Origin of the sequence: Faecalicatena faecalis, assembly GCF_012524165.2 — a bacterium.
Lineage (GTDB): Bacteria > Bacillota > Clostridia > Lachnospirales > Lachnospiraceae > Faecalicatena_A > Faecalicatena_A faecalis.
In genome coordinates this window covers 1-102,538 of the sequence record NZ_JABACJ020000019.1, presented here as the reverse complement: position 1 = coordinate 102,538, position 102,538 = coordinate 1, and the positions used below count along the sequence as shown (strand labels likewise).

The window sequence follows — 102,538 nt, the reverse complement described above, 5'->3', positions numbered from 1 at the left end:
TCGCCGTCTTCCTTATCGCTTGCTGTTACATCTGCTTTTGGGTCAAAGGTATCACCGACAGTCAGTACTTTATCCGTTGCCGTGATGGTTGGTGCTATGTTTAAGTCAATCAGGTTCATATCCCAAGTTGCATTATAGACGACTGTTTTTGTTACTGTATCTTCAATTTGAGGTGACCATCCTTTAAAAGTATATCCATCTCTTACCGGTATTTCTCCGAAATCCGGTGTTTTAGAACCTGTTACGATGTTCTCAAACACTTTGTCTTTGAATACTTCTTCATTGTCGACCCCATCAGTATAAGTGACGGTATAACGTGTCTTTGTTCCCTGTGCTGCAGGAATCGGGAATTTAACTTTTTCTCCACTTGGCATATTGATTTCGGTCTTGCCATTAAGCGGATACCAGTTTTCTTCCTTAAATTCAGCATTATCTGCATCTAATTTGACAGTATACTTTAGCTGATAAGTATAATAAGTTTGGTTACCTTCCGTTGTTGTAGTTGCATTCGTCAACTTCCATGTAAAGCCATTCTCATCTTGCTGAATTGTTGTTGGCAAGTTGCTCACTGTAACAAATGGAGCAGAACCGTCAGTAACAGTTAGATTTTCACCAGTAATCCCACTGACAACACTTTCAGAAATAGCTTCGAAGACTTTCATTAAATCTTCAGTTTTTCCAGCGATAAATGCTGTATCTGGACTTTGTGCGATATTATCTGCCAGAAAATCAGAAACCAACGGACCGCCTTTATAGGTGGTTTGATTCTGTGCTCCATAACACACGGTATAAACCTTTGATTCATCCTTAAGAACTTTAGCATCTTTAGTTGTCAAATCAATAATATTTTGACTTCCACTGCTTCCAGAACCTTTTTCATCATAGATGACACCATCAATTACAACATGCGTATGTGTCCATGTAAATATTCCACCAGAGCATTTTTCAAGATAATAGGTTGGTGCTCCATCGGTTAATACAACTGTGTTTCTATTCTCCTTTTGAATTTCCTGAACCGTAGACTGCTTAAATAAAGAAGATGCCTGTTTTAATCCAGCTTGCAAATTAGTTCCTTCATTTGCCCTTAATGCTTGAATCGAATCAATAGCACTTTTCTTTCCTTGTTCCGTAGAAACATCTGTCCAATTTAGAACTACCTTAGTTCCAGTAGAAAATTGGACAACGGCTAAATAACGTCCCGTGTTTTCTTTCTTTCCTGCGTATGTCGTGATAAATTCAGCAGCCGAATTTTTTAAAGTTTTTAGGCGTGAATCATCGTTCATACTCTTTGATGTATCAAGCACAAGAACAGTTGCAGACTTTTTGGTGAATGATTCAACCTTTTGTTTAGTAACAACTTCCAAGGTAACCTCATAAGTGTTGTCAGCAACAGGCGTGGCAGTTTTATTAACAGAATGAATTCCTTCTGGTAGCGTCTGCTGTAATTTACCTTCAACCCATTGACCAGAACTGTCATAATAACCATTTTTCACTGCATCGTTTTCACTGGCAAGAGCGTCAGCGTTAACAGGTGCTAATGCGAAACACAAGATAAATGCAAGTGCAAAACTTGTGAACCTCTTTAGATTCATTGTTCTTTCTCCTTTCTTAAATTTACAACAGACGATTAAAAAATTCTATTCCTCCCTTCCTGCTTTTATATCATTATCAAAAAGTACACTTTTTGATAATCATGAGTCAGGGAATACCATCAACCTTAGCAAGAGATTATGGTTAGAAAAACGGCTAAAAATACCACGAGTATTGAAAAAATAGGCATTATCGCTTATAATGGAAGTGATACAATAGACTGTTAAAAAGTGTACCTTTTAAGAGTTCAGCACAAATTATTTTTGTTTTAATAAGCGATATTCCCTTAATTTCCTGTAAAATGTGGCTTCACTCATTTTGCATACTTCCAAGACTTCCGATAGAGGAAGCCTTTTCTTTTCCCATTCATGGACAAGCTCCCCAAAGTTCTCTGGAAGCGCGATTTCTGGTCTGCCGAATTTTATTCCTTTTGCCTTTGCCACCGCAATGCCCTGTGCCTGTCTTTTTCTGATGTTTTCACGCTCATTCTGTGCCACGAACGATAGTATCTGTAATACGAGGTCGGCAATGAATGTTCCCATTAAATCTTTTCCATTCCTTGTATCTAACAAGGGCATATCTATAACGCATATATCAATCCCTTTTTCTTTCGTCAGTATTCTCCATTGCTCCTGTATTTCAAGATAGTTCCTGCCTAGTCGGTCAATGCTTAAAATATAAAGCAAATCGCCTTGTTTTAGCTTTCTTACAAGCTTTTTATATTGCGGACGTTCAAAACTTTTTCCAGACTGCTTGTCTATGTAGATATTTTTTGAAAGTACATTTCTTTTTGATAGTTCGACAATCTGTCGTTCCTCATTTTGGTCTATGCTGGAAACCCGTACATATCCATAAACCTGTGCCATTTTTTATTAATCCTCCTTCCTATGGATATAGATAAATATCATAAACAAAAAAGCACCTTACTGTAAAAGTAAAATGCTTGGTAATTTCTGCCATCAAGAAGATACGCCTTATCACACAGCTTGTAAAGAGTGCTGACGCATTGCGTTGCAACAGGTTCTTGACAAGCTATGAGCTAAGACGTTGATAACGAACAAGCAGAAATGAAATAGTGTGCTGTTTCGCAGCATAAAAAAAGAGATACCAACACACCTATGCAGTATCTCTTAGCTTAGTAGCAATATTCTTTTGTTTGCAAGCAGGCAAACACAGGTTATTTCTTAATATCCTTTTGTTTGGGAAACTCCTGACTCCCATTTGCTGACCGACTGTCTGGTCACCCCCAGATGCTCTGCAAGCTGTTCCTGAGACATCCCCTGTTTTTTTCTTAATGTCATTAACTTCTCGTCAAACCTCATATCTGCCTCCTGCTCTTCTAATGAATAAATATATTAGGGTGTGATCGATGATTTCACATATCAGAATCATTAATCACACCCTAACCCATAGGCTTAAAAATGACAAGAACACACGGCTTTGCAATTTGTCAACCACTGGTTGCAATGGCGTAAATACGCGGTTTAAGCGGTATATTCTTCCATTGCTTTACTGATACTTTCTTCACAGGAACGCATTGCCATAATTGTTTTTTCAAACAGGTCATTTAATTCCCAGCCGAGATTCTCCGCGCCCTCACGAATCACATCTCTGGAACATCCTGCTGCAAATCTCTTATCCTTGAACTTTTTCTTCACACTGGATACTTCCATATCCATCACACTCTTAGACGGACGCATCAGAGCGGCTGCTCCGATCAGCCCTGTCAGCTCATCGGCCGCAAACAGAACTTTTTCCATCTCATGCTCCGGCTTTACATCACTGCAGATTCCATAACCATGTGAGCAGATAGAACGGATCATATCCTCCCCCACACCGGCCTCGCGTAAAAGTTCCGGTGCCTTCTGGCAGTGCTCCTCCGGGTACAGTTCAAAATCAATATCATGAAGCAGACCCGTCACTGCCCAGTAATCCGCCTCAGCCCCATAGCCCAGCTCATTCGCATACCAACGCATTACCCCCTCCACGGTCAACGCATGCTGGATGTGGAACGCCTCCTTATTATACTTCTTCAGCAACTCAAGTGCCTGTTCTCTTGTGATTGTACTCTCCATTATTTTGTTCCACCTTTCATCGTACTATTTTATTTACCTAAAACTATAACAGCTTTTTTCTATAAAATCTATTACCAACATTTAGTCAAGCCAATACATAAAAACGAAATCAACGTGCTGAGTAATGTTCCTACTAAATACTTTTCCGCAAAAGCCTTGTTTTCCAGCTGTTTAAACCGGGCCATACTTTTGGCCGCAAGCACAAAGCCTATCGCGCTGAATTGATTTAAAATTCCTAGAGCTAAAATAATTTCACGCTCTAAAATTCCAATCCAGGAACCAACTTTCGCACTTTCTTCCTCTATTTTTCTATAAGGGCATTCCTCATTTTTACACTCTCTAATCAAATTACTTTCTGGCAGTTCTGATTGGCTGACAATGTTCGGAATGGACTTAAATATAATCGTCACAAAAATAGATGCCGGCTTCCAACATATCAGTACAGCAATAATCCATGACGCATTCAGTTTCACCTCTGTGCAGTCTATCCGATTCATCCAGGAGCTGATTCCTGCCGTAATCCCACAGAGATACACAAATAGATATAAACATATAATATGAAGCAGTTGATCTGCCAGAAAAATGCCTGCTCCATATTTTTCTATATTTTTTATCCGCTTTTCTATATTTACTTTTATCCAGTCTATCAGACAATGAACAGCACTTACTGCCACTCCGCCTAACAGCACTTTTATGTATGAATCGGGATTCACCACAAAAAGTAAAGCGAGGAATATTGCAGTAAAATAAAGAAGCCCATGCAGAACCATACTCTTAATATGTCTCGTCTTTTCTATTGCCACCCGGTTCGATTGGAAATAAAAATCGCCCAGCAGGTGACCTATCATAAGTACTTTAAATGCCATACATCCTCTGCTCCCTCTCAATATACTGTAATGCTATATAATCCATCGCCCTGATTGCAATCGAATTACCTCTTTTGATTAACATATCCGCATTCTGCCGTTTGCACCCCAACACTTCTGCAATATTGCTGCTCATATTCTTCTTAATAATCACCTCTTCTGACTCAAAGCTATTACCATCGATATTGATTGGATCTACTACATATAAAACATCGCCATGAAGACAAGTGTCCAGATCCTCTGTATATAAGGGGCGGCCTGTCTGGTAACCATTTCGTTTTCCTATTTTGTATTCATACTTTATCTTTAGTAACTCTGTTATGATATCATGCTTGTATAAAACGAAGTCACTTTTTGTAAATGGATATAGTAACTCCATAATTATAAAAGCTATATTCTGCATATATCCTTGCTGTTCCTTTAAGGTACACGATGAATTCAACAGATGGTTCAACAAATCATCATCGTTCTCGGAACATATCCTATAACGCTGGGTCTGCTTTTTGTAGACTTCCTCGATTGCCTGCCTGGCTCTGTGATAGACCGGTCCATCCTGCTCAGTTGACAATCCGTCTTCAATCTTGACGTTCCACTCTCCGACTCCAATCCCAGCCCTGATCTTCACTGGTCTGATCAACATTTCAAAAAGACGCAGATACAGTACTGCTGATGTCACATCCCTAAATAGCCCCTGCACTTCATCTCCTGCACTAAACGTTACCTCAAATTGAACGGCTCCTGAAAACAACACATTCAATCTCTTTATGCAGTCTATCATAAACTCCTGCATTGCATTTCTTTCCTGTACATTATATCCTCTTGAGTTCTCAATATCGATAATTAGAGACACATATTTTGTCATAGCATCACCTTTTTTAATTATCATAATATCCCATTGCACTTACTTTTGCAATCATTTTTAGTTGCAATTTAAAAATGCAATCAAAAACGGTTGCATTTCCATTTTGCAACTATTTTTGATTGCTTTTCATCTTATAAGTAACAATCTTCGGTTTATCCATTCCTCTGCTACTTCACTGTGATCTCCCTGATCTCCAGCCCGTCAGCTTCTCTAAACACAAGTCTTAATTCATACTCCCCTGCTTCCATCCTGATTTCTGAATTCTGCTGCACTCCGTCCTCCACTGTCACGCTCCCGGCAAGTGTCTCATTCATCCATACCTCGACGAAACCGCTTCCGGACGCTGCCAGCTGTATTTCACAATACTCCTTGTCACTCTTTATATAGCGGAACACCGCCTCATCTCCGTCAGAAATATTCATCAGCTTCTCGCTGCCTCCGCAATCATTTCCGCACTGAGGGTTTTCTCCATCCACACCGATGTAAACTGTCCCTTTCAGCCCGCAAGCCTGATATCCCATGATTGTCTCACCTGGCGCAAAAGGTTCTCCAACTCCCTGGGAGGTCATCTTCACCTCATCTATCGTACCATCCGCATTGATCGTGACCGGCTCGATACACAGACGCCTGTGCTGCTGGCTTGCCCGGCTGCTTCGATGGTAGAACACATACCATTGTCCGTTCACACATTCAATAGATCCGTGGTTATTCCAGCTCTCCGGGTCACAGCCGTCATTATCAATGATAATCCCCTGATATTCAAATGGTCCCAGCGGGGATTTGCTCGTCGCATATCCTAAAGAGGTCGGTTTTCCACGCTGCATATCCGCATAGACATAATAATAAGTATCCCCGATTTTTCTCATAGAAGATCCTTCATGGAAGAAATGTTCTTCCTCCGTCACCAGGTCGTCCACAATTTCGTCTTCCTGAAAAGAAACCATATCTTCATTCAGTTTTACGCCGTGTGAAAAAAGCTGTCCCCAGTAATAATAAGCCTGTCCATCGTCATCGATAAAAATGGCCGGATCAATTCCGCCACATGGCAGCTGTACCGGATCTGTAAACGGCCCTTCAGGGCGGTCTGATACAGCAACACCCTCACTGTCATCGCTCATGCAGAAATAGAGATAATATTTCCCATCTTTATAAATACAGTCAGGGGCAAATAAAAGCGGTGGTTTTTCCTCATCCTCTTTTTCAAAAGCCTCTTTCATATCATCCCCTTTTGCCGCCGCATCTGCCAGCATCTTCTGGATAAACGGCGTCGGATGGGACCAGTCGATTCCCGGATATTTAGGAGCATCCGGATTGTTGTACCAGGGGATGTCCGGACCTGTGAGCGATACATCATGAATCGTCCAATGCTCCATATCCGGTGTCGATACAACATGGTATTTGTCACTGCAGTATACATCCTCCCGGTCATCGAAGCTTCCGTACAAATAAAGCTTTCCATCCGGCATCACATGTCCCTCGCTGTCCGGGATATGAATGTCCAGAGGGAGGATCGGATTCCTCCTGTTTTTAAATTCTCTCATCTTTTTCACTCCACCTTTCCTGCCTACTCATAATCTTCGATTTTCCACTCGTCTTTCCATTCAATGTAAACCCTGTCTCCCTCAAATTTTAAGGGCAGCCATACATAATTCGATAGCGAGGAGTTAATACTCATTGCCTTTGCATCCTCCTCTGTAAACACAAATTCTACCTCAGGGTCAAAAATCTGCTGAAATTTCTTATGTGTTTTCTCATATGCTTCTCCCGTGTAGAATGCTTCCCCTTCTATCTGAGGGAGATCCGGCATCCACCGATCTGCCAGCGCTATATACAGATCCTTTTTCTCTGGATGTTGGAAAATACAGGAAATCTGGGAATTAAAAGATGTCCTTGTCCTGTCATCCACATGAGGATCGCCCTGTATTTCAAATGGACCATGCCACGACTTTGCCACGGCTGCTTCCGATGGATTCGGATGATATCCTGTTGTACCGGATGTAATCAGATAATGCAGCCCTTTCCTCGTAAAATGTGCAGGGGCCTCTCTTGTCTCAGGGGGGGCTGTATGCGGAAAATGTTCAGAAAACTGTTCTCCCACATCCGTGTAATCCTCATTCAGTTCCGCACAATACAACATAGTATGAGGTCTTTCACTATACAGATATGCCTTATTGTCCTCTGCCGACACTGCCAGGTCAAAATCTCCCACTTCCATACCAAAGGGATTCACCCGGGGATTTACCATCTTATATGGACCCAGTATATTCTCTGCTGACAATACAGCAAAATATGGCGGCTCCCCCATAATCTTTAGCCAGGCTATAAATCTGTCCGTTTTTTTATGATACAGAATATGCGGGCGATCCATCATAGAAAATGGGTGCAGTGGGGACTTCTCATTTTCCAGATCAGGTGGAATGATTACGCCCTCATCTTTCCAATTGTATAAATCACCAGAGCTATAACAGCGGACGCCCCAATGCCAGATTTTATCTTCCCCTGTAGTTTTTTCTTTATTTTCACCATACCAGTAATATACGCCGTCAACAGCTATGATACTTCCTCCATGTGCCTGTATCCTTTTTCCATCTGTATCCAGCCATACCTGTCCAGGTCTGATTGAATGATACATAATCTTGTCCTCCGGTTAATGTTTTTCCTGTTTATGTTCTTCCCTGTTAATTACAATAATTTCTTTCTCTTTACTTCTCAAATTGGAAATATCGGTCTCCACCTTCATTCCCTCTGGTGTGGATATTATAAGGTTAATTCTGTCCTCTGTTTCCTCTGCTTTTACCGTTATTATACCATGTGGCGATTCATAACTACACATGAATCTATGTAAATTCTCCGGCAGATAAGGCTTCACCAGTACTTCGGAAAATCCTGGTCTGGTCGGAATGATTCCTGCTATCCCATTATAATACCACTCGATAATATGTCCCATCATATCATGGCAGTGGCTGCGCGGATTTGTCTCCCAGTACTCCCCAAGGGTCGTCTCACCGTCCAAGACAAAAGCATAATATCCGGGATGCTCCCTCCGCATCATAAACCTGCTGATCAGATCGTTCATTCCATACTCCCTCGCGCACTGAATCACATAAGGCAGTCCGACTTCCCCACAGATAAAAGCATCCTCCCGTTCCAGAGTATAACGCAGGGCATTCACAATATCCCCTTTTATCCCCTCCGGAACAAGCCCCCAGAATAGAGGCAGCGCCTGCCCTGACTGGGTCAAGAACATCTCCCCTGGATGATCAAAGGAGCGGTAGCACCAGAAGCCCTCCTCAGGATGTCTGACCAGAAGTTTCTCATTATAATTCTTCTTAATCTCATCTGCATACTGATTTAATCTCGCCTGATCCCGTGTCTTACCAAGTATGTCCGCAAATTTTGCCAATGTTACCGCATCTGCATATAAAAACGCAGTCTCAATATTTTCCCGTGCCAGCTCATTTTTCGGATTCCCCCAGTCACCAAGACCATGGTTCAGGAAACCTTCTTCGTTCACCCTGGATTTTAAATGTTCAAGATAACGCATCCCGGCATCATAATTATCCTCTATGATTTTCACATCTCCATAGAACTGGTAATGCCAGTAAGTTCCCAGAATACAGGTACTTCCCCATGGAATAATATCATAGAAGCTCCCCATTCCCGGAACTGGCAGCACATTCGGAATGTAGCACGGACACTGCGACGGCATCAGCCCATCACCGGGGTAGACCTTCTTTCCCTCATAATCGTAGAAATAGTCCTCTGCCGTGTGCTGGTCCGTCCTCATATCCAGAAGGAATTTTTCCCAAAGTTTTTTTCCATCCTTCATATAAAAAATGGATGGTGCCATCAGGTGATTTGGCTCCTGCCACGCAAAACGCTCAATTGTCGGGCAGTCTGTATGTACACTGACCATATTCGCTTCCACTGCTTTCTCCACAAGATCATAGACCTGCATGTAGCGGATGTCATCACACTCAAAAGTTCCACTTCTGACAAAAGCACTTGAGATCGCGTCTGCTTTAAGATTTCGAATCAAAACGGATCCGCAGACCTGCCCGCTGATTCCTTCCACAGCTACATATCTGCCCGCGAAATAGGTAAAACGCATTCTGCATGTCTCCCATACATCATCCTGTCCGATGATATAAGTCATGCAGGAATCTACGTTCACCCAGCCCTTTGCCATCTGATCAACATCGCCGTCCTGAGTCAGCTTTTCTGCCGGATACAGCCTGACTTCCTGCCCAGTCTTCCCTTTCACTTCAAATTCCAGGATACCGGACATATTCTGCCCGAAATCATAGATATCCCGCTTTTCCTGGTATGTATGCAGATACTTTCCTTCATATGTATGAATCACCTTTACCGGAGGCTGGAACTGCTCGATTAGTTTCCCTTCCGGGCATTCTCCGGCAGGTACCTTCACCGCCTGCCTCCAGCCTGATTCCTGCGGAAGATATCTCTCTGGTGCAGCTGCTTTTAATTGGGAACTTTCCCTCTCACAATCCGCCACGCACCAGCCTTTGACAGCCTTTCTTCCATCAATTGTCTCAGAACCATACACATTTGACATCACAACTGGATGTTCCCTCACCTGAAAAGTTTCATCGGACACAATCCGCTGTGTTGTCCCATCTTCATAACAGATTTCCAGCTCCATCGCCAGGACCAGATATTTTCCAAATGCTCTGTAAGGATTCGGGTTCGGCGGCATGAACGGCGGAAAATGGAATGTATAATGCTCATCTTCCATAATAAACCAGCCATTTCCCACTTCTGCGCCCAGCATATTCATGCCTTCTTTCAAGTATTCCTTCACGTCAAATGTAACGTACTCAATCAGTTTTTTGTAATTTGTCCAGCCCGGATCAAGTTCATGATCCTCCACTTTCTGCCCGTTCATAAAAAAATGAAACTGTCCGAGCCCACACACTCTGGCTTTGGCGGACTTCACAGCCCCTTTTACTTCAAACTGCTTTCTCGCATAGAACGGAACAGCCGTTTTATTTGTAATCCAATTTCCCAGTCTATCCATCTGTCTTACTCCTCTTTCTTTTTCCTATACAGCTTTATTGCGCTTTTATTCTACAGTTCTTTTCTATACTTTACTGTGCTTCGATACTGCAATATGCCCGGTTCATTCACCAGGCATATAATCTGCAGCTTACTTTCTATTTTTCCTTCTGTTCAACTCCGCGATTACTTCCGCCTCTTCCTGATCATAGCGGTATACGAATTTGAAGCTGATAATCGTAATCACGAGTAAAATGATCGGCAGCCACGCGAACATAAATGTGATTCCAAAGTTTGTAGCCGCGCTCTGCACTTCATTTGCCACATATCCGGTCAAAGCCAGAATCCATCCTACCATACCTGCTGCGAGACCTCCGCTGACCTTCTGTGAAAATGTGATTACAGAGGAACCGATTCCCTCGATTCTTTTATTTGTCAGATACTCGCCATAATCAACAGCATCGGCTGATAAGGTGTTCACCGGAACAGAAAGCGGTCCTGTTGCAAGTCCACAGATTACCGTTCCTGCCGCCAGCATTGGGATATTCATCGTCACTGCGGCAAAACCGCGCAGAGCATATCCGATGATTTGTCCTGTAGCTCCAATATAGATACTTTTTTTCTTTCCAAACTTTTTCAGACACGGTCCTGCAAGGAACATGATTCCCAGCACAGTTGGGATCAGGCTGACCATATTCAGGGAAGTCGTCAGCATCGCATCTCCCATCGCATAAGTATAGAAATAAGTCTGGGAACCGGAGTTGATCTGGACTGCGATATTTACCACAACATTCATAGCCAATGCAAATACAAAATATTTATTCTTGCAGAAGTTCTTAATTCCTTCTATGAAACTCATTTTCTCCACTTTACCGCTCTTGGAAACTGCAGACTCTACTGACTGCACATTTTCCCTGGTAAGAGCAAAAGACAATAACAATCCCACTGTTACAACAGCTCCATAGATCATGAAAACAATTCTCCAGGCTCTGATGTCGCCGCCCATTGCAAAAATGAATGGGAAGGTCATGGAGCATCCCAGGATTGCGCCGCCAAGTCCGAAGATCAGAGAATATTTTGCCAGTGCCGCTCTTCCGAGACCATCTTGTGTCATCAGTGGCATCAGTGCACTTTTTGCAACTCCTACCATCGTATACATCACTGCCATAAACAGGTTATAGGTCACGAATGCATAAACCAGTTTTGCTGTGGATGAACCATTTTGAGGAACCCAGAAGATCAGGGCCAGCGCCAGACCTGTCGGTACAGACAGCCATAAAAGCCATGGTCTTGCCTTTCCCCATTTCGTTTTTGTCTTATCTACAATATTTCCTGCGATTAAATCCGTAATACCATCAAACAACTTTGATACGAAGAACATCGTGCCGACCGCTCCCGCTGCCATCCCCATACTGTCCGTGTAGAACATTGTCAAAAATGCCGCTATGATCGCATTTGCTGTTCCCGCGAGCTCTCCGAGCCCATATCCTAACTTTTCTTTAAAACCGATGTCATTTCCTTTTCCCATTTCTCGATCCTCTCTCCTATTGTAATAAACTCATTCTGTAAGCAAGATCTCCGACGTCATGAAATCCTTTGTTCTCTTGTTGTCATCAAGTATAACAATAAATTTTATGCAGAAACAGTTGATAACCGGACATCCGCACTGTGGAAAAACGACATCCCCGCCTGTCGGGATTGACACCCCCGGTGTCGCAATTTATACTGCTCTTATAGACAGAAAAAGCAGAACTGCTTCACCAGGAGGATGTCATGAAATTTTCTGATCAATATCAATATGAAGTAAATACGGATTTAAGAGAACTGGAACAGGTACTAAAGGAACTCTGGCTGAAAAATCAGGAGCGCAGTCTGGACAAGCCTCACGATCTGGAGTATGTCCGTGACATTTTATTACAGGCATCCGCGAAAAGCTCCAACTTTTTTCCCACAATTCTATCCAATACGCTGGAGGAGGATCTATTTTTCCGAGGAGAACTGGATACGGAGATCTACCAGCATCTGAGATATCTGCCTTGTAACTGGCATACTCACTCCTTCTTAGAAGTTGTCTGTGTCATCCAGGGGAATTGTACGAATTATATCCTGGAACAGACTCTGAAAATGTCTGCCGGAGATATCTGCATCATTGCACCGGATACCGTCCACGCGATCAGTGCATTTTCTGACGACTGTGTAATCTTCAATATCATCCTGCGGACCAGCACCTTTGAGGCGGCATTTTTCGGGACCCTTTCAGATAATGATGTACTCTCCGACTTTTTCATGCGTGCACTTTACCGATCCAAGACCCATCCGTATCTTTTATTCCGCACAGGAGAAGATCATGAACTGCATAACTATATCGGATATGCCTACAGCGAATTTCTAAGCAACCGACAATACAAGAACAGGATGCTCAATTCCATTATCACAGCGTTTTTCATAGTCCTGCTTCGAAACCACGGAGACAGCGTGATTGCCCCTGATCTTGATATGACCGGCAGTGACCAGAATCTGATCTATATCCTGAAATATATGCAGGAGCACTACGCAACTATCTCGTTGAAAGAGCTTTCTATATTCTTCAATTATAGTGAAAGACAGCTGCAAAGGATTATCAAAAGCAGTACCGGAATGAGTTTCAGCGAAAATATCCAGAAACTCAAAATGAATCACGCCGCACGCCTCCTGGGGAATCCCGACCTTTCCATATCAGCGATTGCAGAAGAATTGGGATATTCCGATGCCGGGAATTTCAGGCAGGTATTTAAGAAATATTATGGAATGACTCCGATGGAATTCAGGGAGCATAAAAAGATTTAAGAATATTCTGAAAATGGAGAGCAAAAGGGTCAGACCCTTTTGCTCTCCATTTTCACTCAAAAGACTTCATTTGCAGAAATTTTCTGATATTGACATGTTTTATCCCATTTCTGCTACGATCTATTGCATCCATAGTAACGACATACTTTGGATAATTATCCGGAATTGTTTCTAAAATAATAGTTTTCGTTATATCGAAATCTTTTAAATATTTTTATTTTTTCTTTCGTTATACATTGTATCTTTTTAATTTAACACCTCTTCTCCCTGTCTCAGATTCTCCACTCCCTGAAATGCCGGCCGCACCGCCATACTCATCAGTACAATGCAGACCGCAGACCCAATCATGATCCACATGACGTTATCTCGGAGTACATCAAACAATACTCCATACATCATCTGTCCCAACGGCTGTGCACACAGAGAAATTGTAGAAATATATGCCATAACTTTCCCCAGCAGCTCATTTGGCGTCTGCTGCTGTATCAGGGATATACAGTAGATTGAAAAAATGCTGACCAGAACCTGCATGACTGCAATCGAAAGCATGATTACCGCGTACACCATTTTCTCATTTTTCAGCAAAAATGCCATTCCCATTGGTATCATACAGATTCCCACAATCATTGGATACATGTACATTCCATCCGTTTTCAGACGCTTGGCAGCAACTCCCACAATCACACTTCCCAGAATGGCAGTCGCACCACAAATACTTTCCGCAGCACCTACATATTCCGCACTCAGTCCCAAAATAGTCCGGATGATAAACGGCATCCCCACATTTACCGTTCCTATAATGAAGAAACTGACCGCTGATGCTGCCAGCAGAATTTTGAAAATCTCAGGCTTCTCTTTTGTAATAAAACGAAAGCTGACCCTGAAGTCGTTTTTAATCACCTTCCCCCATTTCTCATGAAGGTTCTCCCTGGTAAACGGAAGTTTGATAAAAACTTCTAAAAAGGCGGTAAGGAAAAATCCAAACACACTGACTGTCAGTACCGTTTTCAATCCAAATGTGGTATAACAGGCACTACCGATAAACGGTGCTATCAACGCCGCAAGGGCGGCTACCTGGTTTACGACCGCATTTGCTTTCAAAATGTTATCTCCTTTCTGCATCTGTGGAACCGCCGCCTGCACTGTTGGAGACTCAAAGGCTCCCAGGATGGAAAATACCGTCAGAGCCCCGCCTGCCACTACAACCGCATTTGCCTCACGTATGGTCAGCATGGTAACCGCCGCGGTCACCCCCGACAAGAAATCCAATGCTACCATGATGTTCCTCCGGTTTGCACGGTCAGCCAGAACGCCGCCGAATGGGGACAGAATCACCGTCGGAATCATGGAAATAGCCAGAAGCCCTGCAAATATGGAAGCTGAACCTGTCAACTCCAGTATATACATGGACAGTGCGAACCTTAACATGGTGTTGGCAAACAGAGAACTGACCTGCCCCAGAACAAGCAGGGTAAAATTCCTGCTGAATAACCCTTCACCTGATGGCTCTGCTCCTGGCAGTTTACCATCAGGATATTTTTCCTTTAACATCTCTCTTTTTTGACTCATAAGAATCCTCCTTTTTATTTATACATGCTGTATGTATGTATTTGATTAAAATAAAATTGCCATCTCTGGCAACTTTATTCCTACTGATTTTCATCTCCCAATTCCGCGATAGATTCCTCAAGATTTTTCAAAAGCTCATCATCTATGACCGGAACTCCGAGAAATGCCGTAATCTCCTTTATCATCCTGAGCCTGGCGATCCCTTCTTCCGCCGTAAATGGAAAGATCGAGGGAACCATCCAGAAGTTCGTCAGAAAAGAAAGAATCTCTGCTGTCTGCTTTGGATACTCCGTCTGAATCGACCCATCCCGGATTCCCTCTTCGATCAGTTCCTGATAAGCCGGAACAAGGACCTTCTTGTTGCCTTCAATAAACTCCGCAAGAAACTTCGGATTCTCCAGCAGCGAAACTGCCTGGGCACTGATCGTCCGATAATCTGACTCCACTGTCGTATCGTTCATGATCATCTGAAGCTTCTGAAGACCATTCAGCCCTTTTTCCTGCTTCACCTTCTCAAACGGGTTATTTTCATGGAACATCCTATCCGTCAGAGCATCGATCACCTCTTCTTTGGACTTAAAATGATGATAAAAAGCACCTCTCGTCAGCCCGCCCAGGTGATCTACAATGTCCAGAACCGTGGTATTCTCATACCCCTTCTCCATAAACAGCTTCAAAGATACATCCAGAATCTTCTGCACCGTCTCCTCCGGGTATTTATTCCTCGGCATGTCATCACCTCTTTTACATACACATTGTATGTATACAGTAACATAGAAAATGCCGGGCGTCAATATGCATCTTTTAAAGGGTGCATTTCAAAAGGGTCAGACCCCTTTGAAAAAGTCTGTTTCTACCATAATTTTATTTTTTCCAATTCCCCGACAGCTTTCTTAGCATCTTCTGCCGTAATCCCCATAAAGGCACGGTCATAAAGTACTTTCAATTCTTCCTCCGCGTCTACCGGATTATCCAGTACTGCCGCCTGAGGAATACATTTCAATAGAACCGCCTTTGCCTCAGGATCTGCAAACACCTCACAAAGAGGTGTATTTTCAAAATACTTCTGACGGTAATCATGAACCGGCATATATTCATAATCATAACTTCCTGCTTCTGCCTCAAACGTCTCATTTCCGCTTTCCGGCAATGTAACCAAAGCTCTGCATCCAAACGGCACTTCGAGATGCATCTTTACCTTTCCTTCCCCGGTCAGCTTCCAGTTCACCACATACCTTCCTGCCGGAGACAAGTAAGTGCATTTCAACTCCCTCATCCTGCTGCTCGGACAGGGTGCCACAATCACATGTTCAAATCCTGCCTCTTTTGGACGCAGACCTGCCGCATACGCATATAAAAATTCAATCACACTGCCGTAGCTGTAGTGGTTCAGGCTGTTCATTTCCGTGCCATTAATAGTTCCATCTGGCAGAAGACTGTTCCACCGCTCCCAGATCGTAGTTGCCCCCAGATTGACTGCATACAGCCAGCTCGGGAATCCCTCCTGGAACAGGAAATGATATGCCAGATCAGACTGCCCATTTTCACTCAATACCTGACAAAGCAGAGGTGCCCCCACAAATCCGCATTTAATCCGGTACTGATGCCTTTTCAGCAGATCCAGAAAATCTTTCAGCAGCACTTCTTTATCTCTATAAATCCCAAACTTCAAGGCAACGATATATGCCGCCTGTGTATTCACGCTTAAATGTCCTGCTGGGGTAAAATATTCGTAAAGCAGGCAGTCCTTGATTTCCTCTGCCAACCGAGAATACTCCCTTTGTTCTTTTTCTTTACCAAGCTTTCCCGAAATCTCCGCCACAATAGACGCACTCTGATAGTAATACACTGTAGCCAGATAACCATCCGGTGTTCCTCCCTTCACTGACTGCTCCGTTGGTCCATCGAGCGCGAGCCAGTCGCCAAAATGAAAAGTAAAATCCCAGATTCCCACATTTTTTCCATACTGCTTTTGCATTTGACCCGCAATATAATCCACCCATTCCTTCATCAATGGATACAAGAATTCCATTTCATCCGGGACCGCATAAAATTTCCAGATTGTATACGGAATGAATGTGGCTGCATCCCCCCACACCGAACACACAGGGCACATCCCTTCGGCCGCCGGAAGATGGGCCGGCACAGCACCGTCCATCACAGTCTGCACATTTCTCATATCCCAGAGATATTTCCGGTAAAAGGCACGTGTATCCATATTATAGGTGGCTGTCGGGGAAAATACCTGCGCATCGGCAGTCCATCCCAGCCGCTCGTCTCTCTGCGGGCAGTCCGTAGGCATATCCAGAAAATTTGATTTCTGCCCCCACAGACAATTCGAATACAGTTGATTGATTTTGGCATCACTTGTCTCCAAAAATCCGGTGCGTTCCAAGTCAGAGTAGATCACATATCCTGTAAAATCTTCTGGGTCTAATTTCCCGGGCCAGCCGCTTACCTTCACATACCGAAATCCAAAGAAAGTGAAATGTGGCCGGACAAGTTCCACGTCCTCTGTCTTTCCTTCTCCTGACTCTATCTGGCTCTCCCTTTTCCCTGCGACATAGGTAAATCCGCCTGTAGCGGTCCGATAGTTGCCATTATAGAAATTTCCATTCTGAAGCACTTCACCAAACTCCAGATGTACTCTTGTCCCCTCTGGGAGAACATCCCTGAACACAAGCCATCCCGTAAAGTTCTGTCCCATATCTAACACCGTTTCCCCTGCCGGAGTCAGAATCACATCCTTTACCGGAAGAGTCTCTTTTATCAAGACCGGAATGCTGAACCTGTCCGTCAGAAGTTCCTTCATTTCAATCTGCTGCGGTTCGGAAAGTTTTTCCACAGACTTCCATGGATTCTCCCGGTTTTTCCACAAAATGCGGTTGAGAATTTCACCATCGTAGATTCCGCTGTCCTCGATATTACTGCCCCGGTAAACCCAGGACTCGTCCGTCTGAATCACATCGCTGGTGCCATCTTCATAGATAAGATGCAGTTCCGCAATCGCCGCAAAGCGGTCACCATAAGTCTCATCGGACTGTCCGAACCTGCCCTTGTACCATCCATTTCCCAGCAGAATTTCCAAGTCATTCTTTCCACCAATCATATCCGTCACATCATAAGTCTGCGTCTGCAAAGCAAAACGGTAATCATTCAAAAATGGCGCAAGCACCTCATCCCCGACCTTTTTTCCATTCAGATATGCCTCATAAACACCGACACCACAGATGTATAATCTTGCCTTTACAATCCCCGCCAATCTTTGGGTTTGAAAAGATTTCTTTAAAACAGGATGAAAGAAATCTTCTTGTTTCGTTCCGATCCAGTCAGCTTTCCATGTCTCATCCATCTTCCCTGTCTCAAACCATGTCGTTCCCTGCGCACTATCTCCCTGGTCATCCGTCACAGTCACACGCACAAAATACCTCGTACGGGGAGTAATTTCCAGCTCAAGCCTAGTACCGGAACAGGAAAGATCCTGTCCCTCTCTCTTAAACAAGATATTCTCAAATCCCTCGTCCCCGGCAGCCTCCACCTTCACCATAACAGCTCTTTTTCCCTTTGCATGTTCCACATTCCAGCTGACATTCAAGACATCACAGCTGTACCCCAGTGGGCACATCATTCCATTAATCTTTAACCTCGTAATCTCCATAACCTTCTCCTTCCAAAACCAAGTAAACTGAATATTCTGAAAATGGTGAGCAAAAGGGTCTGACCCTTTTGCTGGACTTCTGCCCCCATCTCCACTGCTGCCTCCATTATATTCTTTCCAGAAGAGTAAAAATACCCAGATATCCATTCATAAAATCGGCTTATTGCGAACTACATTTCTTTCCACTGTAATTTATCTCCGCTCTATATTTTCATATTATCCTGCAATCTGCTATACATACACCAGTTATTAATGTTATACTTTATGCAACTACTTCTGCATTACATATTCCCCTGACTTTCCACGGAGGCTGATATCATGAGTAACCGTTCAGAAATTGAAAAACTATTAACACAATTTACACCTTTAGAGATGGATTTTAAAAGAATATATGAGCAGACCGGCGCCCCGGTCTCTGAGAATGACTTTATGAAACTACTTAAAAAATATGGCAGGATGCCACATACTTTAAAGGAAGAATTCCAGACTGTTATTGTATCCAATTCCTCGGATATCCCCGCCGACTTTCCGCGTGACGGCCAGTTTTCTGACAGTCAGTGGTTTCTTGAGCATGAGGATATCTCCGTGCGCAAACACCCGCGATACTCTCCTGCTTCTTATCATACGCACGGTTTTATTGAAATCACTTATGTATTAAAGGGAACCTGTCACCAGGATTTTCGCTATCCCGGCGGCCAATCGGAAGCACTGAAATTACCGGAGGGCTCTCTTTGTATCCTGCCGCCTAAGCTGGAACATAGAGTGATGTTATTCGACGACAGCATTATGATCAATCTCCTGATCCGTACTTCTGTCATGAAAAATACACTGGCAGAGCTGGTCGCAGGCGGTCACGCACTGTTTGATTTCTTCCTGTATACACTTTATGAAAATACGAGACCCAATTATCTTCTGTTCCATACAAAAGGGGATACTTCTATCCGTGATCTGATTCTGGATATGATCAATGAATCCTGTATGGAAAAGCAGTACAGTCAGAAAGCACTGCTTCTTATGCTCGGATTATTTTTTACTTATTTGCAGAGGGAACATTCCGAAGGGGTACAGTTTTCCCGGACTACCTCCGCCGGAATCACGTATATCCCCCAGATTTTGAGTTATATCCAGCAAAATTATGCCGAGACCTCGGTTGAAGATATTGCCCGGCATTTTTCATTCAGCACTTCCTATCTGGGAAGGATTTTCCGGGAAAATACAAAGACAACGGTTATGGACGTCATCCAGCAGGTAAGAATCGAAAAAGCCTGTGAACTGCTCGCTTCCACCAGAATATCCGTGCAGAATATTGCGGAAATGGTAGGATATTCCGATGTCACATATTTTATCCGGATGTTTAAAAAGCATATTGGGATTACACCCCTTAAATATAGAAAAAACATATAAAATCATTCACTTTATGTGCTGTCCCCATTCCGCCTGTACTCCCGCGGAGTCACCCCGACCGCCCGTTTGAACTGCCGGATAAAATAACTCACATTCTCAAACCCGCAGTCAAAGCTCACCTCCAGCACCGTTTTCGTCGTATCCGCAAGCATTTCCCGTGCCTGTTCAATCCGGTAACTGATCAGATACTGGATCGGCGAGACACCTGCGATCTCTTTAAAGAAATGACAGAGATACTGCGGATTGCACTGCGCCTCCTCTGCGAGCTGTTCTAGGGACACCTTTTCCGCAAAATGCTTCTCAACATAAGAAACGATCCGCTTATACCGGTCGATCCGTTCCTTATCCGAGGCACTCTGGATACTGGAGACAGAAACCATCCTGCCGCTCTGCTCCACCTCGTACAACATTTCCATAAGAAGAAGCTTCACCCGGAAATACCACCCATCCCTTTCTTCCAATGCCTGCTCCACAGCCCTGTCAAACAGGCCGGATATGGTCTCGTAAACCGCATCCCCCGATGATACGATCCGGGGCAGTGAAGAAATATGTGCCAGAAACGGCGCAATCATCCCCTCCTGTACTTCATCCTCATAGACAAACTCTAAAATATGCGGATTGAAAATCAGTACATTATGAACGGTATCCCGCTCTTTCCCTTCTAGTTGATGAAGCTCGCCGCTGTTGATAAAGCAGATATCGCCCTCTTTCAGCACGTAATTTTCCAGGTTCAGCTCCACCGCATAACTTCCCCTCATTACCTTTACAATTTCCACATTATGATGCCAGTGCCTCTGCACAAAAAAATATTCCGGATATAGAGTCCCTGGTCCCGTGGTAAAATGCATGGCCGTCATCGGGCGCTTTTGTGTACCATGCCTGACATCTTCCTCGAGAGAATATTCCTTATTCATATTTATTTCCACCTTTATCAAGATTGTGTTATTATTTTACGAAATAATGCAAGATTTATCAACATTTATTTCTTATACTATGAAAAAAGTGCTACAGAAGCCGCTCTTTTATGTAAGAAACAAAAAGAAGGTTAAAGCAACTAAAATATATCTATAAAAAGTACCAGGAGGTAACATTATGATCCAGAAATATGTATTTGGCAATCCATTTGACACAGAGGCAGTCGTAGAAAAGATTTCCCCAGCCACGGGAACCCCTCAATATGGAACGATTTCATTAGAAAACGGGTTCCATCTTTCCTATGAAATGGACAAAAATGATATTGTATACGGTCTCGGTGAGGCGAACAGAGGCATCAATAAGAAAGGGTTCCTCTACATCAGCAATTGCAGTGACGACCCGAACCACACAGAAAACAAAAATTCCCTTTACGGGGCACACAACTTTATCATCGTTTCCGGCAAAGAAACCTTCGGGCTTTTCCTCGATTATCCGGGAGCCATGAAGTTCGACATCGGTTACACCCGGCAGGACAAGTTAGAAATCAGCTGCGAGGATGCTGACCTGGACCTCTACGTGATTGAAGGTGAGAATGCATATGATATCGTAAAACAGTTCCGCAAAATCATAGGCCGAAGCTATATTCCACCGAAGTTCGCATTCGGTTTTGGACAGAGCAGATGGGGCTACACCACACCGGAAGATTTTAAAAACGTGGTAAAAGGCTACCGTGAGAACCATGTTCCGATTGATATGGTATATATGGATATTGACTACATGCAGGACTACAAAGATTTTACCGTGAATGAAAAAAACTTTCCTGACTTTAAGGGATTTGTAGATGAAATGAAGGCAGAAAATATCCACCTGATCCCAATCATCGATGCCGGTGTCAAGATCGAAGACGGCTACGATATTTATGAGGAAGGAAAAGAAAAAGGATACTTCTGTAAACGTGAAGACGGAAGCGATTTCGTAGCCGCAGTATGGCCGGGCTGGACACATTTCCCGGATGTACTGAACCCGGAGGCAAGAGCCTGGTTCGGCGGCAAATATGAGACACTGATTTCCCAGGGAATCGATGGCTTCTGGAATGACATGAATGAGCCGGCAATCTTCTGCACCCCGGAAGGCGTTGAAGAGGTCAAAGACTTTATGAAAGATTTCCTGAAAAAAGAGAACGCTGCCCCTGGCTTCATATTAGGTGACAAAGTAGGCAGCCTGGCGAATAACCCAGAGGATTACAAGCGTTTTTACCATGAAGTGAACGGTCAGAAAGTACGCCACGACAAGGTGCACAATCTGTACGGATTCAACATGACCCGTGCCGCAGGAGAAGCTTTCCAGAAGATCGTACCAGACAAGAGAATACTGATGTTCTCCCGTTCCTCCTACATTGGAATGCACAGATACGGCGGAATCTGGACAGGCGACAACCAGTCCTGGTGGTCCCATCTGCTCCTGAATCTGAAAATGATGCCATCCCTCAACATGTGCGGTTTCCTCTACACAGGCGCAGACCTCGGCGGATTCGGTTCCGATACCACAAGGGACCTGGTGCTCCGCTGGCTGGCACTTGGAGTGTTCACCCCACTTATGCGCAACCACGCAGCTCTTGGTACACGGGAACAGGAATGCTATCAGTTTGAGAACATCGAGGACTTCCGTCATGTAATCGGAGTACGCTACCGCCTGCTGCCATACCTCTACAGCGAATACATGAAAGCTGCCCTGAACGATGATATGTACTTCAAGCCGCTGGCTTTCGAATACCCGGAAGATTCCATGGCTGCACAGGTCGAGGACCAGCTCATGATCGGAAACGAAATCATGATCGCCCCGGTTTATACACAGAATGCCACAGGACGCTACGTCTACCTGCCAGAAGAAATGAAATTCATCAAATTCATGCCGGATGGAAGTATATTCGAAGAAACACTTGAAAAAGGACATCATTACGTCGAAGTTGGCCTGAATGAGGTGCCACTGTTCATCCGCAGCGGAAAATGCATCCCTGTTGTCGATGCGGCAGAATGCGTTGATAAGATCGATATGGCTACGAAGATGATGATCGGATATACTGATGCAGAATATGAACTGTATGAAGATGACGGGATCAGCGCTTTGTAGTTCATAGGGGTCAGACCCTTTTGCTGTCCGTTTTCAGAATATTCTTAAAATTAATATCGCGGGGACAGGTCTTGCGCCAAGAAGACCTGTCCCCATTTCATATTTCATTAACATTTCTTTAGCATCTCATTAAATCTCTTCCTGTAATTTAATACTCACAGAAACAACAAACCAAAACACATATTTAAAGGAGAGATTTAAAAATGAACAATACAATTTATTTAGTAACTGGAGCCGCTGGTTTTCTGGGAAGTAATGTATGCAGCCAGCTTTTAGAACGTGGGGATAAAGTGCGGGCGCTTGTCCTTCCGAATGACCCTGCCAAAAAATATGTTCCCCATGAAATCGAGATCTGTGACGGTGATCTATGTGACCCTGCATCTCTGGAAAACTTTTTCCAGGTGCCAGAGGGGATGAAGACGATTGTAATCCACTGCGCCAGCATGGTCAGCGTCAATCCCGACTATAATCAAAAACTGATAGATATCAACGTGGGCGGAACGCAGAATATCATTGACCAATGTCTGCATCACACCGAGTGTAAAAAATTAGTCTATGTCAGCAGTACAGGTGCTATCCCGGAACTGCCCAAGGGCCAGCCTATCCGGGAAGTATCGCAGTTTGAACCAGAAAAGGTCCTTGGATGTTACAGCCAGTCAAAAGCAATCGCAACGCAGGCCGTTTTGGATGCGGTAAATGAGCACGGACTGAACGCCTGTGTCGTACATCCCAGTGGAATCCTAGGTCCCAATGACCACGCCATCAGCGAAACGACCGGAACGATCATCCAGATCATGAATGGGGAAATGCCCGCAGGGATCCAGGGTTCCTTCAACCTGTGTGATGTAAGGGATCTTGCTTACGGATGTATAAAAGCAGCAGATAAAGGCAGAAAAGGTCAGTGCTATATCCTTGGAAACGAAGAAGTAACGCTCAAAGAAATCTGCCAGATGCTGTCCAGGGAATCCGGCTGTAAGCCGTTAAAGTTCTACCTCCCGTTAGGAATTGCCAACTTCTTCGCGAAAATGATGGAAAAGCAGGCAAAGAAAAGCGGCAGGAAGCCTCTTTTGACTACCTTCTCCATCTATAACCTGGCGAGAAATAACACCTTTGATTACAGCAAGGCAAAAAAAGAACTGGGATATCAGACAAGATCCTACGCCGAGACAATCCGGGATGAAGTCGCATGGCTCAAAGCAGAAAGAATACTGACCATATAAATTGCAACAAGGGCACCACAGAGGATCTTCTTCTCTCTGCGGTGCCCTTGATTCTTTTCTATAAATCTCTTACTTTTCACCCAGCAGTTCACTGCTCAAATTCCGAATCTCTTCCCCATACTTTTTCTTCCCCTTCTTCAGCATGATCTGATGAACCGGGTAAGCCGCTGACAATATCCCCATTCCCAACACCCCGACAATAATTCCCGCCACCATATGCCCCAGCGCCAGACACAGGCTCATCCCGGTTCCCAGGATCAAAGTACCGACAACTCCCAGCGCCAAAGCCACAATAAGCGCCGGGGTCTTGGCCTTCTGGTCCAGCATGCGCAGCCTCTTTAACTTCTCATCTATCTCACGGTCTGAATTTTCCTCCATATACTGATTCCGTATCCGCTCCACTTCATCTTGAATTCCTTTCTGCTCTCCCGCAGAATATCGGAACTGATATCCATCCGCCGCTCTATGTTCATCTTTCATATTCAATCTCCTTTCCCTGGATTATCCGCCCATCCCGGTTCCATCAGCACAATCACCGTAAATGTACTTCCGCTGCCCAGTTTACTGTCCACATATATCTCCCCGCCGACAATATCCACGACCCGTTTTACCATAGCAAGCCCCAGGCCGTTTCCTTCCTTTGCGTGAGAAGTATCTCCCTGATAAAATTTGTCAAAAATATGCCGCCCGGTCGCCTCATCCATTCCACATCCGCTATCCTGAACACTTACTGCAACGGCATCCTTCCCCTGCTTCACAGATACACCCAGACTCCCGCCCTCCGGCGTAAACTTAATCGCATTGGAGATCAGATTGCTCCAGACGATTTCCAGGAGCCCCTCATCGCAGCAGATCACCGCATCCTCGATATCCACATCAATCTCCAGATCTTTCCCGCTCCATGCACCCTCAAAGGAAAGCAGGACACTGCGAACCTGCTCTCCCACATTGAATTCCTGATTTTCTAGGCTGATTTCCTGGTTTTCCAGTTTATTCAGTTTGAGCATATTTGCCACAAGCCCTGAAAGACGACGGGAAGCGTCCAGCAGCGTCTGTACGTACTCCTGTCTGGTCTCCCCGTCCAACTCTTCATCCTGAAGCATGGACGCATAATTCTGGATGATTGCCAGAGGTGTCTTGATCTCATGAGTCACGTTGGCTATAAAATCCGTTTTCAGCGTCTCCGTACGCGCCAGTTCCTTTGACATCTGGTTAATTCCATCGATGATGTCATCAAATTCATTGATCCGCCTCGTATAAGAAGGCTCGATCTGAATCCCATACTTTCCCCGCGAAATCCTTCCAACAGTCTCCATGATTCTCCGCACCGGCATTTCAATCGTGAATCTCCGCCGCATGCTGTCAATGATCGTTATGACCGCGCTGATAAAAAATACATTCACAAGCACCGCACAGATTGCACGCCAGTCATAAAGACTTTTCCCATACACACTCACTGATTTCGCATATAATAAAATGCTGCAAAGACAGATAAAGCAGACTAATAAGAAAAAAATGACATAATTTTTTAAAGAAAACAAACTGTTTCTTTTTTCATAATTGCTTTTCTCATAATTTCTTTTGGCATAAATTCTTTTGGCATAATCTCTTTTATAATAATCCCTTTTATGATAATCCCTTTTGTGATAATCTTTTTTGCCATAACTCGTCTTCGATATTTCGCCATGGCGCCCTTTTGAAATTTTCTTCATCTCATCTTGTTCTGTCATGATTTCCCCTATTCATGTACAACAGCCTTATATCCCAGCCCATGTACCGTTACAATCTCAAAAGCACTGCAATTTTTAAATTTACTCCGCAACTTTGTAATATACACATCCACAGTCCGCGGATCTGTCTCCGTATCATATCCCCAGAATTCATCCATCAGCTGAATTCTTGTAAATGTTTTCTTCGGGTAGGACAAAAGCTTATGCAGCACATGGAATTCCCGGACAGTCACCGGTACCTCTTCCCCATCCAGATAAGCTGTCATCTCATCTGAATCCAGCACCAGACTGCCCACTGTGAGACGTTTCTCATCCAGTACATTTGCCCGCCGCAGCAAAGCCTGTATCCGCATCAGAAGTTCATCAAACTCAATTGGTTTTACCATGTAATCGTCAATTCCCAGCCGGAATCCCTTTTTCTTGGATGACAGATCATCCAGCGCCGTCATGAACAGGATCGGGATGCGGCTGTCCAGAGCGCGTACCGACTCTGCAAACTCAAACCCATCCGTTCCCGGCATCATCACATCTGAAATGATCAGATCAAACATCTTTTCAGGCAGCTGCGAAAGCCCCTCATCCGCATCCAGACAGCCCGTCACATCGAAGCCATTTCCACGAAGATACTGGCAGACTGCCCTGTTTAAGCCTGCCTCATCTTCCACTACTAATATTTTTATCATGAAATCTTCCTCCTATTACCGTCCAGCTACCAGACCGCCATCGCACAGGATGTCTGTCCCTGTCAGGTAAGAATTTCGCTCATCCGCGCAGGATGCCAGAAGCCATGCAATCTCATCCGGATTGCCCAGACGCTTGATTGCTGCGTATTTCAGGTACCCAAGCGCCTCTTCCTTCTCTGCTTCTCCCATCGGGGTCTCAAAATTTCCCGGCGAAACAGACAGTACACGGATGCCCTTATCTCCATATACACCTGCACACTTTTTAGCATACCAGATATCAAAGTTTTTTGATACCACATATGCGATACTGGACCGCAGCTTTTTGGGAAACAAATTCACACGCCCCAGCATTTTACGGTAGAACCTCTCCTGATCCGCTAAAGCATACTTATATGCCCTTTTCGGCATTACGAGTCCCGGAGCCAGATAAGCTGACATAGAAGACACGTCCAGAATGCAGCCACCTTCTCCCATAACTGCCGCGAATTCCTCATTGACGTAAATCGTCCCCATCGCATTGACCTGGATAATCTGCTCTCCGGTCCCCATGTGTGGGCTCATGCCTGCCGCATGGACAACCGTCTGCACCTCCCCGAGAGCTGCCGCGTGTTCTGCCAGGCGTTTTACAGATGCACGGTCAGAGACATCGCACGGAAATGCCTCGCACTCCACTCCTTCCGCCTGCAGCCTCTCAACCGCAGATTCCAGCTTATTCACAGTACGCCCGCAGATTATAATATAGTGTGTCTTTCCCATCAGGCTGGCCGTAGACAAACCCATTCCGCTGCCTCCGCCTGTAATCACACATATCTTCTTTTCCATCACATATTCCTCCTGTTTATCAAACTTTATACTTCATAGAACATTTTCATAGGCTGTTTTTCACTGCCTTTTGCTTCTTCTCACGGTCCTTTACGTTTTTCACCGTCTTTGTCAGTTTCTAAATGAAATATAGCATGGGAATATTAATGAAATGTTAAAACATCCCGGAAGACTTCATTACTTTCTTTTTTAATATCCGGCCCTTTTCAAAAGGATTTTTCCACAAAATAAGGCTGTCACATCTATGGCTGCAAACTACTGTACACACCGAAGCGCAACAGATTGAACAGCTGATCCAGATGTATTCGCTTTTCCTTACCTTTTCAGCATGTTCTCATTGATCCCGGCCAATATCTCCAGAACCCTCTCATAATCATCATTCATATGCTGTTCGAATGCCCGGAAAGTGCCCTGGATCAGCACGGTAAACAAGATATCCTTTTCCAGGTCATCCTTATATTCCGGGCAGTTTGTATATATCACTTCTTTCAGGGACTGCTCCAGACGGTCAACAAGCAGCGGACGGCGGCTCCCTGAATACAAGATGTCCAATAAGGGCCGTCTGGAAATAATCGCATTCGCAATCTCCACGACGCCCTCCCTGGGATTCTGAATTAAATTCTCAGGATGGGTCATATCCTGGATTGCAGATGTAAGTGCCTCCATCTCCAGTTTTTCTGACAAGTCATAAATATCTTTATAATGCTGGTAAAAAGTTGCTTTGTTAATGCAGGCCAGCTCCGCCAGTTCCTTGATCGTAATTCTTTCCAGTTCCTTTTTCGAACGAAGCTCAATAAATGCATTGATAATGCTGTTCCTTGTCTTTCTGATTCTCAGATCCATACAATCCACGGTTACCCAACAATATTGATAAATCGTTGAATAACATACTCCTTTCTGAAATCGACGATTGAATTTGGCTTCATATCTTTTATATAATAGTACTAAGAAAAACAACTATAGTCAATTAAACTAACATTGTTAAATATTTACAAAAACTTCAGCTTCACATTGAGTAATTAAATTCTCTGAGTTGAGTAATTAAATTCTCAGAATACCAAAAATTCTCATAAAGAGCAGGATACGAAAAGGAGGACACAAATGGATTATTATGGATTTTATACTGGCAAGATTTTCGACGCATACAAGTACCTGGGCTGTCAGCTGACAGGGGACAAAGCTGTTTTCACTGTGTTTGCCCCGGCAGCCAGGAGGATTTCCCTGATTGGGGAATTTAACAACTGGACAGAGACCCCGATGAAACAGATCTACAACGGACAGTTCTGGCAGGCTGAGCTGGACGGCATCAAGGATGGGATGCTGTATAAGTACAAGATCTACAAGAGTGACGGCAGTGTCATGGACCACTGCGATCCTTATGGATATGGGATGGAACTGCGCCCCCAGAGTGCATCTGTCGTGCGCGACCTGCACAGCTACAGATTCCATGATGAAAAGTGGATGAAGAAGCGGACCGACTGTAAGAACAGCCCGCTTAATATCTATGAGATGCATCTCGGTTCCTGGCGGCAGAATAAAGAAGACGAGTACGGCTGGTATACCTATGCCGAGACAGCGGACATGCTCATCCCTTATCTCAAAGAGTACGGCTATAACTATGTGGAGGTCCTGCCAGTCAGCGAGCACCCCTCCGATGAGTCCTGGGGATATCAGGGTACTGGATATTACAGTCCTACTTCCAGATACGGGACCATGAATGACCTGAAGTATTTTATTGACCAGTGCCACCAGAACGAGATCGGCGTCATCCTGGACTTCGTACCGGTCCATTTTGCAGTGGATGACTATGCACTTTCCAATTTTGACGGCACACAGCTCTATGAATATCCGAACTGCGATATCGGGTACAGTTCCTGGGGAAGCAAGAACTTTAATCACTCCCGCGGTGAGGTGCAGAGTTTTCTGCAATCCAACGCCAACTACTGGCTGGCTGAGTACCACTTTGACGGGCTTCGTATGGATGCCATCAACAATATCATTTACTGGCAGGGTGAACCGCAGCGCGGAATCAATGTCAATGCGACCGAATTTTTGAAAAATATGAACCGCTATATTAAGCAGACTTATCCGAGCGTCATCCTGGCTGCTGAAGATTCCAGTTCTTATGTCGGCGTGACCAAAAAAGTGGAAGAAGGCGGACTTGGTTTCGACTATAAATGGGACATGGGATGGATGAATGATACCCTCGAATATTTCCGCACGGACCCACTGTACCGCGGACGCGACTACCATAAGCTGACCTTCTCCATGCAGTACTACTATGATGAACATTTCCTGCTGCCGCTCTCCCATGACGAAGTCGTACATGGGAAGGCCACAATTACACAAAAAATGCACGGGGAATATGAGGATAAATTCCCACAGGCAAGGGCGCTGTACCTGTACATGATGGCACATCCGGGGAAGAAGCTGAACTTCATGGGAACCGAACTCGGTATGTTCCGCGAATGGGATGAGAAACGGGAGCTGGACTGGGATATCTTAAAATTCCCTCTGCATGATGCATTCCATCATTATATGAAGGAACTCAATACCGTTTATCTGGAACATCCTGAACTGTCCGCCATGGATTTCGACAGGACGGGATTCAAATGGCTGGACTGCCATCAGGAAGAAAAAGTCATCTATGCTTTTGAGCGGACAGATGGGAAAGAGAAAGTGATTGCTGTGTTTAACTTTTCCGGGGAAGATATTGCAGGATATGAACTTCCGGTTGGGGAAGAAACAGAACTCACGCAAAAAAAGAGAACAATTGCTGGAAACGGACTTTCTAAAGGAAAAGAGACTCAAAAATCGCTTCACCTGCTCATTGCCAGCGATGCAGACCGCTTCGGCGGGACAACCTCTTATAAAAAGGGACAGTGCTGGGAGATAAAAGAAGGAAAAGCTGTGTTAGATCTGCCTGCATTTTCAGGAAAACTGCTGACGATCAAGTCATCCGTTGTAAAAGCTCAAAACTAATATTAAGTATCACAGTATTTGATACTCATTTTGATACTCGCTTTGATACTCACTTTAGTACGCACTTTTTCCAAAATTCTGTAAAACCAGGCGCTGTTGCAAAATGAAGATTTCATACAGAATATAGCATCTAGTTTATTTGAGCCAAACTATTTATTGTAGAAATTTATTGTTTTGCAACAGCGCCGGCTTATTGTCTAATCCCCCCATGCACTTTCATGATAGATAAAACAAATAGCTTGTGGCCTTCCCGCCTCGATTCCCGGTATCTTTCTCACATCCGGATGTCCCTGCAAACAGGGACCGATTTCTTTGGTATGTACCAGATCCTCCACTAGGAAAAATCCTGCTTCCGCCAGAGCTGCATACTGTAAAATAGCCACATGTCCGGCTACTCCGACTCCCATGCTGATAATCTCATCTCGTCTCAGTTTGATACAATAAATACATCTCCCTCCTTGACATCCATCTACTATGTGGTACAATATAGTCAACAAGTACTTTGTGTTACATAGTAGTGAAATCAAAGTGTGTTTGAAAACATATCATTAAGAAGGTGATACCACATGTATGACAAATCACAGATGATGCGCGGAACTTTAGAAGGTTGTATTTTGAAGATCCTCAGCATCGAGACGACCTACGGTTATGAAATCGTGGTGAAATTGCAGTATTACGGATTCGAAGACGTGAAAGAGGGAACGATCTATCCCCTTCTTGTGCGGCTGGAGAGGAAAAAAATGATTTCTTCAGAATTCCGGCCCTCTCCTCTTGGTCCCAGCAGAAAATATTATACTTTAACAGAAGACGGATATACACTTTTAAAGGAATTTGAAACTTGCTGGAGCAGCGTCTCCGCTACCGTGAACTCCATCCTCACACTGTCCCCCGATCATGGAAGTTCTGACAACTAAACTCAGGAAAGAGGTGCTCTTTATGTTGAACAAATATCAAAATCTAAAAAGCAAAAATAAATCTAGTTTATATTCACTAACAGATGCAGACCGAACCTATATTGATAAAACAATACGCTATGTCTGCTCGGCAGGAATTGGCATGCTGGAGGGCGAATTTATACGGAAAGATTTAATCGGCATGGCACTGGAGGCCGAAGCATTAGGTTCCTCTTTAGAGCAGCGCCTGGGTGATGCCGCAGCATTTAGCCAAAGTCTCGTCTCTGAGAATGCCTGTACAGATCTTACGGTAAGAAAATTTGAAAAGCTGTATTATGGAATCTGGCAGGTCGGTGCATTGCTGAGTATTATGACAGCGCTATTTATTGTACCTCTCGGTATGTATAAGCGAAACATATCCTTACTATTTATCCTTTTTGTTGTGATTTATGCCATTGCCGCCTATCTCGTGATTTTTAACATAAACCGCCTGGTCTTCGCCTCGCGGCAGTGCAAGTTTACCATTATAATTTTTGCATTCCTAATTCTTCCTTTTATTTTGCAGAACGTAAGAAATATACTTTTAAACCTTGGCCCCCAGCTCCCCGGAGCGGCTCTGTGGATTTTTCTCTGTGCAAGCGTATTAATCTATATAACTGGCCGATTGCTTTTTGAAAATTTCGCCATTAAAAATGCGCGGAAAAATCACTGGGATCTTACATGACATATTGTAAACGATACGGCGGACAGTCTCTAAGAGTACTTCCTAACATCATATACATTCACCCGTTAGAAACGTGCGCCGCCGGGCGCACCTATCGAATCAAGTCCCCCTGCATTAAAGAATAGCAGGGGGACTTGATCAATCACTTGCAAGCCTTAGGAACATTTCCAGTCCTCCCCTTTTGCCCCTTCGCAGCATATCCTCAACAAAGGCGCCACCTTCTTCCCCTTCTCCTTATATTTTTTGTAATACAGTTGTCTCTCATCTCCCCCCACATATTTAGCCAGCACACCAGGGATATACCATCCATCCTCATACTCCATCTCCACAGCACTGGCCGCAAAGATCTGTGAGTACAGCCTCTTCATCTTCTTATCTGGCATCAGTTCAATGAGTGCAAGCATCTCATTGAACTGCTCCACCTCAAACACTGCCAATGTGTGTTCTTCCCACTTTGTAAGCATGTACTTCTTCTTTTTGTCCAGCGGCAGCACTATACGGTACCCTTTTTGCTCCTTCAAGCGTGAATACTCTTTTATGACAGTGGCCAGTTGTTTTACTTTATCCCTCTTCCTCTGCCTGTCCACGCGCAGTGGATACAGGACATAGAAATAAATCCACGCCAGAGCCTCCTCATCCCTCAGCCTCCCATTGCCATTTATTACAACACGCATAGAAGCGAGCTCCTCAACTGGATAATCGTATATATCATTCTCCCATACATAATCATCCCTGACTGTAACACTGACCATCTCCTCCATGCCCTCTTCTTTCTTTTCCACGTAAATATACATCCAGGTCCGCTGAATCCCCTCTTTAATATTATGCAGATTCCACTTTTTCATTTTTTTATGCAGTTCCATACAACGGTCAACATCTGGCGGGTTTGTTGGATAAATATACATACATTCACGCACTAAGGCTTCTGTTAAAACACTACTGAAATCTTCCCACGTTCTCTCACGCATTTTACAATTCGCTTCTGCATTTCTCATTCTGCTTCTCTCCTTTTTCAAAAACAGGCGGCTCCCCATTCTCTAATACTCCGGAATGGATACGGGCTCTTGAATAATGATTCTGCATCATATCAAACTTATAGCCCCCGACCAGCTCTTCCAATATTGAAAATGCGGATCTTGCCCCAAAATCCTCTTTTACCGCCTTTTCTGCGATCATATCGATCACCTCATCCTCCACGATCAGCTCCAGGTCATCCCATTCATACTCTTTACATCTCCTCTTCAGAGGACCTGACTCATGAAGCAGGATTTCCCGCAGCTGTTCCTTTTTCAGACGTTCCAGCCGCACAATATTCGGAATGCGCCCAAGGAACTCTTTCTGTGCCCCAATTGCCAGAAGATCCTCCCTGATACTGTTTCCCTCCCGCGCATATCCCTGTCCTTTTTGCTCCTGCATGACAAACCCCAGGGAACTCTCCTTCCTTCTTTTATTCTCCAACTCCTCCAGTTCCTGAAACGCCCCGCCGAGAATGAACAGAATATTTTTTGTATCTATGTTGTTTGACTTCGCATCCCCTGCAATCGCGGACATCAGCTGATGCTGGACAAAGACATTCATATCTCCGTCCTTGGTATAGTTGGGCTTCATAATCTTATCTATCTCATCCAGATATATAATTCCCCTGTTGAAGCTAAGCTTTTTTTCCGTGCATTTTTTGGCAAAACACCGGAAGATCTCTTCAATATCATTTCCGCTAAATCCATTCGGTGTCAGCTGTGAAGCGTCATAAGTCATCACGGCCATTTGGTCACTGATCTTTTCAAACTGCGCCAGCAGATTGATCAGATAGTTTTTTCCGGAACCGCTTGGTCCTATCATAAGAAGAGGTGTCCTGTCCCCATACCGCAAATAGTGGTAGACCGTCATGGCAAGCCGTTTCTTTGCGGTATCCTGTCCAACAACATATTGATCCAGGTATGCCTTTAACTCCATCGGGAATTCCGATGAGCACTGCGTATCTTCACACGGGCCGCGGCCTTCATTTTGCCGCATGGCAAGATATTCTAATTCCGCCAGCAAAACAACAATGGAGGAGTACTGAACCTCATGGGCTGGTCTTTCATAGACTCTGAAATAGTACTCCAGCCATTGTGCAGCAAAGACAATGGCCTTTTTCTTTTTGCCCGCCCGAATCTCTTTGCACAGCCTGTTTCCCCAAATATATCCTGTCTGTCCAACAATATAAGCAAATTCATAGGTAAACAAAATCTGCTTTAACTGCTTGATCATTTCTTCCGTTGTCTGGAGCTCCGCCTTGAACATTTTTACGTAACGGAAAACACAGGTCAGGATATGCAGTGCATCCGCCTTCTCCATTTCTTCTAATTCATCCTTATTTTTATAATGTGCCTCGACCGCTTCTTCCATAATGTCCTGAAGCGCCTCCTTAAATTTATATGTCTCCATCTGTAAAAGCCGTTCCATCGTATTCTCCACCTTTCCTATGATCTATTAGACTGCCGAGTTTACATTTAGGAGCTAAGCTGTGCCTTTTCGACTTCTGCTTTACAGCACATCCAAGCAGACAGGTTCCCAGAAGGCAGACGTCATACAATCCATACGCTCCGCAAAATGGCATGAGTGAAAATGTTTTCTGTATGGGAAGCAGTGAAAATGACATTGCAAGTCCAGCACCCCAGCGGACTACCAGCATACATGCCGAGCAAAAGACATATACCCGAAGCCCGCTTCCCTGAATTCCTTTGCATAACCGGATCACGAGCCAGATCGCTGCAGCCGTAACACACAGATAGCCGATAGCTGCGAGCCACCCATACTCTTTTAAAAGGACCCAGATTGGATTGGCAGCATATGTGTTGATCAGCCAGTCGTCCAGGAAAACCGGGACTCTCCTCATTGGCCCCGCAAAGCTGGCTTCCAGCATCAGCTCCCTCACAAGATGACCTGTATAGCCATAGATCTGTTCTCCTCTATAGAACCCGCCGACTCTTTCCCAAAAATAGCTGATATGAGTCCCCGCCATGAATGCTCCCACGCAGAACATTCCGATTCCCATTGCAATTGAATTGAAAGCCCATCTTTTCCCATTCACTATGTAACCCCTGAAAAAATATACATAAGAGCAATATACATAAGTCAGAAAAATAACTCCGCCCGCAAAGAGTGTTCTTACAACATCCCCATCCCAGCATCTTTCAAGTTGTATGTATGCCAGGCTGCTCAGCAGGATATTCCAGAGTGAGAAGCACAGGAACCGATTCTTTCCATACGTTCTGGTCCACACCTTTGCCGACAAAATCAGCGAAACCGGATAAAACACATTGATTATGAGCCAGTATGTTATAAACCTTGGATACGTGACCGACAATTGAAGCGGCGCGATCTTCAGCCAGATATCTGTCCGGGAGCTCCCCATGAACGGAACCATGATCAGCTGCCGTACTATTTCACCCAGCAAAACGAATCCGATAAGAACGAGCAGCAGCTTCTCAACAGACCAGCCGTTCCAGATATTTTTCCTGTACCATTCCCACTGACACCATATCAGGAAGAACATCACTCCTGTACACAAAAGAACGATCCCTGTCGTATAAGCCTCATGCTCGACTGTATTGGCCGGAATATGACCGTGTTTCTGGTACACCTGTGCATAATCAGCTGCGAAGACCAACAGCCATACACAGACTGCCAAACCTGCAAGATACATTATTTTTAATTTACTCTTCATCCTCTCTCTCCTCCCCTGTATTGCTGTTTCTTGAGTATATACACATCATAAATAATTTTGTCCCAGTTGAAAATTGTCTGGATGTGGAGACAACTTTTTATTATTTGTGGATCATAAGAGCCTTTCTCGATTCACCTGGCGGCAATAAATCAGAAGTAAACCAGGGTTAATTATCTGATTTTTCTTTCAATAATCTGTCTTTTGTGGTAGAATAGCTAAAGATGCATTGAAATGCAGTCCAACACACATTCATATTCACCAGATGAAAGTAAGGAGGTTCCACAATGAGCAAACCTAAATCTACAACAAATACCCCTTCCCTGGATTTCACAAATACTGCTATTTTAAAGGAATTGTACAAGGTACACCACGAATACCGCCTTTTTCATACGCAGTCGGATTTTTTTATTTTTCTTTTCCGCTATATGAGGAATGATATCCCGCTGGAGTACTATTCCAAATCTAATCCGATTAATAATAAGACTCTTTCTAAAAATTATACATATATCTACTCCATTGACCCTGCCAACGTTTCCAACTATTTCAGTGGTAAAAAGAAGTTTTCCCATCAGATACTCGCACCGCGTATAAGCCGCGATGATGATGACTCTCTTGAAAAAAAGAAACAGAATGCAAAAATACCGCAGGCCAGATATGGTATCAATTATCTTGAGATGTATGGAAAGAAAAATATTGAAAATATTCTGAACAAGTATACCTACTATTTGAAGGAAACTGCAGCAGATGACAGTATCTTCCCTGCTCTCCTGGAAGATCTTAAGAAGATTTCCATTGATCCGGAAACGCCGTATGATGATGCCCTTACAAACTGTGCCTATCTGACCTATAAGACCGTCTACTGGCGGCTCTCCTATGACAGCCAGTTACCACGCGAGACTAAGAAAAATAAAAACATTAACTATCCTGAACTGATTGAAGAGCAGCACATAAAATATCTGGAATCTGTATGTATGCACCCGATTAATACAAACAGCCGTTTTGAAAAGCTGAAGTTTTTGGCAAATAATGATAATGCCTGGGCCGCACTGGAACTGGGGGATCTGTATTATACCGGAGGTATTCTCACCTACGAAAGCAATGAGTATACCCGTGTATCCACAGATTACAACCTGGCATTCTACTATTATCAGATCGGTGCCGACCAGCATTTCGGTCCTGCCTGCTGGGCACTGGCTGATATGATGTACAAGCACACCAATCCGTATTATACAAACCCGGATTATATGGAAGAAGTGTTACGGCTGCTGGATATCTCTATGGAACAGAACTATGCTGCCGGCTTCAACACCAGAGGTGTACTCTATGAGCAGGAAGCCCTCTCTTATATGGATATTGATAAGAAAGCCCGAAAGTTCCTTGGCTATAAGGATGAAGATGCTGCCTGCAAAGCACTGGTAAATGCCATCACCTACTATGACCGTGCTGGGTCTATGAATTACGAATTTGCCCATAACCGTCTTGCCGCATTGTTCCAGAATCCTTATTATCAGGATTTTCTCACCCGGCACAGAAGCCTTTTTTCTATCGAGCACGCATCTGTAGAGGAACGCCTGGTGGATTCCATTAAACTTCAGAACACATGGGCAATGAATAAGTACGCAAACGATATCCTCTGGAAGGACCCTGAACGACAAGATCAGGCCGTTTATTACTTTTCTATTGCAGCATCCAAGGGGTTCCACTGGAGCCAGTATAATCTGGCTTCAAAGGTATACTGCGAGGACGGTTACCAGCCTAACGAAGAGCTCTACGTCTCCAACCTGTACCAGGCCTCCCAGCGCAGGCTGGCCCGTGCGACCTGCGACCTGGCCCGCTACTATTATAAGCGTTGGGAGAACACGCAGGATGCCAGTGCACTGGCACAGGCAGAAACGCTCCTTCATGATGCCCTTGAGCAGAACCACAACGGCGTGGATTCCTATAAAGAATCACTGGAAACTGAGATCAGCCAGCTTCTCCTGGAATGTGAGAAGGCTAGTCAAGTGTAAGGCTTTACCGGCAGTTCGGATATACACGATAATCCCACAGATGCCTGCCTGCGGCCATATCTGCATCATCCTTGAGCAGATATTGATAGATAAAATTCTGCAGATCCCACGTCAGATCCAGATGGCAGAACCTTCCATCGGATAGCTGCACAATATTCCATGCATGGCCCTCGTAGCCTCTGCCATAGCCAATAATCACCATGGACGGAATCTGGAGCTTCTTTAAGATATATGTATAGGCACTTGATATTCCTGCGCAAATACCATCTCCATGCAACAGACACTCAAGCGTTGGCGCATAATCCGGAAACTTTCCATCCTTTTTCTCCGAATAGGTAAATCTGCGTGCCAGATGGTCATACACAGCTATGATCATCTGGCGCTCTTCATTACCCGCCTGAAATTCTGTCTTTGCAGTAACAGCATCCACGATCTGCTCTACCGTCTGATTGATCTGGCTTAACTTCCTTTGCACTTCTGGCTTTGTACTGTTATAATTCAGCCCGAGCCGCCAGATATCCACCCCATCCTTTTTGTACCTGGCATTAATCCGTGTGTCTCCATAATTCCAGTAAAATCCCAGCTCCGGGTAATCATATATGATGGCATTAACGACTGCATAGTATTCTCTGTCTGTCCTGATCGGAACCTCTATCTCCCCGCTCAGTTCTGCTATGGCATAGACCAGTGACCAGTACGCCTCCAAAAGCCTGGAATCAAGAGTATTTTTAAGCCCCAGGGAATTCACCCTCTGAATGGGAACCACAGTCCGGTCTCCCAGATATTCTACGGTTTTGGGTTCCGCACTTTCTTTCATAGTCTGTGGCATCCTGGCTGCCTCATTTTCAATGATCAGTTCCTTTTTTTCATCCAGCACCAGTCTTGCATAGGCTGCTGCCCCCAGCGCCGCTGCCTCCCTCTCCTTGTATCCTAAGACCCTGCTGTTGGCATAACGTTCTCTGAATGTATCGCTGAAAAAGGGATTGCAGTTCGTCCCTCCAATTAAAACCGTAGTATCCACATGACCGATCCCCAGCCTTCTTACAGAAGCATCAAACCTGTCTGCTGCTTCCAAAAACTGCTTCTGAACCAGTCCACAGAGTACAAGATACTCAATTTTGGTCATTTTCATTTTATAGCTCTTTGTATCCTTTTCAGAGTAGAGAACAAAGGTATCTTCTTCGATTCCCTTTGAGGATAAACTGATTTTTGCCTCTTCCACCTTTGACCGAAGGGCTTCCTGCATCTGGCTATCCTCTTTCAGGCTGATTCCTTCTTTCGCCAGCTTTCTCGCATAAAATTCCATCATCAGACGGTCCACACCATCGCCGCCCGGCTGCGCCCTTTCCACCGCCTTTACTGTCACCCTTCTGCCTTCTGTCTCCACCAACGCAAAGTCCAGAGTCTTTGCCCCTGCGTCCACTACCCGGTAATACTTCTTTTTCTCCGTCATTTCATTCCATGTAAGGAAAGCCAGGACCGCAGCAGCCGGTTCCGATAGCAAGGCTTCCACATGAAATCCGGCACTCTGGGCACTCCTTTTTAAAAGTTCTTTCTCTTCCTCGGAAACATCTGCCGGACAAGTCAGTGTCAGCCCTTCCATGGTGATTCCCAGGGAACCATAGGGATCTATTGAGTGACGGTATTCCCTCCTGATTCTGGCAAACAATGTCTTCATCATCTCACTGCGTTCAAACGCATTTTCCGCCAGTACGTCATGCGATGTACATGGTTTTCCATCTCCATTTGGGATAATAATATTTTTATGAAGTTTCTGATTATACACTGCCATAGTAATGCTGGATGTACCAATATCCACAGCATAATGCTTCGAATGATACTGTTCGAACATGGATTATCCCTCCCCGCCGAGTTTATATATCTGTACCGCCGTGTCCCTGACGATTCTGTCGGTCATGCGTGTTCCGATCTGCCAGCCAAAGAAGTCGTTATGGATTTCTGCGAAAATTCTGATCCACTCTTTGTATTCCCTGGCTGAAGACGAAGTGTCACTTAAAAACCTGAAAAATTCTGTGTAGTAGTACGGTCCCATGGAGATAGTACTCTGATTATTCCTGCGCAGGTTACAATACTCTTTATCTGTCATCTCAAATGTAAGAAGCGCGAGACGTACGAATTTTCTTTTCTGGCATTTTCCTGCATCATACAGATCTATCCCGCTTAACTGCTTCCTCAACTGAGGTCTGACCATGTTCAGAAAACTTTCGCTGCTCCCTGCCTGATAAATGAGTTTTTCCCTGAGCCGCATCAAATCATACTTCTCATCTCCGCAAACATAGTAGTCCTGAACAGCTTTCCTCAGATCCTCCTCCAGCTCTACTTTCACTGCCTTCTGCTTTTGCTTCTTATCCGTAAACCCTTCTGTCTTTTTTAAATAGCGGTATGCTGCTGCATTCAGGCTTTCCAGATCTGCCAGAAGATCCTGTCCGTGACTGTCTGCCATACCGATCCCTTGGTTCCTGTACAGGCTTTTAAAAAAGGCAGTACGCACAGACTGATCCGATGAGGTAATGAGTCTTGAAAGAAAAGGAAATTTTCTGAACTGATACTCTTTTATTTCAGCTGTCATATCCTGCATTGTCCACCTGGTATACAGTTCTGCATCTGTATATTCCCGTTCGGTATGAAACAGAAAATGAAAGGTCGTCTGCACACAATTTCCTGAACTTAATGTAGACAGCTTATGAGCATACTGCATGGGCAGGACCCGGTACATCTCTGCCTGAACCTCTCTGGAATCATATTCCAGTGTGTTCAAAAGGATATGCTCGTTTTTTGCCAGCACCAGCATCACATGTACAAAAAAGTTCCAGCGTCTGCCTTCGGACAGCTTCCTCCAGAATACGCTCATTTCCTCCTGGTCGTCTGCAATCTCAGGGCTGTGGTAGTCAAGCAGCCCTTCCTTCTGATAATTCACCAGTTCATCCATGGGTCCCTTGGTAAAGAGCTCGTCAAAAACGGGATGATCCAATACCTCTTTCAGCTCAGCATCAAACTGCTGATTAGAAACAATGTGGCCATGTGTATATCCATGAGGTCTGGATTCCACCTTGGTTCCGGGTATATACGTCGTCTGGCTGAGCAGCATGGCCCCATCCACGATCGGCATGATACAAAGTCCGGGGGAACCTGCGGGAGAAACCAAGTCAATATCAAGAGCCTTTTTTTCCATCTCATAGTATTCTCTGCTTCCAGCAATTTCCTCAGAACAGTATACGTTCCTTACACCACGGCTTCCCTTGATTCCATTTACAAAGCTTCCTGTCTTCATAGCTTACATCTCCCCTCCCATAAACTTATGGCAAAATAAACCGATTTTTTTCAAAGTCATCTTCCCAATGTCTGCGGTACTATCTGGTATCCTGCTTCCTTCTTCTGTGACCTCCTCACACCCCTTCTTTTTTCCAGAAAGAATTCCTTCCCTGCACAGGATATACCGCCAAAATTCATCTGACCGAAACGGAACCTGACGTTGATGTCCCAGATCGGGATCATCAGTCTGATCATTTAGATCCGCACAGATAAACAGATCTACCGGCTGGACCTTCCCTATTTTCTGAATCAATGCCCAGAGCAAAGGATTACTTTCCCTGATATATGCCCCAAGCTCTCTCTGTAATTCCTGATAGGCCTCTATATCAAAATCCAGTGAGGATTCTGACAACCTCGTACAGCCTCCCTCTCCCTTAAGTGTGTTCCTATTGAGCAGTGTCCTCAAATGCTTATTATCCACTCCTGACAGAAGATCTGCTTTGGTCAGGATAAAGGAGAAACGTCTTCCGCTCGCCCCGCCAAGCCGCTGCCCATAATGGTAATATCGTTCCAGTATATCTACACTCTGGGTCGATCTGCCCGCAGCCATCTCCAGATACTCATCTGCTGGAAAGAGAAACACTGTTACTGCATTTGCGTTATGCCAGATCTTGCTCATCATGTTCAGGTCCTTGTACAGCTCTCCTGCTTCGGCATATGCCTCCAGCAGAAGGCTCCTCTCTCTGTAATTGACTCTCAATGGGATTCCCTCGATTTCTTCCCCTATCTTATTCCTGTCAGGGAGAATTCCTGACCTAAAAGCTGCCAGCTTATCGAGTATTTTCCTTCGCTCCTTACTCTCGAAGGAAAGATCTAGTTCCGAATTCAATTTCCCTTCACTCTGAATTTCCAGAGCTTTCATCATCTCATAAAGATTCATAAGCTTCACTGTTTTTCCTGCGCCAGGAGCACCCAGAAAATAGATTCTGCACTGCCTGCATTCAAAGCTGCTCAACGGAAGTAGTTCAAAAGATTTTCTGATATAAAGCACATCATAGTAAATGCCTGCCCTGTCCCGAAATGCAATGGGCGCGATTCCACTTCCGGTCCTGTCATATACCGGCTCCAAATCATCCTGTTCAATGTCCTTAAAATAGTCTCTTACCTCTTCGAACTGCTTTACTTTATCCCAGCTTTTCAGGTATGGAAAATGATTGACTGCATCCGCCTGTTCCAGAAGGAGGCGGTTGGTCACCCACAGTTCCTCAGATTTTCCTTCCAGGGAGTTTCCATAATTATCGTGATATGTGTGGGTATTCATTTCACTTTTCTTCCAGTTTAATTTCTTCATTTTACTTTCCACCTTCTTTTAATAAAAGATATTCCAAGATCTCTCTGGCCGCACCACACGCTTCCTGCGAGCTTGTCCATTCCGGCTTTGCATGGTCAATACAAGTGATGACCAGATAAGACTCCCTGCTTTCAACTTCCGTCACCCCTGCCACACACCAGAGCGTATTTGTCACACGATCCGTCTCCTCTGCTGTTCCTGTCTTTGAAGCAATCCTGTAACCCTGATCTGACATATCCAGCCTTTTTCCGGTACCATTTTCTGTAACACCTGCCATCATTTCCACAACTTTCTCTGCTGTCTCTCCACTGCACATCCTCATTGATCTATCATCCTTCGTAGGGATAAATTCACTTTTTCCCCTCTCACGAACAGACAGAAGAATCTTTGGGGCCGGTGCAACGCCTTTGTTGAAGATCGCGCTATATGAAATACCAAGGCTGAGCAGACTGCCTCTACAGTTTCCTGCACCTATCGCTGCCCTTACTTTGTCACCCGCATCAGCTTTTGCCCCGTAATATGTACTGTCTGAATAAGTAAGGGACTGAGAAAAAGAAAAACTGTTATCAAAACCAAACCGCTTTAACTTCTCAAGGAGCTGTTTTTGGGGAACAGCGGAAGCGGCAGCGAGGGCATACCCGTTGCAAGAAATACGCAGCCCCTCTTTCATCGTACTAAGCGAACCGTGATATACGTTACTGTCACACTGTACTTGTACTCCCTGAAACATGTGATTTCCCTTCACACACTGATAGTTCAGATGTTCCAATGAGGGGTCGATTTCGAGCAATGCTGCATACAACAGAGGCTTCATTGTTGAACCAAGCATTAAGGAAGATTTAAATACTTTGTTGTCTGCTCTGTCATCAGAGAGAAGTCCATCCTTAAGGTTCAAATTTCCCTCATCGTTCAGGTCAAATGCCGGAAGACTGACTGCTGCTAGAATTTCTCCCGTTTTATAGTTTAAAACAAGCACAGCTGAATCCGTATAAGCATTTTTTGTAAGTAAACTATAAATGAAATTAGTCAAATCTCCCTCTAAGCTGAGCTGAATATCATTGCCAACATTTCGGGTGAATGGGTTTAGCTCCTTAAGTCTGTCCTGTTTGAGTCCATACAAATAGTCTGCTGCCATTCCTCTCACTGTATAAGAGGATTTCAGGCTGGTCCAGATGTCGGGACCGATCAAGTTGGAGAAGGACTCCGCATATTCCTTTTCAAATATTTCCGTTTCATTGTCTACACCCTTTCCGATTAATTTCATGTCATGGTCGTAAATTTTTCCCATAGTGACTTCATTACTGATTGCCAGAGCATACTTTCCTGGCGTCTCCTGCGCTGCTTTTCCCAGATAAACTTTCCCGCTTACTAATAAGCCCAGAATCAGCACCGTAACCAATAGATGATTCTTCCATCTTGTTTTTTGTTTAAGCATGCATACTTTCCCCCTTTCCTCTTATCACTATCAAGAGTCCCATCAAAACATACATCGCCATATTCGTGGACTTTCCTTGTGACAAGAACGGAACACCGATCCCAGATAGTAAAAAAGAACCAAGAACACCGGACACTGCAAACAGCGTCATTATGAATAGAATAAGACCAATGCTATCAACCACGATACGTTCATATTTGGTGGAAACATTACTATTCCATACATTTTTTATCAATAACACTATGAGTGTGATTGCTAAAATGGTAAATATCAGTCCATTACCATAGAGAATACCCGCTATCGCATAATCGGTAGTCACGTTCTGGATGATGTCCTGTTCCAACGCTCCATTTCCGGCTCCATATAGGCCAATGTGGTGTATATTCTCCTGAAGATACAGAACTGGAGCTGCATCCCATGGTATTTGTTCCATTGCTTTTTGAATATTAATAAATATTAAGAGGCGGTTTCTTACTTTTACGCTTGTTCCAAGGACCGCTATGATCCCCGCCAGACCAGCCAGTGAAAACCTTATTTTTGACTGCATGTTTCTACCATACAATAAAAACATAATGGCATTCATACCTGAGATCACTATGACAGTTCCATACTCATTGTTTATCACGCCTGCAAGAAACGCGACTATTAATATAAGCCCTAATAATAGATAATGATTGAGTGGAAGCGCATCTACCCTTTTTAGTGACCCTTCCCCTAACTTTTTCCATGGTCTTTTCCTATTCGTCAGTTCTACATCTCTGGAAAGACAGTATCCTGCTGCGATGGGTGCCATGAGCATCAGACACCCTAGCGTTATGACGCTTTCTTTATAAATGCTAAGATATGATCCGTTCACTTCCTTCCCCAGGATACGAGTCAAAATCAATGCAAGCGGAATTCCTAAAAAGCACAGCAGTCCAATCAATCTTTTTCTATACAGCCCTGTCAGGCCAAATATAACGCCAAGCAGAAGCCCGGCCATTTCTATTATGACTTCTGTCAGCACAGCCCTGGGAGAGTTATAAGAATATTGAAGCATCATTCCAATCGCTGAGAGAATGAATGCGATATGAAGATAGGTGACATCACGGTCCTTATAACAGGCATAGATCTCGATCAATGTTGCCATAATAATTAGTATCAGGGTAGCCAGAGCGAGATAGAAAATTCCCGCCAGCGATTTTGCCTTTACAGACACTCCTGCCCAGCACCCTATCAGAAGAATTGTTAATTCTGTCAAATGAACCACCCCCTAGACTTTGGTCTATCTATGCAATCTCAAACCTTAAATCATCAATCATAAAATACTCATTCTGGCTGAATTTTAAAATTCTGTATTCATCCTCTCGATATACAGCAAATGCCGTTTCAATTTCTCCCCTCAGGACACTGACAGCAACCTCGTCCTTCTCTGCCTGCAAAAATAAAAGCACTCTCCTTTTTAAATAACGCCCCTTCAAATATATATAATTGGGGTCTATAAGACCTCTGATCCATGAATTTCCCAGGTAGTATGCACCCTCGTCAAGATTGACCGAGTCTCTTACCTTACGCCTTCTCAAATTATGAAATATGCGATATTTTCCATTCAGATCTGTCACCAGGATGGTCACCGCAAACTGAAGATTCTCCCCTCTTAACTCCTCCCTATAATCCTTCTCTGTGCATATAGAATAGAGTATGAAACTGATTAAACTGACCATGGAAAGTACCTGAAATAAAACAGCTTTATCCATGATATCCAGCCCCCTTTAGCAGCGCCCTTCCAGTCTCGAACAGATACTTTGCCCTGTCCCTTTCAGGAAGGGAAAAAACAATGACCTGATTCTCATCGATCATTACCGCCTGATTTTCATACCTTGCAGCTAAATACTTCACGTATCCGGTGATTTCTGACGTATTCATGAACCGCATTCCCCAATCGTGAAATGCCTCCCTGTATAAAGTACGGAATTCTACACAACTGAGACGTTTCAGAAGCTGCTTCATGTACGTTTCATAATAGGAAAAGCGAAGTATCTGTGTAATTCCTTCATAATTGATATAGACCAGATTGATCTTCCCCCTTTCCGGCATTGTCCAGTACTTCTGCAGTAATGCCGCATCTAATATTTCTTCTTTTTCCGCATTCTTTACTGATATCATATACTCCCTCCTCTGCATGGAAATCTCTGTATCAACCTTACAGTCTTATCATATCAGGGCATAAAAAAAGAAAAAATTGTCTGGAGTTACAGACAATTTTTTCTTTTTTTTATATTATGGATATAGGGTTTCTTTTACGCTGCCTTCTTCTTCCGCGCCATGACGATACTCTGTACTACAAGGAACAGACACAGCATTGCCGCAATTGTGATTCCTGTCCACCATGCCTGGTCGAGTCCGGCGGATGCTACGATATTCTGGATCGTACTTAAGGACAGTACGCCAAACAGTGTTCCTATAATGTTACCGACACCTCCTGTCAGCAGTGTTCCGCCGATGATGGAGGATGCGATGGCATTCATTTCCATTCCGGATGCATGAGATGGGGCCCCTGAACCTACATGTAAGAAGTAGACATATCCGGCAAGACCTGCCAGAACTCCACTGAATAACTGTGCGAGAAATCTTGTTCTCTTGACATTAATACCAAGCATTAATGCACTCTGCTTATTTCCGCCTACTGCATAGAAGGAACGGCCAAGCTTTGTCCATCTGAGCATAACAAACATCAGTACAACAACAAGGAGTGCCACAATGACTCCGATTTCCACATAAGCATCTACATATTTTCCGATTCTGTTGATGGAACCCATGCCGGGAACAACAACTCTGGTGTCTTTTAAAGCAACAAATGCTTTGTTCTGCACATTGAACGGATTGGTATGTACGATCGTCGTCATACCACGGGCAAAGAACATCCCTGCCAGTGTTACGATAAATGGCTGGATATCCAGGTAAGCCACCAAAAATCCCTGTACCAGACCGAATGCGAGGCCGATGCCCAGCGCAATCAAGATAGATACGAATACATTTCCACCCAGGTAATCCAGGTAAACCGCACAACACATGCTGACTAAGGCTACCACGCCGCCGACGGAAATATCAATACTGCCTGTGATCATGACCAGGCTTAATCCACAGGCTGTGATGATCAGCGCTGCATTGGTATTCAGGATATTGAAAAATGTCTGAGCCTTTAAGAAGCCGCCACCCTGAAATACCATCGCTCCGATATACATTAAGAAGAATACGACAATCGTGATCGTCAAAAGGAGAGTCGTATCGGTAATTGGTTTTTTCTTTTTATTTCCACCCATATTAACCAACCTCCTTTTTTGTTTTCATTTTCACAGTAAATGCTTTGAACTTCTCTCTAACGACCGGTGCACTGATCACCACCAGAATGATTACTACAATTGCTTTATATGCAGAAATCGCATCGGACTTTACGTTAAATTTGTAAAGTGTTGTTGCCAGGAACTGAATCACATAAGCTCCAAGGATAGAAGCTCCCATGTTGAATTTACCGCCTCCGAGAGCATTTCCGCCAAGCGCAACTGCCAGTATGGCATCCATCTCAATATCCTTGGCAATTACGGAGTAGTTGATGGATGAGATCCGGCTGACCTTGATCAAAGCTGCAACCGCTACACATATTCCAAGAATTACGAATGTGATAAACTTAATGAACGCAGGATTCAGACCGTTAAGTCTGGAAGAATTTTCATTAATACCTACGGACTGCACATATAATCCTAAGGTTGTAAACTTCAGTACCAGCGCCATGATGATAATACAGCCAAGTGCTATGAAAAATGGTGTTGGAACCGGAATTCCCGGGATGAATCCACCAAAGTATGTGAATCCTTTATCGCTAATGACTGGAAGTTCATTGTTGTTGATCCATGCTGCGATAGAACGTCCTGCCGTAAAAAGGATCAAAGTTGCGACCATCGGCTGAATCTTAAAGCCTGCCACCAGTATTCCGTTAAAGGCTCCACAGAGCATCCCTGCCACACATGCTACTAAAAATGCTACGATAATCGGTGCCTGCAGTTCGTCCGGTCTTGAATTTGACCCGCAAAGGACTCTTAAGATGACGGAACCTGCGATCGCGATCGTAGCGCCCACACTGATGTCCTGTCCTCCTGACGCTGCAGTTACAAGTGTCATACCGATTGCAAGAATGGCAAGCTCTGAACCGTAATCCAGGATGGTAATGAGATAGCCTGACAGTACCTGGTCCCCTGCGCTGTTGACATCCAACGAAATCTTGTAGAAGGATGGGTCAGCGATCAGGTTGAATACTGCCAACAGCAAGAGTGCTGCAATCGGAATCAGAATCTGTCTTCCTGCCAGCTTTGATGCAAAATTACTGATATTGAATTTATTTGTTTCTTTTGTCTGCATTATTCTACGTCACCTCCGGCAATTGTATCCATGACCTTGCTCTGGGACAAGTCTTCTCCTGAAAGCTCTCCGACCTGCTTTCTGTCTCTCATGACAATCAGCCTGGAACAGGTACGGAGCATCTCGTCCATTTCAGAAGAAATAAATGTCACGCTCATACCCTCAGAAGCAAGTTTTAATACCAGTTTCTGAATCTCGATCTTCGTGCCGATGTCAATTCCCCTGGTCGGCTCATCCAGAATCAGATATTCTGGATGGGTCAGAAGCCAGCGGGCGAGGATTACCTTCTGCTGGTTTCCTCCTGACAGTGACTTGATCGGTGTATCCGCAGATGCTGTTTTAATCTCCAGAAGCTTGATATACTCGTCTGCCAGTTTATTTGCCTGGGCCTTTGAAAATGGTTTGAAAAATCCCTTCAAAACCTGGGCTGCCAGTATAATATTATCTCTGACAGATAAATCTCCTACAATACCGTCCGCCTTACGGTCCTCCGGCAGATAGGCAATGCCTGCCTTCATGGCATCCAGTGGTTTGTTGATCTTAATTGGTTTTCCATTCTTCTTAACGGTTCCTGCGATTACTTTATCCGCGCCGAAAATCGCACGTACGCATTCACTTCGTCCAGATCCGAGAAGTCCGGTAAATCCATTGACCTCTCCCTTTCTGATGTTGAAGTTAAATGGTTTGATCCCTGCATTGCTCTGAAGGCCCTCGGCCTCGATTACAGGTGGAATCGCCTCATCTGCTACATATACCTGGCTTTCATCCTTGATCTGAGCCTCATCATCCAGCTCTTTTCCAAGCATCTTGGCAACCAGCTTTACTCTCGGCAGATCTTTGATCTCAAATTCACCGACAAGCTTGCCGTCACGCAGAACGGTAATCTTATCACACACCTCATATACCTGATCCAAAAAGTGGGTAACAAATATAATTCCTACTCCCTTGGCTCTTAAATCCCTCATCAGTCCGAACAGCTTCGCAACTTCCTGCTCATCCAGGGAGGAGGTCGGCTCATCCAGGATCAGTACCTTACAGTCCGTATCTACCGCCCTGGCAATCGCTACCATCTGCTGAATGGCGATAGAACAGCTTGATAACTGCTGTGTCGCTCTTGCCGGAATATCTAATGATTTTAATATTTTATCTGCGCCTTCATTTATCTTCTTCCAATTCTGGCCCAGTCCTTTTTCACGTCCAATATACATATTTTCAGCAACTGTAAGATTCGGGCAGAGTGTGATCTCCTGATATACAGTGCTGATTCCCAGATTCTGTGCATCCTGCGGTGAACGAATGACCGCAGCGTTATCCAGTCCTTTTAAGAAAATCTCCCCTTCATCCTTTTCGTAGACACCGGTAAGGACCTTGATCAGTGTAGATTTTCCGGCTCCGTTCTCACCCATAAGCGCATGGATCTCACCTTCGCAAAGTGTAAAATCCACCGCCTGCAGAGCACGAACCCCTGGAAAGCTTTTATAAATATTTCTCATCTCTAATACAGAATTTTCTTTCACCGACGTATTCACCTCTTAATCTGTTTTTCTGCAAAATATGCGGCGCAGCATATTTATTGGTCATCCTACACTGCGCCGCATTCCATTTTCTGATACTTGTTCAGATTTGTTGTTTTTTTCAAAGCGAATATTCTAAATCCGCTACGCTGCTTCCTTGATGAGATTAGATTCCATACTGGTTTACATCATCTTCTGTAATCGTTGTAGCATCGAATCCCTTTTCATCCATAATGATTGTCTTTTCTGCGATTTCTTCGCCAGCTTCCAATTTCTCGATTACGTCTGCAATATATTCAGCCTGGAATGGGTTGCACTGTCCATCGTAGTTCCAGTTCTGTGCAAGGAGTTCTTCCAATGCCCACTTGTTGCAGTCAAATCCCATAACAACGACATCTTTGCCAACACCATGAGAGATATTTGCTTTGTCGAGAGCTGCTACAGCACCTTTTGCCATGTCGTCATTCTCAGCATAGATTACGTTGAACTTCTCACCTGAGTCAATGACTGACTGAACGATCTGCTGTGCTTTTTCTGCATTCCACTCTGCTGTCTGCTGTGTCACGATCTTCCATCCATCTGATTTTGCTGCCTCATCAAGAGCGCCGGAACGTCCTTTCTGAGCTGCAGAACCCATAACACCCTGAATGTGAATAATGTTGTACTCGTCAAGCTTCTGATCTCTTAACCAGTTCACTGCTGTCTCGCCTTCTTTGTCCATATCTGAAACGATGGATGCTGCATAAAGGCTTTCATCAGCATCGATGGTACGGTCAAATAAGATTACCTGTGTTCCTGCATCCTGAGCGTCTTTCAGAACGGAATCCCATCCTGCTGTATCTGCTGCTGAAAGGAGTAAGTAGTCTACACCGTCCTGGATGAATTTCTGAGCGGATGCGATCTGCTCATCATTCTTCAAGCTGTATGCAAATGACGCATCATATCCATTTTCCTTTGTGAACATTGCTTTCATGTCTTTGTCATTTGCTGTACGGTATCCTGACTCGTTCGGGTCATTATTAATAATACCTACTTTGATTGACTCACTTTTATCTGCTTTTACGTCATTAGATGATGCTTCTTTATCTTTAGAGCCGCCGCCACATGCAACAAGGCTTAATGCCATCATAGATGCTAATAAAACTGAGATGATTCTCTTTTTCATAATTTCTTTCCTCCTGGTTTTAAGGTGTCTGGTTTTACTTGTTAATCTTAAACGGGGCCTCGTTTTCTTTAAGTTCAATATATCAGCCGGACATCATACATTCAATGCCAAAAACACTGTGTTTTAGCGATTTATGAGTTATTTACAATACAACTTTTACATGATACAATACTTTTTAAATACAACTTATGTACTGCGTACGTTTTTCTTAGGTTTTTAAGTTTATATGTTAGATTTTCTTACCTTTCATATGCCCAAAATCCGCTTTTTCTCCTGTGATTTGTATGAGCAATTTTTCAAAATCATGGAAAAATAGTAAAAAATCTAATACTGTACTTTTGTTTTTTTCATGTTGCACCAAACCATTTACCTGTAGAACCGGAAAATATTCCCCATTGAATTTCATTTTTTTAAGGAGATATCCATGCCCATCAAATATAAATGGCTCAGCGAACGTCTGAGAGATCTGATTACCCAAAATATGAAAAAAGGAGTCGATAAACTGCCTGCGGAGCAGGAGCTCTGCCGCAGATATAAAGTCAGCCGCCAGACGGTACGTCAATCTTTGTCTATCCTGGAAAAAGAGGGGCTGATCGAGAAGAGACGAGGGAGCGGAACCTACATTACCGGACGTTCTTCAAATGCTCAGAAGAATGTCATTGGAATTCTGATTTCGGATGATTCCGAGTACATTTATCCCAGACTTTTAAATGATATTAATACCGCCCTGACCAAGAATGGATTTTTCCAAGAAACATTCGTGACCGGAAATCGGACCAGTACGGAGCGGGAAATTCTTACTGCACTTCTGCCTCTTTCCCCAAGAGGGCTCATTGTAGAGGGCTGTAAAAGTGCACTGCCCAATCCCAATCTCGATTTATACCATGCTCTGCTAAAGAAGGGATGTCACATTGTATTTCTGCATAATTATTATCCAGCCCTGAAAGGCTGCCCCTATATCAAGGATGCCAACATCTCGGGCAGTATGATGCTTGTAAATTACCTGGTCAGCCAGGGACACACACAGATCGGAGGTATCTTTAAGGCCGACGATATGCAGGGAATTGAGCGTTTTCAAGGATTCATGGAAGCGATGCGGGACGCGGGTCTTACGGTTCCAGATGAACGGGTCAGTTGGTTTCACACTGATGATTTCAATAAATTACAGCAGCATGAGGATACTTCTTTTCTAAAAAAAATAGTACAGGAATCGTTAAATTCCTGTACTGCTGTCGTCTGTTATAATGATATGATTGCATATTTTCTTATGAAGGAACTAAAACTTTCCGGCTATCGGCTTCCAGATGAGATGTCAATTGTCACCTTTGACCATACTTATCTGAGCAATTCAAACCATCTGGCACTTACCACTCTCGGGCATACCCCTCACGAAATGGGGACGAGGGCCGTGCAGATGCTGATTGACTCCCTGAAGGGATTTGCTGTGATGCCGACAGAACTTCCATGGAAACTTATCCCAAAAGAAAGTACCCTCGAGAAGAGATAAGCGGAAATGAATCACTTTCCGCTTCTATACTCTCTCGGACTTAATCCCTGTGTCTTCTTAAATACATAACTAAAATAGTGAGCATCCTTATAGCCTACCTCCGAGGCAATCTTTCCGGTAGAATCTTCACTGTTCCTGAGAAGCTTTTTGGCTTTTTCCATCCGCTTCTCTGTCACATACTCGGTAAATGTTTTCTGCATATTCTGGCTGAATACAGAGCTTAGATAATTCGCACTTACATCGACCGCCGCTGCCACACTGCCAAGTGACAGGTCCTCCTTAGTATAATGCTCATTGATATAATCCAGCACCCTTCTGAGTGTCATACTGCCCTGATTGTTATTCTCCTCCTCACGGATACTGATGGCAGCCTGAAAGATCTCCACAAAGTAATCAAATACATCATTTAACTCAATATGAATCTCTTCTGCATATTTTTCCATCCTGCCTAACAGTTCTTCTCTGCTTCTTCCTATGGACTCTATGTACTCAATCGCCGCGAACCGGATATTCAGCACGACATACCCACGGAACGTATTGGATTTTAACGCTCCCTTGATCCGCTGCAGATAAGATTCCACAAAATCATGGACTTCATTACTGCTTCCCTCTTCCAGGAAATCCTGAATAATCTTTGGATTCATCTGTGCAGAATCTATATAATGAATCTCATGATCTTCAGAGGAAGGCAGATGCTCTGTCATGGTACTCTCATCATAGACATGAAGTGCCGGGAAGATGAATCTGTAGGCAAAATAATGATTCGCGCTCTGGTAACACTGGGGAAGCAGGCTCAGCCTCTCCACTGGGTTCCCAGCCGCGATATACCAGGTCAGATACTCCTCAGCCTCCGAGCATACCTGTCTCACATACTCAATCGCCTTCTCGGTCATCACCTGAATATCCGCATTTTCTGATTTCACAAGTATCCCGTAACAATTCACATTCCATCTGAAAAGGATGTACTGTGGATAGCGCAAAAAATAATGCAGAACCTTATCCTGTATCGAGAAAAACTGTTCCATTAGATAATCTGAAATCCCATTGCTGCTTTTTTCCTGCATGTACAAGAACATCAGGTTATAACAGGATGCCGAAAGCTCCAGGGAACACTTCGCCGCTTCTTCATAAATCTGCTTCACGGACCATTTTCCTTCCAGCACCTGCTCAAAGAATCTCCGGCGTGAGAACTGCTCATACTCCCGCATCTCATTCTGAAGCTGAACTTTATAATCCTCCGGTTCCGTCTCATTTTCAATCTTTTCCTTCATTTCTAACAAAACTTTTCTTAAGTTCATCCTGGTGATCGGTTTCAACAGATACTGATCGACTCCGACTTCGATGGCTTCTCTGGCATATTCAAAGTCATCATAGCCACTGATGATCACGACCTTTGTCTTCGGAAATTCTTCTTTCACAATTTTGCTTAAGGACAGGCCGTCCATGAAAGGCATCTTTATATCTGTGATCAAAAGGTCCGGCCTGCTCTTTCTGATCAACGGCAGTGCCATCTCTCCATCCCCTGCCTCACCCACAAAACGGTATCCATACTGTTCCCACGGAATATTATCGCGCAGTCCCTCGCGGATCAGGCTCTCATCTTCTACCAAAAAAACTTTCAGCATACTCTCTTCTATCCTTCCTTAATGACTTCTATCCTTGATAAACTCAACCCTTAACAACTTGTATCTTTAACAACTTCTACTCTTAATAAATTCTATCTTTGATCACACTCATCACGTTTTTCTGTGTGAATACTTTTTCTTCAATATAATAAGCCTTTTCAACTGGCGCGTCATTCTCAATCCGTTGTATGACCTCTTCTATCTCATCTCCCAATAACGGATTACATTCTACATCTGCATTGATCGTACCAGCCTTTACCTTTTCCAGAGCCGTCCTGGTCGCATCAAAAGAAATGATAATAATATCTCTCTTGACCCCCGTTTCTTTCTCGGCTTCCCGGATTGCTTCCAAGGCTCCAAATGTCATATCGTCATTCTGAGATACCAGCACATCGATATTTTCATGCTTCTTAAGAAGCTGTGCCATCTCTTCTTTCCCTTTCACCGTTGTAAAATCACCATTCACCTCTTCTAAGATCTTCCAGTTGGGGTACTGTGATGCGACTTCATGAAATCCCGCTGACCGTCCAAGCATGGCCGAAGACCCTTTTGTCCCCTGCAGAACAACGATATTAACATCTTCATCATTAAATTTGATTCCGGCAAGGTGTTCGGCAAGCCACTCTCCCGCCTTTCTCCCTTCTTCTGTAAAATCAGACCCAACCCAGGTCGTATATAAGGACTCATCCGCTACCTTCACATTACGGTCCATGAGAATCACCGGAATCCCTGCATCCTTTGCCTCCTGCAGCACCGTTTCCCAGCCCTCTTCTGTGATCGGTGAAAATACAATATAGTCGACTCTCTGCGAAATGAAGCTTCGGATCGCCTTGATCTGATTCTCCTGCTTCTGCCTTGCATTGTCGAAAAGCAGAAAATATCCGTTCTCTTTGCAAAAGGTCTCTTTAATAGACACCGTATTCGCAGACCTCCACATGGATTCACTCCCAAGCTGGGAGACACCTACCACTGTCAGTTCCTGATTCAGGATCGTATCTTCATTCTTAGATTCTTCTTCCTTTTTCGGGTCCTGGCAGCCTGTCAGAAGTGCCGTCATTAAAAAAATCATACCCCAGATTCCTATTTTTCTTTTTATGTTCTGACTCATCTATCCTCTTGACCTCTCACTCTGCTTTTCATCAATCCTGATTGCAGGAATCGTAATGACACAAGTTGTCCCTTTTCCCTTTTCTGAATCAATCTGCATTCCATATTCTGCTCCAAAATACATCTTAATGCGCTCATTCACATTTGCAAGACCAAAGCCCTTTTCCGTCTCCTGGCATGGCTGGGTGATTTCTTTGCGCAACTGTTCCAGCTCCGCCTTCTCCATGCCGACTCCGCTGTCCCTGACAATCAGACGTATCAGTCCATCTTCCTTTTCCCCGTAAATATGAATATAACCTTTTGCACGCTTATACTTGATTCCATGATAAAGTGCATTCTCGACTAATGGCTGCAGGGTCAGTTTTAATATCTGATAATCATACAATACCGGATCGATCTGGATATCATATTCCAAAATATCATGATAACGCTTTTCTTGTATCTTGAGATAACTGCGGATATGCTGTTCTTCCTGTTTAATAGAGATGAACTCTTTCCCTTTGCTGAGCACTACCCTAAAGAAGTCTGACAAAGTGATTACCATTTCAACTGCCTGCTCTGGGGAATTTGCTTCAATCAGCCATACAATATTGTCCAGCGTATTATACAGAAAATGAGGATTGATCTGTTCCTGCAGAAGTCTGAGATCCGCACGCCGCATTTTCTGCTCATCCTCTCTGATCTGACCGACCAGAATCTCTATATTCCCTGCCATGTCATTGAACCCCTGTGACAGTACGGCCAGTTCGTCATTGCTGTCGGTGTTCACCCTTACCTCAAAATCCCCTTCTGCTATTTTTTCTGCTGCACAATATAAGCTCTGAATCGGTGTCAGGATTCTAGTTACCGCCCAGATGACCAGCGTGATTACTACGATCGAAAAGAATATCAATAATACCGTGCTGATAATGGCAAAGACCCTGATCTGATGATTCAGTCTGTTAGACACCGTATCCATGCTCTGTGTCTGATAATAAATATAATATTGGATGTCATCCTGTATCAGCTCTGTCAGAATATAAATATTATTGTCCAGCTCCTTTATATTCTCCTCATAATGCCCGCCTGCTTCTACATTTTCTACAATGTCATCTACCCTCTCCTCCAGCGTATCCAGATTACGAAGAAGGCTCGCAAGCCATATGGCGCTCTCTTCATCTATCGTCACCTTCTCAAGCTCTGTAAATCTGTTACGCAGATCTTTAATTAAAATATAAGGGTCTTTTAATTCATTCTCCTCTGCGATTGTCTCGAATGTGGTATATCCGACCACAATTTTATACAGGCTCTCGTCCATCTCTTCTTTAAAACTTATGTTATAGCTGTTGGCCACTGTAAGATTATCCACAATTTCATCGTACGTCCGGTTATATCTCGACATAGATATCAAAATGCATAATGCCAGAATTAAAAACGGGATTGCTGCCATTGACACAAGCAGAAGAATCTTGTTCTTAATTGAAAAACGAACCCTGTTTGAAGGATATTTTGCAGTTGCTTTGTTTCTCTTTTTCACGATGCTTTCCCCACTTATCTTTCCCCGCTTACCCATACTTTGTAACGCTTATAGACCTGAACGATGTAAATTAACAGTTCTATTATAATGGATTCTCTCTATTATTTCCAATATAATCGGATAAAACAAATGCCCACTCCGTCTTTAAAACGAAATGGACATCTCTTTGTAATTCCTACATTGCTTCGCTCAATGCTCTTGAAATCTGATCTATATCAATCGGCTTCGCCACATGACCATTCATCCCCGCATCTTTTGCCGCCTTCACATCTTCCACATATGCATTGGCCGTCATCGCGATGATTGGAATCGATGCTGCCTGGGGATGATCGGATGCCCGAATCGCCTGGGCTGCTTCATATCCATTCATCACAGGCATCTGGATATCCATCAGAATGGCATCATAATAGCCCTCCTGTCTGGATACAAAACGATCCACTGCCTCTTTTCCATTCTCAGTCCACTCCACGATGGCACCGCGGCTTCCTAAAAGTTCAACAGCAATCTCCCGGTTCAACTCATTATCCTCCGCCAAAAGAAAACGCTTCGCCGAATAATCATAGTACTGCTGGTCTTCTTTGATACTACTGCTTTCCAGTCTGCTTGTATCCTGAGAAGCAAGCTCCATCTCGACACAGAATGTTGTTCCCTGTCCTGGCTTACTTTCCACAGAAATCTGGCCTCCCATGGCAGTAACAAGATTTTTCGTGATCGCCATACCAAGCCCAGTTCCTTCTGTCCTGTTCACAATGCCTCCATCGGCCCTCTCAAAGGGATCAAAAATCCTTTTCAGAAATTCCGGCTCCATTCCAATCCCTGTATCAGTCACCTGGAAACGATACGCTGCGAACCCTGTATGCCTCTGCCCCAGCTCTTGTACCAAAAGAGTAATCTTTCCATTTTCGGGAGTAAATTTCACCGCATTGGACAATAGGTTGACAAATATCTGATTCAGCCTTGTCTTATCTCCTGAAAGTTCCCTGTGTTCAATCTGAACCTGCATGCTGAACTCTTGATTTTTCGCATGAAATTGATTTTGAAATACAGTCTCTATATTGTCCAAAAAGTCCTTCAAATCAAACGGTTCTCTGCTCAAGACCAGTTTGCCGCTCTCAATCTTAGACATATCCAGTACGTCATTAATGAGCCCTAAAAGCATCTTAGAGGACAGGTCAATCTTCTTTAAGCAGTCCTCCACTCTATCCCGGTCGTCCAGATTCATCATGGCAATAGAGGTCATGCCCACGATTCCATTCATAGGCGTCCTGATATCATGAGACATATTGGCCAGGAACTGGCTCTTTGCCGCGTTGGCTTGTTCTGCTGCCGTCACCGCAGCAATAATATTTTCCCGGGACTTATATTCTTCTGTTACATCCGTCACAGAAAAAATGTATTTTCGGGAGTCTCCCAGATAAAATGGACAACTGATTACTTTCAGCCTCATATCCTGGTTCATCCGGTCATTATAGACCTGCAGTTCTCGCTCGGCCCACTTCTTTGGCCGTTCCATCTGCATAAGCTCCTCCAACTTCACCTGAAATCCATGGTCAATACGTTCCACCTGGTCTATAAATTCTTCTGCACCTATCCCCAATATCCTCTGACTGTTTTCGAACACATAATCCAGAGTGGAGGATGCATCATCCAGAATGAAAATAACGGTATCAATGTTCTCTGAAATAGCCTGGTAAATCCTCCTGAGGAACTTATCATTTTCTTTCTGCTTCCTCTGATTAAAAAAGAAGAAGGCAATCCCGCAGATCAGAACTAAAGCCAGTGCTGCCACAATACATACCGCCATATATACAGACATCCTGATAATCTGGTGACCATCTGCTTCTACTGCAGCCAGCGGCACGACCGTAATGATCTGCCATGCCTTATCCAGTGCCAGTGGTTCAAAACAAATCAACTGCTCATTCCCATCAAAGGAAAAAACAACAGACCCCGTATCTCCACTATTCAGAGATTTCATGAAGGCATTTACTTTTTCTTTCTCGTTTCCATTGGCCTTTAAAAGATTTTCAATGTTCATATAAATCTGTTCATAACTATAACGAACAGGGGGAAGGACGATATCTCCATCCTTCTTTACGATGTAGCTATATCCTTCATCCACGTAGGTGGTCTCTCCATAGGCATTCTCCAGACTCTCCGCCCCTAACGCTCCATAGATACAGCCTCCGCCAGGTATGGACACGCCAAATAGGACCATACGCCTGCCACTTAAATCAAGCGCAGTATCCCATACGGCCTCTAAAGGACCCACATCGAGCGCCTCATCAAATTCCTCGGGAATTCCATTCATACACATCTCGTCCACGTTCCCATAAATATCATTCCCATTGGCATCCTGGACAGCCAATGCCTCCAGGGAATGTGTTGCCTGGAATTGGTCAATAATCTGTACCTGACGAACGGTTTCCTTTTCCTCGCCCAAGTATCTGGAAAGAACAAGCAGATCATCCTCCGCTTCATTCAAAATATCAACTAATACTTTTGCCTTGTTGTCTGTCAGCTCACTAATGACCTGAACAGACGTACTCCTGACCCTTTCCCGGATTCTGCCGACCAGATTAGTACTGATTCCTGCGGCCAGCACAACAAAAATAATTGCTGCTATCATAAGGACAAGCTTACCACTTCGGTATTTCTTAATGTTCTTATCTGCATTTTTCACAGCTTTATCACCTGCAATTTCTAAGGACCGTTCTCCTCAATCTGTGCTGCCTGAATCTGGTTATATTCCTCCGCAGCCTCCTCGGGCGTCATACCATCGATTACCTTCAAGCACAGCTCCCGTATCGTATCCCAATAAGTAAAATGAAGAGACATATCCTCAATCGGGACCTGCCCTTGTTCAATTGATTTTTCATACAGAGACATACATCTTTCATCAATTTCATCCTTTTTGTCTCCTACAGCAGCGGAGGGATAGCCGCTCTCTGAATTCGCCAAATCCTGAAACTTTACCGTTGTCAGATATTCGGCTGCAGCGTAAGCCTCTTTAGAATGTTTCCCCTTCGCATTAACACATAGTCTGGCACCTGCGGATGGAATACTGACAGAACCATCGGAAAGTACAGGAAATCCTATCTGTACAAAATCCATCTTCCCATCGCCAGCATCATCTATCCCCTTCTCAGTGCCAAGCGGAGAAGCTAAAAAGGCATTCTCTCCGTTTCTAAACTTCTCAATTCCCTGAATTCCAGCTCTGATTTTATCCGTCTCTGCAGCCGTAATATTGTCGCCATAATACCCTTTCTGGACTAATTCCTGGAACAGGCGGAATCCCTCCACCATATAATCTCCGATTTTTACACTGCCATCATTTAATCCAGCGATAATTTCATCCTTATTCTCTGCCTGATAAATAGGTGCCAGCCCCGCACCCATCGTATATGTTGTCAACGCATACCAGCGGTTCAGACTGATTGGGGTAATCCCGCCATCTTTGAGCACCTGACAGCAATGCAGGAATTCCTCCCGGTTCTGAGGTACTTCCAGACCGAACTCTTTAAGTATCTCCACGTTCACATAAAGCCCATAGGCTGTCATCTGCAATGGAATCGTATATACAATATCACCTATTTTAGACTGCATCTTTGCATTTTCATTGAGTTGATCATACACAGACAGGTCGGACAGATCCATAAAATAGCCATCTTCATACAGCCCCTTTACGCTGTCTGCATTGACCACAAAGAGGTCGGCCCCCTCTCCTCCTTCTTTCAATCTGCGTTCCAGTGCTTCATTATAGCCATCAGCAGTCGGAATCCCATCTACCCGGATCTCAACCTCTTCCTGAGTCTTATTATAATCTGCAATTGCATTCCGATATGTGGAAACTGCCTGTCCAGTTCCATCCATGGGCAGGAACATGGTCAGCACGGTCTTTTCTTTCTTTGTTTCCTTAATCTTAAGGGAATCCGGATCTGAACTTCCCTTACATCCGCCAAGCAGCATAGAAACCAAAACAGTCACTGCTGTAAAACACATACCTCTTCTTTTCATTCTCATTATCCTCTCATTGGCCAGGGAAATTCAACATCGGCTTATTTTATAGAATTATACCATAATGCCATCATTTTGTGTGGATTTGTGCTAAACTTCATAACCTTTATAATACAATACCATTGAGAGCACACCTCAAATTCCGAAGATACGAAAGAATCCAGCAATCATCTTTTCAAAGAAGTCCCCCGCTTATGCCTATTCAGCATTATAGCGGGGGACTTCAATAATGGAGCAAAATAATTCCTATTCTTCTATTTCACCGTCTGCTACGATTGTGTGTTTTGCTTTATCTCTTGCTGTCAGTCTTGCTCTGACTCCATCCATATATCCCGGTTTATCCAGGTTATAGATTATAAGCGGGATGATTCCAATTAAGAATACAATACCTGGAAGCAGGTTGGCTGCTATATTGATACCTGTCTGTACGTGTGGAGTGATCTCGCCGCCTCCTACATAACCGAATGCACCCATTACTAAGAGGAATAAAGAGTTTGCAATTGCTGTTGCGATCTTGATGGCTGTTCCCTGGAAGGAGAATGCCATACCGTCATTACGGCATCCGTGCTTGTCATCAAAATCATCGATTGCATCTACCATCATACCTGCTCCACAAGGACCTGCTACGTATCCGAGTCCGTAATAAATCAGGACTACAAAGTCAAATACGATATTTTCATATGGTCCGAAGAAGAGGATGATCAGTGCAGAGCCCTGGATAACCATGGAAATAATGGCTGTATTTCTCTTTCCAAATCTCTCGATGATCTTTGGTGTAAATGGCATGATCAGTGTTCCGACGATCATCTGCATCATCATGAATACAGTGATGAAGGTAAAGTTCTGTACACAGTGCAGATAAAAGTAAACTGCGACAGAGATACGTCCAAGCATACCGAACATGTTGAAGAAAGAATAGAGCATGGCACATAAAAGGTTCTTGTTCTTGAATATGAGCTTTAAGCCTTCGCTGACTTTTCCCTGGTCTTCTTTCTTTACGGTGATTCTTTCTTTTGACAGAATGGCAACTGCCCAGAACATCGGCAGTGCGATCAGTGCAAGCATGATAGCTGTCTTCTGGTAACCTGCTGCTTCGTTTCCTTTTCCGAACCACAGTACCAGCTTAAGTACGAACAGGTTCAGAATGATCTGTCCGATCGTCATTCCCATCATCTGTGCAGCATTCAGCTTGTTGATTTCCTTAGGATCTCTTGTCATAACAACCGGCAGTGCAAGATATGGCACGTTTGTTACTGTATAAGACATACCCAGGCCGATATATGTAATATAAGCATAAGCTAATTTTGCCGGTCCGCCAAATCCCGGTACGGTAAAGGTCAGTACGGTAAAGATAACAAGGAAAATCGCACCGACGAAGATGTATGGTCTGAATCTTCCATGTTTGGTGTGTGTACGTTCCATGATGGTTCCCATCATTGGATCATTGATTCCGTCCCACACTTTTGCAATCAGCATCAGAAGTGCAACTGCACCGGTTCCAAGTCCGAATACATCAGTGTAAAAAATAGACAGATATGTGCTGACCATTGTCCAGGACAACTGTGATGCAAAGTTTCCTAACCCATATACAAAATAATGCTTGGCAGTCAATGGCGTCATGCCATAAGCATTAAGTTTCTGCTCCTTCATAATTTCCTCCTCATTTACATGTTCTCTATCGTTTCCTCAAAATGTATATACTTTTCCATCATCTTCGGAAGAGTGTCTTTATTTGCAACCAGTTTCGGCACACATACCTTGATCATATTCTGAATCTCATTGTAATGCTCGTAGATTCCGATATTGGTATTGCGCGCACGGTCGATTTCTTCCTGCGGCCATTCTACTTTTACCTTGTCTCCGTCTACAGACAGATTGCCCCAGATTCCGCAGATCGGACACTCTACATGTGTGGTTCCATTCATGCTCAGAAGCGGATTGTGGCAGACCGGACATACGCCCTCTTCGCCGACCCATGTATCTACATCATCATATGGTTTTCCAAGTGACTCTGCAACTGCTTTCCCAAGCTCGGCACATTTTGCCATCAACTCCTGGTCAAACAGTGGATGCCCTGTTCTTCCCTGATCATATGCATCCACATGTCCTACGCATTTCATGCAGAATGAGAAGCTGAACAGATCCAGCATCGGCAGTCCTAATGATACCCAGTTATGTGTCTGAGCACCGCCGACAGAGATGAAGCCTGTGTAGCGGTCTTTGAAATATCTAGGATCAAGCTCCGGCTTTCCTTCTTCTTTTCTCTTCTTATTTTCTTCAAGCAGTGCTGCGCGGTCATGGGATGGTCCGAAACGGTCCACAAAGTTCTTGAACTGTCCTACGATTCCCACCGCATATACTGGTGCGGCAATAATGATACCATCTGCATTCAGGCACGCTTCTTCCAGAATATGATAATCATCCTTCATACAGCAGTGGATCTCCGGCTCACCCTGATCACGCAGCCTGCTGCAATAATCACAGGCACGGCAGTGTCCGATATCCATTCTTACCGTGTTAATGAACTCGACTTCTGCCCCCGCTTTCTTCGCTGCAAACAATGCTTCTTTTACCATCACGTCACTGCGCTGATTCTTTCTCCCAAAGGAGATTCCTAATACCCTCATGTTTTACCTCCGTTTTCTTTCTTGATGTACTCATTCTACTGCCTTTTCCACCTTTTCTCTTCCCTGCATTTTCCCTGTTTCAGACAAAATAATTGCTGTGTTTTTCCTATAGAAAACGTGCAGAGCAAAAAATGTACGCGCTTTTTTGTTTTACAGGAAAACAAGTATCCTCAAGCCGTTCTCCTGCCTGGACACGAATGCCCAAATCCTTGAATTCTACTTATAAAAAAACAAAAAAGCAGCTGTACAAGCACTTTCTAAAGCTTGTACAGCTACTTTTGAGATTGACATATTTTACGCTTATATATTTTTACGATAGATATTTTATGCAATACGTTTACATGTGATACCGGTACTGAATATCCAGCAACCGGATCTCCTGGGCCTTCAGGACATTTTCAATCTCAAGTACACCGTCGTCTACCTGTATGTTCTTCATCTCGATACAGGGAATCGCGCTCTTCTTGAGATACTCGATCTCATCTCTGGCAAGCCCTTTGGTATACTCCATCTGTTTCCAGATATCCTGGGCGCTTCCGTTTTCTTTATTCACATAATAGATCTTCACAAGATAGCTTCCATTCTTCACATTGTCTAATGTAAAGTTCAGCTTTATGGAGTCTGTGTCTTCCATATAATCATCCAGCTCCTCGATTCTGATCTCATCTTCCTCTGTAAATACATAGCGGGAGGAAAGCCTTTTGAAGTTATGGCAGGCGATTACGTACCGATCTCTGCTGTTGGTAGTCACTATGGAATTCTCATCCCTTTTCAGTACATTGTGAAGCAGTCTATTCATAAAGGACAATGCATAAAAAGATGGCTTGCGGATACCGTCCCTTGAGATCATCCCGGAATCTCCGTTCAGAATGGAATCCGTGTCATAATAATCCGAATAGAGATCAAGAGCATGCCAGTACGCCATAAAGTCCACAGAACCATTCATATCAATAAAGTTCTTCAGAATGTAAGCCCCCTGTTCACAACTGTCATTCAGGACATTCCGATTGGAGATTGTGAAATTCCATTCATCAATGTGGAATTCACCGGGAACGAACCCGGCCTCTTCCATCACTTTCTTCATGATGTCCACCTGGTTCTTTATATAGCTGCAGTCGATGGATTTTCTTCCATAGCGTATTCCACTCTCAATCATTGCAACATACTGGAACGAACAGAAAGAAAGGAAATCCGGGTGGATATCCCGCTTTTTCCAAATCTGGAAAATATCTTTGCACAATAGAGTCTCATATCCCAGAATAAACCCTGCTCCGCCGACTTTGATGGCCGGGGATATCTCTTTTAACGTCCGGTATATGGTTTCAAAGTAAAGATAATACGCTCCGTCTTCATCCGTTATTTTGAGCTGCGGTGCATTCCAGTACTCGAAATACCATGTTTCAATCTCATCGACCCCGTAACGGTTCACAAGATGAAGGCAGAGCGCGGTGATGATATCCTGAAAAACCTTTATTTTATAGATCCCCGGTGTTGTTTCCTCTTCTTTGACACTCCGCTCAGGCGTATACATAAACAGAGTTGGTTTATGCCCCAGCTCCAAATAGGGCTTCATTTGATTCTCGATCAAAAAATCCAGTACAAGATCCATCTTATGGAAATTGTATCCTTCTTTTTCATTGAAACAATTCTCACGGGATAACAGATTCCAGATTCGAATATACTTTACTCCGCTCTCCTTCTGGATCTCTTTTAACTGGCTCTGCACGTCTGACTGGAGGAGCGAATATGCATCTCCAAGGCTGACAGCCTTGCAACACGATGACAATTTTTCTTTTATTTCCTTCACATCTACCGTACACTGCCTGCTGTTTTTTGCCTCCGGTGCCTCTTTGTGCTCCCTGAATTTCAGGTATTCCATAACGTGCTGTCTTTCCGCCTCCGTCAGAGTCTGCGTATGGTCTGTTATATCCTGCTGGTTCTGTGCCTTTTTGCGATATTCACTTGGCGCCTCTCTGTACATGTCCCGAAACGCCTTTGTAAATGCAGCCGAGGTCGGAAATCCATTATCTAATGCAATGTGCGTGATATTCTTTTTTGTATAAAGCAGTTCATCCACTGCGTGGAACAGACGCACATTATTCAGATATTCCATAAACGTCAGTCCCATATTCTTTTTAATGTATTTCGACAGATATGCATTGGACAGATACAGGCGGTCTGCCAGATCATTCAGGCTAATCTGGGTCTGGTAGTTGGCCTGGATATAATTCTGAATCTGCCGGATACGGATGCTGTCCTGAGAATCATCATACCGTGCACGCACATCATCTGTCTTGATCAGAAAGTTGCTCGTCAATACATAGAGCGTCTCATAATACAGGGCATTCAAATACAGCGCGCCTTTGTCATCCTTCTCAAAATATCTTGCCAGGATCCGGTCCAACAGAGCGCGCAGATCCTGGTATGCCTCATTTTTATCTGCCACGGTATTGCACCAGAAGAAAAGCTGCATCGTTCCCATGTGTTCCGCCAGCAGGTGAAAGTCGATCTCCACCCTCGCCCCAAGCACATCGTCACTCTGGGCTGACATTAAATGCTGTTTATTGGCATTGATCAGAATCATATCGCCCGGGTTCATCAGAAACACCGCGTCGTCGATCTTGACCTCCATCTTCCCCCGGAGGATATAGAACAGCTCCGGGTTCTGATGGTAATGTGCGGATATCTCAGCCTTTGTAATAAAATAAAATTGCATGAGTTTACGTTCGGAATCCATCTTGTTTCCCCAATCTTTTGTATTGCTATCTCTTCTTAAATCTGCCCACCTTGGTCAGTCTGTTCGGCAGCTTCGGAAGCTTTCCGGATGTCTTCTGGATGGCGCCTGCCTCGCAGACCTCCATACATTTTCCGCATCTGTCGCAGTCAATATCATCGATCATATGGATATATCCTGCTTTTCCTTCGATGCAGTCCAGAGAACATACGTCCATACATTCTCCGCAGCCATCGCAGGTCTTCGGATCGATATAAATCGTTTCTGTGGAGAAGCACACTCCTGCCGGACATGCTTTCTTCTTAATGTGTGCCTCATATTCGCTGCCGAACTTCTGCACTGCAGACAGTGCGATCAGAGATGAGGTCTGTCCCATCGTACACGGGGTGGAAAATGTCATCGCCTCGCCGATCTCCTGTGTCATATCAAGGAACTCTGCCTTTCCTTTTCCTGCTGCCGTCTCTTTCTGCATATGCGTCAGCTGAATCAGACCTTCCCGGCAGAAAACGCATTTCCCGCAGCTTAACATTCTGGATGCGCTCAAGCGCTTCTCTGTCTCCGCAACGATACAGTCTTTCTCTGCCAGGACACGGATCACGCCGTTTGTAATCCCTGCGCTTGCCACAGTCAGTTCCTCTGCTTCCGCAGGGGTGTAATACTGGTATCCGAGCTGTACTGCTTTTGCGCCTTCCAGGGAAACAAGATCTGCGATCTTCGTCTCACAGGAAACCTTTTGAAGTGCCTGTCCATTGACAGATACAAAGATTTCCGGCTCATAGGAGTCATTGAATGCATCTGCAAGCTCTGCTGCCGTGATCAGATGAAGGAGCGCCTTGCCCTGGCTGGCCCTTACATCCACAAGTCCGGTCTGTAAGGTGACCTGATACTTGTCAGCCGCCTGGTTAAGGCGTTCATCCTCTGCCGTCTCTTTTGCATAATCAGGTATATATAGTACCATATTTTCACTTTCCAGTACATATGCAGCAATCGCAATTCCCTCCAGAACCTTTTCCGGCTCTGACCGCAGAACTTCCAGAAGAACACCGTCCGTATCCGCATTATTCAGTGCACATACGACGCCTGTCTCTTTTCCCTCTTCTTTACTTTCCTGAACTGCCGCCACAAGGCGGTCGGACAGCTTCTGGTTCACGAGCCCGTATTCTTCGATTCCAAGCGCTGCAATCTTATCCAATACTTCTTCTCTGCTTAATTTCTTAACCTGTTCTAACGCACTCATCTTATTCGGCCTCCTTTTGTTCTGCATAATCGCCCCATAAGCTTGGTCTGGATATCTGAAGTCTTAAGTCGCACTGCAGACACCGTCCTGCCTCTGCACAGATATCCTCTTCACAGATTCCATGATCAAACAGGTGGAAATCACTGCACCGTGATTCCGGCGCATCTACCTGCGGTTTCTTCCTTTCCTGATAACCGAATCCCGGACACTGTCCGATATATGGATCAGCTTTTTCCACAGGTGCAAGGACTTCGGAAATATCTCCGCTGCCTCCCAGATACTGATCGATCTGGCTTGCCGCCTGTCTTCCTGATTCGATCGCCATGATAACAGATTTTGTACCGTAGATGGCATCTCCTGCTGCAAAAATCTTCGGAACAGAAGTCATCTTGTCATGTTCCATATCCTTCACAACGATGCTGTTGCCTCTTCCTAATTCCAGTCCTGCTTCTTCCGTAATATCCGGTCTCTGTCCTACGGCAAAAATAACGGTATCTGCATCAATATGATGTTCGGACCCTTCTTCTTTTTCAATGATCGCACGACGGTTCTCATCAAAGGTGAAGGATTTTACATTCATAAAGTCAACACCTGTTACATGATCTGTACCTGTGATTCTCTCAAAGGTCTGTGCCGGATGTACGAAAATGCCCTCTTCCTGTGCCTGCGTGATCTCTTCTTCATCTGCTGTCATGACATCTCTTGCTTCCAGACATGCCAGATGAATTTCCTTCGCACCGAGTCTCTTTGCGGTTCTTGCACAGTCAAATGCCACGTTTCCACCGCCCAGGACAATGATTCTTTCCCCGATTCCGGTCTCTTTTCCCATGCTTGCATTTCTTAAGAAATCTGCATTCAGGATCACGCCGTCCAGGCTGTTGCCTTCCATCGGAAGACGCACGCCCTGATGTCCGCCGATGGTCATCAGTACTGCATCATACTCTTTCAGAAGCTCCTGTGGATTCTCGACTCTTGTATTGACCTCAATCTTAACGCCCTGCTCTTCGATGACCTTTGCTTCCTCCGCAATGATCTCTCTTGGAAGACGATAAGATGGGATTCCGTATGCCATCATACCGCCCACGCTCGGAAGCGCCTCTTTGATCGTCACGTCATGTCCCTGTTTTCTCAGATAGTAAGCTGCTGTCATTCCTGCCGGGCCGCCGCCTACAACACAGACCTTCTTTCCTGTATCTGCAAGCTGCTTGCCTTTCCCTTTCCAGTAAGACCCGGTGTCGTGATCTGCTGCATAACGCTTGATATTGCGGATCGACATTGCCTCATTGACTTCTTTTCTCTTACACTCCAGTTCACAGACATGATTACAAATGTATCCGAGAGCCTTCGGGAACGGTACTTTTTCACGGATGACTGCTGCGGCCTCATCGTACTCACCATTTTTGACGTGTCTGATATAACGCGGAACATCTGTGTGTGCCGGACATGCATGACGGCATGGAACGATGGCATCCTCTCTCTTCACTTCGGAGTCGATCAGCTTGTCACGGATCGTACCAGTCGGGCACACCTCTGCACAGGCTCCGCAGAAACGGCAGTCTGCGTCTTTTAACAGCTTGTTATGTAAGGTGCCGACATAGGTCTCCATCTCCTTCTTCTGATATTGAAGGACCTTGACTCCGCGCAGTTCGTTACATGCACGGACGCATCTTCCACAGAGAACACAGCGGTTCATGTCATGAAGGAGAAGCGGGTTCCCCTCCTCTGCCTTAAATCCCTTTGTACGCATTTTCAGACGTCCGGTCTTCGGTCCGATATACTGGATCAGCATCTGAAGCTCACAGTTTCCATACTTCGGGCAGGTGGAGCAGTCTTCAGGATGCCCGGTCAGCAGAAGCTCCAGTGCAAGCATTCTCAACTTCTCCAGCTTCGGCGTTTTTGTTGTTATTACCATACCATCTTTTGCTTTTAATGTACAAGAGGTCTGTACCTGTTCTTCCCCTTCCACCTCCACGATACACATTCTGCAGGAACCTAAAGGACTTAAGTCCTTGTGGTGGCACAGATGTGGGATATAGATGCCATTTTCCAATGCACAATCTAATATATTTTTATTCTCTTCAACTTCCAGTCTTTTTCCGTCTATTGTAATGACTGCCATTTTGATTTCCTCCTTCTTTACTTTCTCTCTGCTTTTCTTCCTCTTTGTGCTGCGATCAGAGCAGCTACACTAAATATCAGCATTCCGGCAAAAGCAACAATGAACTGATTCTTCGCCGTATTGCTTCCCAGGATACCGGATGCCGCATTTCCCAATACGATCGGCGCGATCAGTCCGCCGATTCCCCCAATAATGGAAAACATTCCGCTTGCTTTTGCGACTGCCTCCTGCTCTACGGAAATGGAGATCAGATAAGATGCCATCGCCATAAAACTGCTTAAGGAGACGCCACACAGAGCACTGGTCAGATATACGCCGGCCATTCCCGGTACCACAAGCAGCGCGCCGTATCCGACTGCCGCCGCAAGGATTGAAAACGGCAGGGTATAGATCTTTAATACTTTGGAGATTCTTCCGAAAAGCATTCCGATCATCAGGGCAAATGCCGCATTGACCGCTGTAACAATTCCCGTGATCGACGGGTCATCTGTAATATTTTCTAAAATGTAGATTCCGATATTGGTGCTGTATGCATTGATAAACAATGTATGGACAAAAGAAGCAAATGAAATCACAAACACCATTTTATTCAGCTTCATGTCCGATGCTTTCTCGGTCTGTACCGGAGGTGTCTCGATCAGGAACACCTGCACCCCTGCCATTCCGATAAATGCAATCAGATATACCAGATAAAAATACCGGTAACCCGCATGGGTGAAGACTCCGCCGAGCAGATTGCCCACCATGGTTCCGACTCCCATACCGACCACATGAAGCCCCATATAGGATGCTCTGGAATCCGGTTCGAAGAAATCGCTGATAATCGCCGTATTCATGGGCCCTACAATACCAAATCCGAATCCGATCAGCAGTCTGGCCGCCAGAAGGACTGCAAAGCTTTCTGTAAAAAATGGAAGAACTCCGCAGATACCGATCAGTAACAGCCCGAAAACAGCGATCTTTTTCTTTGTTATTTTTGTTGTCAGCCATCCGACCAGCAGGGAACCCACCATCAATAACAGATATGGCATTGTCTGTAAAAGCTGTACCATACTCGTTCCATATTTCTGGTATTTTTCGCTGAGGATTCCCAGAACCGGTGAGATTCCTGTTATATTTAATCCAAATGCGAAAGCAATAATAAATACGCTTACCGCAATTCGTTTTTCCTTTTTCATCTTCAAAACCCCCGTAATCCGTTCTTTTTAAAAAGAGCGGAGTTCTCCATGCTGTTCACTCCGCTCTCTGCCTGTCAATTTGCTGCAGCAACTACGCTGCGTATTATGCCTGTATTATGCTTGTATTACGTTGTATTACATTTGTATTACAAATCTTTAGTCTTCGTCTTCTACATATTCTGCTGCACTCATACCTGCAATACGTCCGGTATTAACTGCAAATCCCATGGAATTTCCAGGAAGCAGGAACATATAGCTGTCATCATAAATGTTGCAGGCATCTGCACCGGCTGCATAGAGTCCCGGTACCGGCTCGAAATCTTTGTCGCAGGCCTCACAGTTTTCATTGATTCTGATACCGCCGACGGTTCCATATCCGCCTGGACGGATGCGTGCGCCATAGAATGGAGCCTTTACAATTGGTCTTAAATATCTCTTATCCTTGAAGAATTCTTCATCTACGCTGTCGCAGAAATCGTTGTATTCTTCTACAGTATCTACCAGGTTATCCACGTCGATTCCTGCCATTTCAGCCAGCTCTTCGATGCTGTCTGCGATGAACAGACCTTCGTTTCCATTTGCCTGTGCCATCTTTACGCCTTCTACGAAATCAGATACATCCGGGTCCGGGCGTACCATAGATACGTTATCCACACCGTTTCTGATATAGTACTTCACGATGGAGGAGTCTACAATGCTGACACATACGCGGCCTTTCTGGTGGGAAACCACATTGGAGAGGTAGGTTGCATTCTGCATATGGTCCTCATTCATGACACGTTTTCCTGCCAGGTTTACAAGAAGGTTCGGCTGTCCCATGATATTGCCGACGCTTCCAGGAAGATCGTCAACACCTTCTACTGCTGCTGCCTGCTCGATTCTGACCGGAAGCTTATCTGCTCCTGCTTCCCATGCCATTCTAAGACCGTCTCCCATGATACCCGGGATTGCGAAGTTGAACATATCTTCTCCGTGTTTGTAGCCAGTCTCTTCCTGAATGAACTTCTTGTTGCATCCGGCTCCGCCTGTGCAGACGATTGCTGCCTTGCAGGCGATCTCTACTTCCTTGCCGTCTCTGTCTGTTGCCAGAACTCCGGCAACCTTGCCGTCTTTCATAATGATCTTCTTAGCCGGTGTCTCTAATAACACCTTAACACCTAATTCCTGTGCTCTGGAATACAGTGCTTTATTCATAAAGGAGGCAGCTCTTGGTCCGATTCCCTGGTCTGTCTTTACGATATGCCAGGTAGCTTCTGACTTCGGGAAGTAGCGGTATGCACCTTCAAATTCCACACCCATGTCTTCCAGCCATTCGATCGTCTCTGCTGACTGCTCGAAATAGCGCTTCACCAGTCTAGCATCTACATTGTAGTGTGTGTATTCCATAAACATATTGAATGCTTTTTCAACTGTGATGTCTTCCATCTGCTGTTTCTGATATTTCGTACCGATACCAAGCGGTCCCATTCCCATATTGGCTGCGCCGCCTACGGCTGCTGCCTTCTCAAGTACAATGACTTCTGCTCCATCCTCTGCTGCCTGTACTGCTGCTGACAGTCCGGATGGACCTCCTGCAATAACGACAACCTGGGTTTCATAATCTGCCATGATTGATTCCTCTCCGTTTCTCTATTTTTCTCGAATCTCTATTTTTCGGCTCTTTATTTCTCAGCTCTTTATTTTTCGAATTCGATTGCTTTTCCTGTCTTTGCGGACTCTCTGACCGCATCCATTACACAGAGTACACGTCTTACCTGTTCCGGCTTAACAATGATCTCTTCTTCCCCGTTAAATGCTTTCAGGAAATGTTCAAAGTAATTTCTGTGGTCTACCTTTACTTCCGGCAGTGCCTCTTCTGACAGAAGACCCGGCTCCGGTGGTCCGAAGCTTCTTGTCGGTCCTGCTGCTGTCATCGTGATCTTGCCCGGAACATTTTCTAACAAGTGTGCGGTGCGGACGATCTTGCCTTCTCCAGCGAATCCATCGATCATCGCAGAACCTTTCTTTCCGCCGATGAACCATGCACGCTTTGGTGTCAGGTAGTAGGTTCCCAGCTCGATCTCTGCTGTCACGCCGTTTTTGAACTTCATAATGATCTTAAAGTAGTCGTCTACCTTTTCGTTGATGACATTCTGTACATCTGCGTAGAGGGATACGATCGGTGATTTCACCATATCCAGCATCTGGTCGATCAGATGTACACCCCAGTCGTAGAGCATTCCTCCGCCCATCTCCGGGTAAACATGCCAGTCATGCATGTTGCCGTTGACTCCGTAAAGCTGGGATTTGATGATGTACATATCTCCCACCATTTCTTTGTCATAGACTTCTTTCATGATGCGGTAGTCTTTGTCCCATCTTCTCTGCTGATGTACGGTAAAGAGCACCCCATTTTCTTTGCAGGCTTCTACCATCTCATCAAATTCTGCTACGGACATTGCTGCCGGTTTCTCGCAGATGACATGCTTTTTCGCTGCCGCTGCCTTTTTCACCATCTCCGGATGGCTCGGGTTCGGTGTGGATACCATCACTACATTGATATCCGCTTTTTCTAACATTTCATCTAAGGATGCGTATGTCTCTACCCCCTCCGGAGCATCTTTTAACTGCTCCGGGTTGGTATCTGCTACGGCGATCAGATCGATCTCATCGAAAGTTGCCATCATATCTGCATCGCAGTGTCCCATAAATCCAAATCCAACAATACCTAATTTGATTTTTTCCATTTTTCACAACTCTTTCTATCTGAATTATTCTTCGATCGCTCTTCTCATTGCTTCCTGATGACGGCGTACCTGTTCGATACTGTCTACCGGCATATCTGCTCGCAGATGCTCGCCGCCTTCATATTCTGAACTCAAATATCCTTTATAACCTGCCTTCTTAAATGCCTCGATTACCTCAGGGATTGCAACTGCTGTCTCCTTATAATCTTCATGCACGTTGTAGAACTTCGCATGTGTATGGAAGATATAGTCGATATTGTCGATGATGTCCTGCGGATCTGACCAGGAATATGTAAAGGATGATCCTGCATATTCCATATCAGCCGGGCCGCCGCCTGCTGCCTTGACAGCATCCATCATTTCCTGCATTCCGTTTGCCATACGGTAATCCATATTTGCTTTTCCAAGGTTTAAGTCATATTTGATCTTTACAAAACCTTTTTCTATTCTCTGTGCATAAGCATCGTCTACGATCTTGATGCACTCTTCGGATGCGCCGTGTCTTCTTGCCTTGTCACGTACCACATCAGGGATGTTCCTGCAGAAGATTCCCATATCCGGGATAAATCCGAAATATTTTGTGCCGGTGCGGTGGATCATTTCCATGTAACCATCAGCCCAGCCTGAATTCAGTGAGAATGGAGCATGTACTTCCAGACCAATCTTCACATCCATCTGCTCTGCATATTCAAGACTTCCTTCGATGACATCCATTGGTGTGGATACCAGTGTACGTAAGTTTTTGAATCCAAGTAAAGATGCCAGGCGGATATCACGTTTCATCATATTGATCTGCTCACCAAGAGAGAGCATACGGTTGTCATAAAGGTGGTTTTCCAAAAATGCATCGTAGCAGGATGGTTCCAGATTATATTTCTTCAGCCATTCAAACCACTGGTTTCTGAACTCTTCTGTCTCGATCGGAAGAGGGAATCTGCGGATCATCTGCTCCGCCAGAAGCTCGACTCCTGTTGCGCCTGTCTTGGCAGTCTCGCGAAGGCAGCCTTCCAGATCCAGTTTTTTATCGTAGTATTCATCCTGATAACTGTACAGGGAAACACTTCTTTTAATATCATAACTCATGTCTTGTTCCTCCTTATTCAATGGTAAAATCTGCTTCGCATACTGCTTCGATCGTAAACGGCATGTAAGATGGGTCGATCACCTGCACTGCATGAATGTGATGGTTTCCTTTTGAAAGTCCGCCCTCCTTCATGACTGATACTGTTGCATAGTCACCAAATTCCCAGCGGTAATCTGAATCGATTACCGTGCGCATCTCTTCCAATGTAAAGGTCTCATTGTTTACCGTAAAACGAATATCTTCTCTCTTAACATCTTCACCATCTACATTTATCTTGATATCTCTTACGATAGATAAGGTGATTCCACGATAATACTGTGCTTTAAACTCGAACTGATATCCGACTGTCTTTCCGTCTGCTTCTATATTCTTGAATCCATCTGGATTATAAATCTGTCTGCCAGCCATGCTCCATATTCCTCCCTGAAATGATTGCTGTTTTCGTGCGTCTTAGAACGCGTTTGAAAATTGCTTTCTGCAAGATGTGCGTCACATCTAGTCAAAGAAAACTTCTTTTCCTGTCTCTGCTGATTTGTAGATTCCTTCCAGAATCTGTGTTACAACGAATGCCTGCTCTGGTTTTACAAGTGGATCTGTGTCGTTGATGATTGCATTGAGCCACTGCTCCTGCTCGCGTACTGCTTCTGCTGCTGCTCCGCCCTCGAAGAAGTCTACGACTCCGGCTGGGGAGATTGTCTTTTCCATCAGCTGATTGTGCTCTACTGTGTTGTAGATCAGCTCATCCTGTGGGTAGCTTCCACCGTGGTGGATCTCAGCGCCTGCTTTTGTTCCGCAGAGTGTTGTAGATGCTTCCATGGATTTTAATACATTCAGTGCCCAGGATGCTTCCAGGTAAATGGTTGCTCCATTTTTCATTTTAACGAATCCGAATGCAGAATCTTCTACTTCAAATGTCTCAGGATCCCATGGTCCGAATACGTTTCCTTCCGGTCCGTCTGCCTGGCGTCCCAGTTTGTAGAATACCTGTCCTGTTACGGATTCTGGTTCGTAGTTGTCCATCATCCAGAGTGTGATGTCCAGTGCATGTGTTCCGATATCGATCAGAGGACCGCCGCCCTGTAATGCCTTGTTCGGGAATACGCCCCATGTCGGAACTGCTCTTCTTCTAAGTGCGTGTGCCTTTGCAAAATAGATGTCTCCAAGCTCTCCAGCTTCACAGGATGCATGAAGTGTCTGTGTATCGTCACGCAGACGGTTCTGATATCCGATTGTGAATTTCTTTCCTGACTTCTTCCATGCGTCGATCATCTTCTGAGCGTCTTCTGTGTTGTGAGCCATCGGCTTCTCGCACATAACATGTTTTCCAGCCTCGAATGCTGCAACTGTGATCGGGCAGTGTGCCACGTTTGGAGTGCAGACATGTACAACATCGATCTCAATGCTTGTATCTGCAAGCATCTCTTTATAATCTGTATAAACCTTTGCTCCCTCTGCGCCGTATTCCTTTGCTGCTTTCTCAGCACGCTCTGGAAGAATGTCACAGAAAGCAACCATTTCTGCCTTATCTGCCTGTGTCTTTAAAGACGGCATGTGTTTCTGATTTGCGATTCCTCCACATCCTACGATTGCGATTCTTAATTTTCCCATTTTTTCTTTCTCCTTTTTATATGATATTTATTTTGTTTATGTAATTGTTCTGCTTCTATATAAATGTGTGTTTTCTGATCTCATTAAAGCGAATATTCTTTTTCACTTTTCTGATGAGACTAGATCACAAACTGCTTTAAATATCTCTGGCTTAATACAAGTGATGCCTCGACTTTTTCCTTTGTACCTTCGAATGCCTTATCCTCTACCTCGATGCAGGTGCATCCGTCATATCCGATGTCTGTCAGTGCGGAAACATATTTTCCCCAGTCTACATCTCCGAGTCCCGGAAGCTTCGGTGACATGAAGTCTAATGGATATGCCATGATTCCACAGTCATTCAGGCGGTCAGGATATACTTTGATGTCTTTGTAATGTACGTGGAAGATCTTATCTTTAAATTCGTAGATCGGCTTAATATAATCGATCATCTGCCATACGAAGTGTGATGGATCGTAGTTGATTCCCAGATGGTCACTGTTCAGAATCTCAAATACCTGTCTCCAGATTCTCGGAGTTGTCATCAGATTCTGTCCGCCCGGCCACTGGTCTGCTCCGAATAACATCGGGCAGTTCTCAATTGCAACTTTTACATCAAGCTCTTCTGCAAGCTGAATGATGGAAGGCCATACCTCTTTCACCAGTTCCAGGTTCTCTTCTACTGTCTTCGCCTGGTCTCTTCCGATAAATGTTGTAACCATGCCGACACCGAGTTTGTGGCTTGCTCTGATCACGTTCTTCAAATGTGAGACAGCGGCTTCACGTTTCTCAAGGTTTCCGTCCATTGTGTTCGGGTAAAATGCAAGAGAAGAAATCTCTACATTTTTCTCTTTGCTGTAATCTAAAACATGTTTTGTATACTCATCGTCTTCAAGCACCTTGTCTACGTCGATGTGGCTGACACCTGCATATCTGCGCTCTGCCTTTCCCTGCGGCCAGCATGCCACTTCCACACACTCGAAACCATGGGAGGATGCGAAATCGATCATCTCCTCAAAACTCCATGTATCAAGAATTGCACTTACAAATCCTAATTTCATAGCTTTCTCTCCTTTTTATTTGCTGCTTGTTTCTCTTTCATCTTGATATCATTATATCGGATAACATTGAAGATGACTTTCCCCGGATTAACCTTATTTACTGCCGGATTTTGACCCTTTTTTTTGGGCGCAAAAAAATAGGACAAAAAAAGCATATACTTTTTTGTCCTATTGGTCTGAGGAGTATTATGTTTGTAACAGATTATCGGGAATAGAATTGAGTTTCCCGATCAATATGGTAGAATACGTTCACGGAAAATACCCATGACAGGGTGGCATCCTCCCGGAGTCTGATAACCGGTCCGGCGGAATACATACGAGGGGAGGTGGCGCATATGACAGCTTTCGAGACTATTACAGTCATTATAGGTATATTAGCTTTGCTGATATCCTTCGGCAGCTTAATTATCGCGTTGCTTGCCTTTCTCGATCGAGATAGGAACCACAAGCGAAAAAAATAATGCCCACCCCGTCGGCAAACGGAGTGGGCGCCTCTCATTGAGAGGTAAATAACCACCTTCGGGAGCATCCACTTTGGAGTGGGTACTTTCCTTTTCTAAAGACATTATAGCATCTGTTAATCCTTATGTAAAGTTTATTTTAATACCTTAACTGAGTTCCTCTAATACTGATAATAGATCTCCATCACCTTGATCTCATGTGCCTTCATCTGTGTCTCTACCCACAGTTCCCCGTCTTCCACCTTGATCTTGCGCATCCCGACCTTCGGCATGGCCCCGCGGCGTATATAATCGACTTCACCCTTTGACAGATTCTTCATATAATCCATCTCTCTCCAGATATCCTGCACACTTCCATTCTCCGGATTCACATAGAATACACGCATGATATACTCCCCATTCTTCACATTCTGAATGCGGAATTTTAAATGAATCGTGTCCAGATCTTCATAAAGTTCATACAGATCATCGACTCGGATATCCTTCTCTTCCTTCATCGTATAGCGGTAATTAAACTGCTTGCAGTTGTGGCAGACGATCGTATAGATCCCTCTTCCATTTGTGGAGATCAGCGCATTCTCGGTCTTTCCCAGCATCTGATCCTGCAAAAAATGCAGGAAATGAAAGGCATAAAAGGATGGCTTCTTAATACCATCCCGTGTAAGAAGACCATTGTCTCCATACAATACCGCTTCTGTATCATAATATTCCGAATTAAGATCACAGCCGTGCCAGAATCCCATCTTGTCCACATTTCCAACGGAATTGATACAGGACTTCATAACATAAGCCCCCTGTGCACAACTGTCGTTAATGCAGTTCCGGTTGGAGATTGTAAAGTTCCACTCCGTTATATGAAGCTCCTCAGGCAGAAAATCTTCTTCTCTTAACACCTCTTTAAAAATATCCAGCTGGTTCTTCACAAAGTTACTGTCTAAAGAACGCTTTCCAAAATACATTCCATTCTGCTGGATCAACAGATAGGAGTATGAATACACACTGATAAAATCCGGTTTGATCCGGCGTTTCTTCCAGTTTCTGATCAGGTCATGATACTGATAGCGGTCGTAACCCAATGCAAATCCAGCCCCGCCAGCCTTTATTTTTTCTGAGACCCGCTTCAATGCAAGATATCCAATCTCAAAGCAGTCAAAATACCATCCATTCTCATCCAGCATATTCAGCCGGTCGTCCTTCCAGAGCTCAAAATACCAGGTCTCGATCTCATCCATTCCATAGCGGTTGACCAAATGGGAGGCCAGATCATTCATTACCTTCTCATAACTGTCACGCTCATGGAAGATGATGTGATTATCCTTCTCTGCCAATGTGGAATTAATCGAATAGCTGACATGGATTGGCTTAAAAGACAGCTCAATATATGGTTTCAGACCGTTTTCAACGAGGAAATCCAGCCCGCGGTCAATTCGGCTGAAATTATAATGCCAGTCCCCGTCCCTCTCTTCATACATTTCCTGCACAAAAATATTCCAGATGCGGACATATTTGAACCCGATTTCTTCTTTCATCATCAGGACCTGGCGCTGTATATCACAGTCCAGCAGAGCCTCGATCTTCCCGACATTGATGATCTCGCACCAGGACTTTTTAAGCGGCACCGTCTTCTCGGCATCCACGGTCACAACACCCAGATTCTTTGTCGCTGTCTCATCCGGCACAAAATTATTTCCTGCCAGATAGTCCTTTACCCTCTGTTCGATCTCTGCCCTAGACTGTTCTTCCTTTTCATCCCCCTGCGTCTCCTGCCTGACACTGGTCCGGTAAGCAGAAGGCGTCATATGATAGACATCCTTGAATGTCTTGTTGAACGAAGCTGTCGTCGAAAATCCATTGTCCAGCGCGATCCGGGTAATCTTCTTTTCCCCATACAAAAGCTCATCCACTGCATGGAACAGCCGGATATTATTCACATATTCCACGAAGCTTAAGCCAAATCTCTTTTTAATATATTTAGATAGATATGCATTGGACAGGTAAAGTTTCTTCGCCAGATCATTCAGGCTGATCTGCTTCTGATAATTCGCCTGCACATAGTTCTGAATCTCAAAAACCCTGGAATTGTCCGGTCCCCCTTTATCTTTCAGCCGGATATCATCCGACTTCACCATAAAATAACTGGTCAGCACATACAGCGCCTCATAATAGATACTGTTCAGATAAAGGGCGCCTTCCTTTTCCTTATCGTAAAAACGGTTCAGGATACGGTCCAGAATCCGCCCGAGGTGGTCATACGCCTCATTTTTATCCGCAGTAGTATTACACCAGAACAGAATCTGATTCGTGCCAAGATAATCCGACAGCATGGAAAAATTAATGCGGAATCTGGCGAACAGAAGCTCCTTCTCCGTCTCAAAGAGAGAGTGCCTCTTGTTCACATTCACGAAGAGAAAGTCCCCCTTCTCCAGTTCATATTTCTCAGTTTCGATCTGGACCTCCGCTTTCCCATCAAGTACGTAAAGAATCTCCGGATTCTGATGAAAATGCATACTCTGCACTTTCGCTGTATCAAATTCAAAATCCATGATCGTCCGCATTACTTCCATCTTCTGTCCCCGCTTCCTGTAAAGTGGATATTCAACATCCGTTTTATTTTCTCATGAAGCAGTTTGTATCTACTGGCTCTGTTATTCCCCGACACCTACATACTTCATCTTTAATTCTTTCAGGCCTTCCACTTTTTTCTGAGTCATAGCGCCGTCTCTGATCTCATTGGAGTACTCCCATTTTCCGGGAGCTTTTACGCGAAAAAAACACCGTCCCCGTGACTCCAACTCCACGAAAACAGTGCTTCGAATGCGCGATCAGGGGTTCGAACCCTGGACACCCTGATTAAGAGTCAGGTGCTCTACCAACTGAGCTAATCGCGCAAGCCTTATTTTGTTTGCATCGTATTCCCTCGACGCAAGTGATATTATATCTAATCTTTCGAGAAAATGCAACCCCTTTTTTAAATTTTTTTTATTTTTTTGAAACTTTTTTTATTTTCCTGTCATCAGTGGCTATAAACCGACTCTGACAAGAATAATCTGCGGAGAATTTTAATATTCTCCGCTAGCCCTGATATCTTCCAGAACAGCCCCAAAGGATTCCAGCGGCTCAAACCTGACATCATGAGGATATTGCCGATAATCCCAATCCAGTTTATGGATATCTCTCACCTTCACGCTCATGACTCGTTTCAGCAAAAGCAGCGTCATCTCACTCTTGATATCTTCGTATGCTTTATCCTGATACAGATTATGTAACTCATGCGGGTCTGATTCCAAATCATATAGTTCTCCTCTGTCATCTGCATAAATAGAGAGCTTCCAACTGCCTTTTCTTATCATGGCACCGGGTCCAAAAGAGGTTGGTGCATGGGGTGCCGTTAATGTAAACCCGGGAATCGCGTCCTTATAAGTTGGACAGCCGCCCCCGGCTTCACACAGAATCGTTTCTTTTCCGCTGACATCGCCTTCATCCAGGGCACTTACCCAAGATTTTCCTACCATAGTCGGCGGAATCTCTATCCCCAAAATCTCCAACAGAGTGGGCACCATATCAACCTCTTCTGTTAGTCCATCAAACACAGTACTTCTCCATCTCCCGTCAGGATGTACCAAAATAGCCGGAATATGAGACAGGCATTCATAGAAAGTAGGGTTCTTATGAGTCATGCCATAATCGCCCAACAGTTCGCCATGGTCAGAAAAGAACAAGATAACCGTCTTCTTATCCTGTTTTGTTCTCTTTAAAGCCTCCACAAGCCGACCTACATTATCATCAACATAACGAATCTGCCCCATATAATGAGCAATCGCCCTTTTCAGATCTTCATCCGTACATTGATCCATTTCCGAATGCTTTCTAAATACCTCGTTCTTGACCGGCTGGCAATCCTTGTCATATTCCCGGAAGGTAACAGGTATCTCAATCTCACTGGGATTGAACATCGTATCATATGGGCTGGGACAACAAAAGGCCGGATGCGGGTCCTGATAATTTATCCACAGAAGGTATGGCTTTTCCTGATTGTTTTCCACAAATTGAATTGCTTCTGTTGTTAATCTGTGGGTAATATTAAAAGGATGTTCCTCCTCCAATGTAAAAGAAGAAAAAGAATGCTCATATTGTGGATGCCCATCGTAATTGCCAAGGCAGATTTCATCCAATTCATCCCAAAGCTTTGGCAGCTCCGAATATGTGAACAAATGATTTTTCCCGAACATCCCCGTGGTATATCCGGCCTGTTTGAGTGATGTCACTACATTCGGTACGGATGGAGAGATCGTGGACCAGTAATTTCTGTGATTATGTTCTGAAAAATACGTACTCGTAGCAAAACTGCATCTGCTTGGTCCGCATAAGGGCGCAGCACAGTACATATTTTGAAAACGCACCCCGTTTTCCGCCAGCGCATCAATATGCTTCGTCCCAATACTTTGATGTCCATAACATCCCAAATAATCAGCACGCATCTGATCCGGGGTTATAATAATCAGGTTATATTTTTCCATATTACCACCATTTTATCAGATCCGTCACCTTATTTCTGAGCGCTACAAATTCTGGATCTGATACCTTTCTTGGACGTGGGAGATCATTCATGATTTCCGTTTTTATATGTGTGGGTTTATTTGTCAGGACAATAATACGGTCTGACAAATACACGGCCTCCTCAATATTATGAGTAATGAACAATACCGTAGTTTTGACTTCATTCCACATTTTCAGTAATTCATCCTCCAGCTTATACTTTAACGTTAGATCCAACTGCCCATATGGTTCATCCATAAGCAGAAGGTCCGGCTCTATGGCAAATGCCCGGGCTATCACGACTCTCTGCAGCATACTTGCGGAAAGCTGGCTGGGATAATAATTCCGATATTTATCAAGTCCGACCATATTGATGACATAATCCGAGCGTTCTTTTAGCTTATCAGGAGGAAATCGTTTTGCCTTCAAACCAAATTCCACATTTTCCTGAATATTCAACCACTCCATTGTAGAGTATTCCTGGAAGATATAAGCCAGATTGTGTTTCTTCGGATGGATATCCTCACCATCGACCTTGATGCTTCCCTTATTAATATCATACACCTTCGTCAATGAATTTAAAAATGTTGTTTTTCCACAACCGGTAGGACCTACAATACAAAGGAACTCTCCGTCATATACATCAAAAGAAATATCATCCAGGACAAGAAGATCTCCAAAAGACTTTGTCAGATTTTTCACTTCCACCTTTACTTTTTTCTCATTCATCTCCATGTCCTGCCTCCTCAAAAGTTCCGCTGATTTCTACACATTGCGTAATCTCTTCCCTGAGCGACAAAAATTGTTTGCTTGTATAGTCTCTTGGCCGCGGAATTTCAATCATATATTCCTTTTTCACTGTTGTGGGCATATCCGTCAGAACCACGATCCTATCTGCCAGATAAATTGCTTCCTCCACATTGTTCGTAACAAAAATGACTGTACGCTTTTCTTTTGAACAAATTTTTTCGATTTCTTCCTCCATTAAATATCTGGTCTGTGCATCCAGATGACCGAATGGCTCGTCCATAAATATCACATCTGGATCGTTGCAGTATGCCCGGGCAATCCCCACACGCTGCTGCATTCCGCCAGAAAGCTTTACCGGATAACTGTCTTCAAATCCAGTCAGTCCTACCAGATCAATATAATACTGTGCCCTTTTCTTCCATTCCGCCTTCTTGACTCCCTGCATTCTCGGTCCGAAGGACACATTTTTCATCACGCTCATCCAGGGAAAAAGTGCCGTTGTCTGATAGACCATTCCCCGGTCTTTACTGGGGCCATCCACCTTTTTCCCATTTACCTCTATTTCCCCGCTCGTTGGCTCTACAAGCCCTGCCATCAGATTTAGAATCGTCGTTTTTCCACATTGTCCCGGTCCGAACAGAACTAAGAACTCATTTTCCCTGACCTCCAGATTCAGATTCCGAATCACCTCGTTTTCTTCATCCTGTTTTCTGTTTTTTGCATAAAAAGTTTTACAGAGATCTTTACATCTGACTGTTATTTTCCCCTTTCCGTCCATGAACACAATCTCCTTTCTAAAACTCTCATAATATTTGCCAGGGCAAATCCAATAATAGCAATGGAAATCATACCGACCAGAATGAGGACTGTATCCCCGGTGTTCATTCCCATATTGATGATCCATCCGGCCCCTTCGTAAGAACTGATCATCTCTGCTGCCAGAACTGCCATCCAAGACGTTGACAGTGAGACCTGAAGCCCAGCAAAAATATATGGTATTGCACTGGGCAGGATGATATTTGTAAAAATCTGAAACTTGTTCGCACCTAGAAGTTCGGCCGCACCTACTAATGTCGGATTCACTTTATTGGTACCATCGAACGAATTCAGTACGATATTCGCAAATCCCCCCATAAAGATGATAAAATACTTGGTCGTCTCCCCGATTCCAAACCATAGAATGGCAAGAGGTATCCATGCGAGTCCTGGAATCGGACGGATGATATTAAAGATAGGTCTTACAATCGCATTCACTGTTTTTGAGTACCCCATCGCAACTCCCAGGATGATTCCTGTTATAGAAGACAGACCGAAACCAATAAATACGCGCTTCAAGCTGTACAGCACATGCATCAAAAGAGTATACTTTCCAATTGGTACAGTCAGGGACTCCACAAATCTCTGGAAGACTCTCTGCGGAGTCGGGAAGAACAGAGAGACCTTTGTATAGGAGGCAGCAAAATACCATACTAAAAATACACTTAGAACCGCCAATACCCCAACGCCCAGAGCAAGGCTTTTTTCTTTTGTCTTCATCTTCTACCTCCTCACGAACTTCTTTTCCAAAAACTCAAGTGTTCCTGTCAGAATGGCACCCACTCCTGCGATTACAAGCATTCCCATCACAATGATATCTGGACGTCCGATCGTCCTTGCAATCTGAAGCATATACCCGAGTCCTTTTGTTGCTGCCACAAGCTCTGCTGCTACCAGAGTCATCCATGCAACTCCCAGAGAAACTCTTAATCCAGTAAAAATCATAGGAAGGGCCGTTGGAATTGCAATTTTCCTCAGAATTTCAAATTTGGTCAGTCCAAAAGTCTTGCCTACATTGATATGTACTTCACTTGTCTGTTTAATTCCTGAATAGGAGTTAATGATGCACGGGATGACTGCCGATACGAAAATAACCATGGCCTTTGATTTCAAATCGATCCCAAGCAAAAGTATCATGATAGGAACCCATCCAATAGGAGGAATCGGCCTGACAAGGTCAAAAATAGGTTTTACGAACAAATCGACCGGCTTATACCATGCCATCAGGATTCCCAAAGGAATTCCCACTACCGCGCCAAAGATGTATCCTGTCAGGGCAACCTGCAGGCTGGCAGCTACGTGGACCAACAGGACCGAACCATCCGGCGACGGATTCACCAATTTTATAAAAAATGCCTGAAATGTCTTGATCGGGCTCGGCATGGAATATACCGGGAACAGATGTAATACATCTGTGACCATCTCCCATAAGACAAAAAAGCATACCATGGAAATTGTTGAGATGACCATATACTTTTTGCTTTTCTTCATATCCTCATTTCTCTCTTTCTAACTTCATAGTGCTGCCACATAGAGAAATTTTCCAAGTATTGGAACCTCTTTGCAGCAGCACCCTGAATTTCATCTATTTCAGTGCTTCGTCAAGAAATTCTGATGTTGTGTTGTTCTTTACAGTTTCCACTTTATCGCTGTCCAGTTTATCCTGTGATACCATAAATTCCGCATAAGTTGCTTCGTACTCCCCCAGTTTCAGCTTTTTCGCTTCTTCTGTTGTCACAAAAGGCTTAAGGTCGCATTCTGCCTGGATATCTTCGTCCGTTGCGGAACCTCCGTTATCGTTGTACCACTTTTTAACTGCTTCGAACTTCTTCTGCGGATCGGCCTCCAGTTCATCATTTGCTTGATAAAGTGTCTTTAAAAATGCCGGGATGACTGCCTTAATATCAGAGTTATTATATGCCTTATCCGTAATCGTGATTTCCTCGTAAAGCTGTAAGCCCAACTGCTCCAGATCCGCCACCTTCACCATAGTATCATCTGTCTGGAAACAATACGGGGATGTGAGAGCTGCCACATCTGCCTGTCCGCCCTTGAATGCCTGATAGCACTGTGCGAATTCCATATGTACCATCTGTACATCCGTCTCCGGCACGCCGATTGCCTCCAGCCACTTTGTTACTGCAAGCTGTCCTGTTGTTCCAGTTGTCTGTACAATCTTAACTCCTTTGACAGTATCCGGTGACCCCAGTACTTCCGGGTATTCTGGATTGACACCCTTTTCTCCTGCCAGGGCAGAATCTTTATAAGCCCATATTTCATTACCACCAGTTCCATTAATATGGCTGGCAATGACATGTGCATCAAAATTTGCTACTCCAAATACAAATGCACCGCCAATCGTTGCTACATCATAGGAATCAGATGCGATTGCCTCATTCATGGGTGCTCCTGTCGGGAACATGACTGGCTCAATCTTAAATCCATTGGCTTCATCCAATTTATTGTCTATGATATAACCAATCTGTGATGAAATATAGAATGGCATGACCGCCACCCTAAGGACCGGAAGTTCACCTGAATCTGCATCTCCCTTTGAATCTTCAGACTTCGCTGTTTCCTTTTTTTCCTCTGTTTTCCCTCCCGACTGGCAGCCGACTAATGATGTGAGTGCTAAAGTCAGTGCAAGAAATCCCGCTAAAGCTTTTTTCTTCATACCTTTTTCTCCTTTTATTCCTTTTATTTTAAACAAGACAATTCTTGTTTAATTCTCCCCACCTGCAAAAGCCTCCTGAAATAACTCACGATCCACATTTGCTTCCACATTAGGAAGGCCGATCGGTGGAATATTTCCGATAGCTGCCATATACTCTGCATACTTCATTTCAAAATCCCCGAATTGACCGACCTCATAATTTTCTCTCGTGACCAAAAGCTTATCTTTGCACTCCGCTTCCAGATTTTCTCTTGAGACCTTTTGGCCTTGACTCTTGTACCAGTTCCCACATGCCTCTATTTTCTTCTCCTGGTCAGCCTCTAACATCTCATTCGCGTACAAGAGGCACTCCATAAATCGGACCAGCTCATCCCGCTTCTCTTTGTGAGCTTCTTTTGTCGCCAGGATCACCTCGTAGATTTCTGTGTGCAGAGACCTTGTATCCGCTGCTTTCTGAAAGCCCTCCTTTTCAGCACGGTAAGAATAAGGCGCACTTAATACAGCGATATCGCCCTCTCCTTTCAAGAATCTGTCATAATTATCCTCAAAGGTCCCATAAGCCAGCTTCACGGAACTCTTCTTTACACCAATAGACTCCAGCCATTTCATTCCCAGATACTGCTGTGTAGTATTCACATTCATAAGGATCTTGCTTCCCCGTACCGTTTCCAGATCTCCACAGACTTCGGGATAAGTCGGGTTAAATCCTTTGACATCCAAGATACTGCTGCCATTTCTCACATAAATAGCATCTCCACCCGTAGAGCAGATATGCTCTCCTATGACGACTCCCTTATTTTCTACGAGGGGATATAAAAAGGCTGCTCCGACCGTAGCCACATCGTACTGATTCTTTTCAATATCTACGATTTGTTCTGCGCCAGATGGATATTCCACAGGAATCAGTTCTAATCCAAATTCCTTATCCAGCCCCTTTTCCATCACATATCCAACCGCAGAGCTGATATAATAAGGCTGTACGGCTACTCTGAGAGGTGTCAGAGTCTGTCCGGCCGTCTTTTCTTCCTGCCTGTCCTTTTCTGTATGCATCTGTCTGCTGCATGCAGATATCACTAGCATTAAAATAACAGTGTAGATCAACAGTTCTTTTTTCTTCATCTCTTCTCCCTGCCTCTAATCATATCTTACCGGATTCTGCAAAAAATCAAATGCACAAAATTGTAAGCATATTGCACTTTCCTGACATTCCCTCAGATTTCATCTGTGGATTTCCTGCATTATATTGACATTTTGTCAATTTTTATAAAAAAATGGATTCACTCCTGTTACTTTCTTGAATACCCTGGAAAAATAGGAAAGATTGGAGTACCCTACCTTTTCCGCCACTTCATATACCTTGAGTTCTGTTTTCGTAAGCAGCTCCACTGCCTTTTGTATCCTATAATTTGTCAAATAACTGTTGAATGTTACTCCTGTTTCTGCCTTAAATAAACGGCAGAAATATTCCGCATTAATATTTACATAGTCCGCGACCTCTGATAAAGATTCTATGCGGTCGTAATTATTCACAATGTAGGCAATTGCTGATTTTATATAACCAGAATATGCCCTTTCTCCTAAAATCATGGTTCCCTTTAATTCCTGGAGGAATGTATCCATCTTATCCTTCATTACAGCAAGACTTTGGGCAACAGCGATGCCCTCTTTTGTTTCATTGCACAGTTCCTCCATTTCATGTCCGGCAAATTCCATTTTTACTATCTTATATGCATCTACAATGTCCCGAAAACATTCCCTCACTTGTATAAGGTCGAGAATCTGCTCTTTTTCTAACACTTTGAATAACTCAGAAATATATTCCTCCGCCTCTTCCTGGCGCTCCTTATGAATCATGGATACGATATTTTTTCGAATGCTCTTAATCTTCTCTATTCCGCCGCTTTCCTCTCTGTACATGAAAACATTCTGATGAGGTTCATAAAAACCAAGGTTCAAAGCCATCCTTGCCCGTCTGCAGGCCTCAGGTACATCTTCTGAAAATCCAGAGAATCCGATTGCTGTTCCCTTTAAGACTGCTATGTTCTGACAGAACGACATCGCTTCCCCAAAACATGCTCCTGCAGAATGCCGATTTTTATAACTACACACCCAGATAGAAATACCTTTCTCATAATAACCATGTTCTATGTGCAGAACAAAGGTATTCAAATAACTGTCAAACACCTCCTTCTGCGCTTCAGGTTCTTCATATGCTATCGCAAAAATAGGTTTTCCACCCTGATTCTGAATGGGAAAGCGCTCCTCGTTTCCAGGATGCTCGATCCACTCTCTGATATACTTCGTTTCCTTTAACTGTCCCTTTTTCTCCCTGCTCTCCTGATAATTAAATAAAATTTGTTTTAACACATCCGATGTAATTTCATTTTTCAGTACATACTCATTTGCCTGATATTTGATTGCTTCCCTGGCGTATTCAAATTCACTGTATGAAGTCAGCATGACAACATAAACATCTGGACGAGAAGCCTTGAGCTTCTGCAGAAGTTCCAGTCCCCCCATTTTAGGCATCTTAATATCCGTGATTACCATATCCGGCATCCATTTTAAAAACAATTCCCAGGCCTCTTTTCCATTTGATGCAGTATTTACTTCGTTCTCATCCCCTTCCAGATTCACCATGGACATCTTTAGCCATTCACGGATGGGAAGCTCATCATCTACAATTAAAATTCTCATAATCTCCTCCTTATTATGTCGAAATCTTTAATCTATCACCGGCATTTTCACAAAAATCCTTGCTCCCTCCTCATAATTTGTATCAATACTTAATCCATATTTCTTACCAAAAGTCATTTTCAGGCGCTCCCTGATGTTATTCATTCCAATCATATTTGACTGTTCTCCCGAACGAATTTTCCGGCTCAGCTTCATGAAGTTCTCATCTGTAAATCCGACACCATCATCTGTCACAGTGATAATCATATCACCGGCCTCTATCTTGAAGCTGACAGTAACATGAATACGCTCTACTTCATCGTCCAGCCCATGGAACAGAGAATTTTCCACAAGTGGTTCCAGAATCATCCGCAGTACTTTCTTCTGGTACAATTCCGACGGGCATTCAATTTCCAGTGAGAACTGGTCTCCATACCGATACTTTTGAAGCACTGAATAGTCTTCTAAGAACTTAATCTCCTGGGCCACATCCACAAACTCACTCTTATAGGACAGAATATATTTTAAAATGGAAGTAAATGCATCGATAATTCCAATCGCGCCTTCCTTATTCCCCATATCGACCAGGCAGCGTATAGAGAACAACGTATTATACAAAAAATGAGGACTCATCTGTGACTGCATAAAACCCATCTCCGCGGCTCGTTTCTTCTTTTCTGACTCCTTGATTGCAGTCACAAGGCCTCGGATTCTCTGATTCATATAATTGCATTCCTCGCAAATCGTATTGATCTCCCGCCATCCTGAAACTTCAAATGTTTGTTCATTCTTCTCTGAACGCCCCACCTTCTCTAACTCATACACTAATTCCTTCAGGGGCCTGGCCGTCCTCTGAGATATGTACAGACAGACCAGCATACTGACCGCAAAGATTACAAGCCCGATCAACACCATTCGCCTGCCTATGGACTGCACATCACCCAAAAGCAGCTCCAATGGAATCTCTTCAACAATCATCCAGTCCAGTTCCTGATTCTTGAATATAGAAAATAAATATTTCTTCTGACTTTTTTCGATGATACTATAATTCTCATGCTGGAACATCTGGTTCATCACATCCATATCATAAAATCGAATCCCTATTAACTCTTTGTTTTTATGCGATACAATATTCCCATCATGATCCACGATATAAATATCATTTTGGCCGGACAACGCTTCAAATACCTGACTGAAATTATGTTCATATATGTTGAATAGAAACAGACCGATGAATTTACCATCTTTATCTTTCATTGTCCGCGCAATCGAAATCACACTTCTCCCCTGAATGTCTTCATATGTAGAAATCCACTTTTCTTTTTCCTCCATAACATCCAGAAACCATAGTTTGTTCCTATAATCGGCCAGTGACTGCATACGTGTTTTCGGATCAGATGTATACACATACCCATTTTCCATTAAAAACGTATAGTAAAATTCAAGTCCCGTCGCCGCCTGGGTCATCCCTGTCATTTTCTCAATGTTATTAAAATGATCCTGTATCTGTTTCTTCTCTTCTTCTGTAAAACTGCCATCATGATAGATCTCTGTCAGATTTTCATTATAAAAATACAGGTTGGACAACATTTCTGCATTCGATTTAATTGTAGAGACCTTCTCGGATATTTGACTCAGGACATCCACACGTGAATTCGATATTTTCTGGACCATCAGCTTCTCAAACATCTGAAATGAAATAATCCCGCTGATTCCCAGAGTACATGTGATAATACATGCAGTCAGGATAATGAGGATTGTCTTTAACTTTAAAGGGGCACGTCTTTTATTCATATTTTTCTCCAATCAGATACATCGCTTATAATTTCATTTTAAATGTAAACCCAAAATAAGCAACCGAAACTTAATTGAAAAATAAAAGAAATCAGTAACCTTTCCTGTCTGTTGCACTTGTGTACCCCCTCGTGTTATACTTTCCTTAAAATTCACTACTGATCCACGCAGATAAACTTTTCTTTCCAAAAGGAGGCCCTCATGACAACAACATCCCCTATCACATGCACAATTGAACACCACGCCACTCTTTTTGCACTTTTGTCCAAATATGCGATCACCGAACACGGTGAAAAGGGCAAGGAGGCAATCTTAAAGGGTATGACAAAGTACGGAAATGAACGCGGCAGACGTATGGCACAGAATGCCCTTGCCCACAACGATCCTTTGAACACCATGACTAATCAGGCTTATGGAGAATGGGTGCCGGATTATCCAGGGCAGATAGAAGCCGGCCCTATCTGCATCGAACCCACCTATCAGACCTATGTATCCAAATGTGCCTGGTGCAGCGCCTGGCAGAAGCATGATCTGTTAGAATACGGCAAATATTACTGTCTGAACGTGGACAATGCAGTCTACCAGGGATTCCGCTCTGATCTGACCTGCCGGCTCATGGCCCCGCCGCTGAGCTGGGGCGGCGAACGCTGCGAATTTGACTGGGGACATCCACTGACAGAAGAGGAGGCTCGTCTCCTCGCAGAAAAGAAAGCTGAGCTTGGGTTATCCTGCGTAAAAAACTTTACATATCACACCGCACATATCTTATATACCATCAGAACCACCCTGGAGACAGAACTTGGCGAGGCTGGAAAAGCTGTTGTGAAGAATGCCGTCAGGGATTACGTGGAACTGTTCGGTCAGGAATATTTTGATGTACTAGATGGAGTATACGAAGGAAAGCAGCTTCCTTAAACTTTTCTATATGATTAAAAACGGCGGTATCACTCAAAACGTTGAGAATACCGCCGCCTTTCTATATGATATTACGTTTTCTATGCTCTTACCGCTACAAGCCTCCTAAGTTTCCATCATCTCCACCAGCACCTGTTTGTCAAGCACTCCATTCGCCGCCGATACAGGCTTTCCATTCCGGAACACCACAAAGGTCGGCACGATTTCTATGTCGAACTCTGACGCCAGGTCGACACTTTCATCAATATCGATCTGGCATACCTTGACCAGACCATCGTACTCTTCTGCAAGATCATCCACAATATCCGCCATCATGGCACATTTCGCGCACCAAACAGCAAAAAATTCTACCAAAACAGGAAGCCTTGATCTAAGCACCTCCTGAGAATAATTTTTCCCGGTTACTCTGACCTTCATAGCCGTCACCTACTTTTTTCTTCCTCTTCGATTTTCTCTTCTCTCTAATCACCTATTTTCAACGACAATTCCCGCTGTTCAGATATTCACAGACCTCATCAAATGAACGCTTCAGACACATTAGTTTTCGGTTCAGGTCCGGCCTGCAGTACATCCTGTGACAAACATAATCCTTCCATCCTCTGCCCTTCATGATCCGCCTCCAACTGCCCGCTTAAGGCTTGAATTCTTACCACACCGTTACATACAGAGCTTTCTATCATGCCCCGGAACATGCAAGATCCGACATGAGACATGAAAGAAAATCTCCTCACTCTTATCATATGAAGATATGAAAAAAATGTGAATAGAGACATCCGCATATCATACCTGCCATGTCTCCATTCACATTTATCATTCTCTTATTCTTGTTCCTTTTACTTTCTCAACGCGATCAGCTTATTGATAGGATTCCCTTTGGCTGAGAACTTCTCCTCATATTCCGTCATCACATTCCCTTTATTCATCACCTCATGATGATGCAGATCATATGTATAATGCTCCAAAATCCATCCTGCCTCTCTCACCTGCTCGAGTGAGAAGTTAAATAATTCTGTATTATCCGTCTTGAATTCTACCTTTCCTCCCGGTACAAGAATCTTTTCGTACCGTGCCAGGAATTCCACAGATGTCAGGCGCCTCTTCGCATGTCGTGCTTTCGGCCACGGATCAGAGAAATTCAGATAAATCTTCTCTACCTCCTCCGGCGCAAAAACCTCTTCCACATCTCTTGCATCCATGCAGACGAACCGGACATTATTTAACATATTGAACTCTTCCGTGTCATACTTTTCCACTGCACGCAGGAGTACACTGGTATAACGTTCGATTCCGACAAAGTTGACCTCCGGGAATCTCTTCGCCATGTTCAGCAGAAACTGTCCCTTTCCCATGCCGATCTCAATATGGATCGGATTCTTATTGCCGAACACCTGGCTCCAACAGCCTTTCTGTGCTTCCGGGCGCTTGATCACAGTCTTATGTGCCTGAATCGTCCCTTCTGCACGCGGAATATTTCTCAATCTCATACTCTATAACTCCTTTTTGTTTTACTTCCCCAAATGACGTTTTTTATTTCTATTTATGGTTAGTATAATACAGTACAGCAAAAAATCAATCCACTTCCTGTAGAAAATCAGATTTTTTTCCAGGAATTATCATACCATATGAAGGCACTGAGCGCCAAATACAAATTAGTGTATGTCATCTCTGTAACTTGCTTTTTTCACCAAAAGGTGTATTATAGATACAACTACTATCAACGAATGACAGGAGGCAAAAAATGGACTCTATTGTAAAGAAATTATCAGAAATAGAATCTGCCGCTGCCGCAATCGTAGAACACGCTGAAGCTCAGAAATCGGTCCTGGACAAGGAATACGATGAAGCCCGACGCAGGTTCGATGAGGAGCTGGAGGAGAAGACCCAGAGCCGCATCAAGAAGATTCGGGATGAACTGGAGAAAAGCACCACCAGGCTTTTGGATGACCAGACCGGTGCGAACAGCGATTCTATCAAGGCACTGCAAAAAGAGTATGAAGAAAAGCATACCCAATATGCACAGGATATTTTAAAACGGATTACAGAGGTATAGCTTATGGGGAATCTACTTGTTTACAGCGGGATTGTGACCAAAATCCGTGCTATGGAGGCCAAGCTTTTAAAGCCGGAACAGTTCGAAGAGATTGCCAATCTCCACAATGTGCCGGAAGTCGTTTCTTATCTGATGGAGCATACTTCCTATACAGATATCTTAGAAGAAATTGATGATACCAGGCTGCATCGCGGAGACATCGAAAAGGTATTGGTCGAATCGCTCTATCGGGACTACACGAAGATTTACCGCTTCTGCAGTCTAGAACAGCGAAAATTCCTGCACTTATACATTAAGCGTTATGAGATTGATCTGATTAATTATTGTTTCCGTATTGTGATCAATCATTATGCCGAGCCCTTCGACATCAACTACAAGAAGCCGTTCTTTGACCGGTATTCCCAGATTTCTATTGAGAAGCTGATCACCTCAAGGACAACGGATGAATTAGTTGAGAATCTAAAGGGTACGGAGTACTACGAGCCTCTTCGGAAGCTGCGTGACGGTCGGGCAGTCACTTTATTTGATTATGACCTGACATTAGACCTATACTATTTCTCTTCCTTATGGAAGGAACGTAAAAAAGTATTAAAGAAAAAGGAGCTGGAGATTTTTACACGAGACTGCGGCTCCAAAATTGACCTGCTGAACCTCCAATGGATCTACCGGGCCAAGAGATATTATGATATGGCACCTGCGGATATTTATTCCATCCTGGTTCCGATCCATTACAAGATTTCTATGGATCTGATCAAGGAGCTGGTTGAGTCCTCTAATAAAGAAGAATTTTATGCTGCCATGAGGAAGACCGCCTATTCGCGGCACTATGATTTTGCACAGAAGCTGACGATTGAACAGATGTATGCAGAATGCCTTTATCATCTCTATACCGTGGACAGGAGACGCAATCCATACTCCATCGCCACGATCAATACGTATTTATTTATGAAGGAAGAAGAGCTTAAAAAGCTGACGACCGCTATGGAATGTATCCGCTACGGCCTTACACCCAGCGAGACGTTGGCGTATGTTGGAGGTAGAACGCAATGATAGTGAAAATGAAATTTATCAACATCTCCGGCCCCCGCAATGATATTGACCGCGTTACGGACCTCTACCTGTCCCGATATGAGATTCAGTTGGAATCTGCCTTATCAGAGTTAAAGACAGTGGATAACTTAAGGCCCTTTGTGGAGATCAACCCTTACCGTGATGCTCTGAATAAGGCAATACAGTTCGTCGGATATCTGCAGAATGCCGATGAGATAGAGCCTGACGAATCTCTGGGGCTGGACGATATGTTCGAGGTCGTCCGCAGGGCCAATCAGGACTATATGGAGCTGCAGGATAAGAAGGATAAGCTGAAACGCAAGATCGACGAACTGCATAAGAAGCAGCAGATCATCGCGCCATTTCGTCCTCTGGACTGTGAGCTGAGCAGGATTTTACATTACAAATATATTACTTATCGGTTCGGAAGGATTGCCGTTGAGTTTTATCACAAGATGGAAAAGTACTTAATGGATGATTTAGGAGCCATCTTTGTGGAAGGGGAGCGGGATGACAGCTTCGTATATGGTGCCTATTTCGTTTCGCCGGGAGAGTCGCAGAAGGTCGACGCTGTTTTCCGGTCACTCCACTTTGAAAAAATTGAACTTCCGGCTGAATTCCTGGGAACACCTGAAGCAGAATACCGTAAGATCGTCAAAGAGATCTACAATGCAAATCAAGAGATTGAAGACTTAGATAAACAGGCCGGAGAAATGTTGTCTGGACGCGCACCACAGCTAATCGCAGCAAAGAATCGTCTGGAAGAGCTTGCGAACAACTTCGATGTCCGCAAGATGGCGGCACGCATGGAGGATAAGAAAGAGGATTACTACATCTTATGCGGCTGGATGGCCGAGGACGACATTGAGAAGTTCATCAATGAGATCAAGGATGACGATAAGGTCTTTGTTGTTGTAGAAGATGACCATGATACTTATTTCGGTGAACCGCCTACCAAGCTGGAGAATCCGAAGATATTCAGGCCTTTCGAGATGTTCATCCAGATGTACGGACTCCCTTCACATGATGAGTTCGATCCGACCGTGTTCGTCGGGCTGACCTACTCCTTTATTTTCGGCGTCATGTTCGGAGATGTGGGACAGGGGCTTCTGCTTTTGATCGGAGGCGGCCTGATCTACTACTTTAAGAAAGCACCGCTGGCTGGAATTATTTCTACAGCAGGTATTTTCTCCACGATTTTCGGATTCATGTTCGGCAGTATCTTCGGATTTGAGAATGTAATCAAGCCCTTGTGGTTAAGGCCTATCGACCATATGACTACACTGCCGTTCATCGGAAAACTGAACACAGTGTTTATTGTTGCCGTTGCATTCGGTATGGGAGTCATCCTAGTGGCAATGATTCTTCATATTGTCAACGCGGTACGAAGCCACGATATGGAAAATATCTGGTTTGATGCAAACGGTGTTGCCGGATTTGTATTTTATGCGTCTGTTGTTGTAACGATCGTATTGTTCATGACAGGACATAAGACACCGGGCGGAATTGTCATGGCTGTGATGTTTGGCATTCCACTTTTGTTAATTTTATTCAAGGAACCTATTACAAGAAAGATCCAGAAGCGTGCGGACGCAATGGAGGAAAGTGCCGGAATGTTCCTTGTACAGGGCTTTTTCGAACTGTTCGAGACACTGTTGAGCTACTTCTCCAACACACTTTCCTTTGTGCGTATCGGTGCATTCGCAGTCAGCCATGCGGCGATCATGGAGGTCGTCCTGATCCTGGCAGGCGCAGAGAGCGGCTCCCCGAACTGGGTAGTCATCGTACTTGGCAATTTATTTGTATGCGGTTTCGAAGGACTGATCGTTGGTATCCAGGTACTGCGTCTGGAATATTATGAAATGTTCAGTCGTTTTTATAAAGGAAGCGGAAGAGCTTTTGATCCATACACAAAAAAATCGAAAAAAACTAAGAAAAAGTAGGGAGGACCTCAACTATGACTTTAGCAACAAAAATCATTCTTATCGCAGCTTTAATCTTAAGTATCATCATTCCATTCGGATATTACCTGATTGGTGAAAAGAATAAGAAACGCTATAAAAAGACAATCGGCGTGAACGCTTTCTTTTTCTTCGGTGCATTTGCCATCGCATCCATCATGATGCTCGGCGGAGATGTACAGGCAGCCGACACAGCAGCCGCTGCCGCTTCCACAGCAACAGGACTTGGCTATATCGCAGCCGCTCTGGTTACCGGTTTATCCTGTATCGGCGGTGGTATTGCCGTAGCAAGTGCTGCAAGTGCAGCCCTCGGCGCAATCAGCGAGGACTCCAGCGTACTTGGTAAATCCCTGATCTTCGTAGGTCTTGCGGAAGGTGTCTGCCTGTATGGACTGATCATCTCCTTCATGATCTTAGGTAAACTGTAAGATGAAGATGTATCTAATCAGTGATAATGTTGATACCTATACAGGAATGCGTCTTGCAGGCGTGGACGGTGTTGTGGTCCATGAACATGATGAGCTGTACACAGCCCTTCAGAACGTCCTGCAGGACAAAACCGTTGGCATCGTCCTCCTGACTGAAAAGCTGGAACGTGAATTCCCCGATATCATCGATGAATTCCGTCTGGAGAGGAAGATGCCTCTTCTGGTTGCAATTCCTGACAGGCACGGAACCGGACGTAAAAAGGACTTTATCACATCGTATATTACAGAAGCAATTGGACTGAAACTATAAAAAAGGAGGTACCCCTCTTGACTCTGGAAGAAAAAATCGCACACTTACAGTCAACCTCCATGGAAGAGGCGAGGGCTGAGGGCAACGCCATCATCGACACCTACCGTGAAGCGTTGGAAAAAGTATTACAAGATCATAAAGAAGAGGCGCTCCGCCAGTCTGAGACTCGCATCAAGGCTGAGACAGTCAGCGCCAAGCAACAGTTGAACCAGGCGATGGCCAAATCCCAGTTGGAACTAAAGCGCCGTCAGGGCAAGATTCAATTGGAATTAAAGGATAAGATCTTCGACGAGGCGAATGATCTGGTCAAAGAATTTATGAAAACAGAGGCCTATGAAGATTACCTGGTCAAATGTATCAAAAAAGCGATTACATTTGCCGCTGGGGACCCTATGGTCATCTACATCAATCCTTCTGATGACCTGCGCCGTTCTGAACTTGAAGACGCCTGTGGCATGAGACTTACAGTCAGTGCCGAGGATTTCATAGGTGGAATCCGTGCTGTCATCCGAAGCCGCAATATTTTGATTGATAATTCATTTAAGACATCTTTGCGTAATGAATATGATAAATTTATCTTTTTAGGAGGTGACGGAATTGCTTAATACTGGTACGATTTACGGAATCAACGGTCCCGTCATCTATCTAAAGGGCAACACGGGCTTCCGTATGTCTGAGATGGTCCACGTTGGCAAGGAGAAACTGGTCGGTGAGGTCATCGCACTGGATAAGGATCTGACGACTGTTCAGGTCTATGAGGAGACAACGGGACTTCGTCCCGGCGAGGAGGTCGTGGCAACGGGTAATGCCGTATCCGTGACACTTGCGCCCGGAATCTTAAATAATATTTTTGATGGAATTGAGCGTCCTCTGGAAAAAATCGCGGAATCCGGCGGCGCATTTATTACCCGCGGTGTCAGCGTAGATTCTCTGGACCACTCGAAGAAGTGGCAGACCCATCTGGTCGTCTCAAAGGGAGATTACCTGCATGGCGGAGATATCATCGCTGAAATCCCTGAAACTCATGCGATCACTCATAAATGTATGGTTCCTCCTGACCTGGAAGGAACCGTTGTAGAGACAGTTGACGATGGAGAATACACCATTGATGACTATTTAATCACGCTGGAATTATCTGACGGGACTCAGAAAAAACTGAATATGACACAGCACTGGCCGATTCGTGTGGCACGACCGACCCACCACCGTTTTCCAGCCTCCACTCCTTTGGTTACAGGACAGCGTATCATTGATACGATGTTCCCAATTGCAAAGGGCGGAACAGCCGCAGTCCCGGGTGGTTTTGGAACTGGTAAGACAATGACGCAGCATCAGATTGCAAAGTGGTCCGATGCGGATATCATCATCTACATTGGCTGTGGAGAGCGTGGCAACGAGATGACGCAGGTTCTTGAGGAATTCGGACAGCTTACCGATCCTCGTACTGGCAACCCCCTGATGGACAGAACGACTCTGATCGCCAATACCTCCAATATGCCTGTTGCTGCCCGTGAGGCCAGCATCTACACAGGACTGACACTGGCGGAGTATTACCGCGATATGGGCTATGATGTGGCAATCATGGCAGACTCCACCTCCCGTTGGGCAGAGGCCCTTCGTGAGCTGTCAGGACGTCTGGAGGAGATGCCTGCCGAGGAAGGTTTCCCGGCTTATCTGGCATCCCGGCTTTCTGCGTTCTACGAGAGAGCAGGCATGATGCACAATTTAAACGGCACAGACGGCTCTGTTACGATTATCGGTGCGGTATCCCCGCAGGGCGGTGACTTTTCTGAGCCTGTTACTCAGAATACAAAGCGTTTCGTCCGCTGCTTCTGGGGACTGGATAAGAGCCTTGCTTACGCGAGACATTTCCCGGCGATTCACTGGCTGACCAGCTACAGCGAGTACTTAGGCGACCTGGCCCCCTGGTATCAGGACAATGTGTCTCCGAAGTTCGTCGATTACCGCAACCGTCTGATGGCGCTTCTGAACCAGGAAAGCAGTCTTCTGGAGATTGTAAAGCTGATCGGAAGCGATGTACTCCCCGATGACCAGAAGCTGGTACTTGAGATCGCGCGTGTCATCCGTCTTGGATTTTTGCAGCAGAACGCATTCCACAAGGACGATACCTGTGTATCCATGCAGAAGCAGTTCTTAATGATGGATATTATTTTGTATCTTTATAAACAATCCCGTGCACTCGTTACCATGGGGCACCCGATGTCCGTACTGAAATCTGAGAATATTTTCGACAAGATCATCGCCATCAAGTATGATGTCCCGAATGACCGCCCGGAAATGTTCGCACAATACAGACGCGATATCGATGCCTTTTATCAGCGTGTGCTTGAGAAGAATGCATAGGAGGGAGATTGCTCATGTCAATTGAATATTTAGGACTCAGTAGTATCAATGGCCCTCTGATCGCATTAGAGGGGGTTCAGGACGCCTTTTTCGATGAGATTGTAGAATTTGTCGTCGACGGCACAGAACGTAAAATCGGACGTATCGTAGAGATCTACGAGGACAGAGCCGTCATTCAGGTCTTCGAGGGCTCTGAGAACATGTCCTTAAAGAATACACATACCCGGCTCACCGGGCATCCCATGGAGATTGCACTCTCACCAGACATGCTGGGCCGGACCTTCAACGGAATCGGACAGCCGATCGATGAACTGGGACCGATTACATCGACCTTAAAGCGTGACGTGAACGGACTTCCGCTGAACCCGGTCATGAGAGAATATCCACGAAACTATATCCACACCGGAATTTCCGCTATCGACGGACTGACCACATTAATTCGCGGTCAAAAGCTGCCGATCTTCTCCGGGAACGGACTTCCGCATGATCAGCTTGCCGCACAGATTGTAAAGCAGGCTTCCCTGGGCGAGAATTCCGACGAACAATTCGCCATCGTATTTGCCGCCATGGGCGTCAAGCATGACGTAGCAGACTTCTTCCGCCGTACCTTTGAGGAAAGCGGTGTTGCGGATCACGTTGCCATGTTCCTGAATCTGGCGAATGACCCGGTCGTAGAACGTCTGATCACGCCAAAAGTTGCCCTGACCGTGGCAGAATACCTGGCTTTCGAGCAGAACATGCATATCCTGGTCATCCTGACCGATATGACCTCTTTTGCCGAGGCTATGCGTGAGGTCTCCTCCTCAAAAGGAGAGATCCCCAGCCGTAAAGGTTTCCCTGGATATCTTTACAGCGAACTTGCTACTATATACGAACGTGCCGGCATCGTACAGGGCATCAACGGTTCTGTGACACAGCTTCCGATCCTGACTATGCCGAACGATGATATTACTCATCCGATACCTGACCTGACCGGCTACATCACAGAGGGCCAGATCGTACTGGAAAGAGAGCTTCACGGACAGTCCATCTATCCGCCGATTAATATCCTCCCATCCCTGTCCCGTCTGATGAAGGACGGCATTGGAGCCGGATATACAAGAGAAGACCATCAGGATCTGGCGAACCAGCTCTTCTCCGCCTATGCCAAAGTGGGCGATGCCAGAAACCTCGCTTCTGTTATCGGTGAGGACGAATTGTCTCCAATTGATAAAAAGTATCTGCAATTCGGTAAAGCATTCGAAGAAAGATACATCGGCCAGGGGCCGAACGAGAACCGCAGCATGGAAGAAACACTGGACCTCGGCTGGGAGCTGTTAGGCCTGCTGCCGAAGGAAGAACTCGACCGTGTGGATACGAAGATACTCGATAAGTATTATCGTGCGGCACCAGAAGAAGAATAGCAAAGGGGATGTGACCCTTTTGCTCTCCATATTCAGAATTTTCAGACTATTAACTAAGAAGGAGGAGTTGCATGGATCCGCGTACCTTCCCTACCAAAGGAAATCTGATGCTTGCCAAGAACTCTCTTGCTCTGGCAAAGCAGGGATATGACCTGATGGACAAAAAACGGAATATCCTGATCCGGGAACTGATGGATCTGATCGACGAGGCCCGGGATATCCAGGACGAGATCGACAGCACGTTCACCTACGCATATCAATGTCTGCAGCGTGCCAATATCGAGCATGGTATCAACATGGTATCACAGCTTGCCTATACGGTGCCGATCGAGAACTCCATCACCATCCAGACCCGCAGTATCATGGGCACGGAGATTCCCCACGTCAAATACACGCCGGGAAGCAAGACTCCGACCTACTCGTTCAGTACGACCCGGGAGTCCATCGATATCGCCACAGAAGCATTCCGCAAGGTAAAAGACCTGACGGTCAAGCTGTCTATGGTGGAAAATGCTGCCTACCGTCTGGCATCGAATATTAAGAAGACCCAGAAGCGCGCGAATGCTCTGCAAAATATCACCATCCCCATGTATACAGAGCTTGTATATAACATTACGAATGCTTTGGAAGAAAAGGAACGTGAAGAATTCACACGTTTGAAAGTCATCAAACGAATGAAGCAGAGAAAAGGCGCTTAGTAGAATAACGATTCCGGTCTCCCAGAATCTTGTGCATAAAAAACGCAGTCGAACTTCTGCCCCGACTGCGTTTTTTCTATTCTTCTATCATCTCTGCAAAGCTTTTCTGACTAACTGGGTAGTAATAATAGAACCCACTCGCCATCTCACATCCTAGTCCTTTTAAAAGCTCTGCCTGCCGTTCATTCTCGACTCCCACAGGAACCACCTTAAGCCCCAGATCATGACAAAGCCTGATCAGGTTCTCAATCACTTTATATCCCCTCTCTGTCTCAATCTGCCGTACCAGATCCTGACGAAGCTTTAATCCATTGGCCCCACAGTCCAGATAATCCAGGAATACCCTGTCTAATTCCAAGCCTGCCAGGCAGACATCAAATCCATATTCCCGAAGCTTACGGATTGTCTTCATATAGATTTCCGACCTCGTAATCTCTACCATCTGATTCAACTGAATGATGATCTGATGAGGATCGATGCCATACTGCTGCGTCACCGCGTAAAGCTGCTCTGTAAAAGTCTCATCCCCCACATTCTCGACCGTAAAGTTAAAAATCAGATGCAGGTTCATCCCCCGGTTCTTCGCTTCAAGCAGAAAATTGATTATTCCGGGCGATTAGCCCATGCGCTGAAGCGCGTTCAGCGCATGGGTATCGCCGTTTAGCAAAGGCTGGTCGCAGTTCAGCCCAGGTCATCAAGCATGTGATAGAT

87 protein-coding genes, 1 tRNA gene and 1 pseudogene are annotated in these 102,538 nt (G+C 44.5%); 20 read left to right on the top strand and 69 right to left on the bottom strand.

The annotated features are described in order from the left end of the window. The 10 genes from HGO97_RS17295 to HGO97_RS17250 form a co-directional block, all read right to left on the bottom strand. The coding region (locus HGO97_RS17295; RefSeq protein ID WP_216244182.1) for a vWA domain-containing protein at window positions 1–1,592 on the bottom strand (1,592 nt) is incomplete at its 3' end. Window positions 1,593–1,847: 255 nt separating this feature from the next. Continuing rightward, window positions 1,848–2,456: a recombinase family protein gene (locus HGO97_RS17290; protein ID WP_005341199.1), complete on the bottom strand. Its 609-nt coding sequence runs from the start codon at window positions 2,454–2,456 to the stop codon at window positions 1,848–1,850. Between the two features lie 318 nt (window positions 2,457–2,774). Continuing rightward, window positions 2,775–2,912, bottom strand: coding sequence for a helix-turn-helix transcriptional regulator (locus tag HGO97_RS17285; protein ID WP_216244177.1), 138 nt, complete (start codon window positions 2,910–2,912; stop codon window positions 2,775–2,777). Between the two features lie 162 nt (window positions 2,913–3,074). Next, entirely contained in the window at window positions 3,075–3,665 is a 591-nt protein-coding gene (locus tag HGO97_RS17280) for an HD domain-containing protein (protein WP_216244176.1), read from the bottom strand. A gap of 71 nt (window positions 3,666–3,736) precedes the next feature. Beyond that, window positions 3,737–4,531, bottom strand: a complete 795-nt coding sequence (locus HGO97_RS17275) for a DUF3307 domain-containing protein (RefSeq protein ID WP_216244175.1) — start codon at window positions 4,529–4,531, stop codon at window positions 3,737–3,739. Further along, window positions 4,521–5,417 (bottom strand): SatD family protein, encoded by an 897-nt coding sequence (locus HGO97_RS17270; protein WP_216244174.1) that lies wholly within the window; start codon window positions 5,415–5,417, stop codon window positions 4,521–4,523. The genes HGO97_RS17275 and HGO97_RS17270 overlap by 11 nt, the downstream gene beginning before the upstream one ends. A 143-nt stretch (window positions 5,418–5,560) precedes the next feature. Beyond that, on the bottom strand, window positions 5,561–6,934 hold the full coding sequence (locus HGO97_RS17265; protein WP_216244173.1) for a family 43 glycosylhydrolase: 1,374 nt from the start codon (window positions 6,932–6,934) through the stop codon (window positions 5,561–5,563). A gap of 23 nt (window positions 6,935–6,957) precedes the next feature. Continuing rightward, window positions 6,958–8,025 (bottom strand): family 43 glycosylhydrolase, encoded by a 1,068-nt coding sequence (locus HGO97_RS17260; protein ID WP_216244172.1) that lies wholly within the window; start codon window positions 8,023–8,025, stop codon window positions 6,958–6,960. Window positions 8,026–8,040: 15 nt separating this feature from the next. Then, entirely contained in the window at window positions 8,041–10,431 is a 2,391-nt protein-coding gene (locus tag HGO97_RS17255; protein ID WP_216244171.1) for a family 78 glycoside hydrolase catalytic domain, read from the bottom strand. 129 nt (window positions 10,432–10,560) lie between these two features. Beyond that, on the bottom strand, window positions 10,561–11,937 hold the full coding sequence (locus HGO97_RS17250) for an MFS transporter (protein ID WP_216244170.1): 1,377 nt from the start codon (window positions 11,935–11,937) through the stop codon (window positions 10,561–10,563). 245 nt (window positions 11,938–12,182) lie between these two features. Between HGO97_RS17250 and HGO97_RS17245 the strand changes: the two genes are divergently transcribed. Continuing rightward, window positions 12,183–13,235, top strand: coding sequence for an AraC family transcriptional regulator (locus HGO97_RS17245; RefSeq protein ID WP_216244169.1), 1,053 nt, complete (start codon window positions 12,183–12,185; stop codon window positions 13,233–13,235). A gap of 246 nt (window positions 13,236–13,481) precedes the next feature. Here HGO97_RS17245 and HGO97_RS17240 read toward each other — a convergent pair whose 3' ends face one another. The 3 genes from HGO97_RS17240 to HGO97_RS17230 all read right to left on the bottom strand — a co-directional run bounded on the left by HGO97_RS17240 (window position 13,482) and on the right by HGO97_RS17230 (window position 18,462). Further along, window positions 13,482–14,804, bottom strand: coding sequence for an MFS transporter (locus tag HGO97_RS17240; RefSeq protein ID WP_246597539.1), 1,323 nt, complete (start codon window positions 14,802–14,804; stop codon window positions 13,482–13,484). 80 nt (window positions 14,805–14,884) lie between these two features. Continuing rightward, window positions 14,885–15,535: a TetR/AcrR family transcriptional regulator gene (locus HGO97_RS17235; RefSeq protein ID WP_216244168.1), complete on the bottom strand. Its 651-nt coding sequence runs from the start codon at window positions 15,533–15,535 to the stop codon at window positions 14,885–14,887. A 122-nt stretch (window positions 15,536–15,657) separates the two neighbouring features. After that, the gene (locus tag HGO97_RS17230) at window positions 15,658–18,462 is read right to left on the bottom strand and encodes an alpha-L-rhamnosidase (RefSeq protein WP_216244167.1); all 2,805 of its coding nucleotides are present in this window, start codon (window positions 18,460–18,462) and stop codon (window positions 15,658–15,660) included. A gap of 318 nt (window positions 18,463–18,780) precedes the next feature. On the opposite strand from HGO97_RS17230, the gene HGO97_RS17225 reads away from it, so the two are divergent. After that, the gene (locus HGO97_RS17225; RefSeq protein ID WP_216244166.1) at window positions 18,781–19,866 is read left to right on the top strand and encodes an AraC family transcriptional regulator; all 1,086 of its coding nucleotides are present in this window, start codon (window positions 18,781–18,783) and stop codon (window positions 19,864–19,866) included. 11 nt (window positions 19,867–19,877) lie between these two features. On the opposite strand, the gene HGO97_RS17220 is transcribed toward HGO97_RS17225, so the two are convergent. Further along, a complete protein-coding gene (locus HGO97_RS17220) occupies window positions 19,878–20,780 on the bottom strand; it encodes a helix-turn-helix domain-containing protein (protein ID WP_216244165.1) in 903 nt (300 codons plus the stop codon). Window positions 20,781–20,958: 178 nt separating this feature from the next. Between HGO97_RS17220 and HGO97_RS17215 the strand changes: the two genes are divergently transcribed. Both HGO97_RS17215 and HGO97_RS17210 read left to right on the top strand, forming a co-directional pair. After that, window positions 20,959–22,911 (top strand): glycoside hydrolase family 31 protein, encoded by a 1,953-nt coding sequence (locus tag HGO97_RS17215; protein ID WP_216244164.1) that lies wholly within the window; start codon window positions 20,959–20,961, stop codon window positions 22,909–22,911. A gap of 203 nt (window positions 22,912–23,114) precedes the next feature. Next, window positions 23,115–24,131, top strand: coding sequence for an NAD-dependent epimerase/dehydratase family protein (locus HGO97_RS17210; RefSeq protein WP_216244163.1), 1,017 nt, complete (start codon window positions 23,115–23,117; stop codon window positions 24,129–24,131). A gap of 69 nt (window positions 24,132–24,200) precedes the next feature. Here HGO97_RS17210 and HGO97_RS17205 read toward each other — a convergent pair whose 3' ends face one another. The 6 genes from HGO97_RS17205 to HGO97_RS17185 form a co-directional block, all read right to left on the bottom strand. Then, the gene (locus tag HGO97_RS17205) at window positions 24,201–24,611 is read right to left on the bottom strand and encodes a UbiA prenyltransferase family protein (RefSeq protein ID WP_216244162.1); all 411 of its coding nucleotides are present in this window, start codon (window positions 24,609–24,611) and stop codon (window positions 24,201–24,203) included. A 2-nt stretch (window positions 24,612–24,613) separates the two neighbouring features. After that, complete coding sequence (locus HGO97_RS17200) at window positions 24,614–25,582, bottom strand: HAMP domain-containing sensor histidine kinase (protein ID WP_330654290.1); 969 nt, start codon at window positions 25,580–25,582, stop codon at window positions 24,614–24,616. 77 nt (window positions 25,583–25,659) lie between these two features. Continuing rightward, entirely contained in the window at window positions 25,660–25,794 is a 135-nt protein-coding gene (locus HGO97_RS24055; protein ID WP_281419966.1) for a hypothetical protein, read from the bottom strand. Window positions 25,795–25,869: 75 nt separating this feature from the next. After that, on the bottom strand, window positions 25,870–26,544 hold the full coding sequence (locus HGO97_RS17195; RefSeq protein ID WP_216244160.1) for a response regulator transcription factor: 675 nt from the start codon (window positions 26,542–26,544) through the stop codon (window positions 25,870–25,872). A gap of 15 nt (window positions 26,545–26,559) precedes the next feature. Continuing rightward, window positions 26,560–27,366 carry an SDR family oxidoreductase gene (locus HGO97_RS17190; RefSeq protein ID WP_216244158.1) on the bottom strand — a complete coding sequence of 269 codons (807 nt, stop codon included), beginning with the start codon at window positions 27,364–27,366 and terminating at the stop codon, window positions 26,560–26,562. A 315-nt stretch (window positions 27,367–27,681) separates the two neighbouring features. Continuing rightward, the gene (locus HGO97_RS17185; RefSeq protein ID WP_216244156.1) at window positions 27,682–28,209 is read right to left on the bottom strand and encodes a TetR/AcrR family transcriptional regulator; all 528 of its coding nucleotides are present in this window, start codon (window positions 28,207–28,209) and stop codon (window positions 27,682–27,684) included. Between the two features lie 243 nt (window positions 28,210–28,452). On the opposite strand from HGO97_RS17185, the pseudogene glgB reads away from it, so the two are divergent. Further along, a pseudogene (glgB, locus tag HGO97_RS17180) lies at window positions 28,453–30,348 on the top strand (1,4-alpha-glucan branching protein GlgB); the annotation flags it as partial. 197 nt (window positions 30,349–30,545) lie between these two features. Here glgB and HGO97_RS17175 read toward each other — a convergent pair. Then, a complete protein-coding gene (locus HGO97_RS17175) occupies window positions 30,546–30,755 on the bottom strand; it encodes a hypothetical protein (protein WP_246597535.1) in 210 nt (69 codons plus the stop codon). A gap of 159 nt (window positions 30,756–30,914) precedes the next feature. On the opposite strand from HGO97_RS17175, the gene HGO97_RS17170 reads away from it, so the two are divergent. Next, a complete protein-coding gene (locus HGO97_RS17170; protein ID WP_216244153.1) occupies window positions 30,915–31,262 on the top strand; it encodes a PadR family transcriptional regulator in 348 nt (115 codons plus the stop codon). Window positions 31,263–31,284: 22 nt separating this feature from the next. Beyond that, the gene (locus HGO97_RS17165; RefSeq protein WP_216244151.1) at window positions 31,285–31,965 is read left to right on the top strand and encodes a hypothetical protein; all 681 of its coding nucleotides are present in this window, start codon (window positions 31,285–31,287) and stop codon (window positions 31,963–31,965) included. A 155-nt stretch (window positions 31,966–32,120) separates the two neighbouring features. On the opposite strand, the gene HGO97_RS17160 is transcribed toward HGO97_RS17165, so the two are convergent. The 3 genes from HGO97_RS17160 to HGO97_RS17150 are packed head-to-tail and all read right to left on the bottom strand — an operon-like array spanning window position 32,121 to window position 35,674. Beyond that, on the bottom strand, window positions 32,121–32,960 hold the full coding sequence (locus HGO97_RS17160) for a hypothetical protein (RefSeq protein ID WP_216244149.1): 840 nt from the start codon (window positions 32,958–32,960) through the stop codon (window positions 32,121–32,123). After that, a complete protein-coding gene (locus HGO97_RS17155) occupies window positions 32,935–34,410 on the bottom strand; it encodes an AAA family ATPase (protein WP_216244146.1) in 1,476 nt (491 codons plus the stop codon). Before HGO97_RS17155 ends, HGO97_RS17160 begins: the two co-directional genes overlap by 26 nt. Next, window positions 34,379–35,674 carry a hypothetical protein gene (locus tag HGO97_RS17150; RefSeq protein WP_216244145.1) on the bottom strand — a complete coding sequence of 432 codons (1,296 nt, stop codon included), beginning with the start codon at window positions 35,672–35,674 and terminating at the stop codon, window positions 34,379–34,381. The genes HGO97_RS17155 and HGO97_RS17150 overlap by 32 nt, the downstream gene beginning before the upstream one ends. A 284-nt stretch (window positions 35,675–35,958) precedes the next feature. Here HGO97_RS17150 and HGO97_RS17145 point away from each other — a divergent pair, with 284 nt between their 5' ends. After that, entirely contained in the window at window positions 35,959–37,683 is a 1,725-nt protein-coding gene (locus tag HGO97_RS17145; protein ID WP_216244143.1) for an SEL1-like repeat protein, read from the top strand. A 4-nt stretch (window positions 37,684–37,687) separates the two neighbouring features. On the opposite strand, the gene HGO97_RS17140 is transcribed toward HGO97_RS17145, so the two are convergent. From HGO97_RS17140 to HGO97_RS17085, 12 genes are all read right to left on the bottom strand, one after another. Next, window positions 37,688–39,535, bottom strand: a complete 1,848-nt coding sequence (locus HGO97_RS17140; protein ID WP_216244141.1) for an Hsp70 family protein — start codon at window positions 39,533–39,535, stop codon at window positions 37,688–37,690. Between the two features lie 3 nt (window positions 39,536–39,538). After that, on the bottom strand, window positions 39,539–40,975 hold the full coding sequence (locus HGO97_RS17135) for a hypothetical protein (RefSeq protein ID WP_216244139.1): 1,437 nt from the start codon (window positions 40,973–40,975) through the stop codon (window positions 39,539–39,541). Between the two features lie 3 nt (window positions 40,976–40,978). After that, window positions 40,979–42,307: a hypothetical protein gene (locus tag HGO97_RS17130; RefSeq protein WP_216244138.1), complete on the bottom strand. Its 1,329-nt coding sequence runs from the start codon at window positions 42,305–42,307 to the stop codon at window positions 40,979–40,981. 1 nt (window position 42,308) lies between these two features. After that, window positions 42,309–43,742, bottom strand: a complete 1,434-nt coding sequence (locus tag HGO97_RS17125; RefSeq protein ID WP_216244137.1) for a penicillin-binding transpeptidase domain-containing protein — start codon at window positions 43,740–43,742, stop codon at window positions 42,309–42,311. After that, window positions 43,735–44,982 (bottom strand): FtsW/RodA/SpoVE family cell cycle protein, encoded by a 1,248-nt coding sequence (locus tag HGO97_RS17120; protein WP_216244135.1) that lies wholly within the window; start codon window positions 44,980–44,982, stop codon window positions 43,735–43,737. Before HGO97_RS17120 ends, HGO97_RS17125 begins: the two co-directional genes overlap by 8 nt. Before the next feature lie 28 nt (window positions 44,983–45,010). Continuing rightward, a complete protein-coding gene (locus HGO97_RS17115) occupies window positions 45,011–45,478 on the bottom strand; it encodes a hypothetical protein (protein WP_216244133.1) in 468 nt (155 codons plus the stop codon). After that, complete coding sequence (locus HGO97_RS17110; RefSeq protein WP_216244131.1) at window positions 45,471–45,887, bottom strand: hypothetical protein; 417 nt, start codon at window positions 45,885–45,887, stop codon at window positions 45,471–45,473. Before HGO97_RS17110 ends, HGO97_RS17115 begins: the two co-directional genes overlap by 8 nt. A gap of 134 nt (window positions 45,888–46,021) precedes the next feature. Continuing rightward, complete coding sequence (locus HGO97_RS17105) at window positions 46,022–47,044, bottom strand: ABC transporter permease subunit (protein ID WP_216244129.1); 1,023 nt, start codon at window positions 47,042–47,044, stop codon at window positions 46,022–46,024. 1 nt (window position 47,045) lies between these two features. Next, window positions 47,046–48,137, bottom strand: a complete 1,092-nt coding sequence (locus HGO97_RS17100) for an ABC transporter permease (protein WP_216244127.1) — start codon at window positions 48,135–48,137, stop codon at window positions 47,046–47,048. Further along, a complete protein-coding gene (locus tag HGO97_RS17095) occupies window positions 48,137–49,630 on the bottom strand; it encodes a sugar ABC transporter ATP-binding protein (RefSeq protein WP_216244179.1) in 1,494 nt (497 codons plus the stop codon). Before HGO97_RS17095 ends, HGO97_RS17100 begins: the two co-directional genes overlap by 1 nt. Window positions 49,631–49,817: 187 nt before the next feature. Then, window positions 49,818–50,816, bottom strand: a complete 999-nt coding sequence (locus HGO97_RS17090; protein WP_216244126.1) for an ABC transporter substrate-binding protein — start codon at window positions 50,814–50,816, stop codon at window positions 49,818–49,820. Between the two features lie 229 nt (window positions 50,817–51,045). Continuing rightward, window positions 51,046–51,294, bottom strand: a complete 249-nt coding sequence (locus HGO97_RS17085; RefSeq protein WP_216244183.1) for a hypothetical protein — start codon at window positions 51,292–51,294, stop codon at window positions 51,046–51,048. Between the two features lie 3 nt (window positions 51,295–51,297). On the opposite strand from HGO97_RS17085, the gene HGO97_RS17080 reads away from it, so the two are divergent. After that, the gene (locus tag HGO97_RS17080; RefSeq protein WP_246597533.1) at window positions 51,298–52,323 is read left to right on the top strand and encodes a substrate-binding domain-containing protein; all 1,026 of its coding nucleotides are present in this window, start codon (window positions 51,298–51,300) and stop codon (window positions 52,321–52,323) included. A gap of 11 nt (window positions 52,324–52,334) precedes the next feature. Here HGO97_RS17080 and HGO97_RS17075 read toward each other — a convergent pair whose 3' ends face one another. The 18 genes from HGO97_RS17075 to HGO97_RS16995 all read right to left on the bottom strand — a co-directional run bounded on the left by HGO97_RS17075 (window position 52,335) and on the right by HGO97_RS16995 (window position 76,941). Further along, window positions 52,335–53,948: a response regulator gene (locus HGO97_RS17075; protein WP_216244121.1), complete on the bottom strand. Its 1,614-nt coding sequence runs from the start codon at window positions 53,946–53,948 to the stop codon at window positions 52,335–52,337. 82 nt (window positions 53,949–54,030) lie between these two features. Then, the gene (locus HGO97_RS17070; RefSeq protein WP_216244119.1) at window positions 54,031–55,056 is read right to left on the bottom strand and encodes an ABC transporter substrate-binding protein; all 1,026 of its coding nucleotides are present in this window, start codon (window positions 55,054–55,056) and stop codon (window positions 54,031–54,033) included. Continuing rightward, the gene (locus tag HGO97_RS17065; RefSeq protein WP_330641329.1) at window positions 55,057–56,571 is read right to left on the bottom strand and encodes a sensor histidine kinase; all 1,515 of its coding nucleotides are present in this window, start codon (window positions 56,569–56,571) and stop codon (window positions 55,057–55,059) included. 175 nt (window positions 56,572–56,746) lie between these two features. Further along, window positions 56,747–59,254, bottom strand: a complete 2,508-nt coding sequence (locus HGO97_RS24275; protein ID WP_216244115.1) for an ATP-binding protein — start codon at window positions 59,252–59,254, stop codon at window positions 56,747–56,749. Window positions 59,255–59,274: 20 nt separating this feature from the next. Next, window positions 59,275–60,588: an ABC transporter substrate-binding protein gene (locus HGO97_RS17055; protein WP_216244114.1), complete on the bottom strand. Its 1,314-nt coding sequence runs from the start codon at window positions 60,586–60,588 to the stop codon at window positions 59,275–59,277. Between the two features lie 246 nt (window positions 60,589–60,834). Beyond that, window positions 60,835–62,238 (bottom strand): MFS transporter, encoded by a 1,404-nt coding sequence (locus HGO97_RS17050; protein ID WP_216244112.1) that lies wholly within the window; start codon window positions 62,236–62,238, stop codon window positions 60,835–60,837. A 14-nt stretch (window positions 62,239–62,252) separates the two neighbouring features. After that, complete coding sequence (locus HGO97_RS17045) at window positions 62,253–63,215, bottom strand: flavodoxin family protein (RefSeq protein WP_216244110.1); 963 nt, start codon at window positions 63,213–63,215, stop codon at window positions 62,253–62,255. Between the two features lie 337 nt (window positions 63,216–63,552). Beyond that, complete coding sequence (locus HGO97_RS17040; RefSeq protein WP_246597531.1) at window positions 63,553–65,931, bottom strand: GH39 family glycosyl hydrolase; 2,379 nt, start codon at window positions 65,929–65,931, stop codon at window positions 63,553–63,555. Between the two features lie 46 nt (window positions 65,932–65,977). Next, the gene (locus HGO97_RS17035) at window positions 65,978–67,186 is read right to left on the bottom strand and encodes an NADH-ubiquinone oxidoreductase-F iron-sulfur binding region domain-containing protein (RefSeq protein ID WP_216244106.1); all 1,209 of its coding nucleotides are present in this window, start codon (window positions 67,184–67,186) and stop codon (window positions 65,978–65,980) included. 1 nt (window position 67,187) lies between these two features. Beyond that, window positions 67,188–69,305: an FAD-dependent oxidoreductase gene (locus HGO97_RS17030; protein WP_216244104.1), complete on the bottom strand. Its 2,118-nt coding sequence runs from the start codon at window positions 69,303–69,305 to the stop codon at window positions 67,188–67,190. A 17-nt stretch (window positions 69,306–69,322) separates the two neighbouring features. Continuing rightward, window positions 69,323–70,483: an MFS transporter gene (locus tag HGO97_RS17025; protein WP_216244102.1), complete on the bottom strand. Its 1,161-nt coding sequence runs from the start codon at window positions 70,481–70,483 to the stop codon at window positions 69,323–69,325. A 156-nt stretch (window positions 70,484–70,639) separates the two neighbouring features. Further along, the gene (locus HGO97_RS17020) at window positions 70,640–72,091 is read right to left on the bottom strand and encodes an FAD-dependent oxidoreductase (protein ID WP_216244101.1); all 1,452 of its coding nucleotides are present in this window, start codon (window positions 72,089–72,091) and stop codon (window positions 70,640–70,642) included. Between the two features lie 68 nt (window positions 72,092–72,159). Continuing rightward, window positions 72,160–73,209, bottom strand: coding sequence for a Gfo/Idh/MocA family protein (locus HGO97_RS17015; RefSeq protein WP_216244098.1), 1,050 nt, complete (start codon window positions 73,207–73,209; stop codon window positions 72,160–72,162). Between the two features lie 24 nt (window positions 73,210–73,233). After that, window positions 73,234–74,292, bottom strand: a complete 1,059-nt coding sequence (locus tag HGO97_RS17010; RefSeq protein ID WP_216244096.1) for a sugar phosphate isomerase/epimerase family protein — start codon at window positions 74,290–74,292, stop codon at window positions 73,234–73,236. Between the two features lie 13 nt (window positions 74,293–74,305). After that, window positions 74,306–74,701 (bottom strand): C-glycoside deglycosidase beta subunit domain-containing protein, encoded by a 396-nt coding sequence (locus HGO97_RS17005; protein WP_216244094.1) that lies wholly within the window; start codon window positions 74,699–74,701, stop codon window positions 74,306–74,308. Continuing rightward, entirely contained in the window at window positions 74,656–74,796 is a 141-nt protein-coding gene (locus HGO97_RS24560) for a DUF6783 domain-containing protein (RefSeq protein WP_408610867.1), read from the bottom strand. The genes HGO97_RS17005 and HGO97_RS24560 overlap by 46 nt, the downstream gene beginning before the upstream one ends. Then, on the bottom strand, window positions 74,789–75,901 hold the full coding sequence (locus HGO97_RS17000; RefSeq protein ID WP_216244092.1) for a Gfo/Idh/MocA family protein: 1,113 nt from the start codon (window positions 75,899–75,901) through the stop codon (window positions 74,789–74,791). Before HGO97_RS17000 ends, HGO97_RS24560 begins: the two co-directional genes overlap by 8 nt. A gap of 119 nt (window positions 75,902–76,020) precedes the next feature. After that, window positions 76,021–76,941 (bottom strand): sugar phosphate isomerase/epimerase family protein, encoded by a 921-nt coding sequence (locus HGO97_RS16995; RefSeq protein ID WP_216244090.1) that lies wholly within the window; start codon window positions 76,939–76,941, stop codon window positions 76,021–76,023. A gap of 335 nt (window positions 76,942–77,276) precedes the next feature. Here HGO97_RS16995 and HGO97_RS24555 point away from each other — a divergent pair, with 335 nt between their 5' ends. Then, on the top strand, window positions 77,277–77,402 hold the full coding sequence (locus HGO97_RS24555) for a putative holin-like toxin (protein ID WP_408610866.1): 126 nt from the start codon (window positions 77,277–77,279) through the stop codon (window positions 77,400–77,402). A 161-nt stretch (window positions 77,403–77,563) separates the two neighbouring features. Here the strand turns inward: HGO97_RS24555 and HGO97_RS16990 are convergent, their stop codons facing one another. From HGO97_RS16990 to HGO97_RS16940, 11 genes are all read right to left on the bottom strand, one after another. Further along, on the bottom strand, window positions 77,564–79,945 hold the full coding sequence (locus HGO97_RS16990; RefSeq protein WP_246597529.1) for a GH39 family glycosyl hydrolase: 2,382 nt from the start codon (window positions 79,943–79,945) through the stop codon (window positions 77,564–77,566). Between the two features lie 272 nt (window positions 79,946–80,217). Further along, window positions 80,218–80,290 (bottom strand) — tRNA-Lys (locus HGO97_RS16985). Window positions 80,291–80,461: 171 nt separating this feature from the next. Further along, complete coding sequence (locus tag HGO97_RS16980; RefSeq protein ID WP_216244086.1) at window positions 80,462–81,919, bottom strand: sulfatase family protein; 1,458 nt, start codon at window positions 81,917–81,919, stop codon at window positions 80,462–80,464. Window position 81,920: 1 nt separating this feature from the next. Next, complete coding sequence (locus HGO97_RS16975; RefSeq protein WP_216244178.1) at window positions 81,921–82,667, bottom strand: ABC transporter ATP-binding protein; 747 nt, start codon at window positions 82,665–82,667, stop codon at window positions 81,921–81,923. Next, a complete protein-coding gene (locus tag HGO97_RS16970; RefSeq protein ID WP_216244084.1) occupies window positions 82,660–83,466 on the bottom strand; it encodes an ABC transporter ATP-binding protein in 807 nt (268 codons plus the stop codon). Before HGO97_RS16970 ends, HGO97_RS16975 begins: the two co-directional genes overlap by 8 nt. Further along, window positions 83,445–84,224, bottom strand: a complete 780-nt coding sequence (locus HGO97_RS16965) for an ABC transporter permease (RefSeq protein ID WP_216244082.1) — start codon at window positions 84,222–84,224, stop codon at window positions 83,445–83,447. Before HGO97_RS16965 ends, HGO97_RS16970 begins: the two co-directional genes overlap by 22 nt. Before the next feature lie 3 nt (window positions 84,225–84,227). Beyond that, entirely contained in the window at window positions 84,228–84,995 is a 768-nt protein-coding gene (locus HGO97_RS16960; RefSeq protein ID WP_216244080.1) for an ABC transporter permease, read from the bottom strand. Between the two features lie 94 nt (window positions 84,996–85,089). Continuing rightward, window positions 85,090–86,178, bottom strand: a complete 1,089-nt coding sequence (locus HGO97_RS16955) for an ABC transporter substrate-binding protein (protein ID WP_216244077.1) — start codon at window positions 86,176–86,178, stop codon at window positions 85,090–85,092. 48 nt (window positions 86,179–86,226) lie between these two features. After that, window positions 86,227–87,297: an ABC transporter substrate-binding protein gene (locus tag HGO97_RS16950; protein WP_216244076.1), complete on the bottom strand. Its 1,071-nt coding sequence runs from the start codon at window positions 87,295–87,297 to the stop codon at window positions 86,227–86,229. A gap of 135 nt (window positions 87,298–87,432) precedes the next feature. After that, entirely contained in the window at window positions 87,433–88,875 is a 1,443-nt protein-coding gene (locus HGO97_RS16945) for a response regulator transcription factor (protein WP_168866700.1), read from the bottom strand. A 27-nt stretch (window positions 88,876–88,902) separates the two neighbouring features. Next, window positions 88,903–90,648, bottom strand: coding sequence for a sensor histidine kinase (locus HGO97_RS16940; protein WP_216244074.1), 1,746 nt, complete (start codon window positions 90,646–90,648; stop codon window positions 88,903–88,905). A 201-nt stretch (window positions 90,649–90,849) separates the two neighbouring features. Between HGO97_RS16940 and HGO97_RS16935 the strand changes: the two genes are divergently transcribed. Then, the gene (locus HGO97_RS16935; protein ID WP_216244073.1) at window positions 90,850–91,563 is read left to right on the top strand and encodes an L-2-amino-thiazoline-4-carboxylic acid hydrolase; all 714 of its coding nucleotides are present in this window, start codon (window positions 90,850–90,852) and stop codon (window positions 91,561–91,563) included. 105 nt (window positions 91,564–91,668) lie between these two features. Here HGO97_RS16935 and HGO97_RS16930 read toward each other — a convergent pair whose 3' ends face one another. From HGO97_RS16930 to trmB, 3 genes are all read right to left on the bottom strand, one after another. Beyond that, on the bottom strand, window positions 91,669–91,980 hold the full coding sequence (locus HGO97_RS16930) for a thioredoxin family protein (protein WP_216244071.1): 312 nt from the start codon (window positions 91,978–91,980) through the stop codon (window positions 91,669–91,671). Between the two features lie 98 nt (window positions 91,981–92,078). Continuing rightward, on the bottom strand, window positions 92,079–92,276 hold the full coding sequence (locus HGO97_RS16925) for a hypothetical protein (protein ID WP_216244069.1): 198 nt from the start codon (window positions 92,274–92,276) through the stop codon (window positions 92,079–92,081). 120 nt (window positions 92,277–92,396) lie between these two features. Then, window positions 92,397–93,047, bottom strand: a complete 651-nt coding sequence (trmB, locus tag HGO97_RS16920; protein ID WP_216244067.1) for a tRNA (guanosine(46)-N7)-methyltransferase TrmB — start codon at window positions 93,045–93,047, stop codon at window positions 92,397–92,399. Between the two features lie 254 nt (window positions 93,048–93,301). Here trmB and HGO97_RS16915 point away from each other — a divergent pair, with 254 nt between their 5' ends. The 9 genes from HGO97_RS16915 (at window position 93,302) to HGO97_RS16875 (ending at window position 101,827) form a co-directional block, all read left to right on the top strand. Beyond that, entirely contained in the window at window positions 93,302–93,613 is a 312-nt protein-coding gene (locus HGO97_RS16915; RefSeq protein WP_216244065.1) for a hypothetical protein, read from the top strand. Window positions 93,614–93,616: 3 nt separating this feature from the next. Beyond that, window positions 93,617–94,663 (top strand): V0D/AC39 family V-type ATPase subunit, encoded by a 1,047-nt coding sequence (locus HGO97_RS16910; protein ID WP_216244063.1) that lies wholly within the window; start codon window positions 93,617–93,619, stop codon window positions 94,661–94,663. Then, on the top strand, window positions 94,660–96,606 hold the full coding sequence (locus tag HGO97_RS16905) for a V-type ATP synthase subunit I (RefSeq protein ID WP_216244061.1): 1,947 nt from the start codon (window positions 94,660–94,662) through the stop codon (window positions 96,604–96,606). Before HGO97_RS16910 ends, HGO97_RS16905 begins: the two co-directional genes overlap by 4 nt. Window positions 96,607–96,620: 14 nt before the next feature. Further along, entirely contained in the window at window positions 96,621–97,052 is a 432-nt protein-coding gene (locus tag HGO97_RS16900) for an ATP synthase subunit C (protein WP_216244060.1), read from the top strand. Between the two features lies 1 nt (window position 97,053). Next, window positions 97,054–97,362, top strand: coding sequence for a V-type ATP synthase subunit F (locus HGO97_RS16895; protein ID WP_216244058.1), 309 nt, complete (start codon window positions 97,054–97,056; stop codon window positions 97,360–97,362). A 17-nt stretch (window positions 97,363–97,379) separates the two neighbouring features. After that, window positions 97,380–97,967 (top strand): V-type ATP synthase subunit E, encoded by a 588-nt coding sequence (locus HGO97_RS16890; protein WP_216244056.1) that lies wholly within the window; start codon window positions 97,380–97,382, stop codon window positions 97,965–97,967. Further along, window positions 97,960–99,726, top strand: a complete 1,767-nt coding sequence (locus tag HGO97_RS16885; RefSeq protein WP_216244054.1) for a V-type ATP synthase subunit A — start codon at window positions 97,960–97,962, stop codon at window positions 99,724–99,726. Before HGO97_RS16890 ends, HGO97_RS16885 begins: the two co-directional genes overlap by 8 nt. A 14-nt stretch (window positions 99,727–99,740) precedes the next feature. Then, window positions 99,741–101,129, top strand: coding sequence for a V-type ATP synthase subunit B (locus HGO97_RS16880; protein ID WP_216244051.1), 1,389 nt, complete (start codon window positions 99,741–99,743; stop codon window positions 101,127–101,129). Window positions 101,130–101,200: 71 nt separating this feature from the next. After that, complete coding sequence (locus HGO97_RS16875; protein WP_216244049.1) at window positions 101,201–101,827, top strand: V-type ATP synthase subunit D; 627 nt, start codon at window positions 101,201–101,203, stop codon at window positions 101,825–101,827. A 76-nt stretch (window positions 101,828–101,903) separates the two neighbouring features. Here HGO97_RS16875 and HGO97_RS16870 read toward each other — a convergent pair whose 3' ends face one another. After that, complete coding sequence (locus tag HGO97_RS16870) at window positions 101,904–102,398, bottom strand: EAL domain-containing protein (protein ID WP_216244047.1); 495 nt, start codon at window positions 102,396–102,398, stop codon at window positions 101,904–101,906. Window positions 102,399–102,538: the final 140 nt, after the last annotated feature.

Bases quoted from the DNA above. Each gene is read 5' to 3' on its own strand.
- HGO97_RS17290 (WP_005341199.1), bottom strand. From the start codon at position 2,456: ATGGCACAGGTTTATGGATATGTACGGGTTTCCAGCATAGACCAAAAT.
- HGO97_RS17285 (WP_216244177.1), bottom strand. From the start codon at position 2,912: ATGAGGTTTGACGAGAAGTTAATGACATTAAGAAAAAAACAGGGGATG.
- HGO97_RS17280 (WP_216244176.1), bottom strand. From the start codon at position 3,665: ATGGAGAGTACAATCACAAGAGAACAGGCACTTGAGTTGCTGAAGAAG.
- HGO97_RS17275 (WP_216244175.1), bottom strand. From the start codon at position 4,531: ATGGCATTTAAAGTACTTATGATAGGTCACCTGCTGGGCGATTTTTAT.
- HGO97_RS17270 (WP_216244174.1), bottom strand. From the start codon at position 5,417: ATGATAATTAAAAAAGGTGATGCTATGACAAAATATGTGTCTCTAATT.
- HGO97_RS17265 (WP_216244173.1), bottom strand. From the start codon at position 6,934: ATGAGAGAATTTAAAAACAGGAGGAATCCGATCCTCCCTCTGGACATT.
- HGO97_RS17260 (WP_216244172.1), bottom strand. From the start codon at position 8,025: ATGTATCATTCAATCAGACCTGGACAGGTATGGCTGGATACAGATGGA.
- HGO97_RS17255 (WP_216244171.1), bottom strand. From the start codon at position 10,431: ATGGATAGACTGGGAAATTGGATTACAAATAAAACGGCTGTTCCGTTC.
- HGO97_RS17250 (WP_216244170.1), bottom strand. From the start codon at position 11,937: ATGGGAAAAGGAAATGACATCGGTTTTAAAGAAAAGTTAGGATATGGG.
- HGO97_RS17245 (WP_216244169.1), top strand. From the start codon at position 12,183: ATGAAATTTTCTGATCAATATCAATATGAAGTAAATACGGATTTAAGA.
- HGO97_RS17240 (WP_246597539.1), bottom strand. From the start codon at position 14,804: ATGAGTCAAAAAAGAGAGATGTTAAAGGAAAAATATCCTGATGGTAAA.
- HGO97_RS17235 (WP_216244168.1), bottom strand. From the start codon at position 15,535: ATGCCGAGGAATAAATACCCGGAGGAGACGGTGCAGAAGATTCTGGAT.
- HGO97_RS17230 (WP_216244167.1), bottom strand. From the start codon at position 18,462: ATGGAGATTACGAGGTTAAAGATTAATGGAATGATGTGCCCACTGGGG.
- HGO97_RS17225 (WP_216244166.1), top strand. From the start codon at position 18,781: ATGAGTAACCGTTCAGAAATTGAAAAACTATTAACACAATTTACACCT.
- HGO97_RS17220 (WP_216244165.1), bottom strand. From the start codon at position 20,780: ATGAATAAGGAATATTCTCTCGAGGAAGATGTCAGGCATGGTACACAA.
- HGO97_RS17215 (WP_216244164.1), top strand. From the start codon at position 20,959: ATGATCCAGAAATATGTATTTGGCAATCCATTTGACACAGAGGCAGTC.
- HGO97_RS17210 (WP_216244163.1), top strand. From the start codon at position 23,115: ATGAACAATACAATTTATTTAGTAACTGGAGCCGCTGGTTTTCTGGGA.
- HGO97_RS17205 (WP_216244162.1), bottom strand. From the start codon at position 24,611: ATGAAAGATGAACATAGAGCGGCGGATGGATATCAGTTCCGATATTCT.
- HGO97_RS24055 (WP_281419966.1), bottom strand. From the start codon at position 25,794: ATGGCAAAAAAGATTATCACAAAAGGGATTATCATAAAAGGGATTATT.
- HGO97_RS17195 (WP_216244160.1), bottom strand. From the start codon at position 26,544: ATGATAAAAATATTAGTAGTGGAAGATGAGGCAGGCTTAAACAGGGCA.
- HGO97_RS17190 (WP_216244158.1), bottom strand. From the start codon at position 27,366: ATGGAAAAGAAGATATGTGTGATTACAGGCGGAGGCAGCGGAATGGGT.
- HGO97_RS17185 (WP_216244156.1), bottom strand. From the start codon at position 28,209: ATGGATCTGAGAATCAGAAAGACAAGGAACAGCATTATCAATGCATTT.
- HGO97_RS17175 (WP_246597535.1), bottom strand. From the start codon at position 30,755: ATGGGAGTCGGAGTAGCCGGACATGTGGCTATTTTACAGTATGCAGCT.
- HGO97_RS17170 (WP_216244153.1), top strand. From the start codon at position 30,915: ATGTATGACAAATCACAGATGATGCGCGGAACTTTAGAAGGTTGTATT.
- HGO97_RS17165 (WP_216244151.1), top strand. From the start codon at position 31,285: ATGTTGAACAAATATCAAAATCTAAAAAGCAAAAATAAATCTAGTTTA.
- HGO97_RS17160 (WP_216244149.1), bottom strand. From the start codon at position 32,960: ATGAGAAATGCAGAAGCGAATTGTAAAATGCGTGAGAGAACGTGGGAA.
- HGO97_RS17155 (WP_216244146.1), bottom strand. From the start codon at position 34,410: ATGGAACGGCTTTTACAGATGGAGACATATAAATTTAAGGAGGCGCTT.
- HGO97_RS17150 (WP_216244145.1), bottom strand. From the start codon at position 35,674: ATGAAGAGTAAATTAAAAATAATGTATCTTGCAGGTTTGGCAGTCTGT.
- HGO97_RS17145 (WP_216244143.1), top strand. From the start codon at position 35,959: ATGAGCAAACCTAAATCTACAACAAATACCCCTTCCCTGGATTTCACA.
- HGO97_RS17140 (WP_216244141.1), bottom strand. From the start codon at position 39,535: ATGTTCGAACAGTATCATTCGAAGCATTATGCTGTGGATATTGGTACA.
- HGO97_RS17135 (WP_216244139.1), bottom strand. From the start codon at position 40,975: ATGAAGACAGGAAGCTTTGTAAATGGAATCAAGGGAAGCCGTGGTGTA.
- HGO97_RS17130 (WP_216244138.1), bottom strand. From the start codon at position 42,307: ATGAAGAAATTAAACTGGAAGAAAAGTGAAATGAATACCCACACATAT.
- HGO97_RS17125 (WP_216244137.1), bottom strand. From the start codon at position 43,742: ATGCTTAAACAAAAAACAAGATGGAAGAATCATCTATTGGTTACGGTG.
- HGO97_RS17115 (WP_216244133.1), bottom strand. From the start codon at position 45,478: ATGGATAAAGCTGTTTTATTTCAGGTACTTTCCATGGTCAGTTTAATC.
- HGO97_RS17110 (WP_216244131.1), bottom strand. From the start codon at position 45,887: ATGATATCAGTAAAGAATGCGGAAAAAGAAGAAATATTAGATGCGGCA.
- HGO97_RS17105 (WP_216244129.1), bottom strand. From the start codon at position 47,044: ATGGGTGGAAATAAAAAGAAAAAACCAATTACCGATACGACTCTCCTT.
- HGO97_RS17100 (WP_216244127.1), bottom strand. From the start codon at position 48,137: ATGCAGACAAAAGAAACAAATAAATTCAATATCAGTAATTTTGCATCA.
- HGO97_RS17095 (WP_216244179.1), bottom strand. From the start codon at position 49,630: ATGAGAAATATTTATAAAAGCTTTCCAGGGGTTCGTGCTCTGCAGGCG.
- HGO97_RS17090 (WP_216244126.1), bottom strand. From the start codon at position 50,816: ATGAAAAAGAGAATCATCTCAGTTTTATTAGCATCTATGATGGCATTA.
- HGO97_RS17080 (WP_246597533.1), top strand. From the start codon at position 51,298: ATGAAAAAAGGAGTCGATAAACTGCCTGCGGAGCAGGAGCTCTGCCGC.
- HGO97_RS17075 (WP_216244121.1), bottom strand. From the start codon at position 53,948: ATGCTGAAAGTTTTTTTGGTAGAAGATGAGAGCCTGATCCGCGAGGGA.
- HGO97_RS17070 (WP_216244119.1), bottom strand. From the start codon at position 55,056: ATGAGTCAGAACATAAAAAGAAAAATAGGAATCTGGGGTATGATTTTT.
- HGO97_RS17055 (WP_216244114.1), bottom strand. From the start codon at position 60,588: ATGAAAAGAAGAGGTATGTGTTTTACAGCAGTGACTGTTTTGGTTTCT.
- HGO97_RS17050 (WP_216244112.1), bottom strand. From the start codon at position 62,238: ATGAAGGAGCAGAAACTTAATGCTTATGGCATGACGCCATTGACTGCC.
- HGO97_RS17045 (WP_216244110.1), bottom strand. From the start codon at position 63,215: ATGAGGGTATTAGGAATCTCCTTTGGGAGAAAGAATCAGCGCAGTGAC.
- HGO97_RS17040 (WP_246597531.1), bottom strand. From the start codon at position 65,931: ATGCAATTTTATTTTATTACAAAGGCTGAGATATCCGCACATTACCAT.
- HGO97_RS17035 (WP_216244106.1), bottom strand. From the start codon at position 67,186: ATGAGTGCGTTAGAACAGGTTAAGAAATTAAGCAGAGAAGAAGTATTG.
- HGO97_RS17030 (WP_216244104.1), bottom strand. From the start codon at position 69,305: ATGGCAGTCATTACAATAGACGGAAAAAGACTGGAAGTTGAAGAGAAT.
- HGO97_RS17025 (WP_216244102.1), bottom strand. From the start codon at position 70,483: ATGAAAAAGGAAAAACGAATTGCGGTAAGCGTATTTATTATTGCTTTC.
- HGO97_RS17020 (WP_216244101.1), bottom strand. From the start codon at position 72,091: ATGGCAGATTATGAAACCCAGGTTGTCGTTATTGCAGGAGGTCCATCC.
- HGO97_RS17015 (WP_216244098.1), bottom strand. From the start codon at position 73,209: ATGGAAAAAATCAAATTAGGTATTGTTGGATTTGGATTTATGGGACAC.
- HGO97_RS17010 (WP_216244096.1), bottom strand. From the start codon at position 74,292: ATGAGTTATGATATTAAAAGAAGTGTTTCCCTGTACAGTTATCAGGAT.
- HGO97_RS17005 (WP_216244094.1), bottom strand. From the start codon at position 74,701: ATGGCTGGCAGACAGATTTATAATCCAGATGGATTCAAGAATATAGAA.
- HGO97_RS17000 (WP_216244092.1), bottom strand. From the start codon at position 75,901: ATGGGAAAATTAAGAATCGCAATCGTAGGATGTGGAGGAATCGCAAAT.
- HGO97_RS16995 (WP_216244090.1), bottom strand. From the start codon at position 76,941: ATGAAATTAGGATTTGTAAGTGCAATTCTTGATACATGGAGTTTTGAG.
- HGO97_RS24555 (WP_408610866.1), top strand. From the start codon at position 77,277: ATGACAGCTTTCGAGACTATTACAGTCATTATAGGTATATTAGCTTTG.
- HGO97_RS16990 (WP_246597529.1), bottom strand. From the start codon at position 79,945: ATGGATTTTGAATTTGATACAGCGAAAGTGCAGAGTATGCATTTTCAT.
- HGO97_RS16980 (WP_216244086.1), bottom strand. From the start codon at position 81,919: ATGGAAAAATATAACCTGATTATTATAACCCCGGATCAGATGCGTGCT.
- HGO97_RS16975 (WP_216244178.1), bottom strand. From the start codon at position 82,667: ATGAATGAGAAAAAAGTAAAGGTGGAAGTGAAAAATCTGACAAAGTCT.
- HGO97_RS16970 (WP_216244084.1), bottom strand. From the start codon at position 83,466: ATGGACGGAAAGGGGAAAATAACAGTCAGATGTAAAGATCTCTGTAAA.
- HGO97_RS16965 (WP_216244082.1), bottom strand. From the start codon at position 84,224: ATGAAGACAAAAGAAAAAAGCCTTGCTCTGGGCGTTGGGGTATTGGCG.
- HGO97_RS16960 (WP_216244080.1), bottom strand. From the start codon at position 84,995: ATGAAGAAAAGCAAAAAGTATATGGTCATCTCAACAATTTCCATGGTA.
- HGO97_RS16955 (WP_216244077.1), bottom strand. From the start codon at position 86,178: ATGAAGAAAAAAGCTTTAGCGGGATTTCTTGCACTGACTTTAGCACTC.
- HGO97_RS16950 (WP_216244076.1), bottom strand. From the start codon at position 87,297: ATGAAGAAAAAAGAACTGTTGATCTACACTGTTATTTTAATGCTAGTG.
- HGO97_RS16945 (WP_168866700.1), bottom strand. From the start codon at position 88,875: ATGAGAATTTTAATTGTAGATGATGAGCTTCCCATCCGTGAATGGCTA.
- HGO97_RS16940 (WP_216244074.1), bottom strand. From the start codon at position 90,648: ATGAATAAAAGACGTGCCCCTTTAAAGTTAAAGACAATCCTCATTATC.
- HGO97_RS16935 (WP_216244073.1), top strand. From the start codon at position 90,850: ATGACAACAACATCCCCTATCACATGCACAATTGAACACCACGCCACT.
- HGO97_RS16930 (WP_216244071.1), bottom strand. From the start codon at position 91,980: ATGAAGGTCAGAGTAACCGGGAAAAATTATTCTCAGGAGGTGCTTAGA.
- HGO97_RS16925 (WP_216244069.1), bottom strand. From the start codon at position 92,276: ATGTCTCATGTCGGATCTTGCATGTTCCGGGGCATGATAGAAAGCTCT.
- trmB (WP_216244067.1), bottom strand. From the start codon at position 93,047: ATGAGATTGAGAAATATTCCGCGTGCAGAAGGGACGATTCAGGCACAT.
- HGO97_RS16915 (WP_216244065.1), top strand. From the start codon at position 93,302: ATGGACTCTATTGTAAAGAAATTATCAGAAATAGAATCTGCCGCTGCC.
- HGO97_RS16910 (WP_216244063.1), top strand. From the start codon at position 93,617: ATGGGGAATCTACTTGTTTACAGCGGGATTGTGACCAAAATCCGTGCT.
- HGO97_RS16905 (WP_216244061.1), top strand. From the start codon at position 94,660: ATGATAGTGAAAATGAAATTTATCAACATCTCCGGCCCCCGCAATGAT.
- HGO97_RS16900 (WP_216244060.1), top strand. From the start codon at position 96,621: ATGACTTTAGCAACAAAAATCATTCTTATCGCAGCTTTAATCTTAAGT.
- HGO97_RS16895 (WP_216244058.1), top strand. From the start codon at position 97,054: ATGAAGATGTATCTAATCAGTGATAATGTTGATACCTATACAGGAATG.
- HGO97_RS16880 (WP_216244051.1), top strand. From the start codon at position 99,741: ATGTCAATTGAATATTTAGGACTCAGTAGTATCAATGGCCCTCTGATC.
- HGO97_RS16875 (WP_216244049.1), top strand. From the start codon at position 101,201: ATGGATCCGCGTACCTTCCCTACCAAAGGAAATCTGATGCTTGCCAAG.
- HGO97_RS16870 (WP_216244047.1), bottom strand. From the start codon at position 102,398: ATGAACCTGCATCTGATTTTTAACTTTACGGTCGAGAATGTGGGGGAT.